The sequence below is a fragment of the Vibrio pomeroyi genome (genome assembly GCA_041879425.1).
Taxonomy (GTDB): Bacteria; Pseudomonadota; Gammaproteobacteria; order Enterobacterales; family Vibrionaceae; genus Vibrio; species Vibrio pomeroyi_A.
Genome location: CP090855.1, coordinates 57672 through 173014, shown reverse-complemented (window position 1 = coordinate 173014; position 115343 = coordinate 57672). Strand labels below are relative to the sequence as shown.

General features: G+C 44.1%; 82 protein-coding genes (1 of these 82 only partly in view). 38 read left to right on the top strand and 44 right to left on the bottom strand.

The features are described from left to right. Positions 1 to 114: 114 nt before the first annotated feature. Positions 115 to 1830: an aspartate-alanine antiporter gene (gene aspT / locus L0992_16755; GenBank protein XGB69694.1), complete on the bottom strand. Its 1716-nt coding sequence runs from the start codon at positions 1828 to 1830 to the stop codon at positions 115 to 117. Between the two features lie 472 nt (positions 1831 to 2302). Here aspT and L0992_16750 point away from each other — a divergent pair, with 472 nt between their 5' ends. From L0992_16750 to L0992_16725, 6 genes are all read left to right on the top strand, one after another. After that, positions 2303 to 2515 (top strand): DUF1656 domain-containing protein, encoded by a 213-nt coding sequence (locus L0992_16750; GenBank protein ID XGB69693.1) that lies wholly within the window; start codon positions 2303 to 2305, stop codon positions 2513 to 2515. 10 nt (positions 2516 to 2525) lie between these two features. Continuing rightward, positions 2526 to 3392, top strand: coding sequence for an HlyD family secretion protein (locus L0992_16745; protein ID XGB69692.1), 867 nt, complete (start codon positions 2526 to 2528; stop codon positions 3390 to 3392). A 9-nt stretch (positions 3393 to 3401) separates the two neighbouring features. Next, positions 3402 to 4757, top strand: a complete 1356-nt coding sequence (locus tag L0992_16740) for an FUSC family protein (protein ID XGB69691.1) — start codon at positions 3402 to 3404, stop codon at positions 4755 to 4757. Between the two features lie 316 nt (positions 4758 to 5073). Then, positions 5074 to 6732, top strand: coding sequence for a hypothetical protein (locus L0992_16735; GenBank protein ID XGB69690.1), 1659 nt, complete (start codon positions 5074 to 5076; stop codon positions 6730 to 6732). Between the two features lie 130 nt (positions 6733 to 6862). After that, positions 6863 to 8947: a carboxylesterase family protein gene (locus L0992_16730; GenBank protein ID XGB69689.1), complete on the top strand. Its 2085-nt coding sequence runs from the start codon at positions 6863 to 6865 to the stop codon at positions 8945 to 8947. Between the two features lie 82 nt (positions 8948 to 9029). Next, positions 9030 to 10487 (top strand): phospholipase D family protein, encoded by a 1458-nt coding sequence (locus L0992_16725; protein XGB69688.1) that lies wholly within the window; start codon positions 9030 to 9032, stop codon positions 10485 to 10487. Between the two features lie 109 nt (positions 10488 to 10596). On the opposite strand, the gene L0992_16720 is transcribed toward L0992_16725, so the two are convergent. The 8 genes from L0992_16720 to L0992_16685 all read right to left on the bottom strand — a co-directional run bounded on the left by L0992_16720 (position 10597) and on the right by L0992_16685 (position 20400). Further along, on the bottom strand, positions 10597 to 11478 hold the full coding sequence (locus L0992_16720; protein XGB69687.1) for an amino acid racemase: 882 nt from the start codon (positions 11476 to 11478) through the stop codon (positions 10597 to 10599). Positions 11479 to 11589: 111 nt separating this feature from the next. Continuing rightward, positions 11590 to 13308, bottom strand: coding sequence for an autotransporter assembly complex protein TamA (locus tag L0992_16715; protein ID XGB70366.1), 1719 nt, complete (start codon positions 13306 to 13308; stop codon positions 11590 to 11592). Between the two features lie 197 nt (positions 13309 to 13505). Continuing rightward, positions 13506 to 14795, bottom strand: a complete 1290-nt coding sequence (locus L0992_16710; GenBank protein ID XGB69686.1) for a DEAD/DEAH box helicase — start codon at positions 14793 to 14795, stop codon at positions 13506 to 13508. 215 nt (positions 14796 to 15010) lie between these two features. Further along, a complete protein-coding gene (locus L0992_16705) occupies positions 15011 to 15751 on the bottom strand; it encodes a DUF1223 domain-containing protein (protein XGB69685.1) in 741 nt (246 codons plus the stop codon). Between the two features lie 168 nt (positions 15752 to 15919). Then, positions 15920 to 16108: a hypothetical protein gene (locus L0992_16700; GenBank protein XGB69684.1), complete on the bottom strand. Its 189-nt coding sequence runs from the start codon at positions 16106 to 16108 to the stop codon at positions 15920 to 15922. 312 nt (positions 16109 to 16420) lie between these two features. Beyond that, positions 16421 to 17422 (bottom strand): TerC/Alx family metal homeostasis membrane protein, encoded by a 1002-nt coding sequence (locus L0992_16695; protein XGB69683.1) that lies wholly within the window; start codon positions 17420 to 17422, stop codon positions 16421 to 16423. A 311-nt stretch (positions 17423 to 17733) separates the two neighbouring features. Then, the gene (gene tnpA / locus L0992_16690) at positions 17734 to 18171 is read right to left on the bottom strand and encodes an IS200/IS605 family transposase (GenBank protein XGB70365.1); all 438 of its coding nucleotides are present in this window, start codon (positions 18169 to 18171) and stop codon (positions 17734 to 17736) included. A gap of 489 nt (positions 18172 to 18660) precedes the next feature. Next, positions 18661 to 20400: a bifunctional metallophosphatase/5'-nucleotidase gene (locus L0992_16685; GenBank protein XGB69682.1), complete on the bottom strand. Its 1740-nt coding sequence runs from the start codon at positions 20398 to 20400 to the stop codon at positions 18661 to 18663. A 238-nt stretch (positions 20401 to 20638) separates the two neighbouring features. Between L0992_16685 and L0992_16680 the strand changes: the two genes are divergently transcribed. Then, on the top strand, positions 20639 to 22408 hold the full coding sequence (locus tag L0992_16680) for an ATP-dependent endonuclease (GenBank protein ID XGB69681.1): 1770 nt from the start codon (positions 20639 to 20641) through the stop codon (positions 22406 to 22408). Positions 22409 to 22588: 180 nt separating this feature from the next. On the opposite strand, the gene L0992_16675 is transcribed toward L0992_16680, so the two are convergent. Next, positions 22589 to 23083, bottom strand: coding sequence for a DUF1097 domain-containing protein (locus tag L0992_16675; protein ID XGB69680.1), 495 nt, complete (start codon positions 23081 to 23083; stop codon positions 22589 to 22591). Positions 23084 to 23287: 204 nt separating this feature from the next. Further along, positions 23288 to 24193 carry a LysR substrate-binding domain-containing protein gene (locus L0992_16670; protein XGB69679.1) on the bottom strand — a complete coding sequence of 302 codons (906 nt, stop codon included), beginning with the start codon at positions 24191 to 24193 and terminating at the stop codon, positions 23288 to 23290. 273 nt (positions 24194 to 24466) lie between these two features. Between L0992_16670 and focA the strand changes: the two genes are divergently transcribed. Further along, positions 24467 to 25918 (top strand): formate transporter FocA, encoded by a 1452-nt coding sequence (gene focA, locus L0992_16665; protein XGB69678.1) that lies wholly within the window; start codon positions 24467 to 24469, stop codon positions 25916 to 25918. Positions 25919 to 26319: 401 nt separating this feature from the next. Here focA and L0992_16660 read toward each other — a convergent pair whose 3' ends face one another. From L0992_16660 to L0992_16650, 3 genes are all read right to left on the bottom strand, one after another. Continuing rightward, a complete protein-coding gene (locus tag L0992_16660) occupies positions 26320 to 26889 on the bottom strand; it encodes a YceI family protein (GenBank protein ID XGB69677.1) in 570 nt (189 codons plus the stop codon). Next, on the bottom strand, positions 26886 to 27425 hold the full coding sequence (locus L0992_16655) for a cytochrome b (GenBank protein ID XGB69676.1): 540 nt from the start codon (positions 27423 to 27425) through the stop codon (positions 26886 to 26888). Before L0992_16655 ends, L0992_16660 begins: the two co-directional genes overlap by 4 nt. Before the next feature lie 153 nt (positions 27426 to 27578). Next, positions 27579 to 27824, bottom strand: a complete 246-nt coding sequence (locus tag L0992_16650) for a DUF2164 domain-containing protein (GenBank protein ID XGB69675.1) — start codon at positions 27822 to 27824, stop codon at positions 27579 to 27581. A 290-nt stretch (positions 27825 to 28114) separates the two neighbouring features. Here L0992_16650 and L0992_16645 point away from each other — a divergent pair, with 290 nt between their 5' ends. After that, entirely contained in the window at positions 28115 to 28747 is a 633-nt protein-coding gene (locus L0992_16645; protein XGB69674.1) for a hypothetical protein, read from the top strand. 577 nt (positions 28748 to 29324) lie between these two features. Next, positions 29325 to 30062 (top strand): EAL domain-containing protein, encoded by a 738-nt coding sequence (locus tag L0992_16640; protein XGB69673.1) that lies wholly within the window; start codon positions 29325 to 29327, stop codon positions 30060 to 30062. Between the two features lie 231 nt (positions 30063 to 30293). Here L0992_16640 and L0992_16635 read toward each other — a convergent pair whose 3' ends face one another. Genes L0992_16635 through L0992_16625 form a run of 3 tightly spaced genes read right to left on the bottom strand, consistent with a single transcriptional unit; the run spans position 30294 to position 35493 of the window. Further along, positions 30294 to 33353, bottom strand: coding sequence for an efflux RND transporter permease subunit (locus L0992_16635; protein XGB69672.1), 3060 nt, complete (start codon positions 33351 to 33353; stop codon positions 30294 to 30296). Continuing rightward, positions 33350 to 34405 (bottom strand): efflux RND transporter periplasmic adaptor subunit, encoded by a 1056-nt coding sequence (locus tag L0992_16630; protein ID XGB69671.1) that lies wholly within the window; start codon positions 34403 to 34405, stop codon positions 33350 to 33352. Before L0992_16630 ends, L0992_16635 begins: the two co-directional genes overlap by 4 nt. Continuing rightward, on the bottom strand, positions 34405 to 35493 hold the full coding sequence (locus L0992_16625; GenBank protein ID XGB69670.1) for an efflux RND transporter periplasmic adaptor subunit: 1089 nt from the start codon (positions 35491 to 35493) through the stop codon (positions 34405 to 34407). The genes L0992_16630 and L0992_16625 overlap by 1 nt, the downstream gene beginning before the upstream one ends. 150 nt (positions 35494 to 35643) lie before the next feature. Here L0992_16625 and L0992_16620 point away from each other — a divergent pair, with 150 nt between their 5' ends. Then, positions 35644 to 36390, top strand: a complete 747-nt coding sequence (locus L0992_16620) for a TetR/AcrR family transcriptional regulator (protein ID XGB69669.1) — start codon at positions 35644 to 35646, stop codon at positions 36388 to 36390. 108 nt (positions 36391 to 36498) lie between these two features. On the opposite strand, the gene L0992_16615 is transcribed toward L0992_16620, so the two are convergent. Both L0992_16615 and L0992_16610 read right to left on the bottom strand, forming a co-directional pair. Then, on the bottom strand, positions 36499 to 37770 hold the full coding sequence (locus tag L0992_16615) for a DEAD/DEAH box helicase (GenBank protein ID XGB69668.1): 1272 nt from the start codon (positions 37768 to 37770) through the stop codon (positions 36499 to 36501). A gap of 57 nt (positions 37771 to 37827) precedes the next feature. Beyond that, positions 37828 to 38439, bottom strand: coding sequence for an ACP phosphodiesterase (locus tag L0992_16610; GenBank protein XGB69667.1), 612 nt, complete (start codon positions 38437 to 38439; stop codon positions 37828 to 37830). Positions 38440 to 39187: 748 nt separating this feature from the next. Here L0992_16610 and L0992_16605 point away from each other — a divergent pair. Both L0992_16605 and L0992_16600 read left to right on the top strand, forming a co-directional pair. After that, positions 39188 to 40411 (top strand): aromatic amino acid transporter, encoded by a 1224-nt coding sequence (locus tag L0992_16605; protein XGB69666.1) that lies wholly within the window; start codon positions 39188 to 39190, stop codon positions 40409 to 40411. Positions 40412 to 40559: 148 nt separating this feature from the next. Continuing rightward, entirely contained in the window at positions 40560 to 41984 is a 1425-nt protein-coding gene (locus L0992_16600; GenBank protein ID XGB69665.1) for a methyl-accepting chemotaxis protein, read from the top strand. A 433-nt stretch (positions 41985 to 42417) separates the two neighbouring features. Here the strand turns inward: L0992_16600 and L0992_16595 are convergent, their stop codons facing one another. From L0992_16595 to L0992_16585, 3 genes are all read right to left on the bottom strand, one after another. After that, positions 42418 to 43143 (bottom strand): HAD-IA family hydrolase, encoded by a 726-nt coding sequence (locus L0992_16595; protein XGB69664.1) that lies wholly within the window; start codon positions 43141 to 43143, stop codon positions 42418 to 42420. Between the two features lie 289 nt (positions 43144 to 43432). Beyond that, complete coding sequence (locus L0992_16590; protein XGB69663.1) at positions 43433 to 45256, bottom strand: HD domain-containing protein; 1824 nt, start codon at positions 45254 to 45256, stop codon at positions 43433 to 43435. A gap of 60 nt (positions 45257 to 45316) precedes the next feature. Continuing rightward, the gene (locus tag L0992_16585) at positions 45317 to 45811 is read right to left on the bottom strand and encodes a hypothetical protein (protein XGB69662.1); all 495 of its coding nucleotides are present in this window, start codon (positions 45809 to 45811) and stop codon (positions 45317 to 45319) included. A 248-nt stretch (positions 45812 to 46059) separates the two neighbouring features. Between L0992_16585 and L0992_16580 the strand changes: the two genes are divergently transcribed. The 4 genes from L0992_16580 (at position 46060) to L0992_16565 (ending at position 52145) form a co-directional block, all read left to right on the top strand. After that, on the top strand, positions 46060 to 46539 hold the full coding sequence (locus L0992_16580; GenBank protein ID XGB69661.1) for a CreA family protein: 480 nt from the start codon (positions 46060 to 46062) through the stop codon (positions 46537 to 46539). 129 nt (positions 46540 to 46668) lie between these two features. Further along, complete coding sequence (locus tag L0992_16575; protein XGB69660.1) at positions 46669 to 47973, top strand: inosine/guanosine kinase; 1305 nt, start codon at positions 46669 to 46671, stop codon at positions 47971 to 47973. A 273-nt stretch (positions 47974 to 48246) separates the two neighbouring features. Then, a complete protein-coding gene (locus L0992_16570) occupies positions 48247 to 49995 on the top strand; it encodes a formate--tetrahydrofolate ligase (protein XGB69659.1) in 1749 nt (582 codons plus the stop codon). Positions 49996 to 50240: 245 nt separating this feature from the next. Next, positions 50241 to 52145 (top strand): diguanylate cyclase, encoded by a 1905-nt coding sequence (locus tag L0992_16565; protein ID XGB69658.1) that lies wholly within the window; start codon positions 50241 to 50243, stop codon positions 52143 to 52145. Between the two features lie 58 nt (positions 52146 to 52203). On the opposite strand, the gene L0992_16560 is transcribed toward L0992_16565, so the two are convergent. Next, a complete protein-coding gene (locus tag L0992_16560; protein ID XGB70364.1) occupies positions 52204 to 52809 on the bottom strand; it encodes a beta-phosphoglucomutase family hydrolase in 606 nt (201 codons plus the stop codon). Positions 52810 to 52896: 87 nt separating this feature from the next. Between L0992_16560 and arfB the strand changes: the two genes are divergently transcribed. Then, positions 52897 to 53307, top strand: a complete 411-nt coding sequence (arfB, locus tag L0992_16555) for an aminoacyl-tRNA hydrolase (protein ID XGB69657.1) — start codon at positions 52897 to 52899, stop codon at positions 53305 to 53307. Positions 53308 to 53377: 70 nt separating this feature from the next. On the opposite strand, the gene L0992_16550 is transcribed toward arfB, so the two are convergent. Further along, positions 53378 to 53695, bottom strand: coding sequence for a helix-turn-helix transcriptional regulator (locus L0992_16550; protein ID XGB69656.1), 318 nt, complete (start codon positions 53693 to 53695; stop codon positions 53378 to 53380). A gap of 201 nt (positions 53696 to 53896) precedes the next feature. Between L0992_16550 and L0992_16545 the strand changes: the two genes are divergently transcribed. After that, positions 53897 to 54223 (top strand): hypothetical protein, encoded by a 327-nt coding sequence (locus L0992_16545; GenBank protein ID XGB69655.1) that lies wholly within the window; start codon positions 53897 to 53899, stop codon positions 54221 to 54223. A 101-nt stretch (positions 54224 to 54324) separates the two neighbouring features. Here L0992_16545 and L0992_16540 read toward each other — a convergent pair whose 3' ends face one another. From L0992_16540 to L0992_16530, 3 genes are all read right to left on the bottom strand, one after another. Continuing rightward, complete coding sequence (locus L0992_16540) at positions 54325 to 55392, bottom strand: trypsin-like serine protease (protein ID XGB69654.1); 1068 nt, start codon at positions 55390 to 55392, stop codon at positions 54325 to 54327. A gap of 264 nt (positions 55393 to 55656) precedes the next feature. After that, positions 55657 to 56790, bottom strand: a complete 1134-nt coding sequence (gene gcvT / locus L0992_16535; protein ID XGB69653.1) for a glycine cleavage system aminomethyltransferase GcvT — start codon at positions 56788 to 56790, stop codon at positions 55657 to 55659. 447 nt (positions 56791 to 57237) lie between these two features. Further along, positions 57238 to 57861 (bottom strand): XRE family transcriptional regulator, encoded by a 624-nt coding sequence (locus L0992_16530; protein XGB69652.1) that lies wholly within the window; start codon positions 57859 to 57861, stop codon positions 57238 to 57240. 440 nt (positions 57862 to 58301) lie between these two features. Here L0992_16530 and L0992_16525 point away from each other — a divergent pair, with 440 nt between their 5' ends. The 3 genes from L0992_16525 to gcvP all read left to right on the top strand — a co-directional run bounded on the left by L0992_16525 (position 58302) and on the right by gcvP (position 62995). Next, entirely contained in the window at positions 58302 to 59594 is a 1293-nt protein-coding gene (locus L0992_16525) for a serine hydroxymethyltransferase (protein ID XGB69651.1), read from the top strand. A gap of 51 nt (positions 59595 to 59645) precedes the next feature. Further along, entirely contained in the window at positions 59646 to 60026 is a 381-nt protein-coding gene (gene gcvH / locus L0992_16520) for a glycine cleavage system protein GcvH (protein ID XGB69650.1), read from the top strand. An 89-nt stretch (positions 60027 to 60115) separates the two neighbouring features. Further along, positions 60116 to 62995, top strand: coding sequence for an aminomethyl-transferring glycine dehydrogenase (gene gcvP / locus L0992_16515; GenBank protein XGB69649.1), 2880 nt, complete (start codon positions 60116 to 60118; stop codon positions 62993 to 62995). 342 nt (positions 62996 to 63337) lie between these two features. Here gcvP and L0992_16510 read toward each other — a convergent pair whose 3' ends face one another. Then, positions 63338 to 63739 carry a hypothetical protein gene (locus L0992_16510; protein XGB69648.1) on the bottom strand — a complete coding sequence of 134 codons (402 nt, stop codon included), beginning with the start codon at positions 63737 to 63739 and terminating at the stop codon, positions 63338 to 63340. Between the two features lie 113 nt (positions 63740 to 63852). Further along, positions 63853 to 64437, bottom strand: coding sequence for a hypothetical protein (locus L0992_16505; protein ID XGB69647.1), 585 nt, complete (start codon positions 64435 to 64437; stop codon positions 63853 to 63855). A gap of 401 nt (positions 64438 to 64838) precedes the next feature. Here L0992_16505 and L0992_16500 point away from each other — a divergent pair, with 401 nt between their 5' ends. After that, the gene (locus tag L0992_16500) at positions 64839 to 66221 is read left to right on the top strand and encodes an MATE family efflux transporter (GenBank protein ID XGB69646.1); all 1383 of its coding nucleotides are present in this window, start codon (positions 64839 to 64841) and stop codon (positions 66219 to 66221) included. Positions 66222 to 66317: 96 nt separating this feature from the next. Here the strand turns inward: L0992_16500 and L0992_16495 are convergent, their stop codons facing one another. From L0992_16495 to L0992_16485, 3 genes are all read right to left on the bottom strand, one after another. After that, entirely contained in the window at positions 66318 to 66860 is a 543-nt protein-coding gene (locus L0992_16495) for a type II secretion system GspH family protein (protein XGB69645.1), read from the bottom strand. A gap of 385 nt (positions 66861 to 67245) precedes the next feature. Beyond that, positions 67246 to 68772: a methyl-accepting chemotaxis protein gene (locus tag L0992_16490; GenBank protein ID XGB70363.1), complete on the bottom strand. Its 1527-nt coding sequence runs from the start codon at positions 68770 to 68772 to the stop codon at positions 67246 to 67248. 411 nt (positions 68773 to 69183) lie between these two features. Continuing rightward, positions 69184 to 70068 carry a LysR family transcriptional regulator gene (locus tag L0992_16485; GenBank protein XGB69644.1) on the bottom strand — a complete coding sequence of 295 codons (885 nt, stop codon included), beginning with the start codon at positions 70066 to 70068 and terminating at the stop codon, positions 69184 to 69186. A 153-nt stretch (positions 70069 to 70221) separates the two neighbouring features. Here L0992_16485 and L0992_16480 point away from each other — a divergent pair, with 153 nt between their 5' ends. Then, the gene (locus L0992_16480; protein XGB69643.1) at positions 70222 to 70827 is read left to right on the top strand and encodes a short chain dehydrogenase; all 606 of its coding nucleotides are present in this window, start codon (positions 70222 to 70224) and stop codon (positions 70825 to 70827) included. A 102-nt stretch (positions 70828 to 70929) separates the two neighbouring features. Here L0992_16480 and L0992_16475 read toward each other — a convergent pair whose 3' ends face one another. The 7 genes from L0992_16475 to L0992_16445 form a co-directional block, all read right to left on the bottom strand. After that, entirely contained in the window at positions 70930 to 71556 is a 627-nt protein-coding gene (locus tag L0992_16475; protein ID XGB69642.1) for a LysE family translocator, read from the bottom strand. A gap of 246 nt (positions 71557 to 71802) precedes the next feature. Beyond that, entirely contained in the window at positions 71803 to 72663 is an 861-nt protein-coding gene (locus L0992_16470; GenBank protein ID XGB69641.1) for a hypothetical protein, read from the bottom strand. Between the two features lie 351 nt (positions 72664 to 73014). Then, positions 73015 to 73446, bottom strand: coding sequence for a hypothetical protein (locus tag L0992_16465; GenBank protein ID XGB69640.1), 432 nt, complete (start codon positions 73444 to 73446; stop codon positions 73015 to 73017). 137 nt (positions 73447 to 73583) lie between these two features. Then, positions 73584 to 73961, bottom strand: coding sequence for a VOC family protein (locus L0992_16460; GenBank protein ID XGB69639.1), 378 nt, complete (start codon positions 73959 to 73961; stop codon positions 73584 to 73586). A gap of 182 nt (positions 73962 to 74143) precedes the next feature. Next, a complete protein-coding gene (gene trpS, locus L0992_16455; protein ID XGB69638.1) occupies positions 74144 to 75166 on the bottom strand; it encodes a tryptophan--tRNA ligase in 1023 nt (340 codons plus the stop codon). Positions 75167 to 75462: 296 nt separating this feature from the next. Further along, positions 75463 to 76236: a hypothetical protein gene (locus L0992_16450; GenBank protein XGB69637.1), complete on the bottom strand. Its 774-nt coding sequence runs from the start codon at positions 76234 to 76236 to the stop codon at positions 75463 to 75465. A 161-nt stretch (positions 76237 to 76397) separates the two neighbouring features. Then, positions 76398 to 77747, bottom strand: coding sequence for a D-serine ammonia-lyase (locus L0992_16445; GenBank protein ID XGB69636.1), 1350 nt, complete (start codon positions 77745 to 77747; stop codon positions 76398 to 76400). A gap of 133 nt (positions 77748 to 77880) precedes the next feature. On the opposite strand from L0992_16445, the gene L0992_16440 reads away from it, so the two are divergent. After that, the gene (locus L0992_16440) at positions 77881 to 79074 is read left to right on the top strand and encodes an MFS transporter (protein XGB69635.1); all 1194 of its coding nucleotides are present in this window, start codon (positions 77881 to 77883) and stop codon (positions 79072 to 79074) included. 34 nt (positions 79075 to 79108) lie between these two features. Here the strand turns inward: L0992_16440 and L0992_16435 are convergent, their stop codons facing one another. Next, positions 79109 to 79906, bottom strand: coding sequence for a helix-turn-helix transcriptional regulator (locus L0992_16435; protein ID XGB69634.1), 798 nt, complete (start codon positions 79904 to 79906; stop codon positions 79109 to 79111). Positions 79907 to 79982: 76 nt separating this feature from the next. Continuing rightward, the gene (locus tag L0992_16430; GenBank protein ID XGB69633.1) at positions 79983 to 80516 is read right to left on the bottom strand and encodes a YbhB/YbcL family Raf kinase inhibitor-like protein; all 534 of its coding nucleotides are present in this window, start codon (positions 80514 to 80516) and stop codon (positions 79983 to 79985) included. A 274-nt stretch (positions 80517 to 80790) separates the two neighbouring features. Between L0992_16430 and L0992_16425 the strand changes: the two genes are divergently transcribed. The 5 genes from L0992_16425 (at position 80791) to L0992_16405 (ending at position 87238) form a co-directional block, all read left to right on the top strand. Beyond that, complete coding sequence (locus tag L0992_16425; protein ID XGB70362.1) at positions 80791 to 82200, top strand: sensor histidine kinase; 1410 nt, start codon at positions 80791 to 80793, stop codon at positions 82198 to 82200. Then, complete coding sequence (locus L0992_16420; GenBank protein ID XGB69632.1) at positions 82178 to 82828, top strand: response regulator transcription factor; 651 nt, start codon at positions 82178 to 82180, stop codon at positions 82826 to 82828. Before L0992_16425 ends, L0992_16420 begins: the two co-directional genes overlap by 23 nt. After that, the gene (locus tag L0992_16415) at positions 82825 to 83643 is read left to right on the top strand and encodes a DUF2861 family protein (GenBank protein XGB69631.1); all 819 of its coding nucleotides are present in this window, start codon (positions 82825 to 82827) and stop codon (positions 83641 to 83643) included. Before L0992_16420 ends, L0992_16415 begins: the two co-directional genes overlap by 4 nt. Positions 83644 to 83757: 114 nt before the next feature. After that, complete coding sequence (locus L0992_16410; protein ID XGB69630.1) at positions 83758 to 86061, top strand: glycoside hydrolase; 2304 nt, start codon at positions 83758 to 83760, stop codon at positions 86059 to 86061. A gap of 319 nt (positions 86062 to 86380) precedes the next feature. Further along, positions 86381 to 87238: a polysaccharide lyase family 7 protein gene (locus L0992_16405; protein ID XGB69629.1), complete on the top strand. Its 858-nt coding sequence runs from the start codon at positions 86381 to 86383 to the stop codon at positions 87236 to 87238. A gap of 163 nt (positions 87239 to 87401) precedes the next feature. On the opposite strand, the gene L0992_16400 is transcribed toward L0992_16405, so the two are convergent. Next, entirely contained in the window at positions 87402 to 88313 is a 912-nt protein-coding gene (locus L0992_16400; GenBank protein XGB69628.1) for a LysR family transcriptional regulator, read from the bottom strand. A gap of 128 nt (positions 88314 to 88441) precedes the next feature. Between L0992_16400 and L0992_16395 the strand changes: the two genes are divergently transcribed. The 5 genes from L0992_16395 to L0992_16375 all read left to right on the top strand — a co-directional run bounded on the left by L0992_16395 (position 88442) and on the right by L0992_16375 (position 94609). Then, entirely contained in the window at positions 88442 to 89506 is a 1065-nt protein-coding gene (locus L0992_16395; protein XGB69627.1) for an HlyD family secretion protein, read from the top strand. 3 nt (positions 89507 to 89509) lie between these two features. Beyond that, the gene (locus tag L0992_16390) at positions 89510 to 91060 is read left to right on the top strand and encodes a DHA2 family efflux MFS transporter permease subunit (protein XGB69626.1); all 1551 of its coding nucleotides are present in this window, start codon (positions 89510 to 89512) and stop codon (positions 91058 to 91060) included. 304 nt (positions 91061 to 91364) lie between these two features. Then, a complete protein-coding gene (locus L0992_16385) occupies positions 91365 to 92954 on the top strand; it encodes a response regulator (protein XGB69625.1) in 1590 nt (529 codons plus the stop codon). Beyond that, positions 92948 to 93280: an Hpt domain-containing protein gene (locus L0992_16380; protein XGB69624.1), complete on the top strand. Its 333-nt coding sequence runs from the start codon at positions 92948 to 92950 to the stop codon at positions 93278 to 93280. The genes L0992_16385 and L0992_16380 overlap by 7 nt, the downstream gene beginning before the upstream one ends. 432 nt (positions 93281 to 93712) lie before the next feature. Then, entirely contained in the window at positions 93713 to 94609 is an 897-nt protein-coding gene (locus L0992_16375) for a sigma-70 family RNA polymerase sigma factor (GenBank protein ID XGB69623.1), read from the top strand. Positions 94610 to 94842: 233 nt separating this feature from the next. Here the strand turns inward: L0992_16375 and L0992_16370 are convergent, their stop codons facing one another. Together L0992_16370 and L0992_16365 are read right to left on the bottom strand one after the other, a co-directional pair. Next, positions 94843 to 95199, bottom strand: coding sequence for a hypothetical protein (locus L0992_16370; protein XGB69622.1), 357 nt, complete (start codon positions 95197 to 95199; stop codon positions 94843 to 94845). 218 nt (positions 95200 to 95417) lie between these two features. Further along, on the bottom strand, positions 95418 to 111617 hold the full coding sequence (locus L0992_16365; protein ID XGB69621.1) for a tandem-95 repeat protein: 16200 nt from the start codon (positions 111615 to 111617) through the stop codon (positions 95418 to 95420). Between the two features lie 186 nt (positions 111618 to 111803). On the opposite strand from L0992_16365, the gene L0992_16360 reads away from it, so the two are divergent. The 3 genes in view from L0992_16360 to L0992_16350 are tightly spaced (at most 3 nt apart) and all read left to right on the top strand, a layout consistent with a single transcriptional unit that may run on beyond the window. Next, positions 111804 to 112166, top strand: a complete 363-nt coding sequence (locus L0992_16360; protein ID XGB69620.1) for a hypothetical protein — start codon at positions 111804 to 111806, stop codon at positions 112164 to 112166. A gap of 3 nt (positions 112167 to 112169) precedes the next feature. Then, complete coding sequence (locus L0992_16355; protein ID XGB69619.1) at positions 112170 to 113519, top strand: HlyD family type I secretion periplasmic adaptor subunit; 1350 nt, start codon at positions 112170 to 112172, stop codon at positions 113517 to 113519. Between the two features lie 3 nt (positions 113520 to 113522). Continuing rightward, a protein-coding gene (locus L0992_16350; GenBank protein ID XGB69618.1) for a response regulator crosses the window boundary here: on the top strand, positions 113523 to 115343 show its 5' portion. It continues 411 nt past the right edge of the window; the window shows 1821 of its 2232 coding nt (coding positions 1-1821); the start codon lies at positions 113523 to 113525; its stop codon lies off the right edge, out of view.

Genomic DNA, 115343 nt, shown 5'->3' with positions numbered 1-115343 from the left:
AAATAATGTGTTTTACTTCAATGTGATTATTCAGGCCTACCCTATTTTCTGATTGGGTAGGTCTGTTAATAAGTTGATAATTGTTTTAAATCTTTAATGAGCTCGCAGTTTTAATTACATACCCGCATTAACGGTAATAATGCCGACGATAATTGGTCCCCATAGAGTCAGTAACACGTTGGCTACAGCGTAAGTCACAGTGAAAGAGAATACTGGCGTTGCATTACCTGTTTTTTCCATCAATGCAGCGAATGCTGGGTTTGCACTTCGACCACCAGTCACACAACCTAACGCTTCTACTGGGTTCTTGATCTTCAATACAAAGTACGAGAAGAAGAATGAAATAATCTGTGGAATGATGGTGACCGCCATACCCAAGAACAGAAGCGACATACCATGTTCTTTTATGGTATCAACCGCTTGAGGACCTGCTTGTAGGCCAACAATGCCGACAAACGCCGCTAGACCAAAGTCACGAATGAAGTTTGCTGCACCCGCTGGGAATTGAGCCACATGTGGGTTTCGGCTACGTAACCAACCAACAAGTAAACCAGAGATCAAACAACCTGCACCAGAGCCAATCGTTACAGGAATACCTGCAATCTTGAAACTGATTAAGCCGATAAGAAGGCCCAACACCATACCGAAACCCAGTACGATGAAGTCAGTCATAGTCGCAGAACCCATACGCTTACCGATGTATTTTTCAACTCGGTTGATGTCTTGTGCGGTACCCGTTAACTGGATAACATCGTTCTTCTCAACAATAAGGTCTTCGGTAATAGCCACTGAAGTACCAGCACGCATGTACTCTGTAACATACACACCACGGAACGAACGTTGATTTGAGCTATCTTTGATCTCTCTTAGCGAACGACCAATCAGCTTGCGATTATCAGCGATAAGTTGACGGTTTTCTTCAATAACTTCATAGCTTTCCGGTAATGCGACTTCATTACTTTGCGCCTTGCTCTGAAGTTCATGAACCGCGTTTCTACGGCCAGTAACCACAACAAGGTCGCCCGTTTTAAGCGCTGTGAACTTGTCTGCACTCAGCTCTTTTCCATCGCGTTCAATAAGTTCGATACACGCAGCTAATGATGACTGATTCAATTGCGCGAGTGTTTTACCAACAAGCTGGTCGTCGTTAGTCACTTTGAAAGCACGCGTAACTAAAGCCGTGACTGCGTTAAATTCGCCGTCCGCTAAATCACGTTTACCGTTAGAGTTTTTCTCTTCTAGTGCGATAGCTTCAGATCGGATATCCCACTTCATCAACGTTGGGAATACCCAAGTCACCATCAAGATTGGACCTAATGAACCAAAGATGTATGTTACCGCGTAACCAACCGCTACGTTTGTTTGCATCAGGTGTTTGGCTTCTTCAGATACGCCGCCTAAACGTGCAATCGCATCACCTGCAGTACCAATGATCGCAGATTGAGTTAAGCCGCCCGCCGCTAGGCCTGCAGCTGTGCCTCTATCTAGGTCAAATAACCACGCAGCGGCAAGTACACACAATAAGCCTGAAACCGTCATCACAACCGCGGAGAGCAGAATGTTAATGGTTCTAAAGTTAAGGGCTTTAAAGAATTGAGCACCACCTTGATAGCCCACAGCATAAATAAAGAGCGCAAAGAAAATGCTTTTTACGCCGGGATCAATCTGAACACCAAATTGCCCAATAATTACACCCATTAATAATGTTCCGGCTACCCCGCCTAAAACAAATCGGCCGATAGTAATTTTACCAACCATATAACCTAATGAGAGTGTAATAAATAGTGCGACAAATGGTGCCATGTCAAATAGATTAGAAATAATGTCCATGACAAATTTACTCTTGTTACTAAATAAAAGGAGTAAATAATCTAACGAATAAATTGATAATGATATTTGTTGGATTATTCAAAATAAATAAAGCATCTCGTTGCTTCGAACCGAATATTAAGAACAAAAGGTTTTAATATGTAATCCCATTTGATGGATCAAATCATCACTTCGACTGTTTGGAGAGTTATTGAAGTGTAATTTACCTCTTAAATTATTGTTTTGACTAGATTTAGCTAAAACCAATAAAAATAGATAATTTTCGAAATCAATTTCAATTAAGTGTTTTCACATCCAGAACAACAACCTACCTACACTTGTTTTACTGGCTTTCGGCACTAAACAAAGATGCAGTTGGCATAGTCACCGAATAAAGTCGGATTTTTGATGGATCCAATCCTCTATAAGCGATTATCACAATAAATCGAACTCCGTTATCGTTGCATTCATCAAACAAATAGAGAACAGAACCATGAACACAATGCCACATGAACTTGTGTGGGGTGAAGTCTACTTCCCACCGCTGTTATTGGTTATCGCACTGGCTTACATACTGACAATGCTAACAGGGTCAATCGCTACAAGGTTTGGCCTTCATAAGTACGTCGCCTTTCCTGCAATAGCAGAACTGAGCTTGATCGTGATTTTTACTGGCGCTATCGGCCATTTTATTACAATTTTTTGAGGCACTTACTGTGATCAAACGTTATCTCATCACACTTTTATTATTGGCTGCTGCGGGATCTGTGGTTTATAGCTATTACCAATCATACTCAAGTAACCCATGGACCAGAGACGGGCAAGTTAGCGCTTATATTGTCTCGATTACACCTCGAGTCACGGGTCAAGTGATTGAAGTGCATGTCGAAGACAACTCGAAAGTAAAAAAAGGCGATCTTCTTTTTGAAATCGATCCGAGTATTTACAAAGCGACCTACAGAAAAGCACTTGCGACTCAAAAACAAGCGTTTGCCCTACTCGCCAAAGCCAAAAATGAAGAACAACGTGCGTTGAATTTAGAGAAAAGAACGCCCGGTGCTGTGCCCGTTCTTACTCTAAACAACTTAAACAACGCAGTAGAAACTAGCACCGCGAATGTGGAACTGGCAAAAGCTAACGTAGAAGAAGCACATCTAAACCTTGAGTACACCAAGGTATACGCGCCTACTAACGGCTACATCACTAATCTGAGCCTACGCGTGGGCTCTCAAGTTGTCGCGAATTCACCTGTGGTTGCGTTAATTGATGAAGATAGCTTTTGGATTGAAGGCTATTTCAAAGAGACAGATTTAGTCGGCGTCGACGCTCAGGACACGGCCTATGTGACCTTAATGATGCATAACAATGTTCAACTAGAAGGACATATCAAAAGTATTGGCTTTGGTATTGCCAAACAAGATGGCAGCACAGGTAATGATTTATTGCCAAACGTGAATCCAAACTTTCAGTGGATCCGTCTAGCTCAACGCATCCCTATCAAAGTGAAGTTAGACAAAATACCAGAAGACGTACAACTGCGTGTTGGTATGACTGCCTCGATTAAAATAATCAAAAATAGCTAGGTGATTCTTATGTTCACTGCATCGACTAAAGACGCGATTAAAGCCGCACTCTCTATCGTTATCGCAATCTGCCTAGCGTTGTGGTTTGGTTGGGAAAAACCATATTGGGCTGCGATAGCCGTGGCAGTGATGGCATTGAACGAGAGCTTCGCCCATTCAATAAACAAAGGCCATAACCGGTTAATGGGAACCTTGTTAGGGACCGGTTATGCCTTTTTCCTTATCGCCATGTTTTCTCAAGATCGCTTCTTGTTTCTAACATTTTTCACCCTGTTCCTTGGTGTATGTATCTTCATGTCGAGCGACGAGAAATACGGTTATATTTTTTCAATAGGATTTGCCGTGTGTTCGATTGTTGCGTGCATGGGCGGGTTTGATAGCCAAACCACCTTTCACTTTGCTGTGCTCCGACTTCAAGAAACACTATTGGGTGTTGTCGTGTTCTCTATTGTGTATCGCATCGTGTGGCCTGTGAATACAGAACTCAACTTTGTACAACGTTTCGAAACCAGTAAACAAGTGTTGTTAGATGCGATGGAAAAAACAGACGACATCGACATTGCCGCACTTGAAAGCAATACCGCAAATATTGATAAGTTGTATCAACTTCTAGATCTGCCATTGACCGGAAGTTACCACCTTAAAGAGAACATCCAAACATGGCGATTGCGTATCGATGAGATGGCACATATCCAAGATACATTACTCAAACAAAGTAACAGCGAATCAGACTTGGGTATCCAATGGGCAGTTCTTACTCACAACTTGAAAACGTTCGATGTATTAACACCAGATCAATCTCTGGTTGAAGGTGAACTCAATGTAATGGGCGATCAAAAAGAAGTGTCTTGGCATCATGCTCATCGCACATTTGTTCAACATTTGAATGAAGATGGGCGCAAAGTGCTGCAAGGCGTGTCGATGTTTATCACATCGCTGTTGATTTGGATTTATCTTCCAGTGCCGGGTGGTTTTATATTTCCTATGTTAGCCGGTGTATTCTCTTCTATGGTGCCGACCATGCCACCAAGCGTTATCAAGGACGCTTTTTATGGTGTGTTAGGAACAGGATCTGTGATTCTGTTGCAATACATCTTTGTGATGCCATTAATGACAGAGCTATGGGAGTTGGGACTATTCTACTTCCTTAACATTATGGTGATATGGAAAGTGTTCGCGACACCTAAGCTCATGATACATCGAATTTTGGGTATCAATTTGTTGGTTGTTCTTACATCTGGTGCGCTTAACCTCACTCCGGTTTATAGAATAGAAACGCCACTGTTGATGCTAGTGAATATCTTGATCATTTTAATGATCGCGAAGCTGTTTACTGATCTATTCAGAGTAAAAGTAACCGCTTAGAACTGGATACACTAAGTCTCTCATAACAGAACGGCCTGCCAAGTATTTTTACTTAGCAGGCCGTTTTGCTATCTGTTTTAAATCAGTGGATTAGCGTTAATTCTTACTAAGTGAGGATAGCGTCCATCAAACGCGATTAACGCGATCTGCGACCTCCTCTTAAAATCCTCTCATTGATTGACGCAATGCATATTTAGTCGCGACATTCACACGAACAATCCTAACGGATAAATACATAACAACTGAACACGACGTTCAGTATTACATCGACTGTTTGAGTCTCGAAGGTTTGAGGCCACTCAGCGTGGAAACCGTCATGAGTTTTTTTGAAATACGCACCAGCGCCTGTAAGACCCATACTCTTTCTGTGTTAGCGAGCGCCCTATTACTTACCACACCCGCCTTTGCGTCTGCAGCAGAAACCAAGACTTACAGCGAAGTCATGGAAAACGGTCGAGCACTGTTTGACAAATATGGCATCAGTCGTGATTTACCAAAGCTAGCAATCAGTTCACTCGTACAGGGCGAACACCTAGTTGAACACGCACATCGTACACTGCAAATTGGTGATGAAGTTCGTGACTCAAGCGTCTATCTCGTTAAAAACACCGACACTAAAGGCAACATCGATCTTCGTATCAAATATAACCCAGAAGAGCTGGATGATAACGAAAACCTACTCGATGAAATAGAAGCCTTCACACGTACCGAATATCGTTTACGTGACTATGCAGAAAGCTTTGATTCATCTTCGGTTCGCGTAAAAGAAATCGACGATAACAAAGTAATCATCAGCTTCGATTATTCGAAGTATGGACTACCTCAAGACATCGCATATTTCCGTTTTTTGAATGTCAACATTGAGTTAGTCAACGGTGAACCAAAACGCATGCTGATCAGCAATGAAAAGCCGTTTAAACACCACATATACAAGGTAGACAGCTATAAGCAAGAGATTGAGTTTCACACTTTACCGTCGGGTAAGTTAGTCATCGCGAGTAAAACAACTGAAGTGGTTGGTACAACCAAGAACAAACCAGTGAAGGTGACAAGCATACTCGAGCCAGTCGCGTTTTATGAAGACGATAACGGCATACAGGTACTTAACGAAGCAAGGCTTCAAGAAGTATCAGACCCAAGAATGTTAGAGGCAAGCGTAAAGCTGGACCGAATCTTCCCTTTAATGGGTGATATGGTCCGTCGTAAAGGTATCGATATGCCACTTCCATTCGGTGTATCCGTAGCTTATCGAAACCAAGACATGGACATTCCAATGACTGATTACGTGATTGGTGGTGTGCGCTTGAATGACTTATTTGACCCGGAAGATAGCGTTGCGACGGTAAAAGCGGAAAGCCTTTCGATACGCGGTGACGTAAATATCCTGCCATTCTGGAATGTATTCGGTTATGTAGGAAAGGTAAACGTTGATGCGAACGTGGATGCCTCTTATACCGGCGCAGCAGGTGAATACTTAAGAGACAAGCTCAATGATCGATTTGATGGCGCAGGTGACCTACTTTGTAGCGAAGTTTCAGCTCTGTGCAACCGTGGTCGTTTAAATGTTCCACTTCATCTCGAATATGACTTGCGCGGTATGGGTACAACACTGTCCGTTGGTTACAAAGAGTTCTTTGCTTCTGTTACTGGCACTTATTCACAAACCCGTCTTAAAGGATTAAACGACTGGGGCGATGGCATTGTTACGGTTCAACCTATGTTGGGTTACCAACTAGTCGATTATCGAGCTCAGTTTTTCGTTGGCGCTGAATATCAAGGTTTAAATTCACGTATGCAAGGCACCGTAAAAACCGATGACATCGAATTTGATTATGACGTTGGTGTCGACATCGATCAGTGGGCATTCCTCACTGGCGTTAACAAACAGATCGGTAAGCATTACAACATGACTGTGTTGTACAACAAAGGCGAAACTCGTTCGGCTGTAACGCTGAATCTTGGCTACCGATTCTAGTCACCGAACTTTGATTACCAGCCCTGCTCTTAAAACCAGGTTGTTCTTGATAAGAAATTTTGTAGCTCTGTTATCTAAGTAGATGACGATGAAACAGACTGCACCGAATACTATTGTGGAAACTCTTTTTATGACTATTGTATACCGTTCAATAATCGCTCTTACAATTGCTGCTGCCTTAGCAGGTTGCGATACTGATACTGCCCCTACTGTTCCATTACCAAACGAGCCAGAACCGTTAATTCCAGCACCTGCTAAACCATTTGATGTTCAAATCGGTAACGTAACGATTAAAGCGACCAAAGAAGAACTGGTTGTAACTTCAAATACCGAAGACGACAAACTGGCTTCTGTTGAATCTTTCAAAGGGATTCAATACGCCGAGGCTCAGCGCTTTGAGCATAGCGAAATTGTAAACCTTGTTGAAGGTGCTTTGGATGCGACTCAGTTTGGTTATGCTTGTCCTCAACTAAAAACGACATCACAAACGCAAGATGAGAACTGCCTTAACCTCAATATCTGGCGTCCAGCAGGCGTAGATTCTGATGCAGATCTACCGGTTTATGTATTCATCCACGGTGGTGACTTTGAATATGGCTCAGGTGCTGAGCCTCTGATTCAAGGCGATAATGTTGTGGCTCAAGGTGCTAGTGAAGGCAATCCTTTTATCTATGTAAGCTTGAACTACCGTCTTGGTCAGTTAGGTACTCAATGGATTAAAGGCGAGAACCAAGATGGCAACTATGGCTTAGGTGACCAAAAGCGTGCCTTGAAGTGGGTACACAATAATATCGTTGACTTCGGTGGTAATGCTCAAAACGTGACGGTTATGGGTCAAGGTTCAGGTGCTATGTCTATTGGTTTCTTACAGCAAGATGAAGATATCGCAGGTCAATATTTCCAACGTGCCATCATGCAGAGTAACCCTTATGGTTTTGAATACCCTAGTTATGAAGTAGCAAAAGATCGCAGTAAGGAGTTTACAGCAGACACCTCGCTCGATGAGATCATGGCGTCACAAGAAACAGCTTTAAATGGTATTGAACAGTTAAAGAATTGGTTGTTAGGTTCTTTGCAAATCCCAATTCTGAGCCCAACAGCAGATGAGACTCCAATGTCAAACCTGATGCCTTTTACTCCATACATATTGTGTGAAAAAACTAGTTTTCTTGGTAGCTGTAGCGAATCAGCAGAATCACCAATGCAAGCAGGATTCTCAGTACCCACTGTCCTAGGTGAAAATGCACATGAAGCGAACAGCTTTGGCATGCTCTTTACCGCTACGTTCTTAATTCCGACGGTCATCGAGTTATTAACAAATGATGAACCTGAACTGCTTACTAATGAAGATCTAGCAAAACTAGCTCTAGCGATGGTTAACTGGTTGGAAGATGAAAACAACATCGTTATTCTGCAGCAAAAACTATCTGAGCAAGCAAGTGATGAAGTTTCAGCGGAACTTGTATTACCAAGTAGTGCTTACAGTGCAGTAGCGGGTTTATTTTATGGTGCCAAACTAGAAGGTGATCTAGTTGAAATGACTAAGTGCATTGATACCAGTGACATTACGGGTACCGTAGGTTGCTTGGTCGACATTGTTGATATCACGAGCCACCAACAAACCCAAGATATTCTAGCTCTAACTGATTTCTACCCTAACTCAGAATCTAGCTTAGGTGGCGCTCTTGACAACATGAAGCAATTTAAAACCTTGCTAAATGACACTTTGTTCAATGGTCCAGCTCGTCATATGGCAGCAAACAACGAAGTAGAAGCAACGCTATACCACTTTGAGCACAAGCCAAGCTTTAACATGTGGAACTACAATACCTTGCCAAATGGTGAGCTATCTATTATCGATTTATTTAAAACTATTGGTTGCATCGGCGGTGCATGTAACGGTTCAGAGTTGCCGTTTGTGTTTAACAAAGCCGTGCGTTTTGATGGAAGTGAAGTAAGACCATCAAGCAAGGATAAAGCACTAATGAACGAAATGTCGCGTCTTTGGTTTAGCGATGAATTGTTCGAAGTCCAACAGTACAGCGACGCTGCCGACAATGTGCTCGTAATTGATGGTGCAGGTTTCAGCGAAAACAGTACTACCTTAGACTGGGACTATGTCACAAACCCAGGTGTTGACCCTAAGCTTCGTGAAGGTCGCTTAACCGGTTTAGCAGAGGAAGGCCTTATGCCTTGGCAGTGGTACCTAAACTAAACATTCTCAACACCCTTCCTACTTTACGGCCAGCTCGCTGGCCGTTTTTATATCCAAATTTTACGTTCAAACGCAGGTAGTTATGATACTTAGCAAACTAAAAACCGTATGCACTATGATGTTGATTACTGTGGTCACAGGCTGCGCCCAACCTTACCCCGATGTCGAACCAGACTTCCAAGCAAACTGGCAAAGCACAGAACATCACACTGAGGTGTACCTGATCCCGACTGCACCAGAGGCCTTTGCTCGCCGTATCGAGCTCGTTCGCCAAGCACAACACTCTATTGACATGACTTACTTCTCTTGGGAGCGAGACACGCTTGGATTGATGCTTCTAAACGAACTCAAGCAAGCGGCGGATCGTGATGTTCACGTCCGACTGACCTTAGATGACCTACTGGTTTTTAATGATAAATGGCTAGCGGAATTGGACTCACACCCCAATATTGAGATTCGACTGTTCAACCCCTTTGAATCACGTAAAGCTGGCTGGATTGGTCGTGCGTTCAACTTCTCAACTCATCAAAAACAACTGGATAATCGGCTTCACGAGAAGTACTTCAATGTCGATCATCACTCGATGATTTTAGGCGGAAGAAACATCGGTAATGATTACTTTGGCTATAGCGAGAATGCCAACTTCTTTGATATGGACGTTTTGTTTCGAGGTGACGTAATCGCGTCTTTCGACAACAATTATCAAGCGCTTTGGGACAGCGAATATGTGGTGCCAATTCAAGAGCGAATCAAAGTCAAAGAACAAGGCCAATACAAAGCGTTTACCAAGGCAATAAATAAAGGTGAGAAGAATAAAAAGCCGATCACTTTCGATGTTGAACAACAGATAAATCGCCTAAACGAACCAAGGTTTATTAAAGCATCTGTAACGCCTTTATTTGATTCATTAGAGAAGCTCAATGACAACAAGCCCTACTTTCGTCAGCGTACAGAGCATTTAATGAAGCAGAAAGTACCGATACCTTCTAAGGCTATGATTTCTACGCCTTACATGGTGCCAAGCGATAACCAGTTTGTATTCATCGATGCACTTAAAGAGCACCAAGCCGAAGTCACCTTGCTGACGAATTCATCGGCGTCTAATGATTCGGGTTTTGTTCCTGCGTATTACGAAAAACACCGTGAGACTCTACTCGACAAAGGCATAAGTATCTACGAGTACAAAAGCCAAGCTATCAATGATGACCACTACTTTCATGTTGATACCTACTACCACAACAAGACTGTAATTTTAGATGAGCGTGTAACCTATATTGGTTCTTCTAACTTCGACCCAAGATCAGACTTTCTCAACGTTGAGTTTGGTGTGTTGATTGACAGTGAAGAGTTTGCGAAGCAAGTGACACACTACTTAACGCATCAGAAAGAGGATTTGTTCTGGGCCGTGTCGCGAGAACAATCAGGTGAGACTACCTGGGCTTCAGGGGAACAAATCCATACTAAGAACCCGAACTACAGTTCGTGGAACAAGGTACCGGATTGGTTATTTCGAAAAATGAATGGCGAGTTCGAGCTTTAAGTGTCGAGCTTCGAATTTTCACTTTTAATTTTTAATCTTTCACCAATCCAAATGCAAAAAAGCCGCGTAATTCGCGGCTTTCTCATGTTTCAAATAGACGTATCTGAGCCTACAGACGGTAGGTCATCGCTCTCTTGGCTACGTAATTCACCATATCTAACGTTGTATAAATCGAATCGACATCGTTAATGTCGTAATCCACATGTCCACGCTCAACATACTTCTCAGCGAGACGATAAACATCAACGACACGCTCAGCTACGGCTTCCATAGGATCAATAAAAGTGACTGTTGGAAATGCCGTTTCAAGTTGCTTTCTAACCAAAGGAAGTTCCGTACACCCCAAAATAACCGTATTAACGCCCTTCTCTACGATACTTTGAACCGCAACAGCTAAAAGTGCCGCATTACGGTCAAACTTGCCCGCTTTAATGCCGTTGGTTTCTCGGATTGCTTGTCCACACGCAGTCATCTCGCCCGTTACTTCGCCATAGATAGCACTATGAACGTTATGTTCTTGTTCAAAAGCTTCTGGCTTAACGAATACCAGATTGGCGTTAGTTAGGTAACGGTCATAGATTCCCGAATTGTATGTGCCGTTAGTACATAAAATACCGACAATAGATTCAGGATTCTGCTCTTTGATTTTATCAACCGTAGTTTGAAGCATATCGACGATATAAACATTGGTATGCTTTTGAACTTCAGGTCTGAAATAATGAGCGGTGTTGCAGGTCATAACGCCAAATTGAACGTTGGCGTGTTCTAAAATGCACGCGGATTCAATTAGCTCTGGAACAGGGTCGATACCGCCTTCGTTAATTGCTTCAGAGCGGTCTGGGATATCTGAATTTTTAACCACAATCATCGCCATGTGGTCTTGGTCTTTAAGCGCGCCGTGTTCAATCTCTTTCTTAGCGACGATATCTTGGAACAGAGCATCCGCTTCAGGGCCCATGTTACCAAATACACCAAATCGTACCTTTTTCATTGTGTTTACCTTTGTGTTTGCTAGAGCACAAAGGTTATTACGCTCTGTCGATTTGCTTGAATCCCATTGGATGGATCGTATCCTCGCGAGAGCTTAAACAGTGTACAGATATTAGAATTGAGTACCCAAGGAAAAGTGAATACGAAACTCATCGCCTTGAGGCGCATCTAACCCGTAAGCAAAGTCGAGTTTCACAGGCACCAATTGTGAGTTCCAAATCAGGCTAAGGCCTGTGCCGCGCTTCCAATCCGCTTCATCATCAAACGCATCACCAACATCCAGAAATGCACCCATCCAGATCGAGCGGTAAACCTGATGCTGGTACTCAAGCCCTGCTGTTAGCATATAGCGTGCACCTGTTAATTCACCGTTGTCATCTTTTGGAGAAATCGATTCATAACCATAGCCTCGTACGCTCCCATCGCCACCAGCAAAATAACGCAGTGACGATGGCACATCCGACAACGATTTAGCTATGTTAACGCCGACATTTGAACGGAAATGCAGCTTCTGGCTTTCGCTAATGTCCCACGAAAGCACGCTGTTTCCTTCCAACCGCAACAACCTTGAATCAGAGAGCAAACTAGGGTCAGAATACTCAACAGAATAGATGTGTCGATGATTGAGCTCCAATTGATCATTTTTACGATCAACCTGTGAAAAACTGATACCAGGTAACAGTAATTGCGATTGGTCCTCCTCAGAGGCTTGACGGTATTGTTCATGCAAGTATTTGACGTAAATGGTATTTTGCCAATCGCTGTCTAATTGCCAGTAACGTTCGAATTTAAGATCGTTTGAAAAGCTATTGGTGTCTCGATGATCAATTCGTTTCGATTCAAACTGAATACCAAAGTAATCGGTCGTGACTTTCTCTGTTGGGATTTTGTACCCTAGTTGCAGTGATTGCTCTTGTTCAGACAAATACGTCTGTGTTTCAAAGCTGTGTCCTCTTCGGTTATACCAAGGCTTTGACCAATTTAAAGACGCTCTCAAACCGAGATCGGTAGAATAACCACCACCCACCTGCACAATGTTACGAGAGCTTGGTTCAGCAATAATCTCAATTGGCACTTCTAGATTATCATCAAGATGATTAAAGTCACCATGTACCACAACACTCCGAAACCACTGAGTTTCAAACAAGTCAGACTGCAGCTCGCCCAACTTTATCGTGTCAAAATCGTCCCCTTGTTTGAATGTAGGAATTTTCTTTATACGCGCAGGTTCAACACCATCATCAGGAATGCTGATGGCGCCAAACTTGTAGCGTGGGCCACTTGAAAAATGCAGGTGAATATTGGCGATGTTTTCGCTCGGAATCACTTCGATCTTAGACTCGACAAACCGACCGTCGAAATAGCCTTTACGCTTTGCCAAAGAGAAAATCGCACGCTTAGTTTGGTCGTATTCTTGGTGAGATAATGGAGAGCCTGAATCTAACTGACTCTGCGTGAGTATTTTGATGAACTCTTCATCTTCAGTCGCTTCACCGGTGACTTTTACAACCGATTCTGCAATGTACATGACAGGGCCAGAATCGACGTTCAAGGTGAGGTTATCACTGTTATCAAGTTCGATATCTATCTGAGGGCGATAGTAGCCATAAGGGTTGAGCGCGTCTTGAACCCGTTTCAATAACTTAGTATGCGATAGCTGTGCAGCTGGAACATCAACCAAAGGCTCTAAGTATAACTCTACATTTTCAGTGAGAATTTTGTTCAGGCCTTTAACCTTGAACTCTGCACCTATCGCCGCGGGATGAGTAACCATGAAGAGTGAAGCTACCAATATTACTTGTTTAATCGAGGCCTTCACGCTGTTACCCAGTTGCTTAGAACCCGAATAGATTATGAGCAAAGCGTGAAATCACTGAATCTCTTATGAAGGACGCAACCCTACGTACAAACTTGGCTGATTTTGAATACCAGTACACGTTACTATAGCTACTTAAAGTCCTCGTATTACAGACACAAAAAAGGCGCAATTAAGCGCCTTTAAAATATCGATTGTTTACTGAATCAGTATCAGTTGTTTTTCAGCCACACATCTTGGTTTTGTGCCGCTTTCTTCTTCTTTTTCTTCTTACCTGTGCCAGCAGGTGGCGCAACAGGTTTAAGCGCGGCAATCAGTTCAGCAACCGCTTCTTCATCGACTTCAAAGCCTTCGATTTGCTCTCGCTCAAGACGAATCTTGTTCTTCTTCTCGATGATTTTGAAGTGATGGTAATCTTCGTGATCGATCAGAGACAACGCTAGGCCAACCTCACCCGCACGACCACTTCGGCCAATACGGTGCATGTAGTCTGATGGGCTACGCGGTAAATCAAAATTGATAACAACTGGAAGCTTTTCGATATCCAGACCACGTGCTGCGATGTCTGTCGCGATCAGAACATCGATCTCGCCAGATTTGAAATCTTCAAGGATACGAGTACGCGAACCCTGACCTTTATCACCGTGGAAGACTTCTGCAATGATGCCACGTTTGTAGAGCTTGTCTGCTAGGTGTTCACAGCTGTTCTTTGCATTCACGAAGATCAGTGCTTGGCGCCATTCGTGTTGCTGAATCAGGTGCGCTAACAATGCTGTCTTACGACCTTTTTCGACTTCGAATACACGCTGAACCAGTGTGCTCGCATTAGCACTTTGAAGTTGAACTTCAATTGGGTCAGTCAGCAGTTCGTGAGTAAGCGTTTGAACTTGCTCTGGGAACGTTGCAGAGAACAACAGAGTTTGCTTCTTGCTTGGCAGTAGCTTCAAGATAGCGTCTAGTTCTTCTGTAAAACCAAGGCTTAACATGCGGTCAGCTTCATCAAGCACAAGCGTTTTGACTTTATCAAGCTTGATAGCGTTGCTTGAAATAAGGTCAAGTAAACGACCCGGTGTCGCCACTAAGATATCAGTGCCGCCACGTAGTGCTTGCATCTGAGTGTTCACAGACACACCACCAAATACGCAAACAGTCTTAATCGCACCGTTAAAATGCACTGCGTAAGATTTAACGCTGTCAGCAACTTGCTTAGCCAGTTCACGAGTAGGCACTAAAATAAGGCCAGAAACGAAGTTACCTTTGCCCGAACGACGGTCTAAAGGTGCATCTTCATGGATCTGTTGTAACAGAGGAAGTGCAAATGCAGCGGTTTTACCTGAACCCGTATTTGCGCCTGCTATTAGATCGCGTCCTGCTAACACACTTGGAATAACTTGCGCTTGGATAGGCGTTGGCTGTTGGTATTCAAGCTCGGTAAGACGAGCCATCAAAGGAGAAATTAAGCCAAGATCAGAGAAGTTGGTTGGTGTCGTGGTGTTAGTCATTAATTGCAGGAACTCAAAGCTAAAATAATAGCGCGCTATATTAACGTATTTCAGCTGTATTACGTAACTAAATCGCCCCTTTCAAGTCTCTAACAGCAATTTAGACCAAGCAAAACAGAACAAAGGCGACACAGTAACGGTTTAGTGTCGCCCAAACTGCATTGCTTCATAATTGTTGAAGTTGCGCACGTTGAGTTGAAGTTGAGCACGTGAGTTTAATTCAACCACCCTGCTACCGTTTGTTCAGGTGCATACGAGTTAGGCGCGGTTAACCAGACAGCTACGGCATCGGGCGCTGCGACTAGCGAATCAAAGTCCACATTGAATTGCCACTCAGAATCACTACGTTGGTAACCATCGTAAACCACCACAAAATCATGCTCGAGTTTTTTACCTCTGTTTTCGCCCGCTTTAACGCTGGTAACTTCGTTCATCGCTAACAAGGCAATATGAGCCACATAATCACCTTTGCCTTCGTAGCTCACGCTGAACGTGTCGCCTTTATGATTGACCGTCAGCTTGGGGTTATTTTGTTGTGGGAGCGAAGGTAACGTTCTATCAAGCCAATTGAAATAACCGCGCCACTCTTTTCCATCAACCACAAAACCCGGAGTATAAACCCCGCTTGTCACCCCATAAGCTTTATACAAACGTTGCTTTTGACTGAAGGCTTTGCTCGCGAATTTATCCCCCCAACCGAGGTAATCCCAGTAATCGACGTGATACGCGAGCGGGATGACTTGTGTCCAAAGTGCTGGGTCATCTTCAAAAGTACTGAGGTAGGCATCAGCAGGTGGACAACTCGAACAACCTTCAGAGGTGAACAGTTCGATAACCTGCGCAGGTTGCCCCTCGTTACTCCAGGTTTGTGCATTCGACACTGAAGAGTAGAAGCCGATCGGTAAGGCAAATAAGCAGAGTTTGATCAATGATGTGTTGTGTTTGGCGTGTGACATACCGTGATCCTCATAGAAGCTACTTATCTAAAGACCGCGGTACTTAACGTTTTCTTTCAGGTACAAATTGTTTCAGATACAGATTCTTTCAGATACAAAAACGCCAGCTTGAGAAGCTGGCGTTTTTAAAATTCTGTCTTTCTTTTATTCTATGCGTTTACGCTGAGATTAACGGTTGATACCGATATCGCGTTGCATGTGACCAGATAGGTCGCTCGCGTAGTAACTACGTGGAGAGTTGTCTACGAAAAGAATATCGAAAATGTGTGCAATCAATCCTTTGAAGTTAACCGAGTAGGTCTTCTTATCCATAGAGTTAGGAACAGCGATAGTATTCATTTGTACTGCTTGAGCCATGATTGCCTCTCTATAAATTTGTTTGTGTGTTTCGTTCTGATGACAAGAATAATAGGTGATCTTTTGCAGGTTAAAAAATGACTAAAATTGGATGTTCAGATTAGTTTTTCTAATAAAACAAACCATTAACAATGGCTCGAAATACATATGCATTAGCAGTGACTTAAAATTCAATATAGTGCTTAAATCATGCATTTAGTACAAATACCCCTCAAACAAAAGTGGCCGATGTCACAGAAATTTTACATAAATAAATTTCCTGCTTCATCGACCACGTATCTCTTATCGAGTTTTCGATAAGTTATATTTGTTTTAATTTACTTGTTCAATGTCTGGCTTCTTTGCATAAATCGACGCTATAACCGCAATCGTCATCGTTGAAATCAGCACCGCTAAAGACCAGTAAGTTGGGATAGCCCATTCGCTGTCGACCAATAGCATTTTCACACCAATGAAGACCATGATGAATGCCAGTGCCGGCTTCAAGTAGATGAATTTATCCATCATGCCTTGAAGTACAAAGTACAACGAACGCAGGCCAAGTAACGCAAACACGTTAGCAGCAAGTACCAAGAACGGTTCTTGTGTTACCGCGAAGATTGCAGGGATAGAGTCCAGTGCAAACATCACGTCCATGACTGCGATAGCACCAATCACCAACATCATTGGTGTTAGTACCCATTTGGTACCTTGCTTAATCATAAGTGCTGGACCATGGAAGTCTTCTGTTACCGGCATGATTTTACGAAGTAGCTTTTCAGGCAGTGTATTCACACTCTCTTCTTCGCCCTTGTCTAACGCCAGTTTAATACCTGTACCAATCAAGAACGCTGCAAACACGTAAAGCACCCAGTGGTATTCCGCCAATAGTTGCGCGCCTAGTGCGATCATAATTGCACGAAGCACCAATGCGCCAATTACGCCCCAAAGAAGCGCACGAGGTCGTAGATGCTCAGGAACTTGGTATTGAGCGAAGATCATCGCGAATACAAACAGGTTGTCTACGCTCAGTGACTTCTCTAGCAAATAACCGGTAATGAATGAAACTGTTGCTTTTTGCGCTGTGTAGTCGCTATTAGGCGCGTAAATGTCCCAAAATAGGTAGATAGAACCTGCAAACAAAAACGCAAGTACAAACCAGAATACACTCCAGATTGCCGCTTTCTTGATAGTGACGTTACCACCACGAGTCTGATAGATATCAATAGAGACAAGAATCACCGTCAGCAGGAAAAAGCCCGCATAAGTCGTCATGATCGGCGATGAAAAAAAGGATTCACTATTTGTAGATAATAGAGATTGAGTTGAGTTCATTATTCCTCCGGGCGGAAGAACTGTACAAAGACCTTCCGCAAACAAAGCATATCAAGCTCCATTACGGATCTTGACTGTGATTGCGTTGGTCTCGTTGAAGTGAAATATGGGATTTCACCTTTACATACCGGATAGACACTTGGCCTAACGAGATGACGATATGTAAACTTGCGCTAACTACTCCCCAAACGCGTGGATAATATTCCCCTAACTTTGTTTCGTCTAGATAAATTTGCAGAAATAAAAAAAATATCCGCCTTCTTAGAAGGCGGTTTTGCTTTATAACCCCCTAAAAGGGGGCGTCCGCGCTATCAGTTCTTCAATAACTGTAATTGTTGTTCATACTCTATGTCCTGCTTATCTTGGTGTCGTACATATCGCCGAATGACTTCTTCATTCACACCGACCGTATCTACAAAATACCCTCTAGCCCAAAAGTGATTTCCCCATAATTTCTTACGTATATGTGGGAATCTATTGAAAAGTCGAATTGCTGTTCGGCCTTTTAAAACTCCTAACAAACTCGATACTGATAACTTGGGAGGAATAATGACAACAAGATGAACATGATCTGGTTGAACGTTTAATTCTAAAACTTCGCAGTCTTTCATATTGCACAAAATATAGATTGAACGATAAAGCTCCTTTCCTACCTTATCTTTCAAAATCTTATATCTGTACTTTGGAGTCCAAACTATATGGTATTTGCAACGCCAATAGACATGTGATGAACTTCTGTAATCGCCCATGTGGTTGTTTCCTCTTACTTGTGGTGAATAAGAGGTTACTTCTAACATGGGCACTTCTTCAGGCTATAGCCTCAAGGAACAATCACCACCGCCCTAGGCGGTGGTTTTGAGGAGCCAATAAAAAAGGAGCAAAAAGCTCCTTATTTATTTCTATCGGCTTGTCAAAACGACACTCGTATTGATTCCAAGAATACGATGAACAGGTTTTGCCCTATTCCCGTTATTCAATCAAACTGCTCACAAGTACCTTTTGTGTGCACCTTTTCAGAAAGTGCATCTCAAACCGCATGTGTTATAAACCTGCTGTTGGTACTAAGTACACTAATGCAGACCAAACAGACACCCAACCAACAACGGCGGCCGCGTCTAACCAATCTTTCCTATCCATGCTTTGCCTCCACAGGAAGTTACCCGGGAAATAAAGCATAAACAGTGCCAATTTTATAAATCACTCAAAGTAATGATACTAAGCGAAAACATTAGATGCGATTACCTAAAACACTCCATGCAATTCAACGGTTCGTGGTGTTGAAGTGATTCAGGGTGATCTTGTAAAAAAGCAATGAAACAGTCTGCCATTGAGTCGGTTGTGACGATGCCATCTCCGATCATATCCAAGACTGCGTTATAACCTTCTTTCCCTTTCATGGTATAGGCTGATGATGCGCCACGATAAACACGTTCTCGCGAAACTGCCTGCCAACCATCCTCTTCAGAGTGGATTTCAAGGTGATGAATTCTGTGCCCTAAAGGAGCTTCTTTGTGGTAACAGAACCTTAGGTTGTGTGTGTAAGGGAAACTACCCGACCCTGTACCAACCACACCATTATCCAATGCGTTATTGATTGCACCTTCCAACATGCCAGCGATCGTTTCACCTTTAACTTCATACACACCAATAGGTACGGCAAACGGTAGTAGTTTTCCGGCAATATCGGCAACCGAAACATCGCCGCTATTTAGCGAGTTTCGTACACCACCAGAGTTGTGGATAGCAAAGTCTACCTGGTGACCTTTCTTGTTCATCAAGTAATGGAATGACTGAGCCACCAATGGCGCAAGTTGGCTTGGCCCTTGTTCATCAGGGATACGTACATGACGAAGTTTACTGTCAGCATGAGCGATGACTTGCTGCTGAAGCTTACGAACTCTAGGCTGATACTTGTCCGTCAGAATACTCTGTAATTCAGGATCTTTCTTACACACTGCAATGTTCTGGTGATTGTTCAAAAACTCACACGCCATATCATGCGCATCGTCTTGCCCTACTTCACTCAGTTTTGCATCTAGAAAGAGTCGGCGTCCTAACAACAGTTCGTTCTTACCATTAAAGTGCGTCACTTTACCTTGAGCGTCGAATTCGATTTCACAATGGCCTAGGCTCATTGCGTGGAAACCTGCTTGCACAACATAGGTGTCGCCAATTTTTACGCCGTAGTCATCGTCTTTCACTAAACCGATATCCGAGAAGTCACCTTGCAAGCGGTGACTATGACCACCAACAATCACACCGATGCCTTTTACATTCGCCGCTAGCTCTAAATCAGCTTCATAACCAAGGTGACTAAGCAACACTATCTTGTTTATGCCAGCCTGGTGAATTTGTTCTATCGTTGCTTTTGCCGTTTCTAATGCGTTTTCAAACGGTGTATCAATATCTGGGTTAGCAATACCTGCCATCTTGTCGATACTTAAACCGAAGATGGCAACTTTGTCGCCATCAAACTCTTTCGTTATATAAGAAGCACTGCGTGTTTCCGTCAGGTAAGGCTTAACAATGTCGTTGTCCGCTAAGGTATGAGTTTTATTGATATCCTCATTCGATAGATTCCAGTTACCGGCCAACAGAGGGAATTTGATTCTTTTCGCGAAAATCGCCACGGGTTCATTACCCATGTCTAGCTCATGATTGCCAAGCGTCATGGCATCAATATTAAGCGCATTCAACAGATCGGCGTTGGCTTTCCCCTTGAACAGAGAAAAGTATAAGGTGCCCTGAAAGCAGTCCCCAGCATGAAGGAACAGGGTTCCAACCTTTTGTCGTTGGGCATCTTGTTCTATTTGTTTAAAGCGCGTTGAAATTCGAGCAAAACCACCAGCACTGACATAAGGTTCAATGATGTGGCTGTTCATTTTAAGTGATAGCTGTAATGAGGTTGGTTCGAAGTATGAGTGGGTGTCGTTGATGTGTGCCAACACTATTTTTGTCGGCTTATTCTTTTTAGTCATATTTTCTTCTCTCTTTGTCCCTTCATACTAGGTCGAGAATCATGACAGAATCGTGAATTTTATGAAACTGCACTGCAAAAAAATACTCGAGATAGATCAAAAATCTCATTTTGAGCCGTATAAATAATCAATGGGTTTTGTGACCGATGAGCATACCGAATTGGTGATTTTCGATTATGATTAAAGATATCTGTTAGCTTTCAAACAATTAGCAGAGCCTTCCGTTAGGAGTAAGCCTATGCAACTAGAAAGAATCGAGATTTCTGGCTTTCGAGGTATCAAGCGCATGTCACTCGCGTTTGACGAGCTAACCACGCTTATTGGTGAAAATACTTGGGGTAAGTCTTCATTATTAGATGCCCTTTCCGTCGTTCTTCCTTCAGACGGCGTGCCATATCACTTTGAAATGACCGATTTTCATGTCGATTACTCTGTTTCACACCCGCAGTCTCAACATCTTCAAATTGTTCTCGCATTAAAGGCTAACGACAAGAGCGAACTCAACGCTGGTCGTTACCGTAAACTCAAACCGATTTGGGTTCAGGACGAGTTCGGTGTCTATCGTATCTATTACCGAATCAGCGCCACATTAGAACAGTACGAAACTACCACTCACTACGCATTTTTAGGTTTGGACGGCAATCCGCTCAAGCTTCACCATTCTGAAAAGCTCGCTCAAGAATTAATGACCTTGCACCCCGTGATTCGCTTACGAGATGCAAGGCACTTCGATCGTCCATTCAATGGCAAGGCACTTAACCACAATGGCCATATCCATGGTAATGCGAACGGCAATGGAGCTAACGGTAACGGTGGGAATGGCGCTAATAATAGCAATAACAGCAACAGCAACGGTAATGGGCACGCTTCTAATGGAAATGGGAATGGAAACGCCCGTCAGGCTCGAATCGAAAAACGCATAGATAACACCTGCCGACGTTTAATGGCGATTCCTGGCCACGTAAACAAAGGCGAGATGCGCAGCAGTTTAGAGTCGATGCAGAGCCTGATTGAACACTACTTTTCTTTCAAGAGTAACTCTCGTCGTAATCCTAGAAAACAGCGCGATGGCTTACTCTATTCGGCTGGTGCTAATGATCAGAGCATTCATCAGCTTGTCGAAGAAACAAAGAACAAACAAACTCGCTTATTATTCATGGGATTACTGAACGCTTATCTACAAGCTAAAGGGCCAAATGACCTAAGACGATGCGCGCGCCCTCTTTTGATCCTTGAAGATCCCGAAGGTCGATTGCATCCAACCCACTTGGCAAGAGCTTGGAGTTTGATGCAAAAACTGCCAATGCAGAAAATACTCACCACCAACAGTGGTGACCTACTCGCAGCTGTGCCTCTGCAATCGATTCGGCGATTGGTACGTCAGTCCGACAAAACCATCGCTAATCAACTCAACATGAACCACTTCAGTAAAGATGAACTGAGACGAATTGGTTTTCATATTCGCTTCCACCGTTCAGGGGCACTGTTTGCGCGATGTTGGTTATTAGTAGAGGGAGAAACTGAAGTTTGGCTGTTTAATGAGTTAGCCAACCAATGTGGCTACAACCTTGCGGCTGAAGGTGTACAGATTATCGAGTTTGCTCAATCAGGCCTCAAAGCATTGATTAAGGTCGCGCAAGAGTTTGGCATCGATTGGCATGTTGTTACAGATGGCGATGCAGCAGGTAAAAAATACGCCGCAACGGTATTATCAAAGCTTGGTAACGACCAAGAACGTCATCGCTTAACTGAGTTGCCTGACAAAGACATCGAGCATTATTTATACATGAACGGATTCGAGAACTTTTTCCGTGACATGGTTAAGATCCCTTACGACCACCCTATTCCTCCTAAGAAAGTCGTCGCTAAGGTATTGAAGAAACACGCAAAGCCAGACCTCGCATTGGCTATCGTCTCGCACTGTGAAAACCAAGGGCAAGAATGCATTCCATTGTTACTAAGGTGGACGCTAAAACGTGTTATCACCATGGCAAACGGGAACACCTAAGCCTTTAGCTTTTCTGATAGACGGTATAAGTTCTTCTGCAGTTAAGATCATCGTATTTTTAGAGTAACCAAAACCAAAAAAGGCACACCAAATGGTGTGCCTGTATAAATCGATATACAAATTAATTGGGGGTTATCTTGCAAGAGTTCACAGTGACTAAACTAGGGTCAGGTTAACGAATTAAGCCTTAGCTTGCTTAGCGTGTTGTTCAACCGCTTCCGAAGATTGGGTCGATTTCTCGTGAAGCCATAGCCCCGTTGCTTTCATCAAGTATCCAAATACACCACCAAGCAGTAAAGATGGTACTACAAGTTGCCAATCGCCACCTGCGGCAAACGTTGCACAGCAACCAATGAAGGTTCCTGGGATATAACCTAGCCACGCTTGTTTTGCTTGAATACACATAAAGAAAGCGACAATAGCAGTAATCACATAGCCTAAAATATCTAACCCTGCGAAGGTTGAGCTTTCGATAATCACCATTGCCCAGAATACGCCTGTCATGTTGGTTAGTAAGCTACCTGCCAATCCTTTCACGCCGCCTGTTGGCGAAGCAAAGTAACTGGTGCAACCTAAGAAACCGGCCCATGACAATAAGCCGAAAGAGATAGCTATCCATCCCCAAAGACCTGACAAAATACCTGTAGTTAATGAAATCGCGACTAATGTACTCATACTATTTCTAAAGCCTAATTACGTAATTGAACGCAACCGGATTTAGCCTCACTTAAAATCAAGTAAGCATACTATGGGAAGATAGCCCTTATTTAGCCGATCGCGATCACATTAATAATGTATGCAATTATGCATTTATCACTAGATAGAGACCGATATCGCTTATTCAACACATTTAGTTATTAGTATTTTATCAAATCTAGGTTACAGAACCGACCGTTTGCCTTTCATCATGCGCTTACCTTCACGCTTGATACATTCAGCAAGTGGGTTTTCTGCCATGTCGGCACGCCAAATGAATGAAAGTGTACGCTCCATCTCGAGTTCTGGAACATTCAAGGTAACAAGCTGACCTGATTCAACAAACTGCTCGACGTCTAGATAAGGTAAACACGTTAAATATGGGCCGTTTGCTACCAAACTTCTTAAAACAGGAACGTGTTCATACTCTCGCCAAACATCAAGATCACCAATTAAATGATGAATAGAGCTATCAAAAACTTTGCGAGTACCCGAACCGTGTTCGCGTAATACCCACTTCGCTTGCTCTAACTGAGCCAAACTCACTCTTTCACGCTTCGCAAACGGGTGATGAGCGGATGCAACCACGGTTAAATGGTCCGTACACCACACTTCTTGGTGAACTCGGCTGTCGTCACAACGGCCTTCGATAACACCCAAGTCATATTTGTAATCTAATACGCCATCGATAACAGCGTCGGTACTTTGTACACCGAGCGAGATTCGCATCTCTGGAAAGTCGTTATCAATAATACTGATGAGGTCTGGAACCAAGTGTTCTGCGGGGGTTTGGCTCGCACCTAATTTGAGCTCTCCGCTCAGTAAATGCTGCTCATAGAAACCCATTTCTATTTGCTGTGCGTCTTGCAGTAAACGCTTCGCTTTTGGCCTTAGCCACATGCCCCAATGAGTAAGGGCCATTTGCTTGCCCTGCCTTTCAAACAAAGGCCTGCCGAGCATTTTTTCCAACTGTGCAAGAGACATACTTGTCGCTGATTGAGTCAACGCCAACTTGTCTGCTGCATTACTAACACTCCCGGAATCTGCCACTGCATCAAATACCGCGAGTTGCTTTAATGAATAACGCAAAATTCATCCTTAATGCTTTTAATTATTTGTGTCCTGATGCTCGTTTTTTATCAAGCCGATGAGCAATCGATTTCATTCTACTCGTAACCCAAGCTATATCAATAAATTTGATGTGGTTTTTAAAAATTATCAATTTTACCTCTACCTCGCTACCCCCTAATCTGGAATGGCAGGACACAACGAGCCCTGCAAAACATTACTGATTAACCATTACGGATTAACCAAGTCATTAACACTAGGAATTACACATGACGGATTGTTCAAGGGGGGGATATGGCAACCAGCACTTCTGAAAATCATCAACTGTTCTCACCAACAGAAATGATGGCGGAAGCAGAGAAGTTTGCATTAAGCAAAGCAAATAAAACCAGCAGCATGACATTGAGTTTGGCAATCATGGCTGGCGCATTCATCGGGCTTGCTTTTTTATTCTACATCACGGTAACCACAGGCAGCGCTGATGCTGGATGGGGATTGAGTCGCTTAGCTGGCGGTCTTTCATTCAGTATGGGGTTAATCCTGATTGTGATTTGTGGTGGCGAGCTGTTTACCAGCTCAGTGTTATCAAGCATCTCATGGGCTAACAAGCAGATTACCTTCACTAAGATGCTGTCTATTTGGGGCAAGGTCTATGTCGGTAACTTTATCGGTGCCATGTTCCTTTTGGCTCTAGTAAGCGCAGCTGGCTTGTATCAATTGGATGGCGGGCAATGGGGCTTAAATGCTCTGAATATTGCTCAACACAAGCTACACCACAGCCCTGTTCAAGCTTTTGCTTTGGGTGTGCTTTGCAACTTATTGGTGTGTTTAGCCATTTGGTTAACGTTCAGCTCTGCTAATGCCATGACCAAAGCCATGATGACTGTCTTACCCGTGGCAATGTTCGTTAGCTCAGGCTTTGAACACTGTGTGGCGAATATGTTCATGGTTCCACTAGGCATCACGATTCAAGCATTCGCACCAGAAAGTTTTTGGATGCAAATTGGCGCAACACCAGCCCAATACGCAGACCTAAACATCATGAAATTTGTCACCGCAAACTTGGTGCCAGTAACAATCGGCAACATTGTAGGTGGTTCGGTATTGGTCGGCTTAGCCAATTGGAGCATCTACCGTCGCCCACAACTTAAAGCAGCAAAAATTACTGCAATTACACAAACAACAGAAATTACGTCAGTTAAGGAAATCACTATGAACACAGCAACGACTATCAAGCAAATCATGAACACTCAACCAATTACACTAAGCGTAGAAATGCCTACATCAGTGGCAATTGATTCACTTTTAGACGCTCAACTTGTTAGCGCTCCTGTTTGCGATGTTGAAGGTCGTCTTGTTGGTATCTTCTCTGTTCACGACGTAATGGTTGACCTTTGGTGCCAAGATTACATCCCAACTAAAGGCCAAAAAGTTGTAGACCTAATGAGCCGTGACGTTGTGGCAATCGATGCAAACGACAAGCTGGTTGATGTCGCTGAGTTCCTATGTATCGACAAAGAGCAACTGTACCCTACTACTAGCATGGGCTTCGCAACTCGCCTGACTTCTCTTTCTTTAGAAGAGCGTGCAAAAGCGATGAAAGTAAGCCAGCCACATATGCTTCCAGTATTGGAAAACGGTGTGATGGTGGGTGTTCTTACTCGTACTGAGGTGATGCAAGCACTTCGTCCAATTTACGGTGACCGCCTAAACGTAGTACCAAAAACGGAACTAGAAACGGCTTAATTGGCTAAGGGTTTAACTTACAGTGATTTAATCTACAGTGGCTTAATCTAAAGTGGATTGACTTACAACGGTTTAACTAGGAAGCGTGTCGCTAACGACTGTTTTACTAGGAAGTGGTTAGCTAACTAGGACAAGGTTGAACAATTAGGGATTAGTTGTTCACCTCGAAAATCAGTCATGGCAACGTTGACTGGCTAAAAGTAAATGGTGGCTTAAAGCGCAACTAAAGGTTTGACACAAAACAGACCTAAACGCGTTACCATTTACCATAATAAAAAGGCGCAAAGTGAATACTTTGCGCCTTTCTCTTTTTCTAACGGTTGCTTTGCTTTCTAGGTATCTATTCAACTTTTGGGGTTACATAAAAGATTGATACCGGTCAGCAATCATCAATGGCTAGATTACTTCTTTACACCTTCAACGTGTAGATCCATGTCTACGTAGCTTGAAGCGCCCATTACTGGAATGTTGAAGTCAGCAAGTTCTAGACGAGTTGTACCAACGAAACCAGCACGCTCACCGCCCCATGGGTCTTGACCAGCGCCGATGAATTCAGCTTCGATAACGATAGGCTTAGTTACGCCGTGAAGTTTAAGGTCACCCATTACTTCAAGTTTGCCGTCACCTTTATCAACCACTTTCGTGCTGTTGAATGTTGCGTCTGAGAATTTACCTGCATCAATGAAGTCAGAGCTACGGATGTGCTTATCACGTTCTGCGTGGTTTGAATCAAGGCTTGTTGTATCAATAGTTACGTTTACTTTTGATGCTTCAACGTTGCTTTCATCAAATGAGAAATCACCTGAGAATGTGTTAAAACGGCCTTGGATAAAGCTGTAACCTAGGTGGCTAACTTTAAAGTTAACTGAAGCATGCGCACCTTTTGTATCAATCACGTAATCAGCGGCGTTCGCAGCGAAAGGCATTGCCATAGCAAATGCTAATCCTGTAGCGATAATTGACTTTTTCATTTTGAAGCTCCTATCATTTTTCGTAGCGTATCGTCTTTGTCGATAACGTGGTGTTTTATCGCCGCTAAGGCGTGCACTGATGCCATAATGATCAGTACCCATGCAGCATAGTAGTGAACCGTACCTGCGAGATCAGATTGGTTTGCAAACAGTTCGCCCATACTTGGTACAGTGAACCAGTTGAATACCTCTATCCCGCGGCCATCTGATGTCGATATCAAATAACCTGAAATAAATAAAACCGCTAAGTTGATGTACATGAAGCCGTGAGCGATTTTTGCTGCTGCCACTTCATAGCTTTTACCTTCCACTTTAGGTGACGCGGTAACTAGTTTCCAAACCAAGCGGATAACAGTAACGGCAGCCAAAAGAATGCCTACCGAACGGTGATAGTCTGGTGCTGTTTTGTACCACTCGCTGTAGTATGAAAGATCAACCATCCACAGGCCTACACCAAATAAACCAAATACTGCGAGAGCTGAAATCCAATGCATCGCTCTTGCTAAAGGGTTGTAATTTCTAACGTTGTTGTCCATGCATCTCTTCCGAATGTTAACGAGTAGTGTAGTTTCGAAAAGCGTACCCTACACCAAGTTTGTGTAACATATTATTTACCAAGCTTTACATTGGTAACATCATTTCAAATTAAACGAGTTATTCAAATTATTTGAACAAGTTTGGGCTAAACGTTAGATTTCAACGATCTGTTCGATCTCGTAAAGCTCATCTGAGATATCTAACATTTTACGTTCCATTACTTTTTGGGCGTCTTCTATCCCTTTGTTGTAATAAACCGCCCCAAACTTTTTACTTATGAAGTCGACCAAGAATTCCGTGTCGAACTGGCCGAGCTCCACATCGAGTTCATCTTGGAGGTATTTTTGAAGAGTATGGGTAAGCTCAGACTTTTGCTTCGAATCTAGTTGAATGGTCATGAATGTTTCCAAGTAAAGAGTAAATAAATCCATCGTGAACTGCTGACTAAACTATAATCTAGCTAACTCACTTGTAACTTTGCTGCTAAAGATAGTCTTTCTAACTGATTAGAATTCCTCATAATTTAGAATACAGACCAGCGAAGTGCCAGTGCTATCCATAAAATCGCTCCGCAATCGCTAATTTTGATAGAGGGATCAAGAACTCGCACTTTGGCGATAGGTAATGACACATTAATTACCGTACTATTGCCCATCAATAAGATAGTAACTGTGTATAAGGGACTTCATTGTTATTAGATCTCGTGATTAAAAGCGTCAATCAGTTTCAAGACGATTGTCTTAAACTCTGTGAGCGTCATTATCCTACGGTGCACAACCAAGGGATCAGTGAGCATCACATCGGTAAAGCCTTTGCCCGACGAATGGAACACACCTTCGTAAGCTTTAATCATGCAAGTAACATTAGTCCACTTGAAATGCTCTCCTCTCGAGAAACGCCCCGCCACTTCCGAATCTCTTCTGAAATCGGCACGGTTTGGATGATTAGTCATCATATGGTGAGCGCGGGAAAAACGTGTCGTAAAAAGTTGATGTTAGACATTCATAACTGGCAGCAAGAGTACGGATTCGCCATTCAACCCAATGACGTTTTGATCATTGTTTCTGACCATTGGATAAGCCGAAGTAAAAACAGTGGTGAGTTGTTGCACTGGTGGATGGGAGAACTCCCAGACGAGATAACCGAATACAGCCAACAAGGCATCACGTTAAGAGAGAGTGATTCTCAATTCGCTGCTGATTTAAATAATAACTTTAGAATCAGTCCGTGCTTTATTAAATTTGGTCACCCACTAAAACGGTCAGGGAATCAACAATTGGTTCGTAAATACCTGCAGCTTTATGCCGTACTTCAATGGTAGGGATAATACGGGTCAACTTTTTCATTCAATATTGAAAGCAAATTGTTAGACCTTCATCCCAATATTTTATAAAAGACACCCAATCATTGTTCATTAATTATTCGAACGTTCTAATCGAATTATTAATAACTGTTCTTCCGATGCTATCGATTTTGAGAGATAGATATCACTTCTATGTAACCAGTTAAGTATCTTTATTTTCTAACTTTGACATTCACCCATAATCTAAGCCTTTAACCCTACTTTTCGCTGGTGTATCGCTGTTCTAGCTTTATATTGGTTGGGATTGATATGTGAGGCGTTACTCAGCCATTAAATTCACAGCAACCATCAAACCTAGTGAATGATAAGTTAAATTAATGGTTAATATCATTTATCATGCTGATTTTTCGTTAATTATATTTATTTAAATATTGACCCTGCAAATGAGTTTTTATTAATTGACAATTTACTAACACCTGTCAATATTGTGACAGCCATGACGTATATTTTCGTCATTGAATAAACACCTTTATTAGCGACTATGATTTTATCAGACAGAAGTGAATTTATTAGCTGTATATCTGTGGATGCCGATATGCAGTTTATTGCGAAATATCAAGACCTAACACTGAGAAGTGTCTATCAACCTATATTTGACGACTCAATGACTCAGATAGGTGTAGAGGCTTTGGTGCGTATTTCGAATAGCAAAGGGGGTATTGTTCGTCCTGATCACTTCTTCCATTCCGATGACACCTCATGCACAGATAAGATCAATGTAGAGAGACTCAGTCGCGCTATCCACATTCGTAACTTCGCACAGTCAACTATCCGTCATTTGCACCTATTCTTGAACGTTCTTCCAAACGTTGGTGAGTTATTTGCTGCAGAAAAGGTCAGTGACAGCCTTCTGGCAAAACGTCTTCATGAGTTGAACCTTTCATGTGAGCAGATCGTGATGGAATTGGTGGAGTTGAATGCCGAAAGTGAAGAGCGCTTGAAAGATGCAGCCCTCTCCCTTGCGGAGAATGGTTTTCAGATCGCGGTCGATGATTTCGGAACACAAGCATCAACAGAACAACGCGTCCGCCACATTAATCCTCACATCATTAAGATCGATCGCTCAGTGATGTTAGATTTTGAGCAAGGCGACACACGAGAAATGGAATTAGTTCTAGAGCTCGCGAAACAAATTGGCGCTAAGACTGTCATCGAAGGCATTGAAACAGAGCATCAACTTGCGGCAATGCAAAGCTTGGGCTTCGACATGTACCAAGGCTATCACCTAGCGATGCCCAAACCGATTGAGTTGGATATCCGTTTAGCAATCTAAAGCCGTCCCTACTCTTCCTAAAGCCGCTGACTACTGGTTAGCGGCTTTTTTTATACCTGTCGATTAACACATTCCTCTGTTAACGACGTGCTTTGTCTGTGTAGCGGTCTTCACATCGCTTTCTCTGCATACAGATGATGACTTAAGCCACGCTTTGCCATATCACATGCATAAAAAAGCCCAGTCAAAAATGACTGGGCTGGCTTAAAAGAATCTGTTTTATATCAATCCCTAATAACCCGCAGTGGACGGTTTGATTCTATATAGAATAGCGAACATCACTGGTACTACTATTAGCGTTAGTACTGTTGCAAAGCCTAAGCCTGCCATGATGGTAATCGCCATCGAGCCGAAAAATGCATCGAATACCAAAGGAATCATACCCAAGATAGTCGTTAGTGCTGCCATAGATACCGGTCGAACACGACTAATCGCACTGTCGACAACCGCTAAGTATGGGTCTTTACCTGTTGATAGCTCACTGTTGATCTGGTCAAGAAGGACGATACCGTTCTTCAAAATCATGCCGCTTAGACTCAACAAGCCTAGGAACGCCGTGAAGCTGAATGGCATATTGGTACCTAACAGACCAATTGAAACACCAATGATAGAGAGTGGAACCGTAAACCAAATTACAAGCGGCTTACGAACCGAGTTAAACAGAAGCATAGTGATGATAAACATCAGCAAGTAACCCATTGGCAGTGAACCAAACAGAGATTCCTGCGCGTCTTTAGAGCTTTCGTACTCACCGCCCCAGCTAATGCTGTAGCCTTCTGGTAAATCTAATGCTTCTACCTTTGGTTTCACACGAGCAAACAGACTCGCTGGCGTCTCATTACCAAGAACATCGTGGTCAGCCAATACCGTTAGCGTACGTTTTCTGTCGCGACGCTGAATCAGTGGCTCAGACCATTGAAGCTCTACACCATCAATCACTTGCTCAACCGGGATGTAAGTTTGTAGCGATGGGCTCCAAATCTTCACATTGTTCAGTGATTCAAAATCAAAACGCTCTTCTTCAGGTAAACGCGCCACGATAGGTAACATATGAGTACCATCACGCAGTAAACCGATGTTGTAACCGCCGAACGCCATTTGTAGCGTCTCAGACAAATCAGTTTTTGAAATGCCAAGGCGACGTGCCTTTGATTCGTTAAACAGTGGCACTAGCTCTTTAGTGCGCTCACGCCAATCGTGACGAACATTTCGTGAGCCTGGATCGGCAAGTAAGACGTCTTCGACTTCAACTGCAATGCTACGTAATACTTGAGGATCAGCACCGATAATACGCGCTTCAATCTTTGAAGCCGGTGACGGACCAAACTCAATCAGTTTGAACTGGAATGTCGGTTGCTCAAATTCGTTCGCTAAGTTTTTGTCTAACTCCGCTAAAACCTTAAACATGGTGTCACGGTCAGTGGTTCTTACTTGTAGCTGGCTGTACGCTTCGTAACTTTTCTCTGGTTGGTATGTCAGTGCGAAACGTTGCATGCCCTGCCCAACCGTCGTAGTTACAAACTCCACGTCGTCTTGCTGACGAATGTAGCTCTCAACCTTTTCAGTCTGCTTGATCGTTTCACGTACATCCGTACCTTCTGGCATCCACATGTCGACGTAAAACATTGGTGTATTTGATGGCGGGAAGAACTGTTGCTTCACCTTACCAAAACCAACAACAGACACGGCGAGCAATACGATCATGCTGACAACAGTTAACCATCTAAAACGCAATGCAAATTTCAGAGACGCACCGAATACAACGAACAGAATACCTTTGTATGGATCTTCGTTCTCATCAACTTTGTCTTCTTCTTTAAGCAACATTTCAGCAAGGAATGGCGTCAGTGTTAGCGCCGTTACCCAACTCAAGAATAACGAGAAACACAGTACCCAGAACAGTGAGCCCATGAACTCGCCTGTTGCGTCTTTCGACAAACCGATCGGCGCAAAGGCTGTGATAGCGATAATGGTCGCACCCAATAGTGGCCATTGTGTTTGTGTCACGATGTCTTTTGCTGCTTGAAGCTTGGTCTTACCTTTCTTCAAGCCAACCAAAATACCTTCAACGACAACAATCGCGTTGTCCACCAGCATACCGAGCGCGATGATCAAGGCACCTAGCGAGATACGGTGCAGTTCGACATCGTTGTAGTCCATAAGAATGAACGTACCAAATACGGTCAGTAGCAGTACTAAACCAATGATCAAACCACTACGCAAGCCCATTGCGAACAACAGCACGATGATAACGATCGCTACCGCTTCAACTAGGCTGATTAAGAAGTCAGCCACTGATTTGTCTACTTCTTGCGCTTGGTTGTAGAAGTAATTCAGTTCTACACCCGCTGGTTTAATGCTTTCTAGGCGATCCAGCTCTGCATCCAGTGCTTTACCAATCTCAACCACGTTTACGCCTGAAGAGAACGCAATACCTAAGTTGATTGCTGGTTTACCGTTGTACGTTAATACGTTGCCCGGCTTTTCTTGAATACCACGAGTCACTTCAGCGACATCTTTCAAGCGAATCAGGTTACCTGTATCGCGACCATGAATGATCAGGTTTTCTAGCTCTTCAACCGTGCTTAATGTGCCGTTTGGCTTGATCGTTAGGCTTTGTCCATTCAGCATCACCTCGCCTGCCGATACCACACTGTTTTGTTGTGCTAACAGTGAAGTGACCGTCGACATATCTAGGTTCAATGCGGCTAAGCGTTCCAGAGACATCTCAACAAACAGTTGTTCTTGTTGGTCACCGGCAATGCTTACTTTACCGACTCCGTCAACCAGTTCGATTTCGCGCGTTAGGTAATCTGCGTACTGCTTCAGCTCAACGTAATCGTAGCCGTCACCGGTCAGCATGATCATCACACCGAATACATCACCAAAATCATCAATGATCTGAACGGAATTCACACCACTTGGTAGTGTTGGCTGTAGATCGTTGATCTTACGGCGCATTTCATCCCAGATTTGCGGTAGCTCGTCCGGTCCGTAGTCCATCTTCATGCTCACCATAATTTGAGACATACCATTCGATGAGGTCGATGTGATCTTATCGATATAAGGGAGCTGTCTTATCTCTTTTTCAAGCGGGTAAGTCAGTTCCTCTTCAACTTCCATAGACGTAGCGCCAGGGTAAGTTGAAATAATCATTGCATCTTTAATGGTAAAAGCTGGGTCTTCTAAACGGGATAGATTACCAAAAGACGTCACGCCGCCAATGGCCAAAATGACTAGAAACAGCCAGCTGATTACTTTGTTCTTTATTGAATATTCTGCGATGTTCATTCTGCTTTTCCTGACAATTGGATTCCGTCACGGAGTTTTCTTAGATTCGAATTTACGAGTAGCTCACCTTGCTCAACACCATGAGCGATAAGTGCACCTTGGCCGCTGATCTTGTCGACTTCCACTTCGCTTTTGAATGCTTGGCCATCTTCCATTTTCCACACGTAAAATTGGTTCGCTTCAGCGCCTGCTTGTAGCGTCGTCATTGGTAACTGGTAGCCTTGAACATCACTTAGGCCTGCTTTTGCCATGTCGACATTTACTGTAACGCTCGTACCCGGCAGAATTTCACTTTCAGGTTGTTGCATTTGCATCCAAAACTCGTAAGTGCGAGATTGTGGGTGCAGTTCACTGGTGTGCTCTAGATACGTCAGAGGATATTCTCCAGAGTGACCCCCAAAGGTCGCTTCGGGACGGTAGCTACTTGAACGCATGTCAGGGCTGATCGACGCTAAGATCGAATCGGATACTTGGATTCGTACGTAGACCTTATCGTTCTGATACAAGCTAAGGAGCGTTTCACCCGGTGTCGTGTTTTCAAACCGCTGCTTATCAACGGTTGAAACCGTGCCTGAAAATGGTGCTAGCAACTCTGTGTAGCTCAGCTTGCGTTGTGCCGCAGCCAAATTAGCCGATGCCAACTTGTAGTTAGCCGTTAGCTGGTCGTGTTCAGATTGCGACAACATCTTGCTACCAAACATCTCAGTACCGCGAGACAGTTGCTTGCTCGCCAATTCAAACTGAGATTGAGCATCCGTTAGATCTTGTTTGTATGTCGCGTTGTCTAGGGTCGCCAGTAGCTGACCTTTTTCGACTTTGTCACCCGCTTCAACCAATACTTGCTGAATCTCACCAGCAAGCTTGAATGCCAACGGTGTCAGTTCTGCCGGCATCACCTGTCCATTAAAACTTCTGAATTGATCAGTAAGTGGTGCGCCAACTTCAAAGGTTGAAACCAAAAGTGAAGGTTGTTCACGGTGGTCTGCTTCGTTATTACAAGCTTGAAGTAATAACGCAGATGCAACCACAACTGATAATTTGGAAAGGTTCATTAAATACCGCCCTCACGTAACCAAGCTTTTACTTGCTGTCCATCTGATAACACATCTACACCTGCCTCTACGATTAGGTCGCCAGAAGATAGGCCATCGATCACCTTGCCTTGTTCATCAAGGGTAACTTGTACTTTAGAAATCAATTGCGACTCTGGGTTGTAGCGCCACAGTTCACCGTGGTCTGCGTCTTTGCTTAACCAAGCAGAATCAACAATACCGATGCCGTAGTCCGATCTGTTTTTCTGAACTTCCACTTGCGCTGTCATGCCAGAAAGCAGATTGATGTCTTCAGGCTTTTCGATAGACACAACCGCTTGATAACTGTTGGTGTCTTCGTCTGGTTGCGTTGAGATCTCTTTAAAGCGTGTTGGGATACGAATGCCGCGGTGGCTATCCATCACAACCCACATGTTTGAGCTTGTTAGGTCTTGAATTGAACGATCTTCAAGCTTTGATACCGGAATAGAGAAAGTCACATCCATTTCGCTGTGGTTCAAAATGTTAAGTACCGGCTGCTTTTCTGCGATCAATTGATATTGCTTACCAAACACCATCGATACCACACCATCGAATGGAGCAACTAATGTGGTGTAACCAAGGTTTGTTTTTGCTTGGTCCAACTCAACTTCAGCGGCAGTAAAGGTGTTTACGGCTTGGTCGTAGTAATCCGTGCTCACAAGCTTCTTCGAGTACAACTCAGACGCTTGCTTGTATTGGCTGTTCGCCAGATCAAATTTTGCTTGTGCTGCATCAACTGCAATACGGTAATCCGTCGCATCTAACACGGCTAGCACTTGCCCTTTCTTCACTTCTTGTCCCATGCGAACAGAGAAAGTTTCAATATCTCCACCCACATTGAAAGAAAGTGCAGCACGGTCGGTCGCATCCACTTTTGCGATAAAACTATCAAGCTCAATATCTGTCTGTTGAGGGATCTCAAACAGCTTTACTGGCTTAACAACTTGAACGGTTTCTTCTGACTGAACCTTATTACATCCGGTCAAAGAGCCTGCGAGTAATAGTGCGGCAAACGCCACGCCTATCTGCTTACTCGTCTTGGCTTGAATAGACAACTTGGATTGCATGATGCTTCTCCATTTAATTATTATGATTTATTACACAGGTGGGCAGTATATTGAAAATTTTAGATTGCACAAGCTTTACTTTCCACCTGTGCAGTATTTTTTATTTCAGTAAAAACAGTGTAGAATGTGGTAATCAGGTAAATGTGTGAAATGAAGATGACTGAAAAGAAACAAGGTAGAAGAAGCGCGAAAGACGCTGAAGAGACTCGATTTCAAATTATGGCGGTTGCCGCAGAGATGTTTTGCGACTCCGGTTATGAACGTGTTTCATTACGTAATATCAGCGAAAAAGCAGGCGTGTCGCATAGCCTTATTCGCCACCATTTCGGTAGCAAAGAAAAGATATGGCATGCAATAAGTGACTGTTTACACGTGTATTTTCAATCTTACATCAGTAAAATTATGCAGGAATTGCCAAAAGGCGTTGCACCGAATATTTCGATTTATTTGTTTGCCATGCGTCTGTTCACCAACATGATTCATTCACGTAGACCAATGCAACTTCTCTCGGATTCTGTACGTCAAGAAGACAACCTCGTTGATTACTTTATCGACAACGTCGGTGACCTTGAATACGAGATCAACATGCTTGCTGACCAATACAACAAAGCTAATCCAGAAAAAGCCGTTAATATTTATGAAATAAAATGGCAAATGATCATGTTCGCTAACGGGGCTGTCTGCCTGACTCCCTTCATGGAAAGTACTTGGAACGAAGGTGACATGGAGGCAACGGCTGAAGAGGCTCTAATGAAGCACTGGCAGATGTTCAACAAACAAATGGCCAATCAATTTGCTATTGATGATGAGTGGGTGCTTAACCCTAGTTGCTTAGAAGAACTGATTTATGAAGTACCATGTGAATGGAAGTGTAATCCTGAACATCACAAATCCTGATAGCCTATTACGAAGTTAATTAGCTTGATAAAAAACGCGCCGTTACAGAACTAGCTGTAACGGCGCGTTTATATAGAGCTCTTTAAACGAGCTTTTTAAGCTGGCTGATTAGCGACGAGCTTTACCACGATTTTGGTGGATCTTAAGCTTCGCTTTCATCTTACGTTTTTCTGACGAGCGACTCTTGCTACGACCACTGCGGTCAGGTGCAAGGTCTTTTTCAAGGCTTGGTTCGAAGCCATCTAACCACTCTTGCGGCAAGCGCGTATCCAGTAGTCGTTCAATGTCGCCTAATAGGTAAGCTTCGTCTTGGCTCATCAATGAAATCGCTAAACCGCTGTTACCTGCACGACCTGTACGACCAATACGGTGAACGTAGTCTTCCGCTTTAAATGGCATATCGTAGTTCACAACTTGTTCCAGCTGCTGAATATCGATACCACGCGCTGCAACGTCCGTTGCAATCAACGCTCGCACCTTGCCTGATTTGAAATCGTCCAGTGCTTTTTGGCGCGCACCTTGACTCTTATCGCCATTAATTGAAGCCGCTTTAATGCCGTCTAGTTTAAGCTCTTTTACTAGCTCATCGGTACCCTGCTTAGTTTTAGTGAACACCAATACTTGTTGCCAGTTCTTTGAACCGATTAAGTAAGCCAGGAGCTCACTCTTACGCGATTTATCAACCGGATAAACCATTTGAGTCACAGTGTCGGCTGTGCTGTTTTTCGGCGTCACTTGAATTTCACTTGGCGACTTCATCATGCGGTACGCTATCGCTTTGATTTTGGTATCGAACGTTGCCGAGAAGAACAAGGTTTGGCGAACTTCATTCATACGCGAAAGAATGCGTTTGATGTCTGGCATAAAGCCCATGTCTAACATGCGGTCAGCTTCATCCAATACCAACACTTCTGTTTGGCTTAACATGATGTTCTTAGTGAACATGTGGTCAATCAAACGGCCAGGTGTCGCGACTAAGATATCTGCGCCACCACGTAATTTGTCGGTTTGAACCTTCATGCTCACACCGCCGTACGCCACAACCACTTTAATGTCAGTGCCCTTCGCGTAGCTAGTGAGGTTATCAAACACCTGCTGCGCCAGTTCACGTGTTGGTACTAATACCAATGCACGAACTAACTTAGGGTTTGGAATCACGTTGTCTTTAGTTTCGATTAATCTTTGGATAATCGGTAAACCAAACGCAGCCGTTTTACCCGTACCTGTTTGAGCACCAGCCAATACGTCTTTGCCTTCTAATACCAATGGAATCGCTTGTTCTTGAACACTGGTTGGAGCCGTAAAATTAAGCTCTGATAGCGTAGCAAGAAGGTGCTCAGACAATCCTAGTTGGTTAAAAGATTTAGTAGATTCAGACATAGTATGATGCTCAAAGATTAAATAGGCGCGGATTGTAGCAAACCTGCATTACGCTGTTTACCTTTCCTTTTGATTTTTCTTCAATTGAAGCGCATTAAATTGGTTTGCTTCTTCTAAAACACTGGGATACAGCTCATTAAAGTGACACTGCAACGTATCATAGTGATATTCTAGGTCGTCATAGCAAGATTTAAGCATGCCAAGCTTTGGCCGTCTCAAAGCCATTCGTTGCAATACCATTTCTATGGATGACATCTCTTGATAGCTCTCTAACCACCTCTGTTCAGCCATTTTCTGGTGAACAGTAATAAAGTGCTCAGGCCAATGTGGCTCTTGGTGCTCAAAGATTTGCTGATGGCTGTCGGAGCAAAAATGCTCAAGTGATTGCGTCGAGAACTGAGCCCAATGATTAGCCAAGCAATGATCCCAAAATACATCGAGTGCAATAGGCGCAAAGCGCTTTGTTTGATCTGAAAAGAGAGATTTTGCTGAACGAGACACATCATGTCGGTCAGTATAGCTATCGACAAATCGATGAAGTCGAATGCCATCAGAAAGTGAGTCTGAGTAATGTTTATTTGGGTCGCCTTTAACGAAGTCACCTAACAGGTTACCTGCTAAGTTGCTATTACAGTGCTGAGCGATGTGAAGGTGTGCGAGAAAGTTCATTGAACCTCATTAAAGTATCGAGAACTAAGTAACATGGTAAACGTACTCGTTTATCTTCGCGAACTTTAATGAGGATAGTTTTGGTATGACGTGTGAGCGAATGAGATTTGCTCAGTCTAAGAATTGTCTAATTTGAGAACATTGAACTCTAAAATCTTAACTAAGGAAAACCCTAGTTAGAAGATTTGAAAAGCTCTTCTGCTAATTGCTTAACTGTCTGCTCATAGTCAGACAAATCAATGCCAATTTCCATAGCATCTAACAACTCAAGACTTTCGTCATTATAAGATTGGTCACTCATTGTGCCCCCTCTATTCCTTGGTGTGGACATGATGTCCTGTTAACTAGTGCACCATATTGGACTTATATTATGTCACTTTGATGAACGCACTCTACTCTACCCATTCCATATTTATAGCTTGAAGCTACTCGCGATCATTAACGCTTGTTTACGTTAAAGGGGTATACGCGAACGACATATGTACTGCCACCTTACACCAAGTACAACAAATTACTCTACAAATTTTGAAGCAGATCATGGTCAAACGTTTGCTTCGCCCTTTTCAGCACCTAACTCTAAAACGCATGTAAATTAATATTTACAGTGGATATTTTTAATTACATTAGATATTGCATTTGGAATTAAACTCAATCAGAATACTTCAAAATCGAGATATTCTTTGGGTTTATGCGCTTAAGCTAGAAGAATTACAATGAAAACACACCCTAACGTAAAGAATTATATACAATGAATAAATCAAAGGTTTTTGGTAGTACTTTGATCATTGCAGGCACAACGATTGGTGCTGGCATGCTCGCTCTTCCACTTGCTTCTGCAGGTATTGGCTTTTCAACTTCACTTTTCTTAATGCTTGGTTTGTGGGCTTTAATGGCATTCACTGCGCTGTTAATGGTAGAGCTTCACCAATTCGCAGAATCTGATGCAACCCTACACACTTTAGCTCACACAATTTTAGGGACGAAAGGAAAATGGATTGCGAGCTTCGCAGTGATGTTTCTATTTTACGCTTTATGTGCTGCATACATCGCGGGCGGTGGCGCTCAGTTTAACCAACGTATTTCGGATATCGCGGGCATTGAACTCAATGGCCAAATCACGACCCTTCTATTCACCCTGTTGGTTGCAGGCGTTGTGACGATTGGTACACACAGTGTCGATAAAGTTAACCGAGTTTTATTTGGCTTAAAGCTGGTTGCGATGGTTCTGGTACTGAGCTTCCTAGCGCCTAATATCACTTCTCAATACTTGCTGAGCATGCCTTTACAACAAGGTCTGATTGTTGCGGCTATCCCGGTTGTGTTCACCTCTTTCGGTTTCCACGGCAGCATCCCATCGATAGTACGATACCTTGATGGCGACGTTCGCTCTCTGCGCAAAGTAATGATTGTTGGTTCTGCACTACCTCTGGTTATCTACGTATTCTGGCAGAGCGTTACTTTGGGCGTAGTCAGCCAAGAACAACTGTTGTCAGACACAAGCTTGGGCGCGCTTTTAGTTTCGCTTTCGCAAACCGTTCATCAATCAAATCTAAGCGTGATTGTTGGTGTGTTCGCTGACCTTGCACTTCTTACCTCATTTATTGGCGTGAGCTTAGGTCTATTCGAATTTATGGGTGACTCTCTCAGCAAAAAACTAGGCAGTGCAAAGCGCGTTAAAACCGCTGTTATCACCTTCTTACCGCCTTTAGGCTTCGCCCTGTTTTACCCACAAGGTTTCATCATGGCGCTGGGCTATGCTGCAATTGCACTTTCAGTACTAGCGATTCTTCTACCTACCGTAATGGTATACAAAGTTCGCTACACTGATTTTTCAGTAAAAGCTCAAGGTACAGAAGCGACTTATCAAGTATTGGGCGGAAGCAAAGCGCTATTTTTAGCGGGTAGTGTTGGCGTATTTATCATTGCGATTCAAATCCTTATATCAGTAGGGTTATTACCGTCTTTAGGCTAATAAACTCATACGGGATATAAATACTTGATTGAGATCTCATAAATGACATGTTGTTATCATTAATTTTCACAATTAGTAGATTGGTGTCACGTTTTTATTGAGGTCGGTTATTTAGAGTCCACGGTAAAGGATTTACCGTGGAGTTTTTATGAAAGAAGTACAATTTCGAACGATAGACAAACTGTTTATTAAAATGTCTATCAACGATAAGTTTTGGGTCATTTTCTTAATCTTTTTCGCCGCAGTGGCGAGCCTAGCTGGTCTCAACTACGTCAATAAAATGGAACAAATTGACGCGAGTGCAAAACAGCAAGTTGAGTATCAACTCAAAGGTATTTTATTAGCGTCAGATTCCCCTGCCTCTGTTCGTTCTGTTAGCCAACAAACTCGTCCTCAAGAGACCATCATTTCGAACAATGGCGCAGTTACCGCAACGGCTATTGCACAAGATGGTAATTACTACTCTCTGACCGTCTCAAACAACGATACACAAAACCAAAAACAGCAAGCACTGTACACTTTATTACTCAGTCTTTTATGGTGTTTGCCATTTGGTCTTTTCTGTTACTGGGTAGCGACCTTCTTAGGTGGCGCTCTTTGGGTACTTTACTCAACGACTCAAAAGATTGGTGATGGTGACTTAACTTCACGCCTTGGTTTCCACCCTGGCCGTGATGAATTTGGTACGATTGGTTGTGCACTTGACCGTTCGATGGACACGCTGAGTGAATTAGTAAACAACGTAAACCATAATGCCACGACTTTAAGTGAAACGTCTGCCTCTTTCGAAACAGAGATGAAGCGCAGCGAAACACAAATCATGAGCCAGAACGCTTCTCTAGACTCTGTGGCTACTGCAATGGACCAGATGACCGCATCTGCCAATGAAGTGTCTAATATCTCTGCACGTTCAACTGAGCAAACAGAACAAGACGCACAGCAGATCAACGACAGCCACGCGAAGGTTCAGCAAGCTATTTCCGAGATTACTACCCTGTCTTCTTTGATTGAGCAAACTTCCTCTTCAGTGACCAGCTTAAATGTGAACACTAGCCAAATTAACGAAGTGATCACCACAATCAACGCTATTTCAGAGCAAACAAACTTACTTGCACTGAACGCAGCCATTGAAGCGGCTCGTGCAGGTGAACAAGGCCGTGGTTTCGCAGTCGTTGCTGATGAAGTTCGAACGCTTGCGAGCCGAACTCAATCCGCGACGGTAGAAATCCAAGCAATGATTGAACGCTTACAACAAGAGAGCCAAAACATTGCGAAGATCACCGAACAAACGGTCGATCAAGCACAAACCAGTAGCCAGTTGATTTCAAACATCGGTGACGACGTAAACTCTATTGCTGATTCAGCTCAAGCGCTAATGGATATGAGTATTCAAATCGCCACATCAGCCGATGAGCAAAGTAACGTAGCAAACACCATTGCAGCAGAGCTGAACGATATCCGTAGTCAATCTGATGTGATTAAAGAAGTCGCTCAAAACTCGTCAAATGGCGTATCTAAGCTAACGGAAGCGTCAGTGTCGCTATCACAAACTTTGTCTAGATACCGCACTTAAGACTCAAGTGATAACGTTCAAAGCCAAGGTTAAAGTGGCTTACAGTAACGTGAATAGAAACCAAACTAATAAGGACTCGCATGAGTCCTTTTTTATTGGATGGGGTTAATAACATTACAAAAACCATGGTCACTAACGATGAGATTATCATTACCATGAAGCAAGTCGCAAAGGAGAGATTAAGAAGTGTCAAAACTGTCTAATAATCGAGCTTAGGAGTAATCTACTTAAACGGGTCTTATTTTCGCTTACCCTCTTGCTGCAGGTGGACACATAATGAATAAAACAAAAGCACCAAACACCGACGACATCACATGCCCTTTATGCCAACACGACGAATATCTGCTTTCAGAAAGTGGAGAGAAGTTTACTTGCGCATCATGCGGTTTCCACACCAAACAATTTAGTAAAGTAGTCAGCCTTCAATTAGGCACTAACCCACCAAAGCTGCAGAGTTCGGTATACCACCACTTGAGCAGTGCTTGCCATTAATCCAAACAGAAATTTCTTCCAAGCTGTAGATATCCTGAGCCGCTAGCTCTGCTGAGTCGGCTTCTGGATCTACAAGTGATTCATCAATGCTTGGACGCAATCTGAATGATTGAATGCCTGCACGAACGCCTGCTTCGATTCCCTTCAAAGTATCATCAACATAGATGCACTCATTGGGTAAAAAGCCCATGTTCATTGCAGTGTACATGATTAGGTCTGGCTCTGGCTTCCAACTGTTTGCATCAAACGCCGAAAACACTTTACCTTTAAAATCGTCGAGCATGCCGGTCATCGCTAATGAGGATTCAACTCGAGATTTGGGTGCATTAGAAGCAATACAAAACTCGATGTCTTCACCCTTAAGGAATTCAATCAGCTCTATCGCACCATCCATCGGTTTCAAGTGGCGTTGGAACAAGGCTTCGAGTTCAGTGCGATATAGTGGCTCAAGTGTATCAATCGAAATAGATAGGCCTAAACGCTCTTGGGTATCCATTAAGATGTCAGCCAACTTACCGCCTTGAAAATGTGCATAGCAGTCGTTCACGTTTAACTCAGCCCCAAAGCCAGAAAATACGTTCACCAAGGCTTGGCAACACAGCTTCTCGCTATCGATAAGTGTCCCGTCACAATCGAAAATTACACATTTAGTCTGTTCTAACCGCATAGCTCTCTCACTCCCATTGAATCCAAGCTTTATCCTATAGGGTTATGAAAGTAGTCGGGATGATTAAGGTAACACTTTACCGAGACTTGCTTATTTCTCTTCGCGAAATATGCAGTAGATCACCTTATAGTTCACGATAAGCAACAGTTTTCACCGAATTGCTGAGGAATGAGCAGCACCAAATACTGCTTGGTTTACAAAAACCGCGAACGAACAGTTAAAAATATAAATTTACACGGGTTAATTTCTACAAGGCTGAAAGAAACCATGCGTTAAGTAGCTTCAAAATCTAATTAACAGCCAACTCTTCAATGGCTTTAGTTTCGCTCTTTTTAGTTGTGAGATTATCTAAGCTTGAAGCCTCAAATGTGCCATTGTCAGGGTACGTATCGCGGATCGCGACGAATTCAGGTAAGTATTTTAAAAGCAACTTGGTCAACTGGGGATCAAACTGATAACCGCACTCTCGCTCAAACAAGTCGACAACCATCTCTAATGACCAGGGCTCTTTGTAGCAACGTGCACTGAGTAACGCATCAAACACATCCGCGACCGCAGTAATACGCGCAAACAGGTGAATCTCCTCACCTGCTTTGCCATTCGGGTAACCAGCGCCATCCCAACGTTCATGGTGCTCATTGGCGATGATTGCAGCGAGATTAGTAATGTCACCAGCGCCACTTTTCAATAAGTTGTAACCTGCGGTGGTGTGAAGTTTCATCACCTCCCACTCTTGTTCGGTTAGCTTACCTGGTTTGTCGAGAATAGATTCCGGTACAGAGATCTTACCTACATCGTGCATTGGGCTGATGATCTCTATCATCTCGACTTCTCGGTGGCTCAAACCACTATGCCTCGCCAACAGTGCTGACAGCTTAGCAACGCGCTTAACATGGTTCCCTGTCTCTCCTGAGCGTGTTTCAATCGCTTCACCCAATACATGAATCATGTCTTTTTGAACGTTCAGTGTTTGTTTCTGCAGAGCGAGGATTCGCTTGTTCCTCTTCGCCAACTCTTTCTTCTGGCGTAAAGTAACAAACTGCATCAGGATAATCAGGCTTAATCCAGCAATGACCATGGTCAAACCCATTAACAGTTGGAAGTTCTTGCGGATAAAAGAAGAAGGTTCATTAACGACAACCGATTCTTCAGGAAGTGCACTTTCACTGATGCCAAACTTTTCCAAAGCTGCGTAATTGAAGACAAAGCGAATATTGTCACCCGGTACAAGCGGAGTATCGAAGTTAAGTGGTATGTACTTATTTAACGCATCAACCGCCTCTTCACCCATACTCTGTGAATGATTGACATAACCGCCAAGTACATCACCTAGGATATTAAACTGCCAAAGCGCAAACACAGGTGCTGCACTTGATGCTGATAAAGTTTCGGCCACTTCTTTATAAGAGTGATAAACACCTTGAGTCAGCTCAGTGTTGTAGTGACTGAGTAACACGGCATCATCAGCTGAGATCGTTTGTAAAAATTGACTCGCTTGCTCAAGCGTTTGATTACTGACTTCGACCAGATTGATCTTTGGAAAGTCAGCCATCACTTTATAGACTTCTTTTCGAATCAGTTGAGACGTGACACTGTAATCATTTACAAAGTATAAGTTCTTGATGTTTGGTCTTAGCTGAGAAATCAGTTCAATATTAATATCGATGTGGTCATTTTCGTAAAGCACGGTTGCTCTATCGGTCACGGCATACATGTCGGTACTAATGTCGTTGATACCCGCCGCAACAACGGGTGTAGAGCGACCAATCAATGTGCTCAGCGATTCTAGGAAATTGGCGGCGTTATCATCAGTCGCAATCACACCATCAAATTCATAACCAGCGTATTTTGCTTGTAAGTAGTTTGCGAGAGACTCGTAGTATTCAGGGCTATGTATACGCTTGGTATCTAAGTACTCGATTGAGAGCTTTACTTCAGATTGAGAGTGTTCGAACGCGCTGTCGATGCCCTTTTGGAAATCCGCGGTCCATTGATAGGAAGGTTCGTAGGAGTGTAAAACTAGGATTTGTTTGATATCCCAGTCGTTAGCATAAATCGCAGGAGAAAAAGCGCTAACACACAATACAGCGATTGAGATCAATAGCTTGTACATACCGAACCCTTTTTAAAAGACGGTGTATTGTACTCAGATTAACGCTTTCTCAAAGAATCTTTAGTTCTCGAACCACACTTTATGGGTAGAAACTTGATCTTGTGCCCAAAAATCATGTAACTGTTTAGCAAAGCCGACAATGTTTTGATCGTCTTGGTTAACAACATCCGATATCAATAGCTCTTCATCCGTTGCTGTCACTACCGCGCTTGCGACGACATCGCCGTTTTTTGTACCGACATAAAGCTCATGTTCATCCGACAACATAATCTGGCTTAAGAACTCCAAGATGTTCGCCCTTTCAGCTTCATCTTGATAAGCACTTGCTTGGTTTAATGAGAAAAGTACGGTCAGCTTATGGAAATCGACTTTATGCAGTTCGTCAATTTGAGTGGGAGTTTGATCTTGTGGGAGAAGTTGGTAAGTCTTTTGGGAAAGTTGTTTTTTATAGATATCTAAACCGAGAAGGCTCTCTTTTGCGGGGTAAGCAATATCGAGCTGGCTAAACAGCCATTGGTTTTTATTATGTGCAATTTCAGGTATTTCGTTATTCATTCTTTTAGTACCTACGGTTAGTATCCCCAAATATCACAGTTATTTGGAAGACATATGGTCGGCTGAGGTGCCGAGCTACAAGCAGAGAGCATACAGAGCATGACCAAGGCCAACAAGTACTTTAAATGCTTCATATTTTTCATTATCCAACAACATCCTTTAAGAACTTAACGAAAAGCTCTACACTCGTATTCATGCTTTCAATATCCTTATAGTAAACAGAACTATATAAATAAAAAGGACTTCTTATGAAAAAAGCCTTAATAGCAGCAGGTATCATCACAATGTTAGCTGGCTGTTCGGACAACGAGGTTGGCGACGTCTCTCTGGGTTTCTTCACAATGAAGGACATCAAAATGTCTTCTCTTGATGACGATAAGATTGCAGGTGTGACTTGTCATATCGCATCCATCGAAGCGAACCTTAGCCTTTCTGATCCAAGCGATAGCTCAATCTCTTGTCGTCAAACTGGCGAAATTACACCAGAAATGATTGCTACGATCGATAAAAGCAAGTCAGGTGAAGTGGTATTCAAAAAATCGAAAAGTATCTTCTTCAAGACAATGAAGGTTCGCCGTATCTACGATGCAGAGAATCAATCACTGCTTTACTTGTCTTACACGACCAAAGAAACAGAAGGTAGCTTCAAACACAGCCTTTCAACTGTTCCACTATGGGGTACAGAGGCTTACGTTGATCCAGCGACGTTAGTCCAGCCAACCGAGTAGTTTCAAACGGATAGTTAGTTGAATCACCTGTACAGACATTGTGCAGGTGATTCAAAATGTAATAAAAATGAAAGAAACAGAAACAAAATGTGATATCATGCGGCAAAATTTTTTCACTGTATTTTTCATATGAAGTTTCCTGGACAGCGTAAATCTAAGCACTACTTTCCAACTCACGCACGTGATCCGTTGGTCAACCAAATTCAACAAACACCTAAGCTTCACCGAGCGACTATTGTCGGTGTGGGTCAAACTATTGTTGATATCGAAGCCCGTGTTGACAGCGCGTTCCTAGAAAAATACGAGCTAAGTAAAGGTCACTCGCTTGTATTGGAAGAAAGTAAAGCAGATGCGTTGTATGAAGAGCTAGTTGAGCGCGGTTTGATCACGCATCAATACCCTGGCGACACTATCGGTAACACACTGCACAACTATTCCGTACTTGCAGACAGCAAATCTGTACTGCTTGGCGTTATGTCTAAGAAAATTGAAGTTGGCTCGTTCGGTTACCGTTACCTTTGCCGCACTTCTTCTCGTATGAACTTAAACCACCTACAAACTGTTGATGGTCCAATTGGTCGTTGTTACACGCTGATTACCGAAGATGGCGAGCGTACGTTTGCGATCAACGAAGGACACATGAACCAACTACTTCCTGAAAGCATTCCTGAAAAGATTTTCGAGAAAGCATCTGCGCTAGTTGTGTCTTCATACCTAATGCGTGGCAAGCCTGAAGATCCAATGCCAAAAGCAGTACAAAAAGCGATTGAATACGCGAAAGCGCACAATGTGCCTGTTGTACTGACGCTTGGTACTAAGTATGTGATCGAAGGTAACGCTGAATGGTGGCAAGAATACCTGAAAGAAAACGTAACCATCGTCGCGATGAACGAAGACGAAGGTGAAGCACTAACAGGTGAGAAAGATCCACTACTAGCGGCAAACAAAGCGCTTGAGTGGGTTGACCTAGTACTATGTACTGCAGGTCCAATTGGCCTTTACATGGCAGGTTACACAGACGAGCTAGCGAAGCGTGAAACAACGCTGCCACTATTGCCGGGTAACATCCCAGAATTCAACAAGTATGAGTTCAGCCGTGCAATGCGCAAGCAAGACTGTCAAAACCCAGTGAAAGTGTACTCTCACATTGGCCCTTACCTAGGTGGTCCACTTGAGATTAAGAACACCAACGGTGCTGGCGATGGCGCGCTATCTGCATTACTGCACGACATGGCAGCGAACAGCTACCACCACGTGAACGTACCAAACTCCGAGAAGCACGAACACGCTTGCTTAACGTACTCGTCACTGTCTCAAATTTGTAAGTACGCAAACCGCGTAAGCTACGAAGTACTGACTCAGCACTCTCCTCGTCTTTCTCGTGCACTGCCAGAACGCGAAGATAGCTTAGAAGAAACATACTGGGATCGTTAACCTTTCTAGACGACGTCTAAGTAAAATTATCGAATCCTTAAAGGGCTGCTATATGCAGCCCTTTTTGTATCAAACGCCAATGCAAACACAATCGAAGGTAATCGAATCAAATATTTTGCCCGTTTAAGATTTGATCTCGCGCAATGACTCTTTAGATCTGTTATCTTCCAGCACATAATTCGTGTGGTTTGCCTTTACTTGGCAAATTTATGCAGTAGTATCGCCACGCAAACGTTTACGTACCACCTTTCGGTTCTGATATAAGGATCAAATATGCTGTCTGATATTGATATTTGTCGCTCAACTCCCCTTAAAAACATCAGTGAGGTTGCCAAACAAGCAGGCCTGCAACACGACGAACACCAGCCATTAGGCGAATTCAAATCTAAAGTGTCTCTCACGTCACTTGAACGCCTCGCTAACCAACAAGATGGTAAATTGGTCGTAGTCACGGCGATTACACCCACCCCACTCGGTGAAGGCAAAACAGTAACCACCATTGGTCTAGCTCAAGGTCTTGCCAAAATTAACCAATCAGCGATGGCGTGTATTCGTCAGCCTTCAATGGGCCCTGTGTTTGGTGTTAAAGGGGGCGCAGCTGGCGGTGGCTATTCTCAAGTCGCTCCTATGGATCAATTGAATCTGCATCTAACTGGTGATATTCATGCCGTAACAGCCGCTCATAACCTTGCGTCTGCAGCGATTGATGCACGTTTGTATCACGAACAACGCGAAGGCTTAGACGCGTTTGAAGCGCGTTCTGGCTTAAAAGCCTTGGATATTGACCCAAGCAGAATCGTGTGGCGACGTGTACTCGACCACAATGACCGCGCACTACGCATGATCACTGTAGGCAAGAATGAAGCGAACAAAACAATTAATGGCTTTGAACGCGAAGACGGATTTGATATCTCAGCCGCCTCAGAGCTGATGGCAATTCTTGCACTGGCTGACGACTTGCAAGACTTACGCAAACGCATTGGCCGTGTTGTGCTCGCCTATAATCATCAAGGCTTGCCACTAACCGCGGATGACTTCGGCGTTGCCGGAGCGATGACAGTCACAATGAAAGACTCTATTGAGCCAACGTTAATGCAAACCCTTGAAGGTGTTCCGACACTTATTCACGCAGGGCCATTTGCGAACATTGCACACGGTAATTCTTCAATTATTGCCGACAAGATTGCCTTAAAACTGAGTGATTTTGTGGTGACCGAAGGTGGTTTCGGCTCAGACATGGGTTTCGAGAAAGCGTGTAACATCAAGGTTAAGGCATCCAACAAGAAGCCTGACTGTGCCGTTGTTGTTGCGACGCTACGTGGATTAAAAGCGAACTCAGGTTTATACGATTTAAGACCTGGCACCCCACTACCAGACTCTATCTTTAGTGATGACAAAGATGCACTCGTTGCCGGTTTTGAGAACCTCAAATGGCACATCAACAACGTTAAGCAATACCAAGTACCAACCGTCGTTGCTATCAACCGATTCCCACAAGATTCAGACCAAGAACTTGACGCATTAAAACAGATGATCACCGCTTTCGATTCAAGCGTGAGTGTCGAAGTAAGTGAAGCGTTTGGTCAAGGTGGCGAAGGCGCGATTAACTTAGCGAATGCAGTAGTAAAGGCTTGCCAAGTTGAGAGTGAATTTAAGCCGTTGTATAAATCAGAGCAAAGCTTAGAAGAGAAGCTGATGGCGGTCGCTGAAGTCGGTTATGGCGCAGCGAGTATCTCACTATCACCCCTAGCAAAAAAACAACTCGCTGAATTCAAGCTACATGGTTACTCCAATCTATCCGTGTGTTTAGCAAAAACGCCTTTATCTATCTCAACTGAAGCACATATAAAAGGTGCTCCAACACAGTTTGACGTTCCGGTTAGAGAATTAAAACTGTGTGCAGGTGCAGGTTTTATTTACGCTTTATGCGGCAATGTCATGACTATGCCGGGCTTACCTGATAAACCTGCGTTTATGTCATTAGACATCGATGACAAAGGGAATATCATCGGGTTAAGTTAATGATTACAAGCTCTTAACCATAATTCACCACTCGCCTACTTATGACATAACGAAAAACACTGGCATGAGTAGGCATTAATTGGGTGGTGATTCTTAGTTATCCAGATGCTCAATAAGCAAGCTTAATTGCAAAAAGTTGCAGTAAAACCTTAATAATATGCAAATCTTGTTTTAAGTTCTGGGTGAAGATCACATTAAAAACCCTATAAAATATATAGTATTGCGCTGATTCTTTGAGGACAGTGATGAATACGAGTATAAAGAAACTAGTCAGCCAATTTCTGTGCACCATATTTGCCCTAGGATTAGTCCCTGCCCTCTATATCAACTCTGAATTTGACAGAGTTGAAGCTCAGCACACGCTAAATATCAAACAGTCTAGTCAAAACCAAATCGAATACAGTTTTCACGAGCTCGCTGTGATTGTTGAGCAAATCTCAAACTCGGTTCCCTCTATTGCAGATTCGCAAACCCTACTCCGCGCAATCAACGAACCGTCAACTATTCATAAAGAAACACTGCAAGATCTCTGGGTGATGCTCGCTCGTGGCCAAAAATACTATTCTCAGTTGCGTTACCTCGATATAGAGGGCAACGAAGTATTCCGTGTTAACTACAAAGACGGAAAAGCAATCGTAGTCCCAGATAACGAACTGCAGAACAAATCTTCTCGTGATTATTACAAGGCGCTACAAGCATTAAAGATTGGTGAGGTGAGCTCTCGCGGCATTGACCTAGAAGTAGAAAACGGAGAAATCGTTCGTCCTTTGATTCCAGCGCTTCGCATTATGACGCCAGTTGCTGAAAACAACCGCATCATTGGTTACTTCATCGCAAACCTGAACATGCTTGAGATCTACAAGCGCCTTCATTATCAAATTGGTGCATCGTCTGCTGTTCCGATTATTCTCAACAAAACCGGACACATCATTATGGGGCCGGATCCTACGGAATCTTTCGGACATGTGATTGACTCACGTTCAGAGCAAACTTACGCAAAGCTATATCCCGAGCTTTGGACTGCGATTCAAGACAAGACATCTTCGAGCTATTTTGATGGCAAGAACTGGTATTTCCATTCTGATATCAGCCCGAAAATAAAACAGTTCGAAGGCCCTATCTACATGGTTCTTCATATTGAAAATCAACAGTTCAATAGCCAATACCAGCGTGAAAACCACGCGATCTTTGTACAAATAGTTACCCTAACGATTTTGATCTCAATGATTTCAGCAGGCTTTGTGCTCTGGAATCAAAACCACAAGAAGAACAGCATTGAAAGCCAGTTAGCAAAAGCGGCAATGAACGGTATGTCAGCCCTTGTTATCACTGACAGAAACAACCGCATCATCAAGGTAAACCAAGAGTTCACGCGTGTCAGTGGCTATGAGCTAGAAGACGTTAAAGGACGCCAGCCATCGATGTTTGCATCTGGCCGCTACAATCAAGAGTTCTACATTAAGATGTGGAGCATTATCAAGAAACAAGGCATGTGGGAAGGCGAAGTCGTTAACCGACGTAAAGACGGGTCGTTGATCACGGAGATACTCCGAATCCAAACCATCAAAGACTCGAAAGACGTGATTCAATTTTATGTCGCATCATTTGTCGATATCAGTAAGCACAAGGAACTCGAAAACAAGCTGAGAAACCTCAGTGAGAAAGACGCGCTAGCCGGATGTTGGAACCGACGTAAATTCGACCTGGAACTCCGCGACGAGTGTTCTCGTGTCAACCGCTACCCTACTCGTGAACAGTCTTGTTTGGCTATCTTAGATATCGACCACTTTAAGCGTATTAACGACAGATTCGGTCACGACTATGGTGATCGCGTGATTCAAACCGTCGCTCAGGTATTGCAACGTGAATGCCGAGAAACCGATTTTGTGGCTCGTATTGGTGGTGAAGAGTTCGGTGTCGTTCTGCCACACACAACAACAGAAGAAGCCGAATACGTACTTAATAGACTACGAATTGCCGTTAGCCTTGAATTAGACAACATCGTTACCGTCAGTGCTGGTATCACTAACCTGACGAGCGATCCTGCCCTTAACTACAAATGTGCCGATCTAGCGCTGTACGAAGCGAAAGCCGCAGGCCGTGACAGCGTGTGCCTGTTCCTAGACAGTGAAATGAGCGAAATCGCCTAGCTCGAATGTGAAAACTAGGCGAGTCTAATCAGTAGGCGAACGTTCCATCGATATCCAATCAGTTAGGCGCTGGGTGGAACTCTAACTTGTTCCCTTCAACCACTAGAATACAGTCCATATTTGCCGCATGAGCAGCCTGCTTACCTAAGTTTGTATCTTCGAACACTACACACTGTTTAGGTTGCAATCCCATACCGAAACACGCATCTAAGAAAGTATCAGGGTTTGGCTTGTGATTCTTCACATCGGTCGCTGTCACTAAGATATCAAGCTTATTCAGAATGTCTGTTTTATCTAATAACTGCTCTGCGCTTTTACGCTGGCTACCAGTCCCGACTGCGATCTTCTTATTACCGAGATGTTCTAACAACAGAGAATGCGTACAAGGAATAACATCACCTTTGTCTTCAATGGCAGCAAACGATGCCATCTTGAATGTAGAAACCGCTTGTGGGTCGAGCGACAAACCGTACTTGCTGTTCACTTCGCCCGCTATCTTATAACTCGGCATTCCACCTAAACTGTGCAACCAAGACGCTTCAAAATGAAAACCAAACTCTTCTGCTGTCTGCTGCCATGCTTTCACATGAGCAGGCATTGTATCGATCAACGTACCGTCCATATCAAAGATTAATCCTTCATACGCCGTTAAATCTATTTTCATCACTACTACCACTCTTTAAGAAAGTTACTGATACCATAACCAATATTCAGTATCATGACCCCATATTACCGTTCAAAATGGATGTTTATGTTACAAATATCTAACTCTGTTTCGATTCAGGACTGGGAACTTCAGTTAACTGCGATCAGAGCACAAGGAGCAGGCGGTCAAAACGTCAATAAAGTATCAAGCGCGATACATTTACGTTTTGACATCAAGCACTCCACCCTACCTGATTTCTATAAAGAAAAGCTCCTCGCACACAAAGATAGCCGCATCACTAAAGACGGTGTGATTATCATTAAGGCGCAACAATATAGAACTCAGGAACAAAACCGAGACGATGCTTTAGTGCGTTTGAAAGAATTGATCTTGGAAGCGACAAAGGTTCAAAAAGTAAGAAGAGCAACAAAACCAACGCGTGGTTCTCAGAAAAGACGTTTAGAAAGTAAGAAACAAAGAAGTACCACCAAACAACTACGTGGAAGAGTGAACTGATTGTTTCATGTCCCCCCAGTGAGCGCATCACCCATGGAACAACCGTTCTAACTCTGTTATCAATAACGGACTACTTCTGTTTTTTGACCGATAAAATTAGTTTAATCAACAACATTCTCTCTTCGCTAGTCAGTAAGCGACTGACCGCTGCAACATCTTCTGCAGTCGCTTGCGACGCACCCACAATATCAAGCACGACATCCAAATCAGTCACTTTTAGAGTTCTTGTGATCGAACGGTACTGAGACATTTTGATGTCCGCTTCTCCGCGCTCAATACGTTGATAAGTCTTTAAGCTCATTCCTGCACTTGAGGCTAGTTTTTCTTGCGACAAATTAGCTTGCTTTCTGCGCTCAATCAGCGCCATGACGATGGGCTCTTGTGACATTAGTTTTTCCTCATTAGACAGTTATGACCTAAATTCAGCAAGAAGCAGACCATATTGACTCGCAACGGTTTACATACGCTATCAAAGGCATATTATCCAATTATTAAAAAACGTTACGTATCATAAACTTTCACGCTTTGTGCGGTCGTGAGCGTAAAGGCTAGAAAACTTGAAGACTCAAGTGTTGGGAAATAATAGAAATTGCATATTGCGAATAAGAAAGACGTCAAATTGGAAATTGCGAATCGCTATACATTGGCATTTCCTTGCATTAGTCACGCATTAGAATCAGACAACCCCCGCCCAGAAATTATTGCAATACAACATAAGCTACTTACGTACAAAGAGGTGTTGCTACACGGGAACATGTTGGAAGGTAAGGAATTAAAGCAGGCTTTTTCTGCATTGAACGAAAATGAAAAAGGTGTAGCGCAAGGTGGGATTAAAAGCATCAATGCTGCGATAAAAGAGATGGATGAGATTCTAGAAAAATACAGCCGTAAAGCGGTTATCGAGCTGAGTAACTAGTTCGACAAGCAACTAACCAACTGTAAATCTACAAACCTGCAAAAGTAAAAAGTCGACGCTATCGTTAGATAAAACGTCGACTTCTTCAAAGCATTGAATATCTAACGTTTAACTGCTTTTCTAACGCCAGCAATCAACATCAGCATCCCTAGCAAACCAAATGATACACTACCGCCACTGCTACCAGAGCCAGTTGACGTGCTTGTCCCAACATAAGCAGTACGTTTCGCGTCTGTTGAAACGAACTTAGCAGTTTCAGTTCCAGCCATAACACTGTCGATCCAATCTTTATAGTCTAATATTTCAGTGAATACCGACGTCACCGTAGAACTACCACCACAAGTATCTGGGCCAAAACTGGTAATGCCTACCTGTCTATATGTTGAACCATCTTGCCAATAGACAGGACCTCCAGAGTCACCTTGGCACGTACCATTAAAGAGCCCGGTAAATGGACTGTAATCACCGTTAAAACATATTTGATTGTCAGTTAACGCAGAACCATCAGTAAAGGCTGAAGCGCAAGTAGCGTTATCTACGTAATTCAGGTCAGCCTTCTGCAACAAAGTTGTCCCGTCAAAGCCTGAACGTGTATCACCGTGACCAACGGCAACAAAACTTTCTGACGAATTGCGATAAAGTTCAGTAGAAAAACCAAGGGGATAGATCACATCATTTACAGCATCGATATTGAGAGCGCTTTCTAGCTTCAGGATTGCAATATCATTACGTAACAAGTCGCTCAAGCTATTTGAATAGTCACTACGATAATACACTTCAGATACACGAGCTTTCTGGGCGATGTTATTAGGAAATTGGGAAGTGTCTTGTAATTGAGGAACGACAACAGTAAATAACTGAGCATTCTCATCACCATAAATACAGTGCGCAGCCGTCAGGATATGCGTTGGATCTAAAATTGTCGCACCACAATATGGGCCAGTTGAATAGGTACCGTCATAATCTATGCGGTCAATGAACAGGCTCGCCATTGAAGGAAACTCAGCTACTGTCGCGTCGCTGCCATTAACAATATAAGGTGTCACAGTCGCGTCAGGAGAAACTTCGACCGAGTTTTCTGCCGCCATAACACTAGACGTATAGATTAATGGCGCTAAAAGCCCAAGAACGGTCTTACGAACCGGATTCATTGTATGGTTCTCATTCATAGATAACTCCTTGTAACCCCTACTACTTATTTACAAAATTGATGAATCGCCACCATAACACGTACTAATCATCATTATAGTAAGTATTTGTAACGATATGGCCACATCTCTCATTTTATAAACGAATTTATAAACAACTTACCTTAGCTCATCATCCTAAGTTTTATACGTTGCGAAAAACAAAAAAGCCTACCGTTAAACCTCTCGATACAGAGAAGCAAACAATAGGCTTTTCGTTAAGCTTGGTAGTTTCTCTTAAAGAGATTAGCCACGGTAGTAACGTTGAGGTACGAATGGCATTTTTTCTACTGTCATTGGTAGTTTCTTACCACGAACTTCAGCGAATACTTCAGTACCGATAGCCGCTAGATCAGTGCGAACGTACGCCATTGATACAGGCTTGCCAGCGTTAGGGCCCGCCGTGCCACTTGTTACAACGCCAATCTTGTTGTCTTCAGCATCGAACAGCTCAGCACCTTCACGCACTGGAGCCTTAGTTTGACCCACTAGACCAACACGTTTGCGTTGAACGTCTTTCGTTGCGATTTGCTCAAGGATGATATCAGCACCAGGGAAACCGCCTGCACGTTCACCGTCAGTACGACGAACTTTTTGGATACCCCATAGAAGGCTAGCTTCTACTGGCGTCGTTGTTGTATCTAGATCGTGACCGTATAGACATAGACCACACTCAAGACGAAGTGAATCACGTGCGCCAAGGCCAATCCACTCTACTTCAGCTTCTGCAGTTAGCTTACGCGCTAGTGCTTCAGCGTGATCGTTCGGTACAGAGATCTCGTAGCCATCTTCACCCGTGTAACCACTGCGGCTCACTATGCATTCAACGCCATCGATATCTACTTTTTGAACATCCATAAACAGCATGTCTGCAACGCTTGGTTGGAAACGAGCTAAAACTTCAGATGCTTTAGGACCTTGAAGTGCTAGTAGAGCGCGGTCATCAATCACTTCCATTTCTACGTCTGCTGGAAGATGTGCCGTTAGGTGGTCGATATCTTGTGTCTTACAAGCTGCGTTCACAACAACAAACAGGTGATCACCTAAGTTAGCAACCATCAGGTCATCCATGATGCCGCCCTGCTCGTTAGTAAAGAACGCGTAGCGCTGCTTACCAGAAGGAAGGTCAATAATATCTACAGGAACCAAAGATTCTAGGACAGCAGCTGCATTTGCACCATGTAGACGAAGTTGCCCCATGTGAGAAACATCAAAAAGACCGGCAGCATCACGAGTGTGTAAGTGCTCTTTCTTTACACCTAGTGGGTACTGAACTGGCATGTCGTAGCCAGCGAAAGGAACCATCTTTGCGCCTTCTTCAACGTGAAGTGCGTGCAGTGGTGTTTTTAGTAGGTCTTGATTAGCGTGTTCTTGAGTCATTTTATTCTCCATGAAGCGTTGCAGGCTTTCCAAATCGAATCTGCCGCTTATATCTCTATTTAGAGTCGCTTCTAACGCTAAGTCTCAGCATTAGAAACAGTAGATAGTAAAAAGTGATGTCTTTTATATAGGCTTATATAGTTAGCGTTATAAAAATAGATAGCTGTACAAAAGCTCTACAACTCACTTTCTAAGAATTCACTTCAGTAAACTTCAATCAACATGAGTAAACCGTGTTCACTATAGTAAACAAGCCTGAGTCAGTTTTACACCCTTAACAAGATTAAAACAGCTCAAAATGTGACATTTAACAATTTAAAAACAATTATTCGTTACATACAAAAACGCGATATTGATGATTTTCACATCAATATCGCGTCATTTGGCAAACGTTAGAAACAAAAGCAAACGTTTGCATTCACTATAAGAAATTCTAATTTTGTTAACTTATTTTGCAGTAACCCACAAAATCAGCGCATCTTCTGCACTAGTAGAAATCAACATGTGGCCCATATTGGCATCGTAATACATGCTATCGCCTTCACTCATAGGCACAGGTTCGTAGAATTCTGAGTAGAACATCACATCACCGGAGATAATCATTAGGAACTCTTCACCATCGTGACGAACCCAATCGTTATATTCTTCAAAAGTACGCGCTCTTACGCGGCTTTTGAATGGCATCATCTTCTTGTTAGAGAGCTCTGTCGCAAGCAGTTCATGCTCATAAGTCGGTGTTGGATGAGGTTTACCCTGGCCTGCCTTAGTTAAGTCACGACGTCCTGTTGCAACTTTTTTCCTTGGTGGCTCAAAGAGTTGCGGCATATCAATTTGCAAACCCATCGCTAATTTTTGCATAGCTTGAAAGGTTGGCGAGATTTGCTCATTCTCGATTTTGCTGAGCGTAGAACGCGCCAAGCCCGTTCTTTGGCTTGCTTCTTCTAGCGTGATCCCAAGCTTGCCGCGGATATCTTTAATACGCTGGCCAAGCCTAAGTGGTTCTATATTCTGGTCTAACGTTTCTTTCGCCAACGTTAAAGATGGGTACTCATCATAAATGTCTTCTGACATAGGTCCCTCATTATTTTCTTACTTCCTGTCTATTCATTTCATTGTTGCATGAAGCGCTTTGCTGATTAAAGAGCACACACAGAAATAAAGCGTGCTCCCTGTAGCAAAACGAGAAAAGTTGTTTCCTATTGGAAATTTTTGTTGAAAATTGATTTTATCGGAGCTATGTTATCGACTTGTTAGATGAAGAGATGCTACTTCAGCTTGTAGCAAATGATAGTTTTAACATTTGTAAGAGCTGTTTTTTACCCGAACTTTTGGGAACCAATTCGTGCTGCATTGACCCTACAACGATCGCTTAGACGCTGTAAGAGTATATTTATAACGGAATTCACGTTTATTTATACCTATATAGCGCAAACGATTCCGATGCAGAAATCAACGTAAGACCTAATGGACTATAAAAACAATCACCATTAGCTTAATGAAAGGTCTCGACAATGAACGCTTACCAAAACCATAGCTTAGACAGTTTTTTCACTACGAACCTATCCGGTACTGACGATGCAGTATTTGCTGGCATCCAAGCAGAGAATACTCGTCAAAATGAACAAATCGAACTTATTGCTTCTGAGAACATCGTTTCTAAAGCAGTAATGCAAGCTCAAGGCACTTGCCTAACCAACAAATACGCAGAAGGCTACCCAGGCCGTCGCTACTACGGTGGTTGTGAGCACGTAGATACCGTTGAAGCTATCGCGATTGAGCGTGCTAAACAGCTGTTCAAATGTGAATACGTAAACGTACAACCTCACTCAGGCGCTCAAGCAAACGGCGCAGTTAAACTTGCCCTGCTTCAACCTGGCGACACTATCCTAGGCATGTCTCTAGACGCTGGTGGCCACCTTACACACGGTGCACGTCCTGCAATGTCTGGTAAGTGGTTCAACGCGGTTCAATACGGCGTAGACCGCGACACTCTTGAAATCGATTACGAAGCAGTCCGCGCTTTAGCTATCGAAAGCCAACCTAAAATGATTATTGCTGGTGGTAGTGCTATCCCACGCGTTATTGATTTCGCTAAGTTCCGTGAAATCGCTGACGAAGTTGGCGCAATCCTAATGGTTGATATGGCACACATCGCGGGTCTTATCGCCACAGGTGCTCACCCGAGCCCACTACCACATGCACACGTTGTTACAACAACAACGCACAAAACACTTCGTGGCCCACGCGGCGGTATGATTCTGACTAACCACGAAGACATCAACAAAAAGATCAACTCTGCAGTGTTCCCTGGCCTACAAGGCGGCCCACTAATGCACGTTATCGCGGCTAAAGCAGTGGCGTTTGGCGAAGCACTTGGCCCAGAATTTAATACTTATATTGATTCAGTGATCGACAACGCAAAAGTTCTTGCTGAAGTGTTGCAAACTCGCGGTTGTGACATTGTGACTGGCGGAACAGACACGCACCTAATGCTGGTTGACCTTCGTCCTAAGGGCTTGAAAGGTAACGTAACTGAAGAAGCATTAGAGCGTGCAGGGATCACATGTAACAAAAATGGCATACCATTCGATACAGAGAAGCCTATGATTACTTCTGGTATCCGCTTGGGTACGCCAGCTGGAACCAGTCGTGGTTTTGGCACTGAAGAATTCAAACTTATCGGTGAATGGATCGGCGATGTTCTTGACGGCTTAGTTGAAAGCCCTGAAGGCAACGCTGAAGTTGAGCAACGTGTTCGCAAGCAAGTTAAAGAGCTTTGCAAACGCTTCCCTCTTTACCGTTAAACCGTTTTTAAGATTTAAATTAAAACCTCATAAATTTTTGGAGAATAAGCAATGGACAATACACTAAAGTTTGCAGACAGCCACGAGTGGGTAAAAGACAACGGTGACGGTACTGTGACTATCGGTATTTCTGAGCACGCTCAAGAGATGCTAGGTGACGTTGTGTTTGTTGACCTGCCTGACACTGGGGACGAAATAGAAGCTGGCGAAAGCTTCTCTCTCGTTGAATCAGTGAAAGCAGCTTCTGATATCTACGCACCAATCTCTGGCGAAATCGTAGAAATCAACGAAGAATTAGAAGATAGCCCTGAGTTAATTAACGAAGAATCTTATGAAGGTGGTTGGATTGTTAAAGTGAAGATGTCTGATGCGTCTGAACTAGACAACCTTAAAGATGCGGAAGAATACCTAAGCTCTATCGAAGAAGACTAATAGGTAACCTCATTACGATAAAGCTGCTCTTTTGAGCAGCTTAATTTTAGGGGCTAGCTCACGGCTCCAAAGAGAAAGTAGAACATATCATGACTGAATTACTTCAAAGCCAATTACTAAAAGACCTGGGTACTCAAAACGAGTTTGTTGCTCGTCATAACGGCCCTAATAAAGCAGACCAGCAGAAAATGCTTGAAGCGATCAACGCGACTAGCTTAGACGTACTGATCGACGAAACGGTTCCTGCACAAATCCGTCTTGAAAAACCAATGACACTTGCTGCGCCACTGAGCGAAATGGACATGCTGACCTCTCTTAAAGAGATCGCTAACCTAAACCAAGTGAAACGTACCTTCATTGGCCAAGGCTACTACAACACATTCACTCCAAACGTTATTCTGCGTAACGTTTTAGAGAACCCAGGCTGGTACACAGCTTATACACCATACCAACCAGAGATTTCTCAAGGTCGTCTTGAAGCTCTATTAAATTACCAACAAATGGTAATGGACCTTACAGGTATGGAAATCGCAAACGCATCACTTCTTGATGAAGCGACAGCGGCTGGCGAAGCAATGACACTGTGTAAGCGTGCTGGTAAAAGCAAGAGCAAAGTATTCTTCGTTGCTGACGATGTTCACCCTCAAACACTAGAAGTTGTTAAAACTCGTGCTGAGTACATCGGTTTCGAAGTAATGGTTGGCGCTCTTGAAACACTTCCAGAGCAAGACGTATTTGGTGCGTTAGTTCAATACCCTGGTACAACAGGCGAAGTTCGTGATCTAACAGACATCATTGCGAAAGCTCAAGCAAACAAGACTCTAGTAACCGTTGCTACTGACCTACTCGCTTCTGCTCTACTTAAGCCAGCTGGCGAAATGGGCGCAGACGTAGTAATCGGTTCTGCGCAACGTTTCGGTGTTCCTATGGGTTACGGCGGTCCACACGCTGCATTCATGGGTACTCGTGAAAAGCATAAGCGTACAATGCCAGGTCGTGTAATCGGTGTTTCTATCGATACTCACGGTAACCAAGCGCTACGTATGGCAATGCAGACTCGTGAGCAACACATCCGCCGCGAGAAAGCGACATCGAACATCTGTACAGCTCAAGCACTTCTAGCGAACATGGCGTCTTTCTACGCGGTTTACCACGGTGCAGAAGGCCTACGTACTATTGCTCGTCGTACACACCACATGACAGCTATCCTAGCAGCAGGCCTGACTAAAGCGGGTTACGAGCTAACGAACAACAGCTTCTTTGATACCATCACGATCAACTCTGAAGAGAAGACAGATGCACTGTACGCAAAAGCACAAGCAGCAGACATCAACCTTCGCCTTCTTAAAGGTAAGATCGGTATCAGCTTAGATGAAACAACAACGATCGACGACGTGAACGCATTGTTCGCTATCTTCGACGTGAAAGAAGACGTTCAAGCGCTATCTTCTGACATTGCATCAAATGAGTTTGCAGCAATTCCAGAAAACTGCCGTCGTGAATCAGAGTTCCTAACTCACCCAGTATTCAACACGCACCACAGCGAAACGCAAATGATGCGTTACCTAAAACAGCTTGAGAACAAAGACTTCTCACTAACGCACGGCATGATCCCACTGGGCAGCTGTACGATGAAGCTGAACGCTGCTGCTGAGATGATTCCAGTAACATGGCCTGAGTTTGGTTCAATTCACCCATTCGCACCTCTAGAGCAAGCGGCTGGTTACACAGCACTAGCGAAAGATCTTAAAGAGAAGCTGTGTGAAATCACTGGTTACGACGATTTCTCACTACAGCCTAACTCTGGTGCATCTGGTGAATACGCAGGTCTAATCGCGATTCAACGTTACCACGCAAGCCGCGGTGAAGGTCACCGTAACGTTTGTCTGATTCCAAGCTCTGCGCACGGTACTAACCCTGCAACAGCATCAATGGTTTCAATGAAGGTAGTGGTTGTTAAATGTGATGAAGATGGCAACATCGACATGACTGACCTAGCAGTGAAAATCGAGAAGCACAAAGAAAACCTATCAAGCATCATGATCACTTACCCTTCTACGCACGGCGTATACGAAGAACAAGTGAAAGAAGTGTGTGAACAAGTACACGCAGCGGGCGGTCAGGTTTACCTAGACGGCGCGAACATGAACGCTCAAGTAGGTCTAACTTCACCTGGCTTCATCGGTTCAGACGTATCTCACTTGAACCTCCACAAAACATTCTGTATCCCACACGGTGGTGGCGGTCCAGGTATGGGTCCTATCGGTGTTAAATCGCACCTAGCACCTTTCCTACCAGGTCACATCGAAAACGGTGTACAAGGTTCTGACTACGCGGTATCAGCTGCAGATCTAGGTAGTGCTTCAATCCTACCTATCTCTTGGGCTTACATCGCAATGATGGGCGAACCTGGCCTAACAGACGCAACGAAAGTAGCGATTCTAAACGCGAACTACGTGATGGAAAAACTACGTCCTCACTACCCTGTTCTTTACCGTGGCACTAACGGCCGCGTAGCGCACGAATGTATTATCGATATTCGCCCGCTTAAAGAAGACACAGGCATCAGCGAAGAAGATATTGCTAAGCGTCTAATGGACTTCGGTTTCCACGCACCAACTATGTCTTTCCCAGTTGCTGGCACACTAATGGTAGAGCCAACTGAATCAGAAGATTTAGAAGAGCTAGACCGTTTCTGTGAAGCGATGATCGCAATCCGCCACGAAATGGCAGCAGTGAAAAACGGTGAATGGCCACTAGACAACAACCCTCTAGTGAACGCACCGCACACACAAGTTGACCTAGCTGGCGCAGAATGGGATCGCCCTTACTCTCGTGAACTTGGTTGTTTCCCATCGAAAGCAACGAAGAATTCGAAGTACTGGCCTACTGTTAACCGTGTAGACAACGTATACGGCGACCGTAACCTAATCTGTTCTTGCCCAAGCATCGACAACTACGAAGACTAACTCGTAGCGGCGCAAAGCAGCAAAACATAACAAAGGCGAACCAAACGGTTCGCCTTTTTGTTTTCTGAAATCTGAGGCTAACAAATGCATTGACCTTACCGTAAGGGAAAGGTTTAAGGTGAAATGAATCCAACGATGAATGAGGAAACAATTATGGGATGTTGCAATAAAGCGCCAAAAGGTGGAGCCCCTCTTGGCTTGCTTCTGAAGGTAACGTTGGGGATTGGGCTTTTAGTGTTTCTGCTGGCTTTGTGGCAGTAAACCTTGCTCAGAGTTTACAGCAAGAAACTATCGTATATAAAAATTTTAAAAAGGTATTACTGGTGTGGATCTCCCTACTGATTATTCCTCACCAACCTCTTGTTTAAGTTTCTTAATATTGAGTCGAGTTATTTCATCTTGCAAGGGTTGTATAACCGTATGCCAAGTTCTAAATCCATAACCGACCATTAAACTACCAATTGTTATAATCACACTAATGCATGCGATGAAGAAGTTTTTATTGCTACTAGATACTTGTAGCTTACTTTCGATAATTTGAAGTCGAGCTTCTTCTTCTAAAGAGCGTGCTTGTTCTGGAGTGTTACTCAACTTTCGGTGATCGACGGTAAGCTCATATATTAGATTATTCGATGACTGATTAACGAACAATAATGCACCAGATGCAAAAATGACTAATAGCAAGCCAAATAACGCATAAAATTTATAAATATTATCTGTTGGTAACGGAATCCGACTTTCCACAACGCCTCCATAATTTGCAAATATCCTAGCGAGCACTTAAACGGACAATTTTCTAGCTATCACGCTAGGAAAAAAGCGTACTAATTATATTTTTTAACGAATTTAAATAACTCTCACACACGTAATAGCCTTCTCATAGCTTCTACAGTAAGTGCTGATAATAATACGAGTTTGATATCTGTTGTTGCTAGATAAACTAGTAAATCGATCGCTATATTAAAAATAAGCCAAAATAGTTCATAAACTCTTCTCAACGCTATGAATTGATAGAAGACATTTTTCCTAGCCCTAAATCTAGTTCTAGAGCAGTCTATGGTTTTGGATTCACTGTTTACATCACACTCACCAACAGGCTCTAAGATTAAATAATGTAGACAATATTTATAGTATAAAAGCTCAATTACTTGCTTTCTTAATAAATTAGTTACTAAGCCAGCAGGAATATGCAAAGCGAGGTGTAATTCATTTCCATACTCTTCACTATCTCCTTTTTTCAAGTTTCTATATGGAAGAACAGACCCAGTAGTAACTAAACTTTCTAAAAGCTCTGCACCGACGATCATCTCGATGAGCGTTAAAACAGCCCATTTCCACAGACCAACTTTTTGCTTTAATTCTTCATTTCTAAAACAAACTTCCTTTAAATAGCCTTTTGTACGACCGTTTGTGCTGTCAATTACCTTATAGTTTTGTACCATGATTATTTAATAATCCAAAGTGAAAGCCGACATACTAATAGACTCAAAAATCCCATGATTACATGAATGTTTTGACCTAGTTACTTATGCCATTAAGTGTACATCCCTTTATCTTCCCATAACAATAACCCCATACCTAAACCTTAGTGATTAGCGTAGCAAATGTTAAATTTAACTACCTCGCATGATTCTCACGAAATCATGAACTTACGCGCGTTAAACCCGTGTTGTAACGATCAGAACCTATCCGTACCTCGGAACAAGTGAAACTCTATAAATCCAAAGCTTGACCCTATACGGTAAGGTGTTTATATTGTCGCCCGCCCAACGGGGCACATCCTAAAATGCACACCGGCCATCCTGCCATCATTCGTGTATTTATATTGGTGTTGTGAACTTCCATGCTAACGAAATTTCGTCCTTTTACTCGTGAATCGGGTGCGCTTATGCATCTTTCGGTTCCAATCATTTTGACTCAAATAGCGACCCAAGCGATGGGATTTGTCGATACGACAATGGCTGGCCAAGTAAGCCCTGCCGATCTCGCCGCTATTGCACTTGGCACCAGCCTTTGGATTCCAGTGTTGCTTTTGCTACGTGGCGTGATCATGGCGTTAACGCCTGTTGTCGCGTACCACCGCGGCGCACGTGACTTCCAGAGCATCTCTGTCGAGTTCTTCCAGATGGTTTGGTTGGCATTAATTGCTAGCGTGCTCCTCATCGCTTATTTGGTGAGTGCGAAACCGATCTTAGAATGGATTGGCGTAGCCGCTGAGATCATTCCAATTGGCAGTGACTATGCGTTTGCTCTAGCCTTTGGTGTGCCGGGGATTGCCCTGTTCTACACCTTGAACGGCTTCTGTGAAGGGATGAACAACACCAAAGTACCTATGATCATTTCGGTCATTGGTTTGCTGATTAATATTCCAGTCAACTACGTGCTTATTTACGGTAAGTTTGGTTTCCCTGAAATGGGCGCTGTGGGTTGTGGCTGGGCGACAAGCTTGGTGTATTGGCTAATGTCGGGAATGCTCTATTCCTACATTAAAGGTCATCACCACTACAAAACCATCATCAGCTTTACAGACGCTAAACCAAAAGCAAGAGAGATGCTTCACCTTCTAAGGTTAGGTTTACCTATCGGCATGAACATCGCGGTATGTGGCAGCATCTTTGCGGTAATCGCACTGATGATTGGCCGTATTGGTGCAGAGAACGTGGCAGCCGCACAAATTGCACTTAACATATCGAGCCTAACTTACGTGATTCCGATGAGTATCTCATTTGGTATTACGATTCGTGTTGGGCACGCTTTGGGTGAAAAAGATGAACTTGGCGCGATTGAACGCAGTAAAGTCGGTATCTTGGTTGCAGCGTTGATTTCATTGCTTTCAGTAGCGATGTTCCTTCTGTTCCCAGAGTGGATTATTAGACTTTACACCACTGACCCAGCGATAAGCGCGACAGCAGCAGTATTGTTGACCTTTACCGCTATGTACCAATTCAGTGATGCACTGCAAACGTCTGCTAACGGCGCACTGCGTGGCTATAAAGACACTAAGATCCCGATGATCTTAGCCATCGCTTCATACTGGGGCTTAGCACTGCCATTGGGCATGGTATTGGGCTTAACAGACCACATTGTTCCTGCAATGGGTGAAGAAGGCTTTTGGATTGGTATTCTGACGGGCTTGAGTGTGTCAGCAGCTCTTATGCTACTTCGCTTACGTTACGTGATTAAGAAGCGTGACTTGCCACCAGCAGATGCTGCGTTAGCAAACTAAAATAGACCAATAAGCTAATACAAAAAAGCGCGTTACTACCAATCGGTAATAACGCGCTTTTTATTCGAAGTCTAAAAATCAGTTAAAGGGTTCGGTTTAACAATTGTTGTTCACAATACGAACTGTACACTCACATCCTTCAGCAGGACACTGGCTGCCATTTGTTCGGCCAAAAGAGTCATAAAGCACAAAGCAACCTTGGCGCGTCTCTAGATCCGCATCCGTTATGTTCGTGCTATCTAATTCAGCTTGGGTAAAATTGTAATCATACCCAACTACAGTATGTCGGTTACCGAAATCAGAAGTTAAGCTATCGTCTTCTGACAAAGTAAGGAAATCAATCATATCTAATTGGTCACCTGACTCCCCTCGGCTCTCAGGACAAAGCGTTCCCCAATCGACCTCAACGCTACCGATACCAAAATCGATTACATAGTTACTCTGATCACCTGGATTTGATGCGTCAGGATCAAGCCCTGCGATAATAGCTTTAGAAGTCACCTGCGTGATCACGCCTTCCATCGCACCCGCAACACCTTCAAGTACTGCTTCTCTCGCTGACTCTTGAATATTGAGGAACCTCGGGGCTGTTGTAACGGCCAATACTCCAAGTATCACGATCACAATGATTAATTCCATTAAAGTAAATCCGTTTTTCTTCATAACACCCACATCAACTGACAACTACAGATACAATTACTGAATGAATTATCAATAACTATACATCGTGATGAGATGCGGGACACCTTATGTGTCGCGTCAGAGTTGTTGTTTAGTCGATTTTTAGACCTTGCGCATGAGAGGATGAAAATTAACGCCTTGTTGTCGCTGTCTTATTTGATCGCGTTGTTTTGAATGAGCTAAATTGTCACGATATTACACTGCAGGTACATTCTTCATTTCTGTTGCGCTCTATCGGAGTATCTGCGTCTGCATATCGCAAAAAAATAGCGCTCATGTATGACATAAGCGCTATTCAATAACTGGAGACTCACACATCTCTTAAAGAGGTATGTTGGGAAGTCTAGATTTTAAATGAACCAACATAACGATCGAGAACTTGTGACAACTCTGCCAGCTGCTGGCTTGATTGCTCTAACTTCTCACTTGCGCTCAAACCGTTTTTGACTGAGCTATTAACCGTATCCATGTTCATATTAATTTCATTCGCCACCGCTGATTGCTGCTCAGTTGCTGTGGCAACTTGAGTGTTAATATCGAGAATGGCCAAAACTTGTGTAGAAATTTTCTCCAAAGCTTGGCGAGCCATTTCTGTTTCAGTCGTACCGTCTTCAATTAAGCTCTTACTATTACTCATCGAGCTAACAGCGTTCTTAGCTTCGGTTTGAAGTTGGTTGATCATGTTGTCAATTTCATCGGTAGACTGCGCAGTTTTTGTCGCAAGATTACGAACTTCATCAGCAACGACAGCGAAGCCTCGGCCAGCCTCACCAGCACGCGCAGCTTCAATTGCAGCGTTTAGTGCAAGCAAGTTTGTTTGCTCAGAGATACCTCGAATAACGTCAAGAATCGTACCGATGGACTGTGTATTATCAGCAAGGCTCACGATGATGTCAGAAGCACTATTCATCTCTGCTTCAAGATTCAAAATTGAAGTCGACGTTTTTTCGATTGTCTTATGACCTTCTTGAGTTTCACTCGCAGCCATATTTGCCGCACTGGCCGCACTGGCCGCGCTAGATGCAATTTCATTGACCGTGGCAATCATTTCATTCATAGACGTCACGACCAACATAGTTTGTTCGTTCTGTTCTTGTCCTCTTTGCAATGCTTGCTGCGATTGCTCACGAAGACCAATAGCGGTGCTATTTAATTCAACACCCGTATTCACCGTTTGGGTAATTATCTCGTGGACCTTACCAACAAACACATTGAAAGCCGTTGAGATTTGAGCAACTTCATCATTCCCTTTGATCGGCAGACGTACTGATAGATCGCCATCACCTTCAGAAATATCTCGTAGTGTGTTTTTTAGTACCAAGAGAGGCTGCATCAGTTTGTTCAGAAGAAACGATAGAAGAACGAGACAAACAACAAAAATGAAAACCATCGAAGCGAGCTGATAGCTAATAATGCCATTCGTTGCTTGGCTAACCTCTGTGATAGGGATACCGATATCAAAAGTACCGTACAGCTCACCGTTGACGTAGATAGGTGCCATGATGTCAAACACCCACACTTGTTGAACATCTGCGTACCACTTCGAATACTGTTGTACGCCTTTGGTTGCACCTTCAACGGTATAACTATCTTCATAAACTTTATTGAGCTTATTTTTATCGCTGTGTGCGATAGCACTTACGTTGCTATCAATAACAATGGCATAAGTCACATCAGATCGCTGTTTCAGTTCACCCACCAGCTTTTGTAAATCTTGAACTGGGTTGTCCGAATTCTCTAAGATATACCCAGCGTTCCCAGCCAAGAACTCAGCTTGAACTTGAGATTTGTTCAATATTATCTCATCAATTTTTTCGCTTGAGATGAAATAAGTTGACGCCATACTCGCAGCGACGGCAATGCCAAACATTATAAAAACGGCAAATAGGATTGTTTTCTTCATTTCGGTTGTCTCGACGCAAGTTTGTTAAAATTTCTCTAAAGGTTTCAAAAAATGAAACCAAAGCTCGCACGTTTTCTCTCGTGTTCAAGCTCACCACTATTCCTTTATCTGTTAAAAGCCCGATAACTTTAGCTGAAGAATATAAAAAATATATGCTGATCACATTTGTGCAACACGAAAAATCATTCAAAAAAGTCAATTAATTGGAAATCAAGTAGTTGGATATCAAGTTAAAGGGAAGAAATATCGCTTAATAAATAAGTGCAAAAACACCCGTTAATGTAGCGTCAGTTCAGGTAGGAACAACATAATCAAATCACATAGACAGCCCAATAAGAGCCTTCCTTGATGCGTTGCGATGCAAAGACACTCTTCCCACTAATCGATTTCTAATAAAGATGTGACCCATTTTTGTAGCGGATCATCGTTGTATCTTGGGTGCCATGCGGCTATCACATCGAAACTCTCTGGTGATTGTTCCATTGGAAGAGTAATTAGATTCAGCCCTTCTATCGCTCTCGATGGTAGGAAGGCAATCGAGTCAGTAGTGTTTAGATACATGGGTACGATAGAGAAGCACGGAGCGGAAACCACGACATTGCGCTTTAAACCGAATTTCCCAAACCATTCGTCAATCGAACCTTTAAAGTTTGAGCGAGATGGTGAAACGATGATCGTGGGGTAACTCGCCACCTCCTCTAACGAAGGGTTTGTGTGTGCGATAGAGGAATGAGGTGAAGTGACGCAAACATGGTGCTCTTCAAACAACTTAATGACCTTATAGCTGTCTGGAATGTAATCAGGGAATGCGATAGCTAAATTGACCTTACCGCTTTCCATTAACTCGTGTAGGTTATCGATTTCGAAGTCACGTACAATGAGCTTTAGTTCCGGAGCTTGCTCCCTAAGCTTTGCAATCAAACTCGGTAAAATAATCTGCTGGGCATAATCTGTAGCCGCAACCACAAACGTCCCTTTTGCTTTCTCTGGCACAAAGTTAGTCTTTGATAACAGTAAGTTGAAATCGATAAGCAGACGATCTACACCAACAGAAAGTTCTTGAGCAAATGTCGTTGGAACAAAGCCATTGGTCTTCCTCACAAACAACCTATCGTCGAACACTTCACGCAGTTTCTTTAAATGCTCACTGACGGCTTGCTGAGTCATCCCTAGTTGATTGGCAGCTTTAGACGCGTTCTCTTCACGTATTAACGCTTGAAAAACCCTAAGTTGCTTTATGTCTAATCGATCTAATTTGCTCACACTCACCTACTTCCATGAAATTGGATTCTATATGAGTGTAACACTACACAATAAAAACCAGTAACACTCACAAATAAGCTTTGTTTCTACTTGTTTAGTCATTTAGTTAAAGTTCTTCCATCGAAACGAAACACATACAGATCGGAGAACAACATGAAAACAATCATTCTAATCGGCGCACGTGGCAAGATGGGTCAAGCAGCACTAATGGGCTTAGGCAATCACAAGGTAATCACAGCGGGTCGCTCTGGCGATGTCGACCATCTTGTTGATATCACCGATCCACAATCGATTGAAGCACTTTACAAGAACGTCGGGCACTTTGATGCGGTTGTGAACACAGTCGGCCTTTGTGAATACAACACCTTTGCAAATATGACAGAAGAACAGTGGATGACCACGGTAACGAGCAAAATGATGGGACAAATTAATCTTGTTCGCATCGGCCAAAAATACATCGCTGATGGTGGTTCGTTTACGCTGATTAGCGGCATTTTGAATGTGAAGCCAATCCCTTACGCGATTGCAGACGCAACCACCAGCGGCGCGATTGATACTTTCGTAAAATGTGTCGCTTATGAGATGCCAAGAAACACCCGCATCAATGTCATCAACCCTACCGTGCTCGCTGAAGCGTGGGATGTGTATGGTGAAATGATGCCAGGTTTTGAACCCGTACCAAGCAAATTAGTCGGCAAGGCATTCGAGCGCTCGGTCGACGGCTTCCTTACTGGTGAAGTGATTTTTGTAGACGCTTAACTTTACTAACAAAGCGTAAATCTATACGAAAAAGGCGAACCCATCGGTTCGCCTTTTTGTTTAATGAGTCGTGCTTAAAGAATCAAGCTTAACAAACCATATCTATCGATTTATCGCCAAATATGAGCCAGCCGCAATCATTATCCCACCAGCACTTTGGTTTAATCTTTTATGTGCGCGTGGCGTTTTAAGTAAACTTGCCATTCTGCCCGCCCCCATTGCAATTAGCATTAAACCGGACATCAGAGCAACAGATGCTAAAACAGAAACCAAGACGATATCTTGTGAACGCAAAACCGTTAGATCAACGAAAGTTGGCAAGAACGAAATATAGAACAAAATTACTTTGGGATTTGATGCCGAAATTAAAAACCCTTGCGCAAAACTGGCGAGTTCTGATTTCTGACTTTGCTTGGCCGCGAGCTCCGCTGAACCTTGCACTTCAGGTAGGCTCTTAAACATCTTGTAGCCTAAGTAAATCAAATAAGCGGCACCAACGTAGCGAATCACCTCGAAAGAAAACGACCAATTCTCAGCAATCGTCGCGAGACCAAAACAGGCAAGCGTAAGATAAATAAGATCACTGCATATCATTCCTAACGAAAGAGTGATGCATTTTCGCCATCCCTGAACCATGCCACGAGCTAAAATGGCAAAGACTCCAGGTCCTGGAGTGATACCAAATATAAACATGGCAATAAAGAATGTAACTGCACCTTCCAATGACATCGGCTTGTCCTTACTTATAAGTCAGCATGATTGATCCAGAACGTACCATGCAGCCTTGATTCTGGTAAAGAACGTTTTTGACTAACAACGATTCGCGCTGCGCATGTTTTGAATAAGTGTCACACGTAATTTACCCAGTAAGCATGTCTAGTAAGCAAGAACCAAGGTATTTTTCGTTAAGACATAAAAAGGCAAACCTAGTGGCTCGCCTTTGAAAAATATTGATTACAAATCAACGTGACAAGATTAGTTCGCTATTGGTGACAACAACTCTGGGTTTACAACTATGTTTCTCACTCCATGCGCGTGATCTTCGTTGAAGTCATTGCCTTCACACCAGCTGCCAACCGTCGCAATGTTTACTTTCGCTACTTGTGGACGAACGCTCCATGTTACTTGGAAAGGTGAACCTTGCTCGTTATAACCTGGACCTGTTGTAGAACCGGCGTATTGAATCGCTGAGCCAGTGTTTTGTGGAATGTTGGTTGCTTGGTGCAAACCATTCACTTTTGAGTGCCTAGCCAATGCTTCGAAGTCGAGTGCTTTGTCGTCATTCACTAATACGTAGACTTGGGTCTCAACACGCAGTTGCGGATTGGTAATCGCATCGTTGAAACAAGCACCAAGCGTTTCACCCGGTTCTACTTGTGCCGTTGAGTATACGTAATGCACTTCTATGGTGTCGCCCGAATGCAAAGAGCCATGATCGCTTGGACAAACCTCACCCTCAAATGGTTTAAGCTCTGCATCACTCAACTTACCTGTGTATTTAAAGCCGCTTTGGAAGCCCTTTCCATCACCGTTGCCGGCGTATTGGGTAAATTCGCCACCTTTGTGTTCTGCGTTCTTATGGAAGTGGATATTACATAGGTTCATGGCTGTTGAATCTGGCGCATCCGAAAACAATCGAGCGTTTGTTCCTTCAGCTGAACCTAAATCGCGAGGCGCTTGTGGGCCAAAACCTTTTCCTTGCGTGTTTTCAGAGAGGTTCGCTCTTTGTTCGGTGATGACACTGTCTGCTACCGACTCATGGCTCGCGTCAGAAGCGTTTGCTTGAGCCGCCAACATAACCATCGCGACACTTAAAAATACACTCTTATTCTTCATATCTCTTCCCTAGAATATTGATATCTAAACCTAAATAACGGATTTCACGCCAAACATACTACTATGCTCACGAGTGAATATCAGACACTGTCTTTGTAAGATTAGATTTCGTTGCTTACTTTGGGAGGAGTATTAAAACACTCGATGCATATAACAAGTCGAACAGCGTAAATACGGCGTGTCCATTCCAGAACAAACAAATACCTTCTTTATTGACTGTCTCTTGACGCAAACCAACGATCTGGTTGGATATGAATTAAAATATATCGATGGATAAGCATCTGAAATAAAAAGGCGAACCATATGGCTCGCCTTCTCGATGATTGGATGTACTCAGTAAGAGCTATTCGATTAACCGTGGCCTGTGGCAAATATTCCGAAGGTCAGAACGTTCAAGGTGTCTGTGACTCCCTCGAGCGATTTGATGACTTTCTTAGTCGGCTCGTTGTTGAGCAATAGATAACTTCCCAGCCCTTTCTCATTGTCGGTCTCAACTTCATCTTGTTTCGCTGTTACTTGAGATGAGTGCTCTTCAGACTCTTCGACCGCTTCTGAAACAGTTTCTGCTTCTGCTTTAACCTTTGCACTAGTACCTTGAACTAAGGCCTCATTGGTCTCGTCACTAGCGTCCAAAACTACGTTTAAGTTCGTATCCTTCTCGACACTTTTCGACAGAGCGTCTTCGTTGCTCAATGTCTTGTCGTCTAGCTGATGATTACTCGTTGAAGAACAAGCTGTTAAGAAGAACAGGCTAACGATGAATGCGAGTAAGTTTCTCATCATAATGATAAATCACGAATTAATAAAACATTGTTCGATTGTATTTTATTTGGCTGATGACATCCAGTAATAAGCGGAGTAAACGTGAAAAGCCGAGTTTTAAAAGAGTAAACAAAAGCGTACGGGTTTAGCGCTTAAGCCTAATAATTCGAGACCTCAATCAGATTACCATCAGGATCTCGAATATAAACAGAGACTATTTTTCCCTTCGCACCTGTTCGCGGCACAGGCCCCTCTTCTATCTCTATTTCGTTCGCTTTGATATGTTCGATTACCTCAGCCATGGGTGTATTGGTAATAAAACAAAGGTCAGCACTGCCCGCTTGCACGCGCTTTGCTTTTGGTTCGAACTCATTACCTAACTGGTGAAGGTTTAACTTTTGATTACCAAATGACAACGCCACGCGACCTTCTCCGAATTGGATAGGCTTCATACCTAATAAACGCTGATAGAAATCTACCGTTACCTCTATATCTTTAACGGTTAGTACCAAGTGATCTAAATGACTGATTTCCAAATTAATCATCCTTGTGTCGTCGTTACTGAATATTGCCTGCTGAATGTCGAATTAGCCTTAGCCTTAGCCACATACTCTAATGTCCAACGTGCTAACACAAGATCAGCATACATCTTCACCTCTCACTTTGAACGAATAAAGGGAGCACAGACTGCGCTCCCATTTTACTTTAATCGGAAGGCTTACAAGATGTTCAGACCGAATAGTTCTTTAACATCAAACAACACGGTTTCGGTTCTTTCTCTCGATAGCTGCGTGCCTTGGCGTAAGATATCAATGAGTTGCGCTTTGTCATCCAACAGTTCGGCTCTGCGTGCTCTTATCGGGCGAATCATCTCTTGTAGACACTCTTCCAGTACCTTTTTAGTTTGGCCATCCCCTAACCCGCCTCTGCGGTAGTGATCTTTTAGTTCATTGACGTAGTAAGCGTCAGTATGAAAAGCATCAAGATAGGTAAATACGATGTTCCCTTCTACTTGGCCAGGATCTTCGATTCGTAGATGATTTGGGTCGGTATACATGGATTTCACTGCGGCACGAATCTCTTTTTCGGTAGCACCTAAGTTGATAGCGTTGCCCATTGATTTAGACATCTTACTTTTGCCGTCGGTGCTCGGAAGACGAGAGGCATTGCTCAGCAAGGGTTTACACTCATTTAAAATTGGCTTGCCCGCGAGTGAGTTAACCTTTCTCACTATCTCGTTGGTCTGTTCTAGCATTGGCAATTGGTCGTCACCCACAGGAATCAAGGTCGCGTTAAACGCTGTGATATCAGCCGCCTGTGAAATCGGATAAGTCAGAAAGCCAGCCGGAATTGAACGACCAAACTCCTTGTTTTGAATCTCACTTTTAACGGTCGGGTTTCGTTCCAAACGAGCAATAGACACAAGGTTGCTGTAGAACATGGTTAGTTCAGCCAGTGCTGGCAATTGTGATTGAAGGCAGATTGTGGTTTTTGTTGGATCGATGCCTACCGCTAGATAATCCGCCACCACATTAAGAATGTTAGACGAAACCTTGGCAGGGTTATGTGCATTGTCGGTAAGGCCCTGCATGTCGGCAACCAATATCGTTTGGTCGTGAATATGTTGCAACGAAGTGCGCTGCTGAAGTGAACCGACATAGTGACCCAGATGTAAAGGACCGGTCGCTCGGTCTCCAGTCAGAATGATTTCTGGTTTGTTCGTGTTTTGAGGTGTTTTCATGGGGTATCTCCAAGTAATAAAAGCTACTGGAGATAAAAAGAGACGACATTCTTGGTGACATTCTTAACTACCTTCCAGCAGCTAAAGAATGTGAGTATTCCGTGCTGCTCTAGATAGAGCACCACCAAAAGAAGATTGAAGTTGAAACGGAAGTAAATTTCATTATTAAAACCTACCAATAATAAGGGTTAGCGACAACCCTTTTATTGGTAGACAATAAAACTAACGTACCGAAACCAGTTTTCGATGCGTTTTAAAACAAAAACCATTGAAGGTGGATATCGTAAGTAAATGTATTAATTACATAAATCGATAATTCTAGAGCGCATAGCTTGGTTGACGTTAAAGCGAGCATTCAAAAATTCAAGCTGTGCCAGCGCCGATTCCGCCGTGCGTTCGTAACCTTGAGTAAAGGTTGGCAGTAGCTGAGCAAACTTAGGGAAGCGCGCTTCTAGCCTTCTGTCAGACATAAACTCATCGACAAATTCAGGTTGTGGGCTTTCAGTTTGATCCACAAGATCGATCAAACGATCAAGCGCGTAAGATTGAACAAAACGACTCCCAGAAAGCTTTTCACCTCGGTTATAGCGAGACATACCCACATAAAGATTGGTTAGTGCTTCACCGATGATCCATTCTTGAGAATTCGTTTCAGCGACACCTTTTTCTGGTGGAACACAGCACTGAGTATCAAAGTCGGCTTCCTGCCAAACGATTCGCCCTTCAGCAAACGGAATATGCGCTAATTCATGAGGTTCGAATACGGCAAACTCACAGAATATCCCATCGGCATAAAGTACTTTATAACCATCGACCGTATTTCTTACCGCGTAGTCGATAGGGTTGATATCAGACAACCAATGCAAGCTGTCTAAGAAATACTGCTTGTGCCCCGTTTGCACTATCGCGAAAAAATCCACGTCTGAATGTTGGTCCAATCGTTCCGTTTCAATGCCGACAGAACCGAGCCCCAACAAGGCATGTGCCTTACCAGAAGCTTTCAAAGATTCCCCAATCGCATCTAAACGTTGTAAGAGTTTTTCTGGTGTATTTGGCTGTTGTGCTTGCATTGCTCTATCCCTATCAAGTTGAATGCCACTCAACCTAACTGATAATTAGAACACCTATGAAGCCTAATTTATAAAATATGTGTTTGGGATAACGATCTGCGCAAGTTATTGTTTCATTTAAACTCGAAAGCCATCAGTTAGCGCCTGCCTTTCTACCCGATTTACACCGAAGACTTAGCTAAATACGCGGCCATTTCTTGCTCTGGCACCATGCCGCCGCCTGTCGCCCAAACAAGATGAGTCGCGTTATTTAAGGTAGATTCAGTTATGCCTAACCTCTCCAGATATTCTCGGTTGTGTTCGACATGCACTGCGCCCGGCATACCAGCCAATGCTGAAGGCTCTAACCGAATACCTTCGGCTTGATTCAATTCACTCAACAGTTGATACATGCGTTCGTCGGTCAATGTATAATAGCCATCTAATAAACGTTCCATTGCCCGGCCAACAAAACCAGACGCACGGCCGACTGCAAGTCCGTCTGCGGCAGTTAGGTTATCAATACCCAGATCTTGCACTGCAATTTCGTCATGCAAACCAGTGTGAACGCCCAACAGCATACAAGGCGAATGAGTTGGTTCAGCAAAAATACAGTGAACATCATCACCAAAAGCCATCTTTAAACCAAATGCCACACCACCGGGGCCGCCGCCAACACCACATGGTAAGTAAACGAACAACGGGTGTTCTTTGTCGACGACAATCTGTTGTTGTTCGAATTGTTGTTTGAGCCTTTCTCCGGCCACCGAATAACCGAGGAACAAGGTTTGAGAGTTTTCATCATCAATGAAGAAACAACGCGGGTCTTGCTCTGCTTCTTTACGACCTTGCACTACCGCTACACCGTAATCTTGTTCGTACTCGACCACATTGACACCATGCTCACGCAGTTTGTTCTTCTTCCATGCTCTCGCATCAGCAGACATGTGAACCGATACCGTAAAGCCAAGCTTGGCACTCATAATACCGATGGACATGCCTAGGTTGCCTGTCGAACCTACGGCAATACTGTATTGTTGGAAAAACTCGCGAAACTCTGACTCTAGCAGTTTGCTGTAATCATCGCTCTCGCTCAGTAATCCAGCTTCAAACGCTAACTTCTCGGCGTGGGTTAATACTTCATAAATGCCGCCACGCGCTTTGATCGAACCAGAGATCGGTAAGTGGCTGTCTTTTTTCATCATCAAGCGGCCTTTAATCGGTAAATGATAATGCGCTTCCAATCCTGATTTCATCACTGGGATATCAATAAGCTCAGACTCAATAATGCCATTAGTGATTTGAGTTTCAGGGAAAGCCTTTGCCAGATAAGGCGCAAACCTTTGTAATCGCAGGCTTGCATCGTGAATGTCTTTATCGCCCAAACCCACATAAGGTAAACCCTGCTCTAGCGTTGTGATGTTTGGGTTAAACCAACTCACCTCTTCAAGTGCTATCAGTTGTTGTAACAATGGGAAGTCGCTAGTGAGCTGATCTATATTTAGTTCACTTTTTGGGTTCAATTCAGTCATGGCTTACCTTCTTTAGTAAAGCGTGCGCGACGCTGGTTCAATCATTAGTAAACATATTTAAACGGTATTTGTGTAATCATTCAATGACCTGTAGGCTAGCCTGTCTTCTCATAAGCAAACAGTAGAACAACCTATGAGCGCCTCACTTCGTAACAGCATTTTCATCATGTTAGGGATTCTATTCCTATCACTTAACCTTCGTGGGCCGTTTACGAGCTTGGCTCCGGTGCTTTCTCAGGTTATGGAAGGGCTCAGCCTTAACTCTTCTGCTGCTGGGTTCTTAACGGCTTTACCACTGTTAACGTTCGCACTGTTCTCGCCGCTAGTGACCAAAATATCTCAGCGAATTGGGCTTGAACCTAGTTTATTGTTGGCTTTGGTCTTGATTACCACTGGTATCACGCTGCGTTCTTTTGGAGCAATTCCGACTTTATACATCGGCACCGTGATGATCGGGCTTGGTATCGCGATTGGTAACGTGTTGCTTCCTGTAGTGGTCAAAATTAGCTTCCCGACACGCATCGCGACGGTGACCTCTTTGTATATCTTTACGATGGGGATAGGTTCGACATTAGGCTCTAGTTTGATGGTTCCATTTTCAGAACTGACCTTGTTCACGTTGACGGGCTGGCAACTAGCGCTGTTGATGAACCTTGTATTTCCACTATTGGCCTTGATGATTTGGCTCCCTAAGATCACCAAGCGTTCTTCTTCTAAAAGCACTAAGCAGAACGAAGAAAATCCAGTACCGATGAAAAAGATGATCAAGAGTGGTATCGCTTGGCAAGTAACGTTGGCTCTTGGGCTTAACTCATTTACCTTTTACTCGTTGGCGGGTTGGTTACCACAGATTTTGAACGATCTTGGCTACAGCGAGATCGATGCGGGTTACATTTATGGATTCCTGCAGTTTTCAACCATGGTTCCAGGGCTACTGTTATTGCCGTTCTTAGGTAAGAGCAATAATCAACGATGGCTGATTACCTTGTGTACTTCGAGTGTGTTTATTGGATTGATTGGCCTGTTGTACTTACCAGACTTTGCGATATTTTGGGTCGGACTCTTTGGTTTAGCCAACTGCTCTACGTTTATTATCGCGCTCTCTTTTGTTGGCTTGCGTACATCAAACAGCAGCCAAGCGGCTTCGTTGTCTGGTATGGCTCAAGGCATTGGTTATGCCCTAGCGGCGACTGGCCCGACTTTGGTGGGTAAACTCCATTCACAAACGGGATCTTGGAGTGTTCCGATTCTATTGATCGCTGGCGTTGCCTTCGCATGCACGATTTTTGCCGCACTTGCTGCAAGAGATACAAAGGTCAGCGTTTAATCAGTAGAAGAATTATAAAACAATAGAAGAATGATTAAGGCGTTGCGACTCTATCACTCGCAACTGTCTTAATGTATTCACTCGGCGATAAACCAAACTTACCTTTAAAACGTTGACTAAAACGCCCTTCAGATTGGTAACCACAAGACTGAGCCAGCATCGCTACATTCTGTTGGCCATTCTGCATCAGATACAGTGCGTGACTTAAGCGGACTTCCGCTAACACCTCACGATATTGCATACCTTCAAGCTTAAGTTTGCGAATCAACGTAGTACGACTCATCGCAAAACGTTCTGCTACCGACTCTAACGGGTGTTTCTCGTCTGGAGAGTGGGAAAGATAGTGGCTTAGCTTTTGGCTAAACGAAACGTTTGAGCTAATAAACAGTCGATGTAATACGCCCTTCTCCGCCAATTGCTGATACAAGCCTTGCAGCCAAAATTGTTGGGTTGCTGCACTCATGGTTTGGCGATCAAACGTAAACAACGCGTTCAACGAATCTTGCAAACTCCGGTCAGCTTCTATGGTCGGCAATTTCAAGTCACCAGCTCGCTGTTCACTTAAATCGAGCATTGCTTGAGTTGGCTGAAATTGAAAACTGAACACACGCGAAAGGAAACGTCCTTTATGAGGCATGTTCTCAAAACTCAATGATGCCGATGCTTCACACAACAACAGCTCTGAGTGTGTGAGTTCGGCTACTGACTCTTTCCAAAACAGGCGCTTACTGCCTGTGATTATTTGAATAATACTAGGGGATAGAATCCTCACATTACGCAGCTTCTGTAATTGCTCGGCGCGAAAGACTGTCACTTGATATTGATGATTCATCTCATCCCCTTGTTTGGTTGGATTTCTTGTAGCTGTATTTTTTGTAGCTAAAATTGCTTATTACTCTATTAATCAACTAGCGAGTATAAGTCGTGGTTAATCTCGCTTTTTCTAACGCCATGCTGTTCAGCGTAAAACCGACCACAGCAGACGGTGTGTTTTCGTCTAAGTTGAGTTTGTCCGTTGGTAATGCCCAAACGGTGAATTGGTAACGGTGCATACCATCTTTTTCTGGAGGACAAGCGCCACCAAAACCAACTGTTCCGTAGTCGATGCGACCTTCCTTACCGCCTAGCTTTGAAATATCAGCCGCACGTGGAAGCTCATTCACACTTGTTGGGATATCAAACGCCACCCAATGCCAGAAACCGCTTTCGGTTGGTGCATCCGGGTCGTAGGCTGTAATCGCAAAGCTTTTGGTGCCTGCTGGCGCGTCTTTCCACATCAACTGAGGTGATAAGTTGTCGCCATCACAACCCCAGCTAGAGTATTCAAACGTCTTCGCCATAGGATGACCTTCTTGAATATCATTACTCGTGAGTTCAAATGCCTGAGCCGAACCTGCAGCCAAGATGCTTATTACCAATACTGATTTGATGATTGTTTTCATGGTGGTTCCTCTTATTAGGTTTAAGCCCAGTATATTCAGTTCCACTTGCCCAAAAATAACAGTAAGTACACAATAATCAAACTTAAACCAAATAAATGATACTTTCTGTATTTTAGTCTTATTCTCTGAAAGCATGTTCAACGTAGGCTTATGATTTATTTCATGACTCAGCTTCACAATTTGATATTGAAAGGACACTTGTTGACATTCAGGTTACAAATCTCTGTCAAAACTCTTTAGACTCGCCCAAATGACTTTTAACGAGAATGACTGGATGCGCAGGCTGACATTAGCCCTTTGTTTGACCCTTTGGCTCCCAACGCTAGCCAATGCCCAAAGTTTGCAAGACAAGTGGCAAACCCTGTATCAACTCAGTTGGCAGTCGTCTCCTATCTCTGTCTCTCAACAAGAATTAGCTCAGTATCCAAAAGTTCTTCTTAAGGAAAACACCCGCTACCCGGATTTCAAAAAATTCAGTTGGGAAGAGATCGCTGCGCTAGCCACAATTCAAGATAGCTGCCGAGCGATTGAAAACACCAACCCTTCTTTGAACGATGCCATCGAATTCGAACTGGCTTTGTGTCAGCAACAAACGTTGGATTCAATCTGGTTTGCGGCACACTCAAAACGACACCCTGCTGGTGGCAGCTTTGCTGATCGTTATGTAGCGCATTACCCAGAGAACAGTGAGCAAATTCATCCCTTTCTGAGCATCAGCAATCCCCTGCACCCTTTATTTACTGAGCTAAAAACCTTAACGACTAAAGGAAAAGAGGCGCTACTGAATGGATACCGCGCTTGGCAACAAGGTGATGTGCTTTGGTTAAGTGGCGAACAAGGCTGGAAAGCGATTCCATCTGAAGTTTGGCAGCCTATCGCCGAGCAACAAGAAGTGACCTTGTCGGGTGAAAACTGTTCTTTTCGTTACAGTAACCTGTGTCTCAGCGAGTCGAGCAACGACAGGCTTGTCATGAAACTTGTAACTCTCGCACTACTCTTAACGCTACTTTGCGTATTAACTCGTGCCATATATCTACGTAGGAAAGAGCGCAAAGAGAAACAGTTCGTATTGCAGCTGCTCACTCATGAACTTCGCACGCCAATCACTAGCCTTGGCTTAACCGTCGAAATGTTCAGAAACCGCTACGATGATTTCCCCGATGATACCCAAGGGGCTGTTTGGCGTTTAATATCCGACTATCAAAGGCTATCTCAGCTCACTCAGAACAGTAAAGTTTACCTAAGTTCCGATCAGTCAGAGCCTTTGCTAAAACAGAACGCATCATTGGAAGAGTGGCTCGACCATGTCTGTGAAAAACACAATATTGAGTATCAATGTGAAGCAAGCGAAGTCGAACTGAACCTACCGTATTACTGGCTGACCATTTGTTTAGATAACTTGATCAAGAATGCTAAGCAACACGGTCAAGGTAAGGTTTTAGTTAAGGTCACCCTTGCCGATAAGCTGACGATAGAAGTGCAAGATGAAGGTCAGTTCCCTTCTTGGGTTCAACGACTGACGTCCCGAGTAACACCAAGCACTGCGCACAAACAAGATAACATGGGCATTGGCCTAACGATTGTCGAACACTTGATGAAACAAGCGAATGGCCGTCTCATTATTCTCCGTAATCCAACCCGATGTATTTTGGAAATCGCTTATGAATACCCTATTGCTGATTGAAGACGACCAACTGCTTGGGCAAGGCCTCGCCAGCTTCTTTGAGTCCAATGGTTACCACTGCCTTTGGGCACAAGATGCAAAGAGCGCCAGTAAGCTGTGGTTACGTGCCGACCTTGTGGTCCTTGATCGACAACTCGAAGACGGTGACAGCTTACAACACCTTCCAAATTGGTTACTGCTCAAAGCTCTGCCCGTGATTGTATTAACCGCGAAAGTGGAAGTTCAACAACGTGTTGAAGGCTTGATGGCTGGTGCTAAAGACTACGTGACTAAACCATTTTCAAATGAAGAGTTGCTTGCTCGGGTGATCACACAGCTACGTCCATTAGGTGTTAGCCACTTGAACTACGCCAACATCCAAATCAACTTGTCGGAACGAATCGCTTATCTGGATGACAACCCTATCGCACTCAAGCCTAAAGAGTTTCAGGTATTGGTTTTGTTTGTTCAAAACCAAGGGCGTGTGTTTCATCGAGATGAATTACTTAACAAGATTTGGGGTTACCAAGCCTTCCCAAGTACCAGAACCGTGGACAATCACATACTGCGATTGCGTCAGAAGTTGCCGACGCTCCGCCTAGAAACACATCGAGGCGTTGGTTATCGTTTGGCAGGAGAATCCCAATGAAACTAAGCTCGCTAATAGCACTGTTTTGCACAGCGCCCTTTGCGTGTCATGCAACTTGGTTTGCTGATACTCCATTACAACACACCTATCAATCGCTGCTTGATGACCAACCACAAGTTGCTTGGCAGGAGCTACAAATCGCGCTGAATCAGGAAACACTTGATAGCCAACTTTGGTTGCCCGTTAAACAAGAAATACTCAGTCAAACTCAATGTGGAACCACTCTTGAACAAAGCTCTGCACCCAACAATCACATACAAGTCAGCTTTATCAAACGCCACGGTCTTTCGTCACAAGGCTATCAGATTAAAGTGTCTGCGGAGCAGTTGAATGAAGCAGTAGAAGATCAAACACAGCGTATCTCTTTGGTTTCACCTCAGGGGAAAGTGGTTATCGACGGGCAGCTCAATTCTGATGTCGAATATCAAGAGATTGAAACCAGCGAAATGTTTATCAAGCCAGAGTCTGGTGTTTATCAATTAACCATAGGATCGAACCACTACCCTATTATTGTTGCGCTAGATGACAGTAAGCGATGGTTAACACTCGAAAACAAACTCAACGACCCTCACATTGTCGTAACGCCACCCAATGTGATCGATAACTGTCCTAATACCAATGTGAGTTGGCAATGGTTTGATGAAAATTACGACATGTTAGGTTTCAAGGTCCCAATCAAATCACATGAAGCAACAGTTCCGACAGAAAGCCCCTCGGGTGATCAAGCCAAACACTTAAGTGCTTCGGTGGAAATGTTCGAATATCAAGGCTCGATTGAAGTCCAATATGTACAGCGTGTCTCAGTACCCTTCTAAAGTTATGCTCGTTATTACTATTCTCCGCTAAGGGAAAGAATAGAGACATATAGGTGACAAAGCACCGACACGGCTTAGGTTTAATAACCGTACTTACTCATACGGAACCTAGATATGTTCAATGTTCGTCACCACCTTAACTTTACGTCTTTCGCCATCGCGGCTCTCTTCAGCACTTGTACGTTCTCAGCAAACGCACAAGACAGCCAGATAACGCTAACGAATACCAACAACATCGACACCATATCGATTTCAACAAAAACATTAGCGATAGATTGGAATGGCTTAAGCGTGAATAGCGCTGCGCTAACGGTTGATCGTCAACCTCAGAAAGTCACTAAACTCGTCGCTCACTCACAAACCAAGGCTTCTTGGACGCTGATACCCAGCGGAATCCGTGTTGAAGCTGAACTTAAGCAAGGTGATCTTCTTATCCAATTCACCTTACCTTCAAACACACAGGTAAAGCGAAACCAACCCATTGAACTTGCTTGGTTTGACCTTGCAGAACAACAAACTCAAACCCTATTTTTGCCCTTTAGCGAAGGTATGCGCGTGCCTACCGATAATAAGCAGTGGGCAAACTATCTAGTCGACAATCATTCTGGAAGCAACACAACTCAAGACTTAAAGATGCCGTTTTGGACAGTGCAACAGAAGGATCAATTCATCAGTTATCAGTTAATCAACCCAACCAATAATCAGCTGTTTTTTTCTAACTCGTCCGCTAAGACAAGCACCAACATTGATATGAACGCATCACATCAATTTACCACGCTGAACAAGTCTCAGCCTTTTTCGATTCGCATAACAATTGGCGATTCTTGGTTAGATGGTGCCAAACAATACCGAGATTGGCGCGTTAAGAACGGCCTCTCTGAATCGCTTGTCGAAAAGCAAAAACGTAATCCTGACGTGAGCAAGCTAATTGGCGCAAGCCACGTTTATCTGTTTGGTAAAGACCCATTGAGCATCCAAGGCGTGAACGACTGGTGGGGATTAAACACTTGGTACCTAGAGAGGTCAAAACTGATTGTTCCAAGTGAAGCCAAGCGAGAACTGTCTTCCCTGTCTAAAGGCAAAGATTGGTTCAGCCAATATCACAAACAACTGTTGTTGGACTCTATCAGCCAATCACTACAAGGCTTGTACCCTGTTGCCACGCCAACACTCACTGACAACGCTATTAAAGCTCAATATACCGCTGCACAGAACAAGAAAAACTGGTTGATTAAGAACGCGTCTTCTTATCTCAATACACCTGAAACTTGGGGACAAGCCCTGTCGTCGGACATGGTCAGCAATCTAAATAAAGCAGGCCTGAATAAGCTTTGGCTGGGCTTTGATAATTGGATGCCAGCTTTCTATCAACCGAACGCGGTAGAACTGGCTAAACAGTCTGGTTATCTGGTTGGAACCTACGACTCCTACAACACAGCCATACCCGCCAAGTTAAATGACAACTGGCTAACCGCTCAATTGCCAGAGCCGATGCGTCAAAGTTGTGCGATTGAACTAGCGGATGGAAGCTTGAAAAAAGGATTCCGAGGTAACGGTTATTATCTAAATCCGAATTGCCATTTAGATTACGTAAAGCAGCGCGCTAAAGACATTATGAGGTTCGGCAACTTCAATAGCTTGTTCTTAGATGTGGATGCGACAGCAATGGCGCGTGAGAACTATCGAGACAATTCCAACGAGTCGGATATGCTTTCTGCCTTCAATAATCGAATACAATGGTTAAGTGGACAACCAAATTTGCTGTTGGGTTCTGAAGATGGCAATAGCCTGACAACCAAAGGCATAGCGTTTGCACACGGCTTAGAAACGGTCGGCTTTGGTTGGACGGACAAAGACATGAAAGAAAACCGCAAGTCGCCTTATTATTTAGGTCGCTGGTATCCTGATCATAAACCGGACTTTTTCTTCAAATCGGCAAAAGTGAAAGAGCCCTACAAGTCGCTGCTGTTTTCACCTCAATACCGAATTCCACTATACCAAGCCGTATTCCATGATGAAGTGATTAACACGCACCACTGGCATTCAGACAGTCTCAAGTTCACTAATGTACAAGCAGATCGTGACTTAGCCGCAATGCTATACAACACACCTGCGATGGTCCACTTAACAAGAGATGAAGCTTTATCAAGTTCGAGCCCAAGGCTTAAGGCATTGAAGCACTATCAAGACGGCTTTGAACCAATACACAAGCAATTGTGGGATAAACAGTTGGTCGATTTCGACTGGTTAGACGATAACGGCGATGTTCAACAAACCGTATTTGATGACGGCAGCAAGATCATTGCGAACTTCTCTGACCAAGCGTTTAGCCAAAACGGCGTCACAATAGCAGCGACGTCTATCAAAGTTATGTTGAGCAATGGACAAGTCGTTGAATGGAAACCAGAGCTGAACTAGTTTGATCGTGCCGATAACTGCCAACTTTATTCACGTTCACAGGTTGGCAGTTAGCGCTGTGAACGAACTTGGTATTTCCAAGGTTAGCTTTGATGACTTGGTTACACAAAATCAGAAAGCACCACCCTTGTGCTTGTAATAACAAGAAAAACCGCCTTTTAACATTCCAGAACCAATCCAAATCAAAGCCTAATTCTCTCTATTTTTATACCAGAAAACTGGGTGCCGACCACAATTTCAAACACTGGCGTTTTCACATAAACCTCAAAAGTGATATCTATATTTTATTGACCGATAATAATACAAAAGAGATATTTTGATGAATAAAACCCTACTCGCTAGCTGTGCCCTTCTTGCCTTTTCTTCTTCGGCAATCGCTAATGTTGAGTTTTCGAATCCAGAAGGCGCTTTAGGCGAACCTTCTAATTACTCTCAATACCAAAATGTTTTGTCAGTGTCTGAACTTCAAATTTCAGATCCAAACGGCAAGAAAGGCAACAAAGACTATTTTGCGCTCGATAATAACTACGACGGCATTGTGAACAATAACTTCTATGTCGACAAAGAAAGTGAAGCGCTAGTCTTTACCATGAAGAATGACCACCTGCGTAACGAGTTACGCATTCAGGAAAACTTCCGCACAGACTTAGCGAATGAAACATACACATTAAGTTCGGAAGTTGAGATCATAAACCCTGAAGAGTCGATGAAGAACTCAGACTCTAAGCAAGACGAGATTACTTTTCTACAAGTACACAACAAAGGCTTAGATGATCTTGGTACTCACAATGTCCCTCACCCTTTGCTGCGTGTTGTATGGAAACGTGACAATAATGGTGTTGAAGGGCATTTCTGGGCAATCATTAAGAATAATGCTGTAATTTGTAAAGGATCGTTCGGTAAGAAGAACCAAGACAAGGAAATGTGCAAATCAGACGTAGCATATTCTCAATACGACTTAGGCAAAGCACCAGAAGGCAAACCAACAGCATTTGACCTAATCGTTGGTGATAAGAAACTCATTGTTGACGTAAACGGTGAACGTAAAGTTGAGCAGGATATTGACTACTGGCGTCACCTATTAAGCTACTTCAAAGCTGGCGTATATAACCAATTTACGAACGGACAAAGTGAAGCGCACTTCTACAAGCTAGAGTACACAGAGAAAAAGAGCTAGTTCGGTACTTAACCTACAACCACATTGAGTAATCGGAAAAAGAAAAACGGACTTGTGAGAAGGTTCGTTTTTCTAATCAATGCTATTGGTCATTGTCGATGATTTATAACTAAACAGAGGTTAGGCGTTCGATCACTTCTGTTGCTTCCAATTCAATATGCCTTTATTCAGCTTTTTCGTTAGCTCTATTTTGAAATGCAGTCAGTAGATAGTCGATAAACACGTTTTTTCGTTTGGGCATGAGTTGCCTATCGGCGTACACCAAGCTAACCGAGACTTGTGGCATGTCATACTCTGGCAACAAATGCACCAACCGACCTGATTTAAAATGCTCTCGACAGATGAACTCAGGGAGCACTGCAAGCCCTAACCCATCGACACATGCTGTTAAACACGCGGTAATGGTATTCACCTTCAGTTGGCTTGGCAGCTCAATATACTCAGACTCTCCATCATCAAGCTTCAACTTCCATTTGGGTAAACGTGCCGCTTTATTCGAGACCTCAATCATACGAAATGGTGACTTGAGATCCTTGGGCGTTTTAATTTCGCCAAATTGCTCTAAATATTTAGGGCTCGCGACTAACACACGCCCTGAAGTCGTCAAAAAACGAGAAACCAAACTAGAATCTGCAAGCTCACCGATCTGCGCGTAAAGATCGATGCCTTCACCAATAATATCGACTTCTCGATTAGTCAGCTCCAAGTTCATCGTCACACTCGGGTATTCTAGTAAAAAGCGATGGATGTATTTAGCGAGAACTTGATGACCCAGCTCGACAGGTAACACCACATTTAAAGGGCCACGAATCAGATCTTGATTAGCAGAAACCTCTAGCTCAGCTTGGTTCATGATCTCGTGCATTTGCATGCTCGATTGATAGAAGCGCTCACCTTCCGGTGTTAATACCAAACTTCGTGTCGAACGAGTGATCAATCTCACACCTAGGTGCTGTTCTAGCTCAGCCAGTTTTCGACTGACGGTCGACTTCGTCATGTTCAACGCTTCAGCTGCGTGTGTAAAACTCCCACAATCAACTACTTGTGTAAAAACAGTGACCGCATTTAAGTCCATCCGACCTCCCCAAACTCGCCATTAGTAAGATTTTTGCAACAGTGTTTCCCTTTTTTCCTATCTTATCAATCAATCGAATTCATTTACAATTCGTTACATCTAAATAAAAACAAAATGAGAAAATAGAAATGACAGAGAACAACAACGCTTCGCAATCAGTAAGCACAAAAAAACGTAAAAAAGCACCGCTTATTGCTACTGCGATCATGCTGTCATTGGGTTTAGCTGGCGCTGGATATTGGTATGGCTACGGCCAGTATTTTGAATCGACCGATAACGCCTACCTACAAGGCGACATCACCAATATTAGTCCTAAAGTGTCTGGCTATATTGTTAAGTCTTACGTGAGTGATAACCAATCGGTGAAAGAAGGCGACTTATTGGTTCAAATTGATGACCGTAATTACCAAGCTGCCCTTGCTCAAGCTAATGCCCATTTATCCGTCGTACAATCCGACGTAAAGAACTTAATCGCCCAACAGACGTTACAACGTAGCAAAATTAACCAAGCAGAAAGTGGCGTAGATTCTGCCGAAGCAGAGTATGAACGTGCGATCCAACAAGTACAGCGCTCTCGCAGCTTGTTAAAACGCAATTACGCTTCTCAAGATGAAGTCGATAGCATGGTTGCTCAACAAAAAGTGACCCTTGCTGACTTAGAAGAAGCGAAAGCCAACCTGGTCGCTACCAATGACCAACTGATCGTTATTGCGAGCGAAATTGAGCAAGCCAAAGCCTCAGTAACAGAAGCGCAAGCACAACAAGATCAAGCACAACTCAACCTTGATTACACCAAAGTCTACGCACCTACAGACGGCGTCATTGGTAAACGCAGTGTGCGCGAAGGTTTATTGATTCAAGCCGGTGCTCCGCTTATGAGTCTAGTGCCTAACAACCAAGTGTGGATTGAAGCAAACTTCAAAGAGACACAACTTAGTGGTATTCACAAAGGTCAAACCGTTGAAGTCGAGTTAGACGCCTTTCCAGGCCAGCCACTTGAAGGCGTGGTAGACAGCTTCTCCCCTGCTACTGGTGCTAAGTTCGCGCTGCTGCCACCTGAGAATGCAACCGGTAACTTCACCAAAATCGTTCAACGTGTCCCTGTGAAAATCACCATTCCAGATCAGCAAGAGTTAAAAGGTCGATTGCTTCCTGGTTTGTCTGTGGTTGCGACCATCGATAAACGAGGCTAGACCATGAGCAGCGCTGGTGTTATCACCTCAACTCATGATGAGGACAAAGTATCAACTCGCCATTGGATCGCCTTATTCGGCGGTTTGATTGGTGCGTTCATGGCGATCTTGGATATTCAGATCACCAACTCCTCTCTTAAAGATATTCAAGGTGCCTTGTCTGCAACCTTGGATGAAAGTTCGTGGATTTCGACCTCTTACCTAGTCGCAGAGATGATCGCTATTCCACTCAGTGGTTGGCTTTCAAAAGCGCTCGGTAAACGCCGTTATCTCACATGGACCACGGCAATCTTTACCATTTCATCTCTGCTGTGTTCTTTCTCGTGGAACATGACGTCGATGATCGTGTTCCGTGCGATGCAAGGTTTTAGTGGTGGTGCATTAATCCCACTCGCGTTCTCCTTGGTTATTCAACTATTGCCTATTAACAAACGCGCTGTCGGCATGGCGCTGTTTGGTGTTACCGCGACGTTTGCTCCGTCTATTGGCCCAACGTTTGGTGGTTGGTTGACCGAGAACTTCTCGTGGCACTATATTTTCTACATCAATATTCCGCCTGCTCTGCTCGTGAGCACCATGATTCGATATGGCTTGGACGATGAAAAACTCGACCTTGGTACGTTGAAAAAAGCCGACTGGTTCGGCATCGTAACCATGGCACTAGGTTTAGGTTGTTTGGAAGTCGTGTTAGAAGAAGGCAACCGTGAGGAATGGTTTAGCTCAAGCTTTATCGTTGGCTTGAGTATTGTGTCTGCGGTCAGTTTGGTTTACTTCGTGATAAACGAGTTGCAACACAAGAAGCCACTGGTGAATTTGCGGTTATTGCGAGAACCGCAGTTTGCGATGTCTTGTATCGCCTATCTGATTTTAGGGATGGCGTTGCTCGGATCTATCTATGTATTGCCGCTGTATTTAACGCAAATTCAGCAATATAACGCGGTGGAGATTGGCGAAGTTCTGATGTGGATGGGTTTTCCTCAGCTACTAATATTTCCAATCGTGCCTAAACTGACCCAAATCATTAAGCCCAAATACTTGGTGACCTTTGGCTTCGCGATGTTTGGTTTCAGTTGTTACGTAAACACCCACATGACGATTGATTTTGGTGGTCAGCAGTTGATTTTATCTATGCTTCTGCGCGCTATTGGCAGCCCGTTTATTATGGTTCCGTTGTCTTTGGTTGCCATGAAGAACATCAGCAAAATGGACACTCCGGATGCTTCGACTTTAACCAACGTAATGCGCAACCTAGGTGGTGCGTTCAGTATTGCGATTATCGCTACGCTACTGGATAACAAAACTCGTGAGCATCTTGCCCATATCAAAGAGTCGCTACCTTCAGTGAGTCAACTTGGTTGGCAAACACTCAAAGATCATCAAGCGTTCTTCATCCAATCAGGCAGTGATGCCGCGACAGCGATGCAACAAGCGCAAGCTAGCCTGTTAGGAACAATGCAACGTGACGCCGCTATCATGGCCTATAACGATGTGTTCTTGATGATGACGGCATTCTTAGCGTTAGCCGCTGTATTAATTCTGAATATGCGTGATTAGAGCTAGAGAACGCTGCGAGACGTTACTTCAAAAGTAATGCTCATAGCTCAAATCTGAATATCAAAGAAAACTTGAATAAGAGCACACAGAGGTAAGCTTTAACGGCTTACCTCTTTTTTACGTGTGAAGCCTGCATAACCGCACAAAATTGCAGTTAAAACACTAACCGTAGAATGAGTTTCATAAATCTTGTCGAATACTCTTTAATTACCAATAGTTTATTGAGTATTTACATGTGAACTCGACACCTTGACAATGTGCAACCTGACACCTAAATTAAAAATAACATTTGGTATTGAGGAAAATGGATTTGACCTTACCACCAGACCTACGGGTTTTGATTGTCGACGACTCTAAAAGTGCAACGATACTTATCAAGCAACAATTGGCGAGCCTTGGTATTTCGCGCGACTGCATCTTTATTGCAACCGATTATCGACAAGCCATAAAAGCGGTCGAGACGCACTCTTTTCATGTACTCCTCATTGATTACCACTTAGAGCAATCCTTTACGGGGTTTGAGTTGTTGGGCATTCTTTACCGAAATCGACTTATTGATCATACGGTTGCTACGATTCTACTTTCCGGTGATATGCGTCAGGAAACAGTTCTAACCGCCCTATCCGGCGAAGCGCATCATTTCATTTCTAAACCGATTCATACACAGTCGTTGGGTAAGAAAATCCAAAACGCAGTGTTCGAATCTCAGCAAATTGATCAGCTAAACCGCCTCTACCCGATTAACACACCTGAAGTGCTGAAACAGGCGCTAGCGATTCCTAGTAACCAAGTGAACGTACAATTCGAAGCGACACTGATCGAGCACTTAATCGCAGGTAAAAAGTGGGACTTGCTTTCAAATGTCCTCACGACTTCGAAAACAAAAATGCACCCGACAAAGTTAGTTGCAGAGGCATTGATTTTAGACAGCTTAGGCAAACCGAACCTAGCGATAGAGAAACTGCACAATTACTTGATTGTTCAACCACTGTCACTAAACGTGATTGATTGCTTAAGCTGTATCTACGAAAAACATAAGATGTTACTGCCTGCGCTTAAGCTAGCGATACGAGCATTTGAAATGACGCCGAGCATCAGCCATCGCGCAATCAGAGCGATCGACTTGGCCGAGAACGTCGACAACACGCACATGTTGATTAAGCTTGGGGAAATGTACGCAACCCACATTTCGTCTGCTGATATTGATGTGATTAATTCGATAGGCACGCACTACGACTCTTTAAAAGCGACTTACCAACGAGAAACTCAAACAAGTAACAAACGTATGTTGCTTGAGCACGCCAACCAATTCACGGAGTTGGTGAATTTAAAGCTCCCCGCAAAGCTACAGCAACAAGTTTTAGCCAGCCTTGCCCTGTTCCAAAGTAGTATATTGCTGATAGAAAACAGCCCATTGGTAGCCCACAAGAAAGTGATACGAGCAACCAAGCTGTTATCGAATCATTTTTTCAACCAACCGACTTCGCTGCTAGCTCAACTGTTGCCTCTGCTTAGTCACTTTGGCGAATATTCGTTGTACCACCTTGTAGCGGAATGCCTCAAATCTCGTGGTGAGCCAGTACAAGAACAACTGGCGTCAAACAAAGCCGACCCGTCCACTTGCATCAATATCGGAAATTCGGGGTCGATCCAAGAATTAAAAGATTACATTCACAATTACCCTTATTCAGTCGCCGCTAAACTTGACTATCTATATGCCGTCAATAACGCTCACATAGAGGTAAACCTTAGCGACGAATACGTAGAAGAACTGACACAACTAGAACTTCCACCAAGATGGAACCAATGGATCAGTGATTCATCAAGGTATGGTTTTTCCACTAAGCCACCTAGCCCATTCTCAACAAGCAGCCGACAGGAGTCTATATGCTAGATTTTGATGCTTTAAATGCCTACTTAGATAATGACAGAGAAGTGATTTACGCTGTGCTGTCGACTTACCAAGAAGACCATGGCAATTCACTCGAAGAGATAGAAGAATTAGTACAACAACAAGATTGGGGCAAGCTTCATTTCACTGTGCATACCTTGAAAGGCATATTAGCCAGCTTTGGCGAAGAAACTGCTACTGTGGCCTTAGAAAGAGTCGAACAAAACACACTTAATAAACTTGCGCCACAAGACGACGATCTTTCCGTTATCTACAGCGAGGTGAAGATCATCAATCAGCAAATCGACGAAGTACTTGCCACTTACTAGTCTATACATTGAGCTTTCAAGCATCGCTTTTTAAGCTTTGTATAGCGGTCAATATCCACAGAACAGGTCTGAGAGCTGAGGAACTTTGGAAACATGGAACCTCGACTCTTGCCATTTTCGTCTCATTTTCCCTACCAATTATATAGCTAACTCACACCTATAAATTCACTCAACTTATCTACATATACCGATGTATAACACATGCTTTATAAACCATGCATCCTCATGTTTTAGTTGAAATAACGCCCCTCTTAATAAGATGCAACTTAGTTAAATATTTGTAGATGCTTTTGTGACGAAAACATATGAAATTGCATTTTATTTATTGGTAAAGGAGAAAGTGTTATCTACACTCTAATGAAACCAAGCGTTAATCACTTGGTGGCATAATAATAAAATAAAACGTTCAGTCGGCTAGATAAGGACAAGTAAATGAACAATGACAGTTTTGCTGCGTTTCAGGGGCTCACGGATGACACACCCATTAAAGAATCATTTTCTGCCAACGCAGAACCTTATGCTCACTATCTAAAGGATATTGTGGGCATTGATCTGTTGTCGCGTGAAGATGAACTTTATTACGCGAAATTAAATCGTGCGGGAGATAAACAAGCGCGCGACGTAATGATCGAATCCAACTTGCGACTTGTTGTAAAAATCGCGAAAAGTTACCTAAAGCGTAAAGGCAACAACTTCACGCTGCTAGACCTTATCGAAGAAGGCAATATTGGTCTCATTAAGGCGATTGATAAATACGATCCAGAACCTGGTTATCGTTTTTCGACCTATGCCGTTTGGTGGATTCGTGAAAACATTGAAGCCGCTTTAATGAACAAAGGACGTACTGTCCGCTTACCTGCTCATGTCTGTAAAGAGATTAATAGCCTTGCCTCAAAGAAACTCGATGTCAGCAAAAAGATGAGCAAAGAGGTCTCAATCTCTGAGCTATCGAACAGCTCTGGCGTAAAAGCTGAGCGTGTCGATCAACTGGTCGCATTAAGCGGGTTTATTGACGTAACAACAACAGTAGGCATCAGCCATGCTCCGCTCGTGTTAGAACAATGCGAAAGCGAATACATCCCCGACCCTCAACAAGACTGTGAAGATCAATCATTCACACACGCGCTTGAAGAGATCATCAACACACTGCCACCAAAGTTGCAGAAGGTGCTCATTCATCGTTTCGGCTTCTTCGACAACAAAGTAAAAACGTTATCCGAGGTTGGACAAATGTTGGATGTGAATGTGTCGAATGAGCGAGTTAGACAGATGCAGAAAGAAGCCGTCGAGAGAATTCAAAAGCGACTTAAATTCGATGGTTGGGTCTAAGTAACTAAGAAGTCGCTAAGTTATGAAGTTATGAAATTAAGCAAACAAAACTGATCGGCTAGAACGCTAAATAGCTAGATTAGACATTTAAAGAACAATCATAAGGGTGAGCTTTCAAGCTTGCCCTTTTTGTTGGTTTTCTTGAAATGCTAGAATGGTAAGAAGTATGCAAGTTAGAGATCTGTTTTGCTAGCTAAACAGGCTTTAAGAACCTAAGAACCACACAGGCGTATTTACTGCCTCCACGAAGTAGTATGTTCGCTGCGCAGAATGAGGTAATTGACGTAGGTAGTTTCAAGGCAGTCTTGATCCCACACAGACAAAATGCGCTTGGCTGCGAAGTAATAATCTTTGTTCCTCAATAACATTCCAACCGTGCGACTGAGTTTCTCAAATCGAACTTGATCGCTGGTAGAAATATAATCATCTTCATTTTGAATAATCGGTGCTAAACCATCGGCAATCCAATTATTTAGAATTTCTCGTATCTCCAATTCAGATTCAGGCACATCCACACTCGACAACTCTCTATATTGAGGTGGTGGCACGATGTACTTGGATGCTTGTGATGAACTGACATATCGATACATGTCGCCCCTCCTTTTAACCGACTCTTCTAATAATTAAGGACATTTTTATTGGTTCACAAGTTGTAATGCCCAGTTTTTGACAGTAATTTTTCAAAGAAAGTAACGATCAATACAGTACAAATATAAAAGCCACGCAAAGCTCGCTCTGCATGGCTTTTATGAGGGTACATTACGCTGCCCTATCTTTGTATTGGCTCAAACGCCCCCAACCTTTCCGGTTAGATTGAGCTTTGATCGAAGTCGTTGCCCTGATCGGTTCCAGTTTGAGAGTCTGAATCGAAGCTTCCAGAGTCGTCCGTGAAGTCAACACCTTGGTCTTGACCACCCGCACTTGTCCAATCACTACCACCAGATTCCATACCGGCCATGTCTGGTTGCTGATCTTGAGTAGAACCTTGCATGGCATATTGATCATCAACCTCAACTTCAACAGAGCCACTAGCACCGTCTATTGAACTACCCAATTCATCGTAACCTTGGAATTGGATCTCGCTAGTACCTTCGTAACCCTCAGGAAGTTCAACCGATACCGACTGATCTAAGTTGCCGCTGATTGTGAAGCTACCATCACCATTGTCCAGTGCGTTGCTCACAGTAGAACCTTCAGGTAAGCCAGACATTTCAGCGTAATCAACCGATTCGTTACCACTCACCTCATCTGGAATCGAAATAGAGATGGTATCTCCCGGAGCCGCTGTCACGTCAGCAACGCTGTCTTCAGCTTCCGTGTCACTGTCTTGAAATTGGTCATCAGCTTGTTGTGCCACTTCCACTTGCTGCTCTTCCGTTGCTTGAGCGGCTTGTACTTGTGGTTCATCACTCTGTGCTGAATCATCGGCTACTTGGATGCTCAAGCTATGGCTCGATACTTCACCACCATCGTTAACATCGACATTCATCACTAAGTTGCCGTCGAAGTCTTCGTTTGGCCAGTATGTCCATTCGCCTTCACCAGATTCAGCGAAGAAGCCTGCATCGTTCGCGTCTGCAACACTAACAACTTGTGCTGTATCGCTAACGCCCAATTCAGCCACTAGCTGAGACTCTGTGATAGCTAATGAACCATCATCCGTTAAGGCATAGCCTTCACTCGCTGCTGCTTCATCGCCACCTTGGATATCTACGTTGAAGAAGCTTTCAATGCGGTTTTCGCCATCGGTCGCTATAAATCCAACTTGAACATCGCCGGTGTAATCTTCAGCAGGTGTGAATTGATAATTGCCTTGGTTATCGCTCTCTATCACGCCCTGACCTTCTATCAAGCTCACTGACTCAATGCTCAAGCTATCGCCTTCTGCATCGCTCAGGTTCGCTAACATGTCTTCGTCAGTGAACGACAAGGTAGCGTCCGCTGCGATTTCGGTAGTTGTGATGCTGTTAACTTCTGGTGCTGCATTCTCTTGTGAGTCGCCCTCTTTCACGACCACGCCAGTTTGCTCATCATGAAGCACGCCATCTTTATCGACTACGTAAGCAATGTCTGCTTCGCCAGTAAAGCCCGGTGCAGGTGTGAACGTCCAGGTGCCATCGCCATTATCGACAATCTCGCCATGACTGCGGTCTGCAAGATGAACCAGTTTCACTTCATCTTCACTGTCTGCATCGACATTCTCAGCCAACCCAATTAGGTCGTCTGCGGTAAGAATGATGGAATCACCCGCTACCGTTTCAAAGTCACCAGAATCGATGCCATCTTCGAACGCTTCTGGCTCATCTCCGTAATCGACAGTGGTTGCACTTACGGTTACGAAGAACTCGCCGTGGAAGTCTTCAGGAGGCGTCATTTGAATGTTTGAGATATCCCAGTCGAACAAGTCAATGTATTGACCCGGTTCAGTGATCATGACGGTGTTCACACCATCAGTCACTTCAAAACCAACAGGGAAACCAGTCATCACTAAGTTACTTAGGGTTTCTGAATCATCGACTAAGCCAACGTTCAATCCTAGGTGACCTGTTTCATCTTCACCGAAGACAAGCGGACCGTCATGGTCGGTTGTAATCACCGCGCCATCCGCAACAGGACGAACGTACACAGGAACATCTAGAACCGTTTCAAACTCACCATCACTCACCACAACTTGTAGGTCAGAAACGCCTGCAAAGTCGCCCGTTGGTGTGAATGTCCAAGTGCCATCACCATTGTCAGTGACTTCACCGCCATCTTCACCGTCTGCAGTGATAATGCGTGAAACAACAAGGTCAGCGGTATCAATGTCACCGAACAGATTCATTAAGTCACCAGCATCGAAGGTGAACGCGCCATCTTCGTCTGTCGTCATCATTGCGTTACCGACATTGAACGGCGCATCGTTAACTGGAATAACGTCTACGTTCAGCGAGCCATCTACCACTTCTTCGCCATCGGTTGCTTGATACCCTAGTTCTACTAAGCCATTAAAGTCTTGAGTAGTGACTAAGTGATACATGCCGTCTGGTTGCTGAGTTAAGGTTGCGTTTGCAGGAGCTCGAACCGTAATGCTTTCGATGCTGATCTCATCACCATCAAGGTCCGTCACTTGATCCGCGATGTACGCTGGGTCAATGACCATCACGACATCTTCTTCACCTTGCATCTGAATGGTTGGGGCCTCTGGAGCATCATTAGTCGCTTCTAGGTCAAGCTTTCCATCAACCGATGTAGTTAACTCACCGTCGCTCACATTAAATGACATTGGTATTTCGCCATTTAGATCTTGAGCTGGTGTAAACGACCAAGTGTCATCACCGTTATCAATTAATGCACCATACTGCTCGTCAATAACAAGATCCGAAGCGGACAGCTCACCATTGGCATTATCAATATCAGAAGCGTTTGCCAACAACATTTCTTGAGTGATAACAATAGTTGTATCTTCGGTACCCTCTATAGTAAGAGAAGTCGACTGAGGTGCATCATTAACTGGATTAACGGTTAAGTCAGCCGTAGCGGTCACCGTATCAGTGCCATCCGTTAGGTCGAAGGAGATATCAATGTCGCCATTGAAATTCGCATCCGGCGTAATTGTGAAGCTGCCGTCATCGTTTGCCGTTACCGTCGCGTTACCACCAACAGACAAGTTCGCTGCCGTTAGGTCATCGGTTTCCACATCGGTCGCTTGTCCCAACAATTGGGCTTGGCTCAAGGTAATCGATGCGTCTTCATTGACCGTGTAAGCCAAATCACCACTTACTGGCGCATCATTAACCGGCTCCACATCCACTTCAGCCGTCGTCGATACTTTCTCACCATCTTCATCGGCAACCACAACCGTTAGACTCACACCACCGTTGAAGTTCTCATTCGGTGCAAAGCTGTAAGTACCGTCATCATTCGCCGTTAAGATGCCGTCAGTGCCCGTGTACGTCACACTGTCTAGGCTGACATCGCCTTCCACATCACTCGATTGAGCCAGTAACTGCGCTTCAGTGAAGTTAATCACTTCATCTTCATTAATGGAGTAACTGGTTGAACCCGCGACCGGTGGATCGTTCACTTCTACAACGGTTAGGCCCGCTGTCGTTGACGCCGTTTCTCCGTCCTCATCACGGATGACAACATTGAAGCTCACATCACCGTTGAAGTTCTCATTCGGTGCAAACGTATACGTACCATCATCGTTGGTTGTAAACACACCATCAGAGCCACCGTAAGTAACGGTACTCACGCTAATATCATCACCATCAATATCTGACGAGTTAGCTAACAACTGAGCGTTACTGATGGTGATCGAGTGATCTTCATTCACGGTATAAGACGTGCTACCCGCCAATGGCGTATCGTTCACCGCATCGACCGTCACACCAATGGTGGCGTCTACCGTTTCCGAACCAGTAGTCACTGAGAAGCTTAGGTCCACTTCGCCATTGAAGTTCTCATTCGGCGCGAAACTGTAAGTACCGTCACCATTATCAGTGAAGACACCATCCGTTCCCGAATAAGTCACTGAATCGACTGTTAAAGTCTCACCATCCGCGTCGGATGCACCCGCAAGCAGTTGGGTATCGGTAAACGATAAGGTGCCATCTTCATCAATGGTGTAGCTAACATCGCTCACCACCGTTGGGTCACTCATCGGATTCACCGTTAAGTCAGCCGTCGCGGTCACCGTATCGGTGCCGTCCGTTAGGTCGAAGGAGATATCAATGTCGCCATTGAAGTCCGCATCCGGCGTAATAGTGAAGCTGCCGTCATCATTTGCCGTCACTGTCGCGTTACCACCGACAGACAAGTTCGCTGCCGTTAGGTCATCGCCTTCCACATCTGTCGCTTGTGCCAACAATTGTGCTTGGCTCAAGGTAATCGACGCATCTTCGTTGACCGTGTAAGCCAAATCACCGCTCACTGGCGCATCATTAACCGGCTTCACATCCACTTCAGCTGTCGTCGATACTTTCTCACCATCTTCATCGGCAACCACAACCGTTAAGCTCACGCCACCATTGAAGTTCTCATTCGGTGCAAAGCTGTAGGTGCCGTCGTCATTCGCCGTTAAGATGCCGTCAGTGCCCGTGTACGTCACACTGTCTAGGCTGACCTCGCCTTCCACGTCGCTCGATTGAACCAATAACTGCGCTTCAGTGAAGTTAATCACTTCATCTTCATTAATGGAGTAACTGGTTGAGCCCGCAACTGGTGGATCGTTCACTTCTACAACGGTTAGGCCCGCTGTCGCTGACGCCGTTTCTCCGTCCTCATCACGGATGACAACATTGAAGCTCACATCACCGTTGAAGTTCTCATTCGGTGCAAACGTATACGTACCATCATCGTTGGTTGTAAACACACCATCAGAGCCACCGTAAGTGACGGTACTCACGCTAATATCATCACCATCAATATCTGACGAGTTAGCTAACAACTGAGCGTTACTGATGGTGATCGAGTGATCTTCATTCACGGTATAAGACGTGCTACCCGCCAATGGCGTATCGTTCACCGCATCGACCGTCACACCAATGGTGGCGTCTACCGTTTCCGAACCAGTAGTCACTGAGAAGCTAAGGTCCACTTCGCCATTGAAGTTCTCATTCGGCGCGAAACTGTAAGTACCGTCACCATTATCAGTGAAGACACCATCCGTTCCTGAATAAGTCACTGAATCGACTGTTAAAGTCTCACCATCCACGTCGGCTGCACCCGCAAGCAGTTGGGTATCGGTAAACGATAAGGTGCCATCTTCATCAATGGTGTAGCTAACATCGCTCACCACCGTTGGGTCACTCATCGGATTGACCGTTAGGTCTGCCTTAGCGGTCACCGTATCGGTGCCGTCCGTTAGGTCGAAGGAGATATCAATGTCACCATTGAAGTCGGCCTCTGGTGTAATTGTGAAGCTGCCGTCATCGTTAGCCGTCACCGTTGCATTACCGCTAACAGATAAGTTCGCTGCCGTTAGGTCATCGCTTTCAACATCGGTCGCTTGTGCCAATAATTGGGCTTGGCTCAAGGTAATCGACGCATCTTCGTTGACCGTGTAAGCCAAATCACCGCTCACTGGCGCATCATTAACCGCCTTCACATCCACGTCGGCCGTTGTCGAGACTTTCTCACCGTCTTCATCGGCAACCACAACCGTTAGACTCACACCACCGTTGAAGTTTTCATTCGGTGCAAAGCTGTAGGTGCCGTCGTCATTCGACGTTAAGATACCGTCAGTGCCCGTGTACGTCACACTGTCTAGGCTGACCTCACCTTCCACGTCACTTGATTGCGCCAGTAACTGCGCTTCAGTGAAGTTAATCACTTCATCTTCATTAATGGAGTAACTGGTTGAACCCGCAACCGGTGGATCGTTCACTTCTGTCACAGTCACATTCATATTGGCTGCAACGGGTTCAGTACCATCTGTCACCGTAAAGTCGAAGCTTACATCACCGTTGAAGTTCTCATTCGGTGCAAACGAGTAAGTCCCATCACCATTATCAGTGAAAACACCGTCTGTACCCGAGTAAGTCACCTCACTAATAGACAGGTCGTCGCCATCAATGTCGGTCGCACCCGCTAGTAAATCGGCATCCGTGAAGGTCAACGTACCGTCTTCTTCTAACGTGAAGTTTTGATCTTCAACCTCTGTCGTATCATTAACAGCCGCAAAGTTAACGTTAATGGTGTTTGAATCCACTAACTCTCCGTCAGTGACGTTATATGTTAACTGAACCTCACCATTAAAGTTCTCACTCGGTGTCAATGTCCAAGTGCCATCTTCGTTATCGACCAAAGTGGCATCATCGCCGACAAGCGCTAGGTCAGTAATATCAAGGTCATCTCCATCTACGTCCAACGCTTGTGCCAACAAGTCCGCTTTCGTAAATAGATATGTGCCATCTGACGTCCCGTCTGCCGTATTACTATCAACTAGGTTCGTCAACTGCGCAGTCAAATCATAATCATTAACCACAAATTCATCACTAACTTCATTACCATCACTAGCCACTGAAGTGAATGATAGCGTTGTCTCTGGGATATGCTTCACCGACAAATTAAATAGTTGAAACCCATGTAATGAGGAACCATCCGCTACACCTATTTCAACTCTTGCAATAGGTTCGTCTGTTTGAACAGAAAAAGAACCATCAGAATCACTAAAACCGCCGACATTAACGTTTTCTTGAACCGTTTGGATCAAATTCCCTTCGAGGTTGTAAGCTAATATTTCAACTTCATTACTTGAAATAAAGCTATTATCAAGCCCATTTAACGTCAGGTTAACTTCATGGACACCTTTTCCATCGAATTCAACAGTAATCGACTCATTATTTTTGAACCCATGTTCAGGACCATATCTATCAGAGTCTCCTAAACCATCATCATAAGTGCCTCTAAAGTCAGTTGCCTTAAAGTCTGTGTTATTTGCGGTTAATGTTACAGTTAAGTCATCTGTACTATGATGGATAGTTTGCGAGTCAATTAATTCTCCCCAATCAGCCATGCTTACAGCATCACCTACTTCTTGAGTCCCTAAAGTCGTTGTAATTATTGCATCTTCATTGGGTACAAAACGCACTTCAGTATCCGGCGCAACATTGACACCTGCCTCTAGAGAGACCCACTCTCCATCAACATTCATTTCAACAACACCATGCTCCGGTTGAGCATCAAGACGTATAGATTCCTCAAATAGAGCGGTTGCTGCCATATCTTCTGTTGCTGAGACATTAATCTCGTCTCCGGCGTCCGGTGCATCATTGACTGCGTTAACCAACAGATCCAAATTTAATTCAGTCAGTACATTACCATCGGTATCTTGTACGTTATAGCTAACCTCAGCATCACCATGGAAATCTGCATCCGGGGTAATGGTAAAGCTACCATCATCATTCTCAGCAACCGTGACATTAACACCAGAGAAAACAATATCACCTATCGTTGCGTCTTCTGGGTCGAGCCCAGCTTTTTCTAGCAGCTCATCTCGTGTGAAGTCCAGTGCGACATCTTCATCGGTTTCCAAGTCGGCAACTGGGTTGACCGTTAGAGCAATATTCGTCTCAACTGCATCGGTACCGTCACTGATATCAAAGGTCAATGCAACATCGCCACTGTAACCCTCGTTAGGTGTGATGGTGAAACTGCCATCATCATTCTCTTCCACCGATGCATTTGCACCAACCTGTACGTTTGCAGCCGTTAGGTCATCACCTTCTACATCCGTCGCCTGTGCCAGTAATTGCTCTTGGCTTAACGTAATAGAGTTATCTTCATTAATGGTGTACGCCAAATCACTGGATACTGGCGCATCGTTGACAGCAACAACCTCAACTTCTGCTGTCGTCGACGCTGTTACACCATCTTCATCCGATACCACAATATTTAAGCTTACGTTACCATTGAAGTTCTCATTCGGCGCAAACGTAAACGTACCATCACTATTTGAAATAAAAATGCCGTCAGTGCCCGTGTATGTCACACTGTCTAGGCTGACCTCACCTTCCACGTCGCTCGATTGCGCCAATAACTGCGCTTCAGTGAAGTTAATCACTTCATCTTCATTAATGGAGTAACTGGTTGAACCCGCAACTGGTGGATCATTCACTTCTACAACGGTTAGACCCGCTGTCGTTGATGCAGTTTCTCCGTCCTCATCTGCGACTACAACATTGAAGCTTACATCGCCATTGAAGTTCTCATTCGGTGCAAACGTGTACGTGCCATCATCGTTAGTCGTAAACACACCATCAGAGCCACCGTAAGTTACGGTACTTACCGACACATCACCTTCTACATCCGAGGAGTTCGCTAACAACTGCTCGTTACTGATGGTGATCGAGTTATCTTCATTCACCGTGTAAGACGTGCTGCCCGCCAATGGCGTATCATTCACCGCGTCAACCGTCACACCAATGGTGGCATCCACCGTTTCTGAGCCAGTTGTCACGGAGAAGCTTAGGTCCACTTCGCCATTGAAGTTCTCATTCGGCTCAAAGCTGTAAGTACCGTCATTGTTGTTTGTTAAAACACCATCCGTTCCTGTGTAAGTCACGGAGTCAATCGACAGCGTTTCACCATCGGCGTCTGACGCACCCGCCAGAAGTTGCGCATCGGTGAACGTTAATGAGCCATCTTCATCAATGGTGTAACTAACATCACTCACCACTGTTGGGTCGCTCATCGGATTAACCGTTAGGTCTGCCGTTGCGGTCACCGTATCAGTGCCATCCGTTAGGTCGAAGGAGATATCAATGTCGCCATTGAAATTCGCATCCGGTGTAATTGTGAAGCTGCCGTCATCGTTTGCCGTTACCGTCGCGTTACCACCAACAGACAAGTTCGCTGCCGTTAGGTCATCGGTTTCCACATCGGTCGCTTGTCCCAACAATTGGGCTTGGCTCAAGGTAATCGATGCGTCTTCATTGACCGTGTAAGCCAAATCACCACTTACTGGCGCATCATTAACCGGCTTCACATCCACTTCAGCCGTCGTCGATACTTTCTCACCATCTTCATCGGCAACCACAACCGTTAAGCTCACACCACCATTGAAGTCCTCATTCGGAGCAAAGCTGTAAGTACCGTCGTCATTCGCCGTTAAGATGCCGTCAGTACCCGTGTACGTCACACTGTCTAGGCTGACATCGCCTTCCACGTCACTCGATTGAGCCAGTAACTGCGCCTCCGTGAAGTTAATCACTTCATCTTCATTAATGGAGTAACTGGTTGAGCCCGCAACCGGTGGATCGTTCACTTCAACAACGGTTAGGCCCGCTGTCGTGGATGCGGTTTCTCCGTCCTCATCACGGATAACAACATTGAAGCTCACATCACCGTTGAAGTTCTCATTTGGCGCGAATGTGTACGTGCCATCATCGTTGGTCGTAAACACGCCATCAGAGCCACCGTAAGTGACGGTACTCACGCTAATGTCATCGCCATCAATATCTGACGAATTTGCAAGTATCTGCTCGTTACTGATGGTGATCGAGTTATCTTCATTCACCGTGTAAGACGTGCTGCCCGCCAATGGCGCATCGTTCACCGCATCAACCGTCACACCAATGGTCGCATCCACCGTTTCGGAACCAGTTGTCACGGAGAAGCTTAGGTCCACTTCGCCATTGAAGTTCTCATTCGGCTCAAAGCTGTAAGTACCGTCATTGTTGTTTGTTAAAACACCATCCGTTCCTGTGTAAGTCACGGAGTCAATCGACAGCGTTTCACCATCGGCGTCTGACGCACCCGCCAGAAGTTGCGCATCGGTGAATGTTAATGAGCCATCTTCATCAATGGTGTAACTAACATCACTCACCACCGTTGGATCGCTCATCGGATTGACCGTTAGGTCTGCCGTCGCGGTCACTGTATCGGTACCGTCCGTTAGGTCGAACGAGATATCAATGTCACCATTGAAATTCGCATCCGGCGTAATAGTGAAGCTGCCGTCATCGTTTGCCGTCACTGTCGCATTACCGCCAACAGACAAGTTCGCTGCCGTTAGGTCATCGCCTTCCACATCTGTCGCTTGTGCCAACAATTGTGCTTGGCTCAAGGTAATCGACGTATCTTCATTGACCGTGTAAGCCAAATCACCGCTCACTGGCGCATCATTAACCGGCTTCACATCCACTTCAGCTGTCGTCGATACTTTCTCACCATCTTCATCGGCAACCACAACCGTTAAGCTCACACCACCGTTGAAGTTCTCATTCGGTGCAAAGCTGTAAGTACCGTCATCATTCGCCGTTAAGATGCCGTCAGTGCCCGTGTACGTCACACTGTCTAGGCTGACATCGCCTTCCACATCACTCGATTGAGCCAGTAACTGCGCTTCAGTGAAGTTAATCACTTCATCTTCATTAATGGAGTAACTGGTTGAACCCGCAACTGGTGGATCATTCACTTCTACAACGGTTAGACCCGCTGTCGTTGATGCAGTTTCTCCGTCCTCATCTGCGACTACAACATTGAAGCTTACATCGCCATTGAAGTTCTCATTCGGTGCAAACGTGTACGTGCCATCATCGTTAGTCGTAAACACACCATCAGAGCCCCCGTAAGTTACGGTACTTACCGACACATCACCTTCTACATCCGAGGAGTTCGCTAACAACTGCTCGTTACTGATGGTGATCGAGTTATCTTCATTCACCGTGTAAGACGTGCTGCCCGCCAATGGCGTATCATTCACCGCGTCAACCGTCACACCAATGGTGGCATCCACCGTTTCTGAGCCAGTTGTCACGGAGAAGCTTAGGTCCACTTCGCCATTGAAGTTCTCATTCGGCTCAAAGCTGTAAGTACCGTCATTGTTGTTTGTTAAAACACCATCCGTTCCAGTGTAAGTCACGGAGTCAATCGATAGCGTTTCACCATCGGCATCTGACGCTCCCGCCAGAAGTTGCGCATCGGTAAACGTTAATGTGCCATCTTCATCAATGGTGTAACTAACGTCACTCACCACTGTTGGGTCGCTCATCGGATTAACCGTTAGGTCTGCCGTTGCGGTCACCGTATCAGTGCCATCCGTTAGGTCGAAGGAGATATCAATGTCGCCATTGAAATTCGCATCCGGTGTAATTGTGAAGCTGCCGTCATCGTTTGCCGTTACCGTCGCGTTACCACCAACAGACAAGTTCGCTGCCGTTAGGTCATCGCTTTCCACATCGGTCGCTTGTGCCAACAATTGGGCTTGGCTCAAGGTAATCGATGCGTCTTCATTGACCGTGTAAGCCAAATCACCACTTACTGGCGCATCATTAACCGGCTTCACATCTACTTCAGCCGTCGTCGATACTTTCTCACCATCTTCATCGGCAACCACAACCGTTAGACTCACACCACCGTTGAAGTTCTCATTCGGTGCAAAGCTGTAAGTACCGTCGTCATTTGCCGTTAAGATACCGTCAGTACCCGTGTACGTTACACTGTCTAGGCTAACATCGCCTTCCACATCATTCGATTGAGCCAGTAACTGCGCTTCAGTGAAGTTAATCACTTCATCTTCATTAATGGAGTAACTGGTTGAACCCGCAACCGGTGGATCGTTCACTTCTACGACGGTTAGACCCGCTGTCGTTGATGCAGTTTCTCCATCCTCATCTTGGATTACTACATTGAAGCTCACATCACCGTTGAAGTTCTCATTCGGTGCAAACGTATACGTGCCATCATCGTTAGTCGTAAACACACCATCAGAGCCACCGTAAGTTACCGTACTTACCGACACATCACCTTCTACATCCGAGGAGTTCGCTAACAACTGCTCGTTACTGATGGTGATCGAGTTATCTTCATTCACTGTGTAAGACGTGCTGCCTGCAACCGGAGCATCATTAATCGGCTTCACATCCACTTCAGCTGTCGTCGATACTTTCTCACCATCTTCATCGGCAACCACAACCGTTAAGCTCACACCACCGTTGAAGTTCTCATTCGGAGCAAAGCTGTAAGTACCGTCATCATTCGCCGTTAAGATGCCGTCAGTACCCTTGTACGTCACACTGTCTAGGCTGACATCGCCTTCCACATCACTCGATTGAGCCAGTAACTGCGCTTCAGTGAAGTTAATCACTTCATCTTCATTCACTGAGTAACTGGTTGAACCCGCGACCGGTGCATCGTTTACTTCTGTCACCGTCACATTCATATTCGCATCAACTGGCTCGGTACCATCGGTTACCGTAAAGTTGAGGCTTACATCACCATTGAAGTTCTCATTCGGTGCAAACGAGTAAGTGCCATCACCATTATCAGTGAAGACGCCGTCTGTACCTGCGTAACTCACATCACTGATAGACAGATCGTCTCCATCAATGTCGGTCGCACCCGCCAATAAATCAGCATCTGTGAAAGTTAACGTACCGTCTTCTTCTAACGTGAAGTTTTGATCTTCAACCTCTGTCGTATCATTAACAGCCGCAAAGTTAACGTTAATGGTGTTTGAATCCACTAACTCTCCATCAGTGACGTTATACGTTAACTGAACCTCACCATTAAAGTTCTCACTCGGTGTCAATGTCCAGGTGCCATCTTCGTTATCGACCAAAGTGGCATCATCGCCGACAAGCGCTAGGTCCGTAATATCAAGGTCATCTCCATCTACATCCGACGCTTGTGCCAACAAGTCCGCTTTCGTAAATAGGTATGTGCCATCTAACGTCCCGTCCGCTGTATTATTATCAACTAGGTCAGTTAATTGCTCTGACAGGTCGACCCCATCAAAATCATCACTGTGTGGGTTGATTGTGATGTCTTCAGTGACTTCAGTGCCATTTTCTGATACGGAGGTGAACTGTAAGGTCGTTTCTGGTACATATTTTGCCGTTACACCAAGTAATGTAAAGCCACCATAAATACCCACTTCTTTATCATCAGCGACGCCAACCTCAACGTGTCCAATTGGCTCATTTGCCGTCACTGTAAAGCTAGCAGTATTGTCTCCATAACCAGACCAAGGAACATCATTTTGAGTGGTCTCTATCAACTCACCGTCAGTGTTGTAGACCAAAATTTCAACGTCATTTCGGTCCCCCCACTTGTCTGAGAACTGCCAATCCAAACCATTCAACAAGAGATCTACCTCATTAATCTCTTGTCCATCAAATGCAATAGAAAGGCTCTCATCCCCTTCAAAACCTGAATCAACATTACTCCACTTAGGAGCGTCTGCATCGCTTAGCCCTTTAAAGAACTTGTGAGTGTGGTTATCAGTATCGAAAGTGGTATTATTGGCAGTGAACGTGATCGTCAGATCATCAGTGACCGATTGAATGGTATGATCATCAATGACCGTCCCCCAATCCTCCAGTTGATCATTTTGAAAGTGCTGTGCTTCTGACTTACCCGCCTCCGCTGTGAACAGTGAATCTTCGTTAGGAACAAAGCGCACTTCAGTATCCGGTGCAACATTGACACCGGCCTCTAAAGACACCCACTCTCCATCAACATTCATTTCAACAACACCATGCTCCGGCTGTGCATCAAGACGTATAGATGCCTCAAATAGAGCGGTTGCTGCTACATCTTCTGTTGCCGAGACATTAATCTCGTCACCAGCGTCCGGTGCATCATTGACTGCGTTAACCAACAGATCCAAATTTAATTCAGTCAGTACATTACCATCAGTATCTTGTACGCTATAGCTAACCTCAGCATCACCATGGAAATCAGCATCCGGGGTAACGGTAAAGCTACCATCATCATTTTCAGCAACCGTGACATTAACGCCAGAGAAAACAATATCACCTATCGTTGTGTCTTCTGGGTCGAGCCCAGCTTTTTCTAGCAGCTCATCTCGTGTGAAGTCCAGTGCGACATCTTCATCAGTTTCCAAGTCGGCAACTGGATTGACCGTTAGAGCAATATTCGTCTCAACTGCATCGGTACCGTCACTGATATCAAAGGTCAATGCAACATCGCCACTGTAACCCTCGTTAGGTGTGATGGTGAAACTGCCATCCGCATTCTCTACCAACGATGCATTAGCACCCGCCTGTACGTTCGAAGCCGTTAGATCGTCACCTTCAGCATCCGAAGCTTGAGCAAGTAATTGCTCTTGACTTAACGTAATAGAGTTATCTTCATTAACGGTGTACGCCAAATCACTCGATACCGGCACATCGTTGACAGCAACAACCTCAACTTCTGCTGTCGTCGATGCTGTGACACCATCTTCATCTGATACCACAATATCTAAGCTTACGTTACCATTGAAGTTCTCATTCGGCGCAAACGTAAATGTACCATCATCGTTTGCTCTGAGTATGCCATCCGTTCCACTATACGTTACAAAATCAATGCTAACATCACCTTCCACATCACTCGATTGAGCCAGTAACTGCGCTTCAGTAAAGTTAATCACTTCATCTTCATTAATGGAGTAACTGGTTGAGCCCGCAACCGGTGGATCGTTCACTTCAACAACGGTTAGGCCCGCTGTCGTTGATGCGGTTTCTCCGTCCTCATCACGGATAACAACGTTGAAGCTCACATCACCGTTGAAGTTCTCATTTGGCGCGAATGTATACGTGCCATCATCGTTGGTCGTAAACACACCATCAGAGCCACCGTAAGTTACGCTACTCACACTAATGTCATCGCCATCAATATCTGACGAATTTGCAAGTATCTGCTCATTACTGATAGTGATCGAGTTATCTTCATTTACCGTGTAAGACGTGCTGCCCGCCAATGGCGCATCGTTCACCGCGTCAACCGTCACACCAATGGTCGCATCCACCGATTCTGAGCCAGTTGTCACGGAGAAGCTTAGGTCCACTTCGCCATTGAAGTTCTCATTCGGCGCGAAACTGTAAGTACCGTCACCATTATCAGTGAAGACACCATCCGTTCCCGAATAAGTCACTGAATCAACCGTTAAAGTCTCACCATCCGCATCTGACGCACCCGCCAGAAGTTGCGCATCGGTGAACGTTAATGTGCCATCTTCATCAATGCTGTAACTAACATCACTCACCACCGTTGGGTCGCTCATCGGATTGACCGTTAGGTCTGCCGTCGCGGTCACCGTATCAGTGCCATCCGTTAGGTCGAAGGAGATATCAATGTCGCCATTGAAATTCGCATCCGGTGTAATTGTGAAGCTGCCGTCATCGTTTGCCGTTACCGTCGCGTTACCACCAACAGACAAGTTCGCTGCCGTTAGGTCATCACTTTCCACATCGGTCGCTTGTCCCAACAATTGGGCTTGGCTCAAGGTAATCGATGCGTCTTCATTGACCGTGTAAGCCAAATCACCACTTACTGGCGCATCATTAACCGGCTTCACATCCACTTCAGCCGTCGTCGAGACTTTCTCACCATCTTCATCGGCAACCACAACCGTTAGACTCACACCACCGTTGAAGTTCTCATTCGGTGCAAAGCTGTAAGTACCGTCGTCATTCGCCGTTAAGATGCCGTCAGTGCCCGTGTACGTCACACTGTCTAGGCTAACATCGCCTTCCACATCACTCGATTGAGCCAGTAACTGCGCTTCAGTGAAATTAATCACTTCATCTTCACTAATCGAGTAACTGGTTGAACCCGCAACCGGTGGATCGTTCACTTCTGTAACGGTAATATTAACATTAGCAGAAACTGGCTCCGTTCCATCCGTGACCGTAAAGTCGAGGCTTACATCGCCATTGAAGTTCTCATTCGGTGCAAAGGAGTAAGTACCATCACCATTGTTTGTAAATACACCATCCGTTCCCGAGTATGTCACCTCACCGATAGATAGGTCATCGCCATCAATGTCGGTCGCACCCACTAGTAAATCAGCATCAGTAAATGTTAATGTGCCATCTTCTTCAACATCGAGTTCTAAATTAGCCACTTCGGCTGCATCGTTTTCTGCGTCAACTTTAATTTGGAACGTTTCGCTTACCGTTTCAGAATCAAAGCCGTCTTCTACTTCGCTGATGGTCTCTTCATCAGAAGCTTGAACATCAACCGCAAATGTCTCTTCTATTGTTTGTGAATCGAGATCATCAACGCCTTGTTGCTCCTCTGATTCAGAAGATGTCGCACTCGGTGCTGCAGATGTAGTTGCGGCCTGCCCTTGAACCTCATTACCTTCGGCGCTTGCACCGCCATCTGAAGCTTCTGTACTTTCACCACCAACTGCTTGAGCCCCCGCTCCTGCGTCACCACTACCTGCTGTGGCATCATCTGCACTAGCCTCTGTTGGTGTACCATCAACCACGTTAGATAGTGCAGCATCTGAATCACTACTGCTTTCTGTCGTTTCTTCTTGAACAGCCGCGCCAGAAGCCGAGGCATCATCAGTATTACCAGCACTAGTCGGATTGTCGTCTAAAGCCTGGTTAACTTCTTCTGCCGCATCCACATTTTCAGCGCCCGTCGCTATTGTCGATGCAATCGTATTCTGTTGGTTTTGCTGCTCCTGCTCTTGGGAGGCCGTACCGGCGTCGCTCACATCCGTTTGTTCTACCGCGTCATTTAGATCTTCATTTTGGTTGTTTTGGTTATTTTCGCCTGCCATTACAGCCTCCGTTGCTACTAGCTAACTGATCGTATTTAGAGGCATTAAAGGACACCATTTTGGAAAACCAAGTTTTTATACAACATTTTTCATATTTTTATTTTTGCGCATAAAGAATCAAAAAAAATTTGAAAACTGTCTTTAAAGATCCTTAGTTATTGTGATTAAAGCAATTAAGGCAGTGGAATGATGATAGACATGACGAATTTGTTGCGTTCAATCGACAACAACCACAAAGGGCTGCAATTGTTATTAGGCGATTTTTATAAGGACTTTTCAGACGCAGCAATGAACATAGAAACGCTTCATAAGGGTAATCGTTTTGACGAACTCAACAACTACTCAAAAAAACTGAAGGCCATCTTAACCTTGCTGTGTGACCAAGACCTACCGCCTAAAATCGCCAAATTGGAACATTTAAGTAAACACGAGTTCCCTGCTCCGGAAGAGCTTTTAGAGGATGTGAAAACTGAACTACAAAACGTCAATCGACAAATCAATCACCTGTTGGAGATTAAGGCTGTGGTTGATGAGAAGTCATCGAGGTAGGTCATGAGCAATAACCAAATAGAGCATCACCTCAGAAAAGCACTCGTATCGAACAACGAGGCGTCTAAGGTCACAGCGGATGACACCATCGTACTTGCGAGTGCTATGACTAGCGTTCATAAAACCTTGCTCATCATATTCCTACTTGCTTTGGTTGCGATTGCCGTGGCGTCACAGGCACGTATCGACATTGTTGTTTCTGTACGTGGCGAACTGCTATTAGAGTCTGATGTTGAGAAGGTTCAACATCTAGAAGGCGGGATTTTAGAAGAGTTATTAGTGAGAAAAGGTGAAGTCGTTTATGAAGGCCAACCTATCGCGCGAATCCGCTCACTCGACCGTAATACTCAGCTCGATACCGTGAACACGGAGATCGTTCAGCTTGAGCTCGACAAGATCCGTTATGAAAGTTTGCGTGACATGGTAGAACCCAATTTCGCCACTTTCATTGAACAGTATCCAGAACAAGTACAGACCAACATGAACACGTGGCGACAAGAGTTCTCTAAGAACCGCTCAAATGAGGAGCTCATCACGCACGATATTAAGCACAAGAATTCCCTCATCAGTTCTATGTTGAAACGCCGCAAGAGTTCAGAAAATCAGCTTTCCTTGATTCGTAAACAACTCAATATCAAAAACACACTCTACAAAGAAGAAATGGCCTCTTATGTCGACGTTCTCAATATGAAAGTACAAGAATCCAATATGGTTCGTGAGATTGAAAACCTTGATGAGTCAGTGATGAATGAACGTTTCCAACTCGACAAATTGGAAAAGCAACACCGAGATTTGGTTGAGAATCGTAACTCTGAATATCAAGCGCAAATCATTCAAGTGAATAAAGACCTTAAGCTAAAACGCATCTTACAACCGCAGCATTCTGACAAGGTTGACCGCCTTATTGTCTACTCACCAGTGGATGGTGTGGTCGACAAACTTCACTTCAACTTCCGCTCTGCGGTAATACCGCCAGGCGAAAGTATCGCTGATATTGCACCAATCAATAACTCGTTACACGGCGAAGCAAAGATCCCACGTAAAGACATGGGTTTTGTTGAGATTGGCCAAGCAGTGAAAGTAAAAATGGACACTTATAACTTCGCCAAATACGGATTTGTTGAGGGAACCATCGCCTCAATCAGCCGTTCATCCTATGAAGAAGAAGACGCTGAATTCTATTTGGCAGAGATTGAAATTGACCAAAACTTTCTTGAACGAGGAGGTACTCAATACAAGTTATCACCTTATATGGAGTTTACTGCCGACGTGAAAACGGGCTCACGCCGTGTAATCGAATACGCTGCGAAACCAGTGATGTCTGCTATCGAAGATGCATTCGATGAGAGGTAATCAATGAGCGAAAAACCTTCTTACAACATTTCCGTACCTGCCTTGCGACTCAGCATCTTATTTAGCGTCGTACTGGTAACTCTCGCTTTCTATTTATACTTTTCTTGGTCGAAAGTAGATTCTGTTGCACAAGTGCAAAGTGCCCCGCTTCTCATACAAGCTCAAAAACTCAACCAAACCATAGAGCTTGATATCCAAACCTTGCAGCATTGCTTAAAAGCAAACAGCTGCAGCAGCAATGAGTTGAACCTATCAAGGTTGAAAAGTGAAATCGACGAATTTCGATCATTGGCCTCATTAAACAAAACCGAGTTCAGTCTGGTTGGTGCAACCGAATACACACAACTTGAACTCGCGATAAATCGTTTTTCCGATAGCGCTAAAACACGTAACGACATACTCGATTTATACCTGTCACTGACGAACAACTACCTACAGATGGACGACAACTATCGCACCATGTTTAACAACCATGCCAGCGACTTGATGTCTGAGAAAAATGAGTTCTTTGTCTGGTTGTTTATGGTGGTCGTAATATTGGCTGTGATTGCAGTTCTGTCGAACTTAGTGGCCATATTGAAACTAAAGAAATCCAGCTCCAATGAGCGCGAAATTGATTATGAGTTTGATGCTTTGTATCAAGAGCTAAAACAGCTAGATTTACAAAGACTTGAAGAACTTCTCAATGAAGTGAGTATCAATCCCAAACAGCGCCAAATCTACTCTCACCTCAAGCTGATCTTCAGTAAATTGGAAGACCAAAAACGCAATAACGATCTCTATAAACAGCTATACGCACTAATTGGCTACGAGATTCGCGGTATCACCAATACTATCAACGGTGGTGTTCAGTACCTAGTACAAGAGACCGATGAAAGTGGCGTGTTAATGGCGAAGGACATTACCTCCGCTTCTAATACCCTATCAGAACTTGCAGAAAACTATAACCGTCTGATTTCTCAAGGAACGGAAAGCAAATCGAAAGAGTTTTCGCTGCTCAGCGTATTATCAGAATTAATGATCCACATCAGCGCCAAAGTTCAGCGAAACGAAGGCGAACTCGACTGTTTTATCTCTGATAATTTGCCGAACCGTGTTGCAGGCCAATCCACCAGCCTGTTCTGGATTCTGTTCCTTCAGCTTTCGAATGCTATCCAACTCAAGTCGAATAAGAAGCTATTTGTCACGATTGAATCGGGTGCGGCTTCAGACATGGAAAACACCCGTGTCACCATCAACCTCAACTTCTTATCAACGCTGGATGTCTCTGTTGCCAAGCTCAATAAACTACACTGGAGCACCCACAAAGATCACACGGCTAACACCGATGACTTAGCGAAAAGCGTGTTGAAAGATTACGGCTATTACGAAAGCCATTGGTTCCAATCGGGAGCACAGGAACGTTTTCAGATTGAGCTCGACCTAAAAGCGAAGAACTTCCACACAGAGAAAACTCGCTTCGACGGTAAGCGTTTACTGTTGTGTGCGAATACTCAAGTTCGTATCGATGTGATGAAGAAAATGCTCAGCAATTTGGGGCTGGATATCACCGAAATTCGCACCGCTAATGAGCTGTTCTCGGCTGCGAAAACATTTGGTGAATACGATGCAATCATGCTGACCGATACCTTTGAGCCCAACAAGTTGCCTTCACTCAGCAAGACGGTCAAATCCCAGCTTAAGAATCACCCTAATACCAAGCTGTTGCTGTCGGTGACCAATACGCAGCAAGCGCAAGAGTGCCATAGCTTCGTCGATAAGATCATTAACTCCCCTGCGATTCCTTATGAGTTTATTCCAAATCTACTCACCATTATGGAAGCG

Coding starts and splice junctions, on each gene's coding strand:
- aspT (XGB69694.1), bottom strand. CDS start 1,830: ATGGACATTATTTCTAATCTATTTGACATGGCACCATTTGTCGCACTA.
- L0992_16750 (XGB69693.1), top strand. CDS start 2,303: ATGAACACAATGCCACATGAACTTGTGTGGGGTGAAGTCTACTTCCCA.
- L0992_16740 (XGB69691.1), top strand. CDS start 3,402: ATGTTCACTGCATCGACTAAAGACGCGATTAAAGCCGCACTCTCTATC.
- L0992_16735 (XGB69690.1), top strand. CDS start 5,074: ATGAGTTTTTTTGAAATACGCACCAGCGCCTGTAAGACCCATACTCTT.
- L0992_16730 (XGB69689.1), top strand. CDS start 6,863: ATGACTATTGTATACCGTTCAATAATCGCTCTTACAATTGCTGCTGCC.
- L0992_16725 (XGB69688.1), top strand. CDS start 9,030: ATGATACTTAGCAAACTAAAAACCGTATGCACTATGATGTTGATTACT.
- L0992_16720 (XGB69687.1), bottom strand. CDS start 11,478: ATGAAAAAGGTACGATTTGGTGTATTTGGTAACATGGGCCCTGAAGCG.
- L0992_16710 (XGB69686.1), bottom strand. CDS start 14,795: ATGACTAACACCACGACACCAACCAACTTCTCTGATCTTGGCTTAATT.
- L0992_16705 (XGB69685.1), bottom strand. CDS start 15,751: ATGTCACACGCCAAACACAACACATCATTGATCAAACTCTGCTTATTT.
- L0992_16700 (XGB69684.1), bottom strand. CDS start 16,108: ATGGCTCAAGCAGTACAAATGAATACTATCGCTGTTCCTAACTCTATG.
- L0992_16695 (XGB69683.1), bottom strand. CDS start 17,422: ATGAACTCAACTCAATCTCTATTATCTACAAATAGTGAATCCTTTTTT.
- tnpA (XGB70365.1), bottom strand. CDS start 18,171: ATGGGCGATTACAGAAGTTCATCACATGTCTATTGGCGTTGCAAATAC.
- L0992_16685 (XGB69682.1), bottom strand. CDS start 20,400: ATGACTAAAAAGAATAAGCCGACAAAAATAGTGTTGGCACACATCAAC.
- L0992_16680 (XGB69681.1), top strand. CDS start 20,639: ATGCAACTAGAAAGAATCGAGATTTCTGGCTTTCGAGGTATCAAGCGC.
- L0992_16675 (XGB69680.1), bottom strand. CDS start 23,083: ATGAGTACATTAGTCGCGATTTCATTAACTACAGGTATTTTGTCAGGT.
- focA (XGB69678.1), top strand. CDS start 24,467: ATGGCAACCAGCACTTCTGAAAATCATCAACTGTTCTCACCAACAGAA.
- L0992_16660 (XGB69677.1), bottom strand. CDS start 26,889: ATGAAAAAGTCAATTATCGCTACAGGATTAGCATTTGCTATGGCAATG.
- L0992_16655 (XGB69676.1), bottom strand. CDS start 27,425: ATGGACAACAACGTTAGAAATTACAACCCTTTAGCAAGAGCGATGCAT.
- L0992_16650 (XGB69675.1), bottom strand. CDS start 27,824: ATGACCATTCAACTAGATTCGAAGCAAAAGTCTGAGCTTACCCATACT.
- L0992_16640 (XGB69673.1), top strand. CDS start 29,325: ATGCAGTTTATTGCGAAATATCAAGACCTAACACTGAGAAGTGTCTAT.
- L0992_16635 (XGB69672.1), bottom strand. CDS start 33,353: ATGAACATCGCAGAATATTCAATAAAGAACAAAGTAATCAGCTGGCTG.
- L0992_16630 (XGB69671.1), bottom strand. CDS start 34,405: ATGAACCTTTCCAAATTATCAGTTGTGGTTGCATCTGCGTTATTACTT.
- L0992_16625 (XGB69670.1), bottom strand. CDS start 35,493: ATGCAATCCAAGTTGTCTATTCAAGCCAAGACGAGTAAGCAGATAGGC.
- L0992_16620 (XGB69669.1), top strand. CDS start 35,644: ATGAAGATGACTGAAAAGAAACAAGGTAGAAGAAGCGCGAAAGACGCT.
- L0992_16615 (XGB69668.1), bottom strand. CDS start 37,770: ATGTCTGAATCTACTAAATCTTTTAACCAACTAGGATTGTCTGAGCAC.
- L0992_16610 (XGB69667.1), bottom strand. CDS start 38,439: ATGAACTTTCTCGCACACCTTCACATCGCTCAGCACTGTAATAGCAAC.
- L0992_16605 (XGB69666.1), top strand. CDS start 39,188: ATGAATAAATCAAAGGTTTTTGGTAGTACTTTGATCATTGCAGGCACA.
- L0992_16600 (XGB69665.1), top strand. CDS start 40,560: ATGAAAGAAGTACAATTTCGAACGATAGACAAACTGTTTATTAAAATG.
- L0992_16595 (XGB69664.1), bottom strand. CDS start 43,143: ATGCGGTTAGAACAGACTAAATGTGTAATTTTCGATTGTGACGGGACA.
- L0992_16590 (XGB69663.1), bottom strand. CDS start 45,256: ATGTACAAGCTATTGATCTCAATCGCTGTATTGTGTGTTAGCGCTTTT.
- L0992_16585 (XGB69662.1), bottom strand. CDS start 45,811: ATGAATAACGAAATACCTGAAATTGCACATAATAAAAACCAATGGCTG.
- L0992_16580 (XGB69661.1), top strand. CDS start 46,060: ATGAAAAAAGCCTTAATAGCAGCAGGTATCATCACAATGTTAGCTGGC.
- L0992_16575 (XGB69660.1), top strand. CDS start 46,669: ATGAAGTTTCCTGGACAGCGTAAATCTAAGCACTACTTTCCAACTCAC.
- L0992_16570 (XGB69659.1), top strand. CDS start 48,247: ATGCTGTCTGATATTGATATTTGTCGCTCAACTCCCCTTAAAAACATC.
- L0992_16565 (XGB69658.1), top strand. CDS start 50,241: ATGAATACGAGTATAAAGAAACTAGTCAGCCAATTTCTGTGCACCATA.
- L0992_16560 (XGB70364.1), bottom strand. CDS start 52,809: ATGAAAATAGATTTAACGGCGTATGAAGGATTAATCTTTGATATGGAC.
- arfB (XGB69657.1), top strand. CDS start 52,897: ATGTTACAAATATCTAACTCTGTTTCGATTCAGGACTGGGAACTTCAG.
- L0992_16550 (XGB69656.1), bottom strand. CDS start 53,695: ATGTCACAAGAGCCCATCGTCATGGCGCTGATTGAGCGCAGAAAGCAA.
- L0992_16540 (XGB69654.1), bottom strand. CDS start 55,392: ATGAATGAGAACCATACAATGAATCCGGTTCGTAAGACCGTTCTTGGG.
- gcvT (XGB69653.1), bottom strand. CDS start 56,790: ATGACTCAAGAACACGCTAATCAAGACCTACTAAAAACACCACTGCAC.
- L0992_16530 (XGB69652.1), bottom strand. CDS start 57,861: ATGTCAGAAGACATTTATGATGAGTACCCATCTTTAACGTTGGCGAAA.
- L0992_16525 (XGB69651.1), top strand. CDS start 58,302: ATGAACGCTTACCAAAACCATAGCTTAGACAGTTTTTTCACTACGAAC.
- gcvH (XGB69650.1), top strand. CDS start 59,646: ATGGACAATACACTAAAGTTTGCAGACAGCCACGAGTGGGTAAAAGAC.
- gcvP (XGB69649.1), top strand. CDS start 60,116: ATGACTGAATTACTTCAAAGCCAATTACTAAAAGACCTGGGTACTCAA.
- L0992_16505 (XGB69647.1), bottom strand. CDS start 64,437: ATGGTACAAAACTATAAGGTAATTGACAGCACAAACGGTCGTACAAAA.
- L0992_16500 (XGB69646.1), top strand. CDS start 64,839: ATGCTAACGAAATTTCGTCCTTTTACTCGTGAATCGGGTGCGCTTATG.
- L0992_16495 (XGB69645.1), bottom strand. CDS start 66,860: ATGGAATTAATCATTGTGATCGTGATACTTGGAGTATTGGCCGTTACA.
- L0992_16490 (XGB70363.1), bottom strand. CDS start 68,772: ATGTTTGGCATTGCCGTCGCTGCGAGTATGGCGTCAACTTATTTCATC.
- L0992_16480 (XGB69643.1), top strand. CDS start 70,222: ATGAAAACAATCATTCTAATCGGCGCACGTGGCAAGATGGGTCAAGCA.
- L0992_16475 (XGB69642.1), bottom strand. CDS start 71,556: ATGTCATTGGAAGGTGCAGTTACATTCTTTATTGCCATGTTTATATTT.
- L0992_16470 (XGB69641.1), bottom strand. CDS start 72,663: ATGAAGAATAAGAGTGTATTTTTAAGTGTCGCGATGGTTATGTTGGCG.
- L0992_16465 (XGB69640.1), bottom strand. CDS start 73,446: ATGATGAGAAACTTACTCGCATTCATCGTTAGCCTGTTCTTCTTAACA.
- trpS (XGB69638.1), bottom strand. CDS start 75,166: ATGAAAACACCTCAAAACACGAACAAACCAGAAATCATTCTGACTGGA.
- L0992_16450 (XGB69637.1), bottom strand. CDS start 76,236: ATGCAAGCACAACAGCCAAATACACCAGAAAAACTCTTACAACGTTTA.
- L0992_16445 (XGB69636.1), bottom strand. CDS start 77,747: ATGACTGAATTGAACCCAAAAAGTGAACTAAATATAGATCAGCTCACT.
- L0992_16440 (XGB69635.1), top strand. CDS start 77,881: ATGAGCGCCTCACTTCGTAACAGCATTTTCATCATGTTAGGGATTCTA.
- L0992_16435 (XGB69634.1), bottom strand. CDS start 79,906: ATGAATCATCAATATCAAGTGACAGTCTTTCGCGCCGAGCAATTACAG.
- L0992_16430 (XGB69633.1), bottom strand. CDS start 80,516: ATGAAAACAATCATCAAATCAGTATTGGTAATAAGCATCTTGGCTGCA.
- L0992_16425 (XGB70362.1), top strand. CDS start 80,791: ATGCGCAGGCTGACATTAGCCCTTTGTTTGACCCTTTGGCTCCCAACG.
- L0992_16420 (XGB69632.1), top strand. CDS start 82,178: ATGAATACCCTATTGCTGATTGAAGACGACCAACTGCTTGGGCAAGGC.
- L0992_16415 (XGB69631.1), top strand. CDS start 82,825: ATGAAACTAAGCTCGCTAATAGCACTGTTTTGCACAGCGCCCTTTGCG.
- L0992_16410 (XGB69630.1), top strand. CDS start 83,758: ATGTTCAATGTTCGTCACCACCTTAACTTTACGTCTTTCGCCATCGCG.
- L0992_16405 (XGB69629.1), top strand. CDS start 86,381: ATGAATAAAACCCTACTCGCTAGCTGTGCCCTTCTTGCCTTTTCTTCT.
- L0992_16400 (XGB69628.1), bottom strand. CDS start 88,313: ATGGACTTAAATGCGGTCACTGTTTTTACACAAGTAGTTGATTGTGGG.
- L0992_16395 (XGB69627.1), top strand. CDS start 88,442: ATGACAGAGAACAACAACGCTTCGCAATCAGTAAGCACAAAAAAACGT.
- L0992_16390 (XGB69626.1), top strand. CDS start 89,510: ATGAGCAGCGCTGGTGTTATCACCTCAACTCATGATGAGGACAAAGTA.
- L0992_16385 (XGB69625.1), top strand. CDS start 91,365: ATGGATTTGACCTTACCACCAGACCTACGGGTTTTGATTGTCGACGAC.
- L0992_16380 (XGB69624.1), top strand. CDS start 92,948: ATGCTAGATTTTGATGCTTTAAATGCCTACTTAGATAATGACAGAGAA.
- L0992_16375 (XGB69623.1), top strand. CDS start 93,713: ATGAACAATGACAGTTTTGCTGCGTTTCAGGGGCTCACGGATGACACA.
- L0992_16370 (XGB69622.1), bottom strand. CDS start 95,199: ATGTATCGATATGTCAGTTCATCACAAGCATCCAAGTACATCGTGCCA.
- L0992_16365 (XGB69621.1), bottom strand. CDS start 111,617: ATGGCAGGCGAAAATAACCAAAACAACCAAAATGAAGATCTAAATGAC.
- L0992_16360 (XGB69620.1), top strand. CDS start 111,804: ATGATGATAGACATGACGAATTTGTTGCGTTCAATCGACAACAACCAC.
- L0992_16355 (XGB69619.1), top strand. CDS start 112,170: ATGAGCAATAACCAAATAGAGCATCACCTCAGAAAAGCACTCGTATCG.